Raw genomic sequence first — 115,343 nt, forward strand, 5'->3', positions numbered from 1 at the left:
GAATATTTGATTCTGACAAACCATAATATAAAGGTAAACAGAAAATGCGCTTAGCTATGCTATCTGAAATCGGCATTACAACATGATCTAGATAAGGCAAATCATTTAGACTTGGATAAAAATAACGTCTTGGATAAATATCTTCTTTATTTAATATATTTAAAACAGAAAGCAATTGTTTTTCCGTTTTAAAAATAACAGGATAATAGCTATAATTCCATTTTGTATGGTCTCTAATTTTTATAGTTTGTAGATTAGGGATAAGATTCTTGTAAGTATTTACTACTCGTTCTCTGTCCTTAATAATGTTCTCTATATATGGTAACACAGACAAACCCATTGCTGCCTGAGGTTCACTCATTTTAGCATTAATACCTAACCCATGAAATGCTTCTGGACCGTCATGACCAAAATTATGATGCTGAAACATGCTTTGATATAACTCATCTTTACAAAATAACGCACCTCCTTCTCCAGTATGAAACAACTTAGTCGCATGAAAACTACAAGTACTCACATCTCCATAATTAAAAACTGATTGATTATTATATATCACACCAAAACAATGGGCAGCATCATAAATAACTTTTAAATCATGTTTTTTTGCAATGGATTCTATGGCCTCCACATGACATGGATTCCCAAATACATGAGTAGCTAAAATAGCTGTAGTTTTATCTGTTATTGCTTCTTCAATTTTAGTTTCGTCAATCGTTAAAAAGTCTGGATGTATATCTACAAAAACAGGTTTACAATGTTCCCAAACAATAGCAGAAGTTGTAGCTACATAAGAGAAAGGTGTTGTTATAATTTCACCACTTAGCCTTAAAGCCTTTATAGCTATTTGTAATGGCAATGTCCCATTGGTCATTGCAATTATATGCGGTATACATAAGTATGATTTTAATTTAGCCTCCAACTCTTGCACTAAAACACCTCTATTCGTCATCCATCCTGTATCCCAAGCGCGTTTTAATATAGCTTGATACTCTGTTTGAGGTGGTAAAAAAGTTTTGGTTACGTTAATCAACATTGTTATTTTATCGAACTCAAATATACCAAAACTATAACTATTACATATTTACTTTCTATTTTAAATCACCTTCTATATTTTCAAGATATTGATTGACCAATAGCTTTGTAAATACTTCTGCTCCATTAGAATTTAAATGTCCTAAATCAAAAATGTTTTCTTTTTTATACAATTCAGGAAACTTTTTAGGACTAGACAAATCAATTAGATTTTTCTTTGGGATTAATTTAGATAGGTTTATTAGATTTCTATCTAGTACAATCTGAGGTAAAACGAATACTAATTCAATTCCTTTTGCCTCAGAAATATCTATTAAATGTATTATCCTTTGTAAATTTACTTCATCGTAATTATTATTTGGTAAATTATGATATTCTATTAAATCTGAAACTCTTTTTTTTAGCACAACATTATCTAAAGAATAGGTTTGTTTTCTATGAATTAAATCACTTCTTACACTTTCATCTTTTGTTGTTTCTAATTGATTATCAAGAGAATAATATCCAACATTATTTGGCCCATTATATGCCAAATTAATATTATTATCCATTGATAACGTTTGTTTAAGATGTTTAATATCAAATAGGTTATATGAATTACAAATAAAATAATCTTTTACACCTTTAATTTTTTCATCTAATCTTAGAGTTGAATTATTTTTTATTGATTTATAGACAAATTTTAAATCTGATAAATTTTGCCAATATGTTGTTCTCTCTTTGAGCATTAAATCTTTAGAAATTAAGTTAATAGGCATTAATTCTATAAAAACTAAATCTACATTATTTGCGATTTCAGATTTAATGAAATTTTCATATAAATAATATGTTTCTGGACAAAATGTAGCTGGAGCTCCTAAGTTATATGATTTTTTTATATCATGAGAAGCGTTGTTATAAAGTTGATCAAAGATTATTGGATCTATTTGCCTGTAGACTCTGCTCGAACCGAAGAAATAAGTATTTGGTAATTCTACATCTTTAGATTCTAAATATTCTATTTTTGAAGAATACCAAGGATTTCCCCAATGGTAACTACTAAACAATAAAAAAAATTGATTCAGTAGTAAAATCAATACTATAAACATTGATGTTTTAAATAAAAATTGTTTCACAATAGAATCATATTAGTCTTAACTAGTTTTATTTTCCCAAGGAAAAGTCTCATGTAAAGGTGTTTTATTTAAAAACTCACAAAGCCTTTTATAATCATCTTTTATCGATACATTAATCACAAGTAATTTTTCAGGTTTAGCTCTAAAGTATTCCATGACATTTTCATTATGATTTTGATAATAACGTATCAAAATATCTTTATTATATGGATCATCCTCAGGTGTATCAAATAGCATTCTATTAACTTCATATGCATAACCCTTATAGTGATAGTTCGCCTCCTTTAACTGCTGTATTGTTGGCGGATCTATTCCATTGCCCCATAATTTCGAGTGAAAATTAGTTAAAGAACTATACCATTGATCTGAATTATCTCTAACCGATAAAATAAACTTTGCATTCGGAAAACATTGATCGAGAACACTATAAGTAAAAGGTAATGAAAAAGGGACATCCTGAAATGCTTCGGCAGTTTTACATAGCTTAATTATAGCTTTAAAATCTCTTTTATACCAATCATTAATTAACAACTCACCATCACGCTGAACTCCTAGGCTATAGTTAAAATCCTTAAAAGTCTTTTCTATTGTGGTCGTTCCTGTTTTATTTAAGCCAATACAAAATATTTTATTTCTATTTCTTTTACTAAAATTCATACTATTGGTTTATAAATTTAGAGTCTAGTAAAAATGGTGGCCATATTTCTGTTTCATGAATTACTTGAAAATTTAAAATGTCATTGATGCGCAATAGTGGCTCTTTAGTTTTAGCACTATTAACAGAAATATTTATTGCATAGATCCCTTTTGATAATAATAAATTATCATGTTCTATCGTAAATTGAATACTATTCTCTTTAATTATTAAATTAGATTCTAAAACATTTGGTTCTAGCAGAGCAACTGGACGCTGTTCTTTATCAAATATAGTAACCATAAAAATTGGCGCTTCCTCCATATTAATGGTACTAAACCTAAAAAACAATCTCAAATCATCTTTCCAATGTAATTGTAATATATCATTATGAGTGCTTGCTCCTAGCATCTCTACTTTATCTAATTTAATACTACCATCATTAAAGACAGTGTTTATTTGATTACTAGCAAATCGTGTATAATACAAATCAATAGCTTTACCTACATCATCACCCTGAAACTGAGCACAACCACGTTCCATTAAAATAATTTGTGTACAAATACGAGATACCATTGGCATACTATGAGACACAAATATTACTGCAGTATGTGGCAAAATGGTATCTATGGTTTTAAAACATTTTAAAATAAACCCTAAATCACCAACAGCTAATACTTCATCGATAATCAATATATCTGGTTCCATTTGAGCAGCCACAGCAAATCCCAAACGCACTTTCATACCACTACTATAATTTTGCACTGGCATATCAATAAACTCCTCCAACTCTGAAAAAGCAATAATTACTTCTAATTTACTATCAATTTCTTTTCTCGTAAATCCTAAAATCGCACCATTATTATAAATATTTTCACGCCCTGTTAATATAGGATTAAAACCAGCACCTAATTCTATTAATGCACCTACTCTACCTTTTATAGTAACTTTACCTTCATCTGGATTGATAAGACCATTTAAAATTTTCAATAGCGTCGATTTCCCTGCTCCATTATGACCAATTAAACCCAGACACTCTCCTCGTTTTAATTCAAAATTAATATCCTTAATTGCCCAAAACTCCTTTGGTCGTAATAACGATTCGTTTGTATTTCCACGAATACCATTAATCAAATCTTTTACACCATACCAAAGACTTGTTTTCAAATCTTTACAAAATTTCTTACTTAGGCCTTCTACCTTTACAAGAATTTCTGAATTATTATTGGTTTGATGATCGTTAGACATTTATTATGATTCTTTTCTTTAATATTATTTAATTTATTTTAAAAATTAGGCACTTAAGCGCTCTACAATTATAGGGATTGAGATACGATAAATGACTAACGCCAAAAACAAAAGAGGGATACACACTGCAACTACAATTATAAAATACCATAGATATTGAGGGCTAAAACCAACAATTAAATCTCTTGCTGTAAGTACAATTGGCGTAATTGGATTCCAAACCATGATAGTTTTCATGATTCCTGAAGGTGGTATCGCGTAAACAACTGGAGTAGCATACATCAAAAATTGCATCCCAAATGTGATCAATTTGCTTATATCTTTATATAATAACCCCAAAGGTGTTAAAAATAAACCTATGGTAGTTCCAAAAATGATGGCACCCAATAACGCCATTGGCAAAAGAAGAAGACTCCAATGAAAACCAACACCAAAAGCAAAAATCAAAATAACTAAAAGAATCACTTTAATAAAACTATCGAAAAGCAATTTATAAATTCCTGAAATAATAAGTGCTTCTTTAGGGAAGTTGATCTTCGTTAAAATCCCTTTGGAAGCCATTGTGTTTTGAATGGGTGAATTAATTGAGGCTACAATTATAGACCATATTAGAGTACCTGAAAATGCATAAACTGGATAAGGAATACCTGTGTCTGATAATTTAATTGTACCACTACTATTTAAAATAATCCAAACCAATGCAGTAGTTAATGGCATTATAAATGCCCACAAAATACCTAAATAAGACTGTCTATATTGCGCTTTTATATCTCGCTCTGCCAGTTGTCTTGATAAAAACCGAGATTTGTAAATATCTCGTAAACTAGCTTTTAAAAGCGTACCTATTTTAATGGTTCTTTCTTTTTTATAAATATGTGTTTCCAAAATAGTAGGTAATTATAATTGCTAGAATCTCATCATTAGATTATTTAAGCCAATATAAGTAATTGAATCGTGTTCTAAGAATTTAGCAACTGAAAATAAAGCATTGCATTCACTAGATCATATTATCAAAAAAATGAATCTAGCAATCTACATCACTATTAATAGCGACCCTCATCTTGAGTTTTATTTAAAATTATCCCAAGTAATCCCTAAACCTTCTCTTACCGTATATTTTGGGTCGTAACCTAATAGATTTTTTGCTTTGGAAATATCTGCTAAAGAATCTCTAACATCACCTTGTCTGTTAGGTCCATGAATGGCTTCAACTTCAGAATTCGCTGCAGTTTTTAAAGATTCCCATAAATAATTGATTGTTATGCGCTCTCCACATGCTACGTTAAAAACTTGATTCTTTGCTTTTTCAGAAGCAAAAAAACCTTTTACATTAGCCTGAACAACATTATCTATATATGTAAAATCTCTTGTTTGCTCACCATCACCATTAATCTTAGGTGATTTCTCATCTTTTAAAGATTGCATAAACAATGGAATCACTGCTGCATAAGCACCATCTGGGCTTTGCTTAGGACCAAACACATTAAAATACCTTAAACCAATAACGTCTGTATCATATGTTTTTCCGAAGACATCTGCATACAATTCATTCACATATTTAGTAACTGCATATGGTGATAATGGTTTCCCAATAATATCTTCTACTTTTGGCAAGGATGGACTATCTCCATAGGTAGAGCTCGATGCAGCATACATCATTCGTTTTACAGATGATGAATCTTTGAGCGCAATCATCATATTTAAAAACCCTGAGATATTAACTTCATTTGTTGTTGCAGGATCGTTAATTGATCTAGGAACAGACCCTAAAGCAGCTTGATGAGATACATAATCAATATCTTTCATTGCATCTTTACAGGTTTGTAAATCTCTAATATCGCCTTCTATAAGTTCAAAAGCTGGATTAGCGTGAAACTCAGTTAAATTGTATCTGTGTCCATTAGAAAAATCATCTAAGACACGAACTTTCTTAGCATTATATTTTAAAAGGTATTCTACAAGATTTGAACCTATAAATCCTCCTCCTCCAGTTATTAAAAATGATAACTGACTTAAATCTTGATTGTGATAGTTGTTTTCGTACATTATAATCTGGCGTCTACAGTTTCTATTGGAAGTAATGATTTCACATCAAAAATAACTCCAATTTCCGATTTTAATTTTTGTAAATCTATTTTTAAAAATTCATTATGTGATACTGCTAATACAATGGCATCATAATCTGTTTTCAATTGAGATTCGCTATCTAATAAATCCAAACCATACTCATGAGTTACTTCTTCTTTCGAAGCCCATGGATCATAAACATCTACATTGACGTTATAAGTTTCAAATTCTTCAATGATATCAATCACTCTTGAATTTCTAATATCTGGACAATTTTCTTTAAATGTAATTCCTAAAACAAGCACATTAGAATCTTTAATTCTTGCACCTTTCTTAATCATCATCTTTACAGTCTCTTGAGCGACATAGCCTCCCATACTGTCATTCATCTTACGACCAGCTAAAATAATTTCAGGATTATAACCAGATTCTATCGCTTTTTGAGCAAGATAATATGGATCAACACCAATACAATGTCCTCCTACTAAACCAGGAGAAAAATTGATGAAGTTCCATTTTGTACCTGCAGCTTCTAGAACAGCTTTGGTGTCAATATCTAAAATTCTAAAGATTTTTGATAATTCATTAACAAAAGCAATATTTATATCTCTCTGAGAATTCTCAATAACCTTAGCTGCTTCTGCTACCTTAATTGAAGGTGCACAATGCGTTCCTGCTGTTATAATAGATTTATATAAATCATCAACAACTTTAGCTATTTCTGGAGTAGATCCAGACGTTACTTTTAATATTTTGGTTACTGTATGTAGCTTATCTCCTGGATTAATACGTTCTGGAGAGTATCCAGCAAAAAAGTCTTCATTAAATTTCAATCCGGAATTCTTTTCTAAGATTGGCACACAAATATCTTCTGTCGCTCCAGGATAAACCGTGGATTCATAAATTACAATATCATCTTTCTTTAAGACTTTAGCAACATTTTCACTAGCTTTGACTAAAGGTGTAAACACTGGTCTTTTAAACTCATCTGTTGGTGTTGGAACCGTTACTATGTAGACATTCGAGTCTGCCAAATAACTAGGATCATTAGTTATAAATAATCCAGTTTTAGAATTTGAATCAGAGGTAAGCACAGACTTAAGATGGTCATCTTCGACTTCTAAAGTTTTATCCACTCCATTATTGAGTTCTTTAATACGTTTCTCGTTGATATCAAACCCAATGACCATATATTTTTTTGCAAACTCAACTGCTAGAGGTAAACCTACATATCCAAGACCTAAAATTGTAATTTTTTTACTGCTATTCATTCTCAAGTAATTAATGATTTAATAAGAAAGCTCAAATCTAAATAAAAACTCCAATTCTGCACGTATTTTTTATTTATTTCGACTTTATCTTTCCAAATAATCGTTCTATTGTAATTTTCCGGGTTAGGTTGCTTAGATAAGATATCTTCCTCGTTTCTGTATTTTAATGTAGCTGGTCCAGTTATCCCTGGTTTTACTTTTAAGACGATGCAATCTTCACCTCTTAATTCATCTGCAAAACCCACAATATCCGGTCTAGGACCAACAAAACTCATCTCCCCAATAATAACATTGAAAATTTGAGGAAGCTCATCCAATTTATAATGCCTTAAAAATCGACCTAAACGAGTTGCGCTCATATTCAAATGCCCCAAAAGGTGTTCTTCTGATTTCAGCGTTCTAATTTTAAAAATCTTGAAAGGTTTGGCATGTTGCCCTATTCGTACTTGAGTAAACACACCAAATTGTATAGTATCTAGTGTTGAGGCGATAACTAAAACAATAATTGGAACAATTAAGATAGGAAGAAGCAATAAAGATGCTGTCAAATCGAAAATACGCTTCTGGATTAATTGGTGTTTACTAATCAACTTAAAAACGTTTTAAGAACCGTTTAAAACGAGACCAATACTTATTGTCATCCTTTTCATGATAAGCATTCCCATATACACCATAACCATAACCGTAACCATAACCATAACCATAACCATAGTTATGATTTGTTTTGTGTTTATAAAAGTTTAATACAAAGCTTATATTCTTTACTTCTCCAACTTTATACTTAGCATTAATGAGCGATAACATTCCTTTTTTTGTATAATCTAAACGCACCATAAAAATAGAAGCATCAGCATATTGAGTCAATTCTAATGCATCAGTTACTAATCCAAGTGGAGGCGTATCTAAAACAATAATATCATATTCTAATCTTAATTTTTCAATTAACACCTTCATTTGATCACTCATCAATAACTCTGAAGGATTTGGAGGCACAGGTCCAGATGGCACCACATCTAAGTTTTCAATATGAGTCTGATATTTAACTTCTTCAAATGTATTTTCACCAATCAAATAATTAACAATTCCCTTATCATTATTAATATTAAAATCTCCAAAAATCTTAGGTTTACGCAAGTCTAAACCTAATAAAATGGTCTTTTTACCAGACAAGGCATACACGGTTGCAATATTTATAGAACAAAATGTTTTACCTTCACCACTAACCGAAGAGGTAATCATTAACGTTTTTCCTTTACCTGTTTCATCTTGTTTCTTATAAATAAACTGCAAACTAGAACGAATAGATCTAAAGGACTCTGCCACTGCCGATTTAGGTTTTTCAAAAACAATTAAATTATTCTTGTAATTATATTTTCCAATTAAACCCAAAATTGGAATATTCGAGAGTCGCTCAACCTCATCTGAACCATGAATGGTATTGTCGAGAAGAAAAATCACAAAAATTAAAAACATTGGAGCAAAAAAACCAATCATGAGTGCCATCATGTAATTCAAAGATTTGTTTGGTCCAATTGGTCTATTCCCTATATCTTTAGCCTCATCAATAACATTTAAGTCAGAAACGTTAGCTGCTTTCACTATCGCTGCTTCACTTCGTTTAGACATATAGGTATCATACGCCTCTTGACTAATATCCATTTTACGTTGAATTTTCAGATATTGTTGCTGATCCTCTGGCAAGCCACTCAACTGGCGTTCTAATTTAGCTATATTACCATTCAAAATATTAAGCTGTACAGACAAGGTTGATTTAGTAGCATCAATAGTTTCTAAAAGCACGTTTTTAGACGAATTAATTTGTCGATCTAAATCTTTAAATAAAACAGACCCCTCTTTTGTCGTGTAGGCTAAATTTTGACGCTCTATAGATAATGCTGTAATCTTTGAAACATTTGTTAAGATATTGCTCTCTGTTATCCCAACAGAGGTAGGAGCTGCTATATTGGTGAATTCTGTTTTGGTATTTAAATATTTCTCTAAAGAATTAAGATAATTAAGTTTAGATTTTTGATTTTCTTTATCGAGTTCAATTGCAGCCAGTCTAGTTGAAATTTGAGACATTTCGTCATTTACATTTAAAACCTTATTTGATTTTCTAAATGAATTCATCTCATCACCAACATTTTTAAGATTTGTATTGACGACCCCTAAAGTACTATCAATAAATTTTATGGTATTGGTCGCATACAAATTTTTACGTTCCAATTCAGTCTTACTTAAAATACCACTGGTCGCATTCAAATAGTCAACAATCTTAGCTTTATTATTACCAATAAGTGATAGTTTTAAAACTGAAGACGATTGAGAAAATGTTCCTATTTTAATTTTTGTTTGATAAACATATACAACATTATCAAAATCCGAAAACTTTACAAAATATTCCGCATTTGGTATAAAATTTAAGTTCTTGTCTAATAATACTACTGCGTTAAAAAAGGGCAACTCTAATGGTTCTCCAAATGAGAACGTTTGACGAAAACTCCCTACAGGAAGCGCTGTTGTATATTTTCTTTTATCCAAATATCGCTGGACAGTTCCTTTGTTTGATTCAAGATCAACAAAGAGTTCAAATTGGGTGTCATTAAGTATTTTAATTCCTATTGGTTGTTGTAAAAGTTGTCCTTTTGATTTATCTATATTTACTGTAAAAGGGACTCTTCCATAAACATCTCTCATGTTATATTTACCCTGAGACAGGTAGGTCATATAATATTGTAAAGAATCTACAACTTTTTCATTATGACTCCTTGTTTTAACAGTAGTCATAATTTGACCTACTTTTCCTGAAGTACCTCCCCAATTAAATGAGATACTTGTATTGGCAGTAAAAAAAGGGTTTTGCTCACTTTCTATGGATACTAGAGAATCTAAATTATAAATATTTTCTTTTCTTACATTGATTAGATAAGCAAAAATTAATGCGATCCCAATACTAATAAATACAAGTTTCCATAAATTAAGAGCCTTAAACAAGTAACCTCTCAGGTCAAATGAAGAGCCTCTTGATTCACTAGAGTCTATATCTTGTTCTTCAGAATATGACATAAATTTTATCTATTTATTATAAGGTAAGTGGTTACAATTAATGACACAGCAGAAAGTATTGTTGTAAACGTCTGCACTCCATTTGTCCCTAATCCCCAAGTTTTTTGTTTTAGTGGTTTTATATAAATAATATCATTAGGTTGAATGTAATAATAAGGTGAATTCATAACAGCTATATCTGTTAAATCTAGAGAATGAATCTTTTGCCCTTGTGGATATTGTCTTATAATTTGCACTTGCTTTCTATTTCCTGTTATAGGAATTTCTCCTGCATTTGCGACAGCTTCAAAGATATTAACCCGATCTTGAAATAAAATCTGTGTTCCTGGAGACCCAATTTCACCACTGGTTGTATATCTTAATCCTGCTAATTTTACAGTTACAAAAATATTAGCAGTCTCTTTAAATTGGTTCGTTAACAGCTGTTGCTCTATTTGTTCTTGAATTTCTTTTGTAGAAAAACCTAAAACATTAAGTTCTCCAAGTGTAGGTACTCTTATATTCCCATGTACATCTACTGTAAATCCATCAAAATATGCACGTTCTGCTCCACTCGCATTTAAATTACCATCTCCCACAGGATTAAAAATAACTGCATTTTCTTGATCTAATACCTTGATACGAATATTCAAAATATCATTAATTTGTACACGATATGGTTTTTGCTGTTCTACCATTATCTGAGTAGAATCGGTAGCTGTATTTTTATTTTGAAGATAAACAATATCTTTATGAGGAATACAAGAAGTTGATAATATACATAGTAACAATCCTGTAAGCAATAATAGTCTATTCATTATAATGTTGCTTGTTGCTTCACAAATATAGTTTATCACTATTAATATCAAAACTATTAGTCGTTTTTTTGAGTAATATCGCTTTCTTTGTAAAAAATACGACATTGAACTATTTAACTGTTGAAAACATATCAAAATCTTATGGCGAATTAGAGCTCTTCAAAGACCTCTCTTTCAGCATCCATAAAGATGATAAAATAGCATTCGTTGCTAAAAACGGGAGTGGAAAAACCTCAATCCTAAATATCTTATCTGGTGCAGACGTTCCAGACTCTGGACAAATTGTGATGCGAAACGGGTTGCGTGTCTCATTTTTATCACAAGACCCTCAGTTTGATCCAAAATTAACAATCAACGATACGATTTTTAATTCTGAATCACCTCAGCTAAAAATCATAGACAACTACGAAAAAGCATTACAAAATCCTGAAGATGCAGAAGCTTATCAAAAAGCTTTTGAGCAAATGGAGATCCATAACGCTTGGGAATTTGAATTGCAGTTCAAACAAATATTATCGCAACTTAATCTCAATAATCTAGAACAAAAGATTAGTACGATGTCTGGCGGACAAATAAAACGTCTCGCTTTAGCACAAGCCTTGATAAGTAATCCTGATTTATTAGTACTTGATGAGCCGACTAACCATTTAGATTTAGAAATGATAGAATGGCTAGAGCAATATTTCGCTAAGGCACAGTTTACCTTATTTATGGTAACGCATGATCGCTACTTTTTAGAACGTGTATGTAACGAAATCATTGAGTTAGATCATGGAAAAATGTACACCTACAAAGGTAATTACAGCTATTATTTAGAAAATAAAGAAACAAGAATCGCTCAGGAACAAGTTGAAACTGGCAAAGCAAAACAACTCTTTAAAAAGGAGTTAGAATGGATGCGTCGTCAACCAAAAGCAAGAACTACAAAATCTAAATCTCGTATTGATGATTTTACAGATATTAAGAAACGTGCACACCAACGCAGAAACGACCATAAGATTGAATTAGAAATCAATATGGAGCGCTTAGGAAGCAAGATTGTAGAATTCCATAAAGTATCAAAATCATTTGATGACCTTGTAATTCTCGATGATTTTGAATACACCTTTAAGCGTGGTGAACGTATTGGTATTATTGGAAAAAATGGAACTGGAAAATCCACTTTTCTAAATATGTTGACTGATAATTTAGAACCAGACGCTGGTAAAATTATAATTGGGGAAACCGTAAAATTCGGTTACTACACACAAGGTGGAATACACGTCAAAGAAGGCCAAAAAGTTATTGATGTTATTAAAGAGTTTGGGGAATTTATTCCATTACAAAAAGGACGTCAAATTAGCGCGAAGCAATTGTTAGAACGCTTTCTTTTCGACGGAAAAAAACAACATGACTACGTAGAGAAATTAAGTGGAGGCGAACAAAAACGACTGTATTTATGTACCGTTTTAATTCAGAATCCTAATTTCTTAATTCTTGATGAGCCAACAAATGATTTAGATATTGTCACTTTAAATATTCTTGAAGATTTCTTATTAGATTTCCCAGGATGTTTACTCGTTGTTTCTCATGATAGGTACTTCATGGATAAAATTGTAGATCACCTCTTTGTATTCAAAGGCAAAGGTGAAGTTCAGGATTTCCCTGGTAATTATACCGATTATCGCGAATATGAAGCTTCAAGTCCTAAGGAGGAAAAAGTAGAAATAACAACCTCTAGCACTTCGGAAAATCAACAAGACCAGAACAAAGCAGATAAATTAACTTACAACGAACAGAAAGAATACAAAAACCTAGAAAGCAAAATACGCTCACTAGAATTAGACAAGAAAAAATTTGAAGCTAAGTTTCTAGACGAAAGCTTATCTCAAGATCAAATCACCGAATTATCTAAAAAACTTCAAAAGATTATTGAAGATATTGCTACAAAAGAAACAAGATGGTTTGAGTTGGCGGAAAGATTAGGCTTATAAAAACATTAAGTCGTAATATTTTTTTTTATTAAGTTGGTAATACCAAAATTTAAGAACAAACTGAATTTGGAAATCAGAAACTTGAACTCATAGACTAGAAAAGTGTTTCAAATCATTCAATACATAAAATTCTTATTTAAATCCACCAATCAACATGGTGTACATTCCCCTTTTGTATATGATTTAGCAACTAAATGCTTTTATGATTACACTAAATATCCAGACTATTTAAAGCTTAAAAACTATCGCAATTCATTATTAAGAAATAAATCTATAATTGAAATAACAGATTTTGGGTCAGGTTCAAGAGTCTTTAAATCAAACGAAAGACAAATTAGTGCTATTGCAAAAAACTCGGGTACATCTTTAAAACGTGCCCAATTGCTATATCGTGTTGTTAATTACTTTAAACCAGAACACACTTTAGAATTAGGAACCTCTTTAGGTATCGCAACTCAAGCTATGGTTTTAGGTGATTTTGATCATTCAGTAATCTCTCTAGAAGGTTGTCCAAACATCTCAAAATTTACAACACAGCAACTTTCCGAAGAAAACATCTATAATATAACAATAAAAACAGGAGAGTTTGAGTCCATCCTTCCGAAATTAAAAAAAGACACATACGATCTCATATTTTTTGATGGAAACCATAGTAAAGCTGCAACACTCAACTATTTCAATCTATTGATTAATAAAGCACACAACGACTCAGTATTCATTTTTGATGATATTCATTGGTCAAAAGAGATGTTAGAAGCTTGGGAACATATCAAATCACATCCAAAAGTAACCGTAACAATAGATACCTTTTTTTGGGGTTTTGTTTTCTTTAGAAAAGAACAAGCTAAAGAAAATTTTAAATTGCGATTATAAAACATATATTCGCAAAATAATATCAAACATGAGCAATTCAGATTTAAATAAAACACTAGAAGTCAACAAGAAACAAGCTGTATTCTACAATACGAAAAAGAAAAATCTTCCAACTAAAATATGGTCTAACATTAGAGAGAAAACTCTAAAAGGTATTCGTAGAGAACTTAATATTCTTCAAGGTTCTTATAACTTACACAAATCATGGTTTGGAGACTTAAAAGATAAGAAAGTTTTAGATCTTGGATGTTTTTCAGGAAATTATCATTCTTTATTTTTAGCCGAAAACAGCAAACAATATATAGGCTTAGATTTAAGTGAATCTGGGATTAATCGTTTAAATAAAAAACTGGAACATTTACCTAATGCAAAAGCTGTTGTTAAAGACTTTTTATCTGAAGATTTCAAAGAAAAAGATTTTGATATCATTTATGCCTATGGTGTTTTACACCATTTTGAAAATGTGGATTTACTCATTTCAAAGCTTAATGAAAAACTGGCGCCAAAAGGACGCATTATAAGTTACGATCCACTAGAAACGAGCAGACCAATTTGGCTGATAAGAAAATTATATAGACCTTTTCAATCTGATGCTGCTTGGGAATGGCCTTTCAACAGAAAAACACTTAAAAAGTTAGATTCTAACTTTAACATTCTTGAAAAAAGAGGTGTTTTAGGACATGCCAAATGGTACTTTATTGTTAATTTATTACCGCTTCCGAAGAAAACGAAAGTAAATATTGGAAAAAAATGGCATAAAAAAGATTGGGAAAAATCCAATGCTTCTATGTCTCACCTATACAAATGCATGCAACTGACTATGCACATGCAAAAAAAGTAATTACAAATTTCGTAACAAAATAGAACTACAAGCGTCAAACTAATTGAAATCTGTATCTTGCAGAAGCATCAATTAAAAGTCAATTCTTGTTATGAGCAACGTCATTGAAATTAGAAATATCATTCGTGATTTCCAATTGGGTCAAGAAACCGTTCACGTTTTAAAAGGCATCAATTTAGATATAGAACTTGGTGATTATGTCGCTATTATGGGACCTTCGGGATCTGGTAAATCGACGCTCATGAACCTTTTGGGTTGTTTAGATACACCAACTGCAGGATCTTACATACTCAACGGTAAAGATGTCAGCCAAATGAGTGATGATGATTTAGCTGAAATTAGAAACACCGAAATAGGATTCGTATTTCAAACCTTCAACCTCTTACCAAGAACAACTGCATTAGACAACGTAGCTTTGCCAATGGTTTACGCAGGAAAGTCTAAGGCAGAACGCACCAAACGTGCTGAAGAAGTTCTAACTGAAGTTGGTCTAGCAGACCGCATGGACCATAGACCAAACCAACTTTCTGGTGGTCAGCGCCAACGTGTAGCTGTAGGTCGTGCTTTGGTAAACAAACCTTCTATTATTTTAGCAGATGAGCCAACAGGAAACTTAGATTCTAAAACAGGTCATGAAATCATGGCTCTTTTTGAGGAGATTCATAAAGCAGGAAACACAGTTATCATGGTAACGCATGAAGAAGAAATTGCAGCGCATGCACGACGTGTAATTAGATTACGTGATGGCTTGGTTGAGACTGACACTTTGAATTATTAATACTCAACTCTCCGTTTTTAATGGTTTGAATTAAAAAAATATTATGCTTTGGATTCTTATCATTTCATTTGTTTTATTAGCCCTTTTTCTAGGAAACCCAATCAAGAAAAAAAGAGATTTTGGTGAGAACATAAAAAGAAAAAAGAATCGACGAAAATTTAAGTAATCATAACCTAAAAAATTCCTTCCCTTTTTTCAAGGGAAGGTGGATTTGATTTCGGTAAAGAAATCAAAGACGGAAGGGTTACTAATATCATACCTAGCTTTTAAATTTCAATCAAATTAAAATAACCACCTCGTCTTCATTCTCTTTATTGAGAATGAATCCACTCCTCCTTCAGAAGGAGGAGAATTAAAAAGACTTAATTTCAAAAAAGCAATAGTGATCACATAATAATACACTTTGCTCATGTAAACTTCCGGGATTGCGAGACGTTTTTAAAACCCGTAACTTTGATTCCGCAACATAGATAACTTTACAATGACCCGAGCATGTCAAAAGCTTTTTCTGTAAAGAGAAATTAGTAATAGCGAACAGCATGTGACCATTAAAAACAATAAGCATAAACACATGAAAATATATACAAAAACAGGAGATAAAGGCACAACCGCTTTATTTGGTGGCACAAGAGTTCCAAAACATCATATTAGAATTGATAGCTACGGAACCGTCGATGAACTCAACTCTCATTTAGGATTAATTAGAGATCAAGAGATCAACAACCATTACAAAGATGTATTGATTGCTATTCAAGATCGATTATTTACCGTTGGAGCCATTTTGGCCACAGATCCTGAAAAGGCAACGCTTAAAAATGGAAAGCAAAGGCTTAATATTCCTAAAATTTCCGAAGAAGATATTGAACAATTAGAAAAGGAGATGGATAAAATGAACGAGTCGCTACCTGAGATGACGCATTTCGTCTTGCCTGGAGGACATCAAACTGTGTCATTCTGTCACATAGCACGCTGTGTGTGCCGAAGAGCCGAACGTTTAGCAAGCGCTCTAAACGATTTAGAACCGTTTCAACCCGAAAGTTTGAAATATTTAAACCGTCTTTCTGACTACCTATTTGTATTGGCACGAAAGTTGTCTTATGACTTGCAAGCCGACGAAGTAAAATGGATTCCGAAGAAAGAATCTTAAAATAAACTTTGCAGGATAAAGTCTTAGTTCTACTAGGCTTAAAGCATAAAAAACATAAGTTCTTTAAAATTTTTATTTAATTAATTCACTTTTTTCTTGACTTTCTGAACTATAATTTTATTTTTGCAGAAATTTAAACCGCATAACACATGTATTGGACATTAGAATTAGCATCGTATTTAAGTGATGCGCCTTGGCCAGCAACTAAAGACGAATTAATTGACTACGCTATTAGAACAGGAGCTCCTTTGGAAGTTGTTGAAAACCTACAAGCGATTGAAGACGAAGGCGACTCTTACGATTCCATCGAAGAAATCTGGTCTGATTATCCAACAGACGAGGATTATCTCTGGAACGAAGATGAATATTAAAGCAATTTGTAATTCAAATTACTTTAAATGTAAAATAAAAGTTAAAAAGTCTCATTTTGAGGCTTTTTTTGTGCCCAAATTTTTAAATATAACTAACACAAATCATATCTTTGAGGTCTAACAATTTTGAAGATAAGACGTTATCTAAATAACATATAATTTATGTCAACCTGAACTCGTTTCAGGTTCTCACAAAAATGATTTACCAAAATCATGGGATTCTGAAATCAAAGATTCATGAATACTTTAATATCAAATAGAAGTATTATGAGTAAACAAATTCAGAATGATAAATTCAGTTTTTTTTGGATGATTTCATTAAAATAAATAAACACCAATGAGTTTTTTAAATTCAGTACTAAAAGTATTTGTAGGAGACAAGTCCAAACAAGATGTTAAGGCACTTTCTCCAATTGTAGATCAAGTTAAAGCATTTGAAAGTGCGCTTGAGCAATTATCTCATGATGAGTTAAGGGCAAAAACAGCAGAATTCAAGGCTAAAATTGCTGAAGCTCGCAAACCACTTCAAGATAAAATTGATCAATTATTAAAAGATGCAGAAGCAACTGAAGATATTGATGCAAGAGAAGATATCTACGTAGAAATCGATAAAATCAAAGATGACATCTACACAGTTACTGAGGATGTTTTGACAGCTATTATGCCAGAAGCTTTTGCTGTGGTTAAAGAAACTGCAAAACGTTTTGTTCATAATACAGAAATCCCTGTTACTGCAAACGAGTTTGACCGTTTAATCTCTGGAGAAAAGGATTATGTTTCTTTAAATGGTGATCAAGCCATTTGGGCAAATTCTTGGGATGCAGCAGGTAAGGCAATTACTTGGGACATGATTCATTATGATGTTCAGTTAATTGGTGGAGCAGCAATGCACCAAGGTAAAATTGCAGAGATGCAAACTGGTGAAGGTAAAACGTTGGTAGCAACACTTCCTGTGTATTTAAATGCACTTGCTGGTAAAGGTGTGCACTTAGTAACGGTAAATGATTACTTAGCAAAACGTGATAGCGCGTGGATGGCACCAATCTTTCAGTTTCATGGTATGAGCATTGATTGTATTGATTACCACAGACCTAACAGTGAGGCACGTCGTAAAGCTTATAAAGCAGATATTACTTACGGTACAAATAACGAATTCGGTTTTGATTACCTAAGAGATAACATGGCACATTCGCCAGATGATTTGGTTCAACGTCCGCATCACTACGCGATTGTCGATGAGGTGGATTCTGTATTAGTTGATGATGCGAGAACACCATTAATTATTTCTGGACCAATACCACAAGGTGATCGTCATGAGTTTACAGAGTTAAAACCTAAGGTTGATGATATTGCAAGTGTTCAAAAGAAAGAATTAGTAAGTGTACTTGCCGAAGCTAAAAAATTAATTGCTGCAGGAGATACAAAAGAAGGTGGTTTCCTATTATTGCGAGCTTATCGTGGTATTCCGAAGAACAAAGCATTAATTAAATTCTTGAGTGAAGAAGGGATTAAAGCTTTATTGCAAAAGACCGAAAACTTCTACATGCAAGATAACAACAGAGAAATGCCGAAAGTTGACGCAGAACTCTACTATGTTATTGAAGAGAAAAATAATCAAGTTGAATTAACAGATAAAGGTGTTGAATATCTCTCCGGAAAAGATAATCCAGATTTCTTCGTCATGCCCGAAATCGGGATGGAAATCTCTAAAATTGAGTCTAAAGGCTTAAGTAAAGAGGAAGAAGCTGATGCAAAAGAAGAGTTGTTTAGAGACTTCGGAATCAAATCTGAACGTATCCACACACTCAACCAATTACTTAAAGCCTACGCATTATTTGAAAAAGACATCCAATACGTTGTGATGGACAATAAAGTAATGATTGTAGATGAGCAAACTGGTCGTATTATGGATGGTCGTCGTTATAGTGACGGACTTCACCAAGCGATTGAAGCTAAAGAAAATGTAAAGATTGAAGATGCAACGCAAACTTTTGCGACTGTAACCTTACAAAATTACTTTAGAATGTACCGTAAACTGTCTGGTATGACAGGTACAGCAGTTACTGAAGCTGGAGAATTATGGGAAATCTATAAATTAGATGTTGTTGAAATTCCAACTAACAGACCAATTGTACGTGATGATAAACAAGATTTAGTTTATAAAACTAAACGCGAAAAATACAACGCAGTTATTGATGATGTGACACAATTATCACAAGCTGGTCGTCCAGTATTGATTGGTACAACATCGGTTGAGATTTCTGAGTTGTTAGGTAAAATGTTGAGTATTCGTAAGATTCCGCATAATGTCTTAAATGCAAAACAACACAAAAAAGAGGCAGAAATAGTTGACGAAGCTGGTAAAACAGGACAAGTTACTATTGCAACCAATATGGCTGGTCGTGGTACCGATATTAAACTATCTGATGAAGTAAAAGCAGCAGGAGGTTTAGCAATTGTTGGTACAGAGCGTCATGATTCTCGTCGTGTTGACAGACAGTTACGTGGTCGTGCAGGACGTCAAGGAGATCCAGGAAGTTCACAGTTTTACGTATCTCTAGAAGATAACTTAATGCGTCTATTTGGTAGTGAGCGTATTGCCAAAATGATGGATAAAATGGGATTACAAGAAGGTGAAGTGATTCAGCATTCTATGATTTCAAAATCTATTGAGCGTGCACAGAAAAAAGTTGAAGAGAACCAATTTGGGGTTCGTAAGCGTTTACTAGAATATGATGATGTGATGAATGCACAACGTGAGGTTGTTTACAAACGTCGTCGTCATGCACTAGAAGGTGATCGTCTTCGTGTGGATTTAGCAAATATGATTTATGATACTTCGGAAGGGATTGCAGAAGCGAACAAAGCGACTGAAGATTTCAAGAACTTCGAGTTTGAGTTGATTAGATACTTCTCTATGAGTTCACCAATTTCTGAAGCTGAATTCGGGAAATTAGGAATTCAAGATATTGCTGGTAAAGTTTATAAAGCAGCATTTGAGCACTACAGAGCAAAAATGAAGCGTAACGCAGAGTTAGCATTCCCAGTGATTGAGAATGTATATATGAATCAGCGTGATAAGTACAAACGTATCGTTGTGCCTTTTACAGATGGTGTTAAAAACTTACAAGTTGTAACAGATCTAGAAAAAGCATACGAAACAAGAGGAACACAGTTAATCAATGATTTTGAAAAGAACATTTCATTAGCCATTGTTGATGATGCTTGGAAAACACATTTACGTAAAATGGATGAATTAAAGCAATCGGTTCAATTAGCGGTTCATGAGCAAAAAGATCCTTTATTAATTTACAAGTTTGAAGCTTTTGAGTTATTCAAAGAAATGATTGATCAAGTAAATAAAGATGTGATTTCATTCTTATTTAAAGGAGAATTACCTCAGGAAACTCAAAACAACATTCAAGAAGCAAAAGAGCGTAAAGAAGAAAAGCTACAAACGCAAAAAGACGAGATTCCTAATATGGATGAACGTGCTGCGCAAAGTAGATCTGTTGGTTCTGGAGCATCTCGTCAACAAGAAGTTATAGAAACTATTGTACGTGACAAACCAAAAATTGGACGTAATGATCGTGTGACAATTAAACACGTCATGAGTGGTGAGAATAAAACCGTAAAATACAAACAGGCTGAGCCTTTAATCGCAAAGGGTGAGTGGGTTTTGATTGAGGACTAGTTTACAAGTGACGTTTGGCAGATTACTTAGATGTAATAAAACAGACTGTCATTCAGAGCATAGTGAAGAATCTCAAATAAAATTATCATTTCGTTTTACTACGGAAATTTAAAATCTCAAACTTATGTTTGGGATTTTTTGTTTAACATTTACCTAGTTCTATGTGATGACTTTATGAATATAAATGGCGAACTTCGCTCCTAGCTATAGTCACTTATTAGAACATATCTTAAGCAATTCTAGAAATTGAAGATATAATTAAAGAAAAATAATGAAAAAATTAAAAGAACAAACTGATGCTAAAATAGAAGCAGGAAGACTTGCTAAACCTGAATTCATGAAAGGTGTTGATGACATTATCAACAAAGCAAAAACGTTCCTAGAAGGAAGTAATGCTATCAAAATTGGACAAAAAGCTCCAAATTTTGAGCTTCCTAATCCTAAAGGTCAATTGATATCTTTAGAAACCTTATTAAGTACAGGTCCTGTTGTTGTGACATTTTATCGTGGTGATTGGTGCCCTTATTGCAACTTACAACTTAGAGCTTTGCAAATAAAATTAGATGACATACATTCACTAGGCGCTACATTAGTTGCTATTAGTCCGCAAGTACCAGATGGATCAATGACAGAAAGTGAAATTAATAACATGGATTTTATTGTATTATCTGATCAAGATGCAAAAGTGTCTTCACAATATGGAGTTTCTTGGAACGTACCAGAATTTTTGATGGATCATATGCGAGTTGATCGAAATCTTGATTTAGATAAAATCAATAATGGTAATGGAAGCATATTACCTATCCCAGCTACATTTATATTAAATCCTGACGGAGTTGTCACTTGGAACTACGTTAATGTTGATTATAGAACACGTGCTGAACCTGATGACATTATTGAGGCTTTACAGCAAATTTCTTAAGGATTTAAAAAATTACGAGTTGACATTAAACCTTCAATAGCTTTTAAAGTCTAACAAACATAATTTTAAAGATTTTATGTTTGATTCTTGCAAAAAACAATAATATAACACTGACTACAAGATATTTATCGCTTGCTTTTTTTATAGTTTTATGCATAAGCTGTAAAAACAAGACCACAAAAGTAGAAACGACTAATTCTCAAAATATAGCACTAAATAAAGAGATTCCTGTCTATGATTTTAAAACTCTAGAACCTCTACTTTATACGGAATCTAACACAACTTACATTGTGAATTTTTGGGCCATGTGGTGCGCACCTTGCGTAAAAGAATTGCCATACATACAGCACTATGCTAAAACCTATCCTGACACCGAAATCTTATTAATAAGTTTAGATTTTAAAGAAGATATAGATACAAAGCTTAAACCTTTTTTAGAGAATAAAAACATTACATCTAAAGTAATTTTATTAGATGATCCAGATGCTAACACGTGGATAGATAAAATAGATCCAAACTGGTCTGGAGCGATACCTTTTACGATTATTTTCAATGCTGAAAAGCGTGCTTTTTATGAACGCTCTTTTGAGAGTTTTGAAGATTTAGAAAACGAAGTAACTAATACAATACATAAATCCTAATACAAATGAAAAAAGTAAGTATGTTAATTGCCATCATTGGTTTATCTACAAGTGTATTACTCTCTTGTAAAAATGAAACTAGTGGTAAAAAAGAGTTATCAGAAAATCAACATAAAGACCAAAAAGGACCACATAGAGATGGAGATCATAAAGGACCTCCTCCAGGTGACAGAAAAGGTCCACCTCATGATGGTGAGCGCAAAGGACCTCCAGGTGGAAGCCCAGAACAAACCAAGACTATAGAAGAAATTGGAGGTTATAACATTGGTGATGTCGCTACAGATTTCAATCTTAAAAATGTAGATGGCGCTATGGTATCGTTAGCAAGTATAGACAATGCTAAAGGCTACATTGTAACGTTTACTTGTAATGAATGTCCGTTTTCTAAGTTATATGAAGACCGTTTAATTGCTATTAATGATACGTATGCTCCTCAAGGCTATCCTGTAATAGCCATTAACCCAAATAGTCCTGAGAATGAAAAAGAAGGTTATGAAGCCATGCAACAACGTTCTAAAGAGAAAGGATTTACGTTTCCTTACTTAGTTGATGAAGGACAAAACATCTACCCACAATATGGTGCTGTAAGAACACCTCATGTATTTTTATTAGACAGTGAGCGTAAGGTGCAATACATTGGGACTATAGATGACAATGCAAAATCTCCAGAAGATGTCAAAGTAAAATATCTAGAAGATGCTATCAAAGCATTAGAAGCTGGTACAACACCAGAACCAAATTTTACTAAAGCTATTGGGTGCCCAATTAAGGCTAGTAGAGCTTAAGAAATTATCGCTTAATAGATTATAAAAAATCCCGAACTTAGGTTTGGGATTTTTTGTGTTTAAAATATACGTAGAACTACGTATTGACTTTATCAAAAAAATAGTCGAACTTCGTTTAACTGCGGATATCGAGAATTGAAACTGTTGATATCCAAGCGTATTAAACAAAACCCCTAGAATTCACCTTTCAAAATTTTTCAGTATCTTCATTCCAACGAACTCATCACACATGATCATGAAAAATATATTGGCAACCATTGTAGGCCTCATCGTAGCCTCATTAACCGTATATCTTTTTGAAACCTTAATTGGTCATACTCTATTTCCTTTACCAGAAGGTGCCAACCCAATGGATATGGAATGGATAAAAAATAACATGGACCAAATCCCAACTGGCGCAAAAGTCATGGTGGTAATTGGTCATTTTATGGGTATTGTTGTAGGCATGTTTGTTGCAAGATTAATCTCTAAAACGAGTATGGTTCCTGCCTATATTGTTGGAGGTTTGATGCTCGCAGCCACTATTTTTAATGTGGCAATGCTACCAAAAGAATTATGGTTTAGTATTAGTGATATTGTGCTTGCTGTTGTTGGTTTATTGATTGGAAAATCATTGGCTAAGCGACAGTTGAAAATTTAAAAAATTAATCTTATTTAAAATTTTGTATCTTTTGTTTGCTTTTAGACCGAGCGCAATGTTACACTCGTAATTTTTTCAAAAACAATAAACATAAATTCATGAAACATATTATCATAGCCTTTATTTTTACAGGAATTTTAATGTCTTGTAATTCATCAGACAAAACAAAAACGACAACTGAAGATTCCGCAGAAATGGAATCTAAAGAAAAAAACATAGCAATTGAAAGTAATAGAGAATTAAAGTCTATTACTACTGATGCTGATCTAATCGCCACAGCATTAATGGCTGCTCCTGAAGAAAGCAGAGCCGATTCTAAAGTCATTGGATATAATATGAAAGGTGAATTTGTGACACTTAAAGAAGGCACTAACGAATTTATAATTCTCGCTGACGATCCTAACAAAAACGGATTTAGCGCAGCTTGTTATCATAAGGATCTTGAGCCATTTATGGCAAGAGGAAGAGTTCTAAAAGCAGAAGGAAAATCACATCAAGACATATTTGAAATCCGTGAAGAAGAAATGAAATCTGGTGCACTTAAAATCACAACAGGAGCAACCTTACATATTTACTATGGAGCAAAAACAGATTTCGATCCTAAAACATCAAAAGTAGATGGTGCACAAATGCGCTATGTCGTTTATATGCCTTTTGCAACCTCAGAGTCTACAGGTTTACCAGAAGCACCAATCGCTACAAACCATCCTTGGATCATGAATCCTGGAACGCATAGAGCGCACATTATGATTTCCCCTTTGCCTGAAGAACATAATTAATATTGATTTGTCATTCCTGCAAAAGCAGGAATCTATTAAACCTATTTTTGTGGATTCCTGCCTGCGCAGGAATGACGAACTAAAGTGTTTGCTGTTTTTATTTAATTTTTAACAAGCGACAAATGATGAGATGAGATGAGATTCCTCCTATCGTCGGAATGACAAAAGATACAACTCAAAAGAATCATTCTTTAATAAACTTCTGCGTTAATTCTCCATTTTCCGAAGAGAGTTTTACAACATAAACACCAAGTGCCAATTTTTGTAAATTAATGGTACGTTGTATTTCATTTCTGTAGAAAACAATGGATTGTAGTAAGTGACCGTTAATATCATAAATGGATGCTTTTTCAATGTTTACTTCGGAAGAAATATGCAATTTATCATTAACAGGATTTGGATATAATTTTACGCTAGCACTTAATTCTTGATCATCTACTGACAAATTTTCTTCGACAGTTATCATATAATCATTAGTAATAATTGGAAAATTGAAATCAAAATAGATTTCAGCATCGTTGCTGAATGTATCTCCAATTACTAACGTTTCTAGAGTTTTAATCTTGAAAGTTACATAACCATCATTATTAGCATCATCAAAGGGTAAGTTGATATTTTCAAAAATAAACTCAACTTCATTTGTATTTTGAATTCTAGTAATAAAATCATGGCTTGCGTCTAAAGGAACCAAAGTATTGATATCAAATTTACTCATATCAATATCATCTTTGACAACAACGTTGATGGCACTTGCTGTACCTGTGTTTTCAAAACGAATCTTATAACGCAGATATTCTCCAACCATAGCTTCTCTAATGACGTCACCTTCTAAACACGTTTTATCATTTGGATCAAAAGAGTTTACTACAGATTGCTTAATTGATGTAATATTATCCACTTCATGTAAATCACTTGAGATTGGATTTATTACGGACTGGAATCCAATTTCATCACCGCCATTTACAGGATAATCAGGATCTGTTGGAGTATTAAAATTTATCGTGATAAAGATTTCTCTAGTTTCAAAAGGTAATAAATTTGCATAATTCCATTCTAAAGAACCAAAAGATTGCATATTTGGATTTGGATTTGGATTTGATGATACAAAATCAACAACATAGTCATCAAAATTAAATTCTACCGTCCCTGTCATTGCAGTTGCTCCCTTATTTTTATAAATCATTTTATAATCCGCATCAAAGCCAGGTCTCGCATCATTTAAAGGAATAATATAGATTTCCAAATCTTGAAAATTCTCAGTTGGTGAAATACAAAAATTTTGAGAGATAGAACTTCCATCTTCCGGAAAATCAAGAATTAAACTAGATGGTGTAACATTATAATATTCGAGATTTTCAAATGTTGGCGCAATAGTAAAAGATCCTTCGCCAAAGTTCATGAAGTAATTACCGCTACCATCAGGCACAAAATAAGCGTTATCATTTTGGGAGTTGATACTAAATTTTAAATTAGGATAAACCAGATCGTTAATGTCGCAACCGTTATCATCAATATCAAGTTTGACATTACCATTTACTGTGAAAATATCTCCTCCTGACTCAAATGAGCAATAAGAATTTACTACGCAATTAGTGTAACCATAAAAATCAACTCTACTCTGAATGGCTTCCAGCTCTGATTCATCCACGCAAATAAATTGAAGATTAGGACAGTTTTCTATAAACAAACTACCCATATTTAGATCATTCCCATTCTTCATGAAAATTGTATTGATATTACTATCCTGAATTACTAACTGACCTAAATTTGGATTTTGACTAATATCTATTTGTGAAATAAGGTTATCGCTTATATAAAACTCTTGAAGAAGTATGTTTTGACTCAAATCAATATCTGCAATCTGGTTGCTATTACATTTTATATAAATAATCTCTAAATTATTGGTTACATCTAAAGCTACTAGTTGATTGAATTCGCAATTAATAACTCTTAGTGCCAAATTCAATGATAAATCGACATTTGTTATATTGTTTTGTGGACACCATAAATACTCTAAACTAGTAAAATAACCTATTCCTTCTATAGAGCTTATAGCGTTATTATTTAAATATAAGTGTGTAATATTAACAACTTCACTTTCTTCTATTTCTCCATCATTATTTGAGTCTGCATCAACATCTCCAGTACCGTCATTATTTAAGTCAACACAATTTGTGTTAATTAAAGCATTTTTAAAATTAGCATCGGGAATATCGATAATTTGTGCTTGTATAAAACCAAAAGAAAAAAGTAAAAAAATAATAGAGTAGAATTGTCTCATAGAAGTTATAATTTCCTACAAATATAAGATTATTAGTGAATTAAGTTTTCAATTAAAGTCGTTACTATTCTAACCTCAACAACAACTCAGGATCAAAACAATTCCCTTTATAAAATTCCAAATCCATCTTTGAGCATACTCCAGGATAATCACCAGTAAAACCTTGCATGTCCTTTATAATCTGAAAATGTAAATGTGGTGCATAATCACCATTCACACTTGAATCTCCTAAAGTGGCAATTTGTTCTCCTTTTTTGAAGGTCTGCCCTACTTTTAGATTTTCTATAGATGCTAAGCTTAAATGCCCATAAAGCGTGTAGAAATCAATAGCTTCAATGGTGTGTTTTAGAATAATTGTCGGACCATAATCTCCAAAATTGGTGTTATTTTTAAAACTATGTACCTCAGCATCCAAAGGTGTGAATACAGGAGTTTCCGACGCCATCCATAGATCTAGACCTAAGTGGATATTGCGTTCGGTTTCGGGAGTTGTGTCTTTAAAATACGTGCTTCGTTGGTAGATGTTTCGGGTTTCTAGATAACCTCCAAATGCAACTTTAGCACCATTGTCTTTGATGTGGCTATTGATATAACGTTCTAATGTTTCCGAAGAAGACACATCAACAGTATGGAGTGCTTTGTTGGATTTTGATAAATCTAGCGCAACGTAATATGACTTAGAGATTGAAGGATTTAATACATAAAGTGATTGCTTACCTAAATCTCTCAACAATTGAGAAAAAGCTTTTGTGGTCATGCGTTTTGGTTTTTCTCAAAAATACGTCAATTACTAACTATTGTGAACAATTTAAATGTGGAGATTCCTCCTATCGTCGGAATGACAGCCAAAATTTAATTGAGCTGTCATTCAGAAGGCTATTGAAATTAAAATGTATTTTAATTGAAAATATACAGCCTAGCTAATGACTGAAGAATCTTTGGTTATTGGTTTGAGATTCCGTATCAAGTGCGGAATGACAATCATTTCTAATTTTTCAAAGCTTTCTCTAATGCTTCTGCCTTATCCTTTGCATACATCAAACTATCGTTCATTTGAAAACACATTTGAAAATTGGCTAAAGCCTGTATAGAGTCGCCTTGCATTAACAACGCATCACCATAACTATCATAAACATTTGCAGATTTTGGATGCTCGCTGATATTCAATTTAAAAATTTGAGTTGCTGCATCTACCTTATTTTCATTAATTAATAAATACCCTAATTGATTGATATCATTCTCGTTCACTCTATAATTTATGGTATCTGCTTTTACACTATTATAAAACGTAATCGCCTCATTAACATCTTTCTCATATATTTTTTTTGCCATTGCTTTATAGACGCTTTCTCTTGGCATTTGATAGGATTTTCCTGCTCTTATGTTTTCAATATTATCATAAATAGCTTCAAAATTTTCTCCAGAATCATTAGTTAGAATAATAAAACCACTTTTTGCATCGACTTCATTATGCAAAAAGGTTATAAAACCAACCCAACCTCCAGAATGATTAACAACTCTAGGTTCTCCTGGATTGTACTCTAAAAACCACCCAAAACCATAGCCTGTATATTCACCATCATTAGTTTTGCCAGACACCCAAGCTTCGTCTAAATACTCTTTAGAAATGATGGTATGGTTTGCTAATGCCATGTTCCATTTGTAGAGATCTTCTACAGTTGAGTAGATTCCGCCATCACCTCTAACATCATTTACAATATTGTAATCGTTAATGATTAAGTCTTTTTGGTTAAGTGCTTTTCTGTATCCAAAAACACGGTTTGGCATCTTTGGGTCTGCATCTATTTGATAATTATACAAGGTTGTATTGGTCATTCCTATTGGATCTGTAATTTGCTCTTTTAAGAAGTCTCTAAAATGTTGACCAGAAATTTTCTCAACAATAGAAGCTAGAACTAAATAGCCTGTATTACTATACTCCCATTTTTCTCCTGGCTCGAAATCTAACGGTGGATCTACGCTATAAAATTCTGCTAAAATCTCATCATTACCCAGAATGTATTGTTTTGTAGAGTCTTCTTTTGCAAAGTTCTCTGCAATCAATCGCTCATAATCTGTAAGTCCAGAAATATGATATAACAACTGACGAACTGTAATATTATCATACGGGAAATCAGTCAAAATAGTATTCACTTTTTGGTCGTAGTCTAATTTTCCAGCTTCCTTTAATTTCATAATTGCCATTCCTGTAAACTGTTTACTTACTGAGGCCAAACGGAATTGAGAATTTAAGTCTAACGAATCTATTGGGTTAATAGAACGTAACCCATTACTGCTTTTAAATATAACTTCGCCTTTTTCATATACTAAAATGTTTCCTGTTGAGAGTCCTTCAGCTTTCATCGCATTTACGAAATTTGCGTACTCACTTTTAGAATCCTCTCCTACGGTTTTTTTAGATTCGTCTTTACATGAAAAAAAGCATGCCGAAAAAAGACACACCATTACTAGTTGTTTGAATAAAGTCATAATTTTTGATTGAATGTAATTCTACTCAATAAAGATAACGGATTTAATTAATTGTTACAGAAACTTGAAATTTTGTTTATTTTTCTTCGGAAATGTGAAGACTTGACGGTTTTGTAATAGAAGAGCATTTGAGAATTTGTGATGAGATTCCGCATCAAGTACGGAATGACAGTCTAAATCCTGTGGAGTTGTCATTTAGAAAGCTATTGAAATTAAAACACATAGCGTAGCTATTGACTGAAGAATCTTTGGCATGAAAGTTATAGAAATGAGATTCTTCGTTACACTCTGAATGACAGCATTATTGCTTCAAAGCAACCTCACTAAACTTTGCATTAATGACAATAGTTTTTCCGGTTTTTTTAGAATTAGGATAATTATTAATTGTTTGTTGTGTTGTTAGCTCATTATTTAAACGCGACCGATTACCTTTAAAATACATACTATAATCTACGGTATTGCTTGGTAATTTAATCACAGCATCACTATTCTCTAAGATAATATTAAGATTAGTAAACGTTTCCGAAATTTTATAAATTGACAAATCCCCAAAACTACCATCTATGATGGCAGTTCCGGTTAGATTATCAATATACATGTCTGACGAGTTACTATTTAATCTCAAACTAGCAACCGTATTAAGATGTGCCTCTTCAACGTATTTTAAATTCAATTCTCCATCACTCCAAGTAGTTATTTGCACTGGAGAATAAGCCACACTAATGGAAGTCTCGCTTCCATCAATGTGATTTGCTAATAAAGTAGCGTGTGATATATTTGCTTTTAGATTGTAAATAACCGACGACATCTTTAATTCACCATGTCTCACATTCATATTTAACTTCGCGTTTTTTGGCATTCTTATTTTAATAACCCTTTTCACTTCGTTATTATTACCCGATTGCAAATATTTAGATAAAGTAGATTCTTTTCGCTCCATAATTTCATTTAGCCTATCTGCTCTATATTCCTCTTTCTCTTTCAAACGCTCAGCTATTTTTACTGACCGACTTTCATTACGCTCTGCCAAAGTCTCTAATTTCTGTTCCATTTTTTCAGCACGTTTTTCCATTATCTTTGCTCGTTTCTCTACCATTTCTGCCTGCCTCTCCATCTGCTTACCATAACGTTCTCCCCAAGCTTCCATCTTTTTTGACCATTCGCCATCAAAACGTTTTCCAAATTCTTCTCCCCAAGCTTCCATCTTCTTACCATACTCTTCGCCAAATTGCTTCTCGAATTTTTTTCCCCAAGCTTCCATGCGGTTTTCATAAGACGAAAAATCAACATTAGCCATTTCTCTTCCCCAAGCTTTCATCTTCTCGCGATTTTTTGCTGGATAATCTTTACTCCATTTTTCTAAATATGCTTCACCATCTTTTTTATAAGCTTGAGTATCAAAACTCACATTTGTAATACCGTCTGGCAATTCGGGTAATTCTGGCATTTCAGGAGCTTCTGGCACTTGTAGTCGTGCTATTTCTGGCATTTCTGGTAACTCTGGCATTTCTGGCATTTCTGGGATATCGCCAAAATCCATATCACCTAACATTTCTATAGCTTTTAGCGCTTCAAAAGAATCAAAATGCAAATTTTTATTTCCTGGAAAACTCCACGATCCATGTGAACCGTCTGATGTGATTTTCACGTTACTTCCAGAACCTTCAACTTTGAGATTCCAAGATTTTAAAGCCTCTTGCAACTCTTCTTTAGACAATTTCTCGCCTTCAATATAAGCTTCAATTTCTAAGGTGCTTTTGTTCCATGTGTCAATTTCTATTTGCACATAGCTGGTGTTTAAATCGATTTCTACATCTTTAGTGACATCAATTTTCTTGGACACTTTGATTAACTTCTCTTGTGCCGAAACGCTTAGAGCGCAACAGAAAAACAGAAGTGTTAGTATTTTATATGTTGTTTTCATTTGATTGTTTTTATTATTCTGAAATATTAAACCTTCAGAGTATTTAGTTATGCGTTGATTTTATCTTCTTCCGAAGTATTTAAATCATTTAATTGTTCTTTTAAGCGATACAATAAATGGAGTCGCAATTTGAGATTATCTATTAATGCACTCACCGTTAATTCATTTGGTCCATGTTCGGTTAGCTCTACCGAGAGACGTTTATATTCTTGATTTAACTCTGCAAGTCTCACAACGTAACCATCAAACAATTCTTTGTTTTCTGGTGTTTGCTTTACTTTAGATAGTTCTAAATTAATATTTGCGAGATAGTAATCTTCAACCTTTTTAAAATCTGGAGAAATATCTCCTAATGATTTCAATTGGTCATTTTTAGACGGGTTTTTGGTATCGACGATTTCCGTAGGAACAATAGATTCATTCCCAAAGAATTTTGACGCTCCAAATCCTAATCCAATTAAGATGACAATACTTGCAGCAATTTGCAACACACTGAAACGTTTTTTGACTGATGTTTCTACTGGCAAGGTTTCATCCAATTTTTCGAGAAAACGTGCTTCGTGACCTTCGTTCATTTTAAATTGCGAATCCTGTTGCTCTTCTTCAAATAATTTTCTAATATCTCGTGCCATTTCTTATAGGTGTTAAATGCTCTTTTAATTTCGACTTTCCTCTAGAGAGTTGTGTTCTTGAAGCGACTTCTGTAATGTTTAAAATTTCAGAAATCTCTTGGTGATCATACCCTTCAACTAAATACAACATCACGACGTAACGGTATTTATCTGGAAGTTTTTGAATCGCCAACTTAATCTCATCTAGCGTTATTGTATCCTCAACTAACCATTCGTTTTGATAATTGTCATCGACTACTTTGAGGTGCACCTCGTCCAATTCTTGCAAATGCTGCTTCTTGGATTTTAAGCAATCAATACATTTATTAATCACGATACGTTTTAACCAAGCTCCAAAAGTGACTTCTTCTTTGTACTGATTGAGTTTTGCAAATGCTTTAATAAAGGCTTCTTGTACGATATCTTCAGCTTCCATAGAATTCTTCATAAATCGCATGGCAACTGCAAACATACCATCACAATATTGATTGTATAGTTTTAATTGCGCAGAGCGATTATTCTGCTTGCATTGTTCAATAATATCAATTTGAAGTGTCCTCAAATCTGTTTTGGTTTGGTTACATACCTCATAAATTAATTACATTTACTTGGTATTGGTTTCGTGAACTCATTTTAAATATTTCTTTTACCTGCAAAGTTTCCATTTTGCACTCTAATTTTATTCTTTTTTAAAAACGTTGCGAAACTACGTTTAGAAAAAACACTTTCTTTATAACACAAAAGCAAAACTTTTCGGTTTAAAACAAATATTCAACATGAGTTCATAATAAAGACGACACAAAAAAGAGAGTGTTGCAAAAAATTAAAATATTTTCAAAAAATCATAAGAAATTTATACAAATTCCCGTTAAGTATGGACTTAGCATTTCAATTTAAATTATATTTGAAGTCAATTTACGACAATCTCATTTTTCTATGAATACCTTTTTAAAGCGCCTACTAATTTTATTATCTATTGTTGCGATAGGACTATTTTTATATTCTCATTTTGTTGAGAACATTTTTTCTCCTAGACTGAGTCCTAAAGATACTGTAGAATTTAAATTGAATGATCTCAAATTAGAAGTCTTCTATAACAGACCATCCAAAAAAGGTCGTGAAGTATTTGGTGCATTAGTCCCTTTTAATAAAGTTTGGAGAACAGGTGCCAATGAAGCAACTACTTTTGAAACCAACAAAAATTTAATGATCCAAGGGATTTATTTACCTAAAGGAAAATACACCTTATGGACAGTTCCAAAAGATTCTACATGGAATGTGATGTTCAATACAAAGCAGTATGATTGGGGAGTTGATGAAGAAATGCAAGTGATGTGGGATCCAAATTATGACTTATTAGAAATTGATGTTCCTGTAGAAAAAATAGATTCTACAGTTGAGCAATTTACAATTGCTTTTGATAACTCAACTGACAATTTACAACTTACCATGGCTTGGGATAATACAAAAATTGAAGTACCTTTAAAGGTATTAAAAGATCAAAATTAAAGACCGTTTGTCTAAAAAACCAAAATCGTCTGCATTGCATGAAACAGATGGTGTATCATCACAATCTGAGATCACCAATGCGTCTTCTATTAAACGTATTCAAGACAAAAGAAAAGCAAAACTCGTCACAAAGACTTTAGTTACTGAAATATTAAACGGTAGCATTACCGCTTTAAGCAGAGCCATTACGCTTGTCGAAAGTTCTAACCCAAAACATTTACAACAAGCTAACGACGTTATTAAATTGTGTTTACCTCATGCTAACAAATCTATTAGAATAGGAATTACAGGAGTTCCTGGTGTTGGAAAAAGTACATTTATTGAAGCGTTTGGATTGCATCTCACCTCAATAGGTAAAAAAGTTGCAGTATTAGCTGTTGATCCAAGTAGCAGTTTAAGTAAAGGCAGTATTTTAGGTGATAAAACCAGAATGGAAGATCTTGTAAAAAGCGAGAATGCTTTTATTAGACCTTCAGCTTCGGGAACCTCACTTGGTGGTGTTGCACGTAAAACCCGAGAATCGATTATTTTGTGTGAAGCAGCTGGTTTTGACTCCATTATTATAGAAACTGTTGGTGTAGGACAAAGTGAAACTGCTGTACACAGTATGGTGGATTTCTTTTTACTTCTGAAAATTGCTGGAGCTGGAGATGAACTTCAAGGCATCAAACGTGGGATTATTGAAATGGCAGATGCCATTGCTATCAACAAAGCCGATGGTGAGAATTTAAAGGCAGCTAAACTCGCTAAAGTAGAATTCAATAGAGCGTTGCATCTATATCCGCAAAAAGACTCTGAGTGGCAGCCAAAAGTAAGTTTGTGTAGTGCTTTACATCGCGAAGGAATTGACGAATTGTGGTTGTTAATTTCAGAATATATAGAACATACTAAAGCGAACAACTATTTTGAAGAGCATCGTAGGGAACAAAATAAATTCTGGTTACTTCAAACTATTGAAGATCGTTTAAAATCTGATTTTTTTAATCAACCAGAAATTAAAGTGGCACTTAAAACGCAACTGCATTTAATTGAAGAAGGAAAAACAACGCCTTTTGTTGCTGCTGAATATTTGTTGAGATTAAATGACTAAAAGAAGAATTTTATATATAACTCTTTTATTAAGCGCATTAAGTTTATTCATAGCAACTTATTTACAATTCAAATTATTTATTGATTACTCTAACTCCACAGGAAAGTCGCGTGGTCTCTTTGGATTGAAAGAAGCGTATCAATATAGTTATAGAAAATACTTCACAATTTTACCTTTATTTGCTGTAGCAATTTCTCTTTTTTACACAAAATATGAAGAACTTAGATTTTTATCATTGACAATAACTCTTATATCTATAATGGCTATTATATTCTCACTGTTTAGCGTTTGGAGACTTTATATTTAAAAATTAGCCTTATACCATTCCACTTGCTTCTTCACAGCTTCTAACAAAGTTGTTTTGGGGTTATAATTAAGCAATCTCCTGGCCTTATCTATATTTGCTTTGGTACGAGATTGATCTCCTGGACGTTTTGGGATTATATTAAGTGTAATTGATTCCCCTATCACCTGCTCAACAGCTTCAATACCTTCTTTTGTGGTATGTTCAACTTCGGTTCCTAAGTTTATGATTTCCCCATTAACTTTTGATTCATTACCAATAACACTCACAACACCATCTACGATATCATCCACATAAGTAAAACTTCGCAAATGTTTATCACTACCGTCAAATAATGGAAAGGCTTCTCCTTTCAACCCTAAATCAATCAATTTGGTGTACATTTTCTCAGGACGCTCACGAGGACCAATGACTGAGTATAAACGTAATGAACAAGCATTCATCTGTTGCTCTCTACTTTTTTGAAGTACTAATTGCTCTGCAGCTAATTTAGTTACTCCATAATATGATGCAGGTTTTGGAGCTTCATCTTCTGGGAATGTTGCTTCTAATCCATAGATTGATGATGTTCCTATATTAACAAAGAGTTTTAAATCTTTACATTGTAAAGCATAATCCACCAAGTTTTTGGTAGCGATGATATTATTTTCAAAATAATCTTCAAAAGTTGAACTTTGAGAAATTCCAGGTTGTGCAGCAAAATGGAAGATGTAATTGATATCTTTAGCTAAGTCTTCAGCAAAATTAACATCACGCAAATCTTTTTTTAAAACTGTAATGCCTTTTTCTGTCAAAACCTTAGCATTCAAGTTCTTCAATTCTAAACTGTAATAGTTATTAAAATTATCTAAACCTATCACTTCATGTCCTAAACTATGCAAACGTTCTGCTGTATGAGAACCTATAAAACCGACTGCTCCTGTAACTAATATTTTCATCTTACTAATTTAAAAGTGCAAATTAAAAATTTTAAATCAATCCAAATGAATAGCTGTTAGATAAAAAAGAATATTTTTGTAAGACTAGAGTATAACTAACGATATCATTGATGGTTAACAAATTCACGATTATTGTTCCTGTTTACAACGAGGAAGACAATTTAGAACGCGTAGAAAAAGAACTTTCTGCATACATAAAAATCGCTTCTACACCTACTAAAATTCTTTTTGTAAACGATGGCTCTACAGATAATAGTCAAGCACTTATTGAAACAATTTGCAGTTCTAATCCTAATTTTGATTTTATTCTTTTTTCTGAAAACAGAGGTTTGAGTGCTGCTATAAAAGCAGGATTTGATCATGTAGATACAGAATTGGTTGGCTATATAGATTCCGATTTACAAACCGCTCCAGAAGATTTTAATTTACTCCTTAAACATATTGGAGAATTCGATTTGGTCACTGGAGTAAGATCTAACAGGAAAGATAGTTTTGTTAAAAACATGTCTTCAAAAATTGCCAACGGAATTCGTCGTGCATTCACACACGATGGCATGGACGATACTGGTTGTCCATTAAAAGTCATCAAAACAGATTTCGCAAAACGCATCCCAATGTTTAAAGGGTTACATCGTTTTTTACCTGCCATGATTTTATTACAAAATGGTAAAGTAACTCAAATACCTGTGCAACACTTTCCAAGAATTGCAGGTACAGCAAAATTTGGATTATGGAATCGTTTAATCGGACCATTAATTGATTGCTTTGCCTATTTATGGATGAAGAAAAAATACATCAATTATCAAGTTGCTAAAAAGAGTGCATGAGTAATTGGATCATATATAGTATTGGTTTCCTAGCTCAAATCTTGTTTTCGTCTCGATTGATTATTCAATGGATTACTTCAGAAAAACAGAAACGGGTTATCACACCAACACTATTTTGGACACTAAGTCTCATCGCATCTGTTCTTCTTTTTATTTATGGCTATTTGCGTTATGATTTTTCAATAATGCTTGGTCAATCACTTACCTATTATATTTATATACGAAACTTGCAATTGCAAAAACAGTGGCAAAAATTCCCGAAAATAGCACAGTGGTTTTTATTCATTTTTCCAGTCTTAATTGTAATTTACTACTTCAACAATAATAAAATTGATACAGACTTACTATTTAAAAATGAAGACATACCTCTTTGGCTTTTAGCTCTAGGAATTGTCGCTCAAGTGATTTTTACACTTCGTTTTGTGTATCAATGGTTATATTCTGAAAGAAAGAAATCCTCAACATTACCTTTTGGCTTTTGGTTTTTAAGTCTTATTGGATCAATCCTTATTTTAAGTTACGCAGTGATTAGAAGAGATTTTGTACTTTTATTAGGTCACGGATTAGGCTCTATAATTTATGCAAGAAATATTTATTTAATTCGTAAAGCAGATGCTTGAAAAACTTCAAAACAAACCTATTTTATTTATAGTACTACTTGTTCTGTTTATGCTCGGTTTTCATCTCGACACACTTCAAGTGAGTATCATGGAAGCTCGTAATTTTATTACAGCAAGAGAAATGATTACTGACAACAATTGGTTACTGACAACGATGAATGGCGAACCACGTTATCAAAAACCCCCTTTACCAAGTTGGATTTGTGCCTCTTTTGCGTTTCTCTTCGGAATTAAAAACACTATCGCTTATAGGTTACCAGCTGTTCTTTTTATAGCTATCACAGGAGTTTACACCTATTTAATTTCTAAGCAACTTACAAAAAATAAAAAGCAAAGCATAAATAATGCACTTATTCTAATTACTTCATTTTATGTAATAGGTATTACGTTTGAAGCGCCTTCAGATATTTTTACACATGGTTTTATGCTTATTGGCATTTACCAACTCTTTCTATTATTTCAGAAGAATTCAAACTATTTAAAACACAGTTTGATTGCTAGTTTTTTTGTTGGTTGTTCTATTTTAAGTAAAGGACCTGTGTCATTTTATGTACTTTTACTACCCTTTTTATTGGCTTATGGGTTTTCATTTAAATATAAATTCAATAAGCAATTGATTTCTTCTTTCGTGTTGTTTTTAATAGTTGCTTTAACAGTTGGAGGTTCTTGGTATTTATATGTTAAAATGTACGACACGCAAACATTTACAATCATTGCAGAAAAAGAAACTAGTAATTGGACGAGTTATAAAGTAAGACCTTTTTACTACTATTGGAGCTTTTTTACACAAAGCGGAATTTGGACAATCCCAGCTTTTATTGGATTACTTTATCCTTATTTAAAAACTCGGGTTTCAAATTTAAAAGCCTATAAATTTAGTTTCTACTGGACACTAATTGCTGTGATTTTATTATCTGTAATTCCAGAAAAAAAATCAAGATATTTGATGCCTGTACTTATTCCTTTGGCGATTAATACAGGTTTTTATATTGACTATTTAATACGACGATTTAAAACACTTAAAGACAAAAGAGAGACCATACCTGTCTATTTTAATTTTGGTTTAATTGCAATTATTGCCTTGGCTTTCCCTTTTGTTGCGTATTCCTTTTTATCAAACAATTTAAGTGGGCTTTGGATTTGGTTTTTCCTTTCATCTATAGTGAGTTTTGGTATTGGTATATTCATTATTTTACAGCTTAAAAAGAAAAACATCAGTATTGTTTTTAATCTAACAGTACTATTTTTTGTAAGCTTACTTGTTTTAGCATTACCTCTACAACAAGCATTAAAGAGAGATTATTATAACCCTCCAACAAAACTAAAATCACAAACAGATGCTAATAACATCAAAGTATACAGTTTGTCTATTTCTCCAGAAATGATATGGAATTTTGGCGATAAACTTTTACCAATTAAAATTAATGGAGAATTACATCTTCCGAAGGAAAAAAAATTCGGTCTATTAACATCATATATCGATCCCGAAATGTTGAAAGAATTACAAAAATTATATGACATTAAATTGGTAGAAACTTACAATTTAAATCTTGTAGATTCAGGATCAAAATCGTTTAATAACAGATTAAAAACTGATTATTATTTATTTACAAAGTTATAATTATTTAAGCCGAAATCTCGATTGAAGATACTTATCTAGTTTATAAAATATTAGCCCTGAAAGACCACCAAAAAGCATTCCGCTTACTACGTCTAATGGATAATGAGCTCCTACATAGACTCTACTGTAAGCCATAACGAAAGCCCAAACAAATAAAATATATTTTAGATATTTAAATCTTTGTTTTAATGTTAAGCCAATAAAAATTGCTAAAGCCATTGAATTGCTTGCGTGTCCAGAAAAATAACCAAAACGTCCGCCACAATGAGCTCTTACCAACCTCATATTTTCTGCAATACCAGCTTCGTGACATGGTCTATAGCGTTCAACACCATATTTAAATAAATTAGTGACTTGATCTGTGAATGTAATCATGAGTGCAATGACAACTAAGGTCAACACAAACATTTTTGAGTTGAGTTTTTTATACATCAGATATCCTAAAATTGCATACAAAGGAATCCAATTAAATTTATAAGTATATGCTAACCAGAACGGATCCCAGAAACTATTCCCCAAATTATTGAGGAAAAGAAATAATTCTTGATCAAATTTAACAAGTTCTTCTATCATTATCCATCGTATCTAGAAACTTCTCTGTCGTAAAAATCAGTAGCAGCTTTAATTAAATTTTCGGCTTCTGCTTCAATTTCTTTTTGATCATGCTCATCAAACTCTTCAAACCATTCTACATCATCATCTTCTAGATTGATAATAAATCTAGGAAAGTCTGTATGAATTACATATATCGCATTAGGATGATCTGTATTATCTCCGAGTATGAATTTTGGTAGTTCCATGTTTTGTGTTAATCGTTAGTATTTGACAAAATTAACTTTTTCGTTAGATAATTGAATCTTATAAACAATAAAATCGCAGCTGTGGTTAATCCTGCTAATAATCCAAGCCATATGCCAAAACTACCGTAAGCTTCCTCTTTTCCGAGGAAAAAACTAATAGGAAACCCAACTACCCAATAAGAAACAAAAGTAATAATCGTTGGTATCTTAACATCTTGCAAGCCTCTTAATGCACCTAAAACCACAACCTGAATCCCATCACTTATTTGAAAAATAGCAGCAGCAATCATTAATTTTGCTGCAATCGTTATTACTTCAGTATTGTCTGCCAGATTTTTTGTATCATCATAATCTAAATACAGTTTTGGTAATGCTTCATGGAAAATGAAAAAGAATGCTGCAAAACAAACTGCCAATAAAGTTGCTAATAAAAATAAAGAAAATGCTATTCTACGAAGTTCAACATATTGACCTAATCCTTTTTGATTACCAACTCTAATCATAGAAGCAACACTTAGTCCCATAGCCACCATAAAGGTCATAGATGATAAATTTAAAGCTATTTGATTAGCTGCTAATGGGTTTTTACCTAATAAACCACTCAACCATATTGCAGCAGTAAATATGGCTACTTCAAAAAACATTTGCATAGCACTTGGTGCTCCTAGATTAATTAATTTTCTAATCATTAATTTATCTAGAACAAAAAACTTAATATTAGTCACATAAGCTTTTGACTTTTCTTTATTGGTTAATAACCACCAAAGATGAATGACCATTATAAATCTTGAAATTAAAGTACCATAAGCAGCACCAACAATTCCCATTTCTGGAAAACCAAATTTCCCAAAAATCAATAAATAGTTTAAAACAACATTAACAATATTAGCTAAAATTGTAGCGTACATAGGATATCTGGTCATAGACAGACCATCACTAAACTGTTTGAATGCCTGAAAAATCACTAACGGTATTAATGAAAAAGCAACCAAATTTAAATAAGGTAATGCTAGTTCTACAACCTCAACGGGTTGTTTCATTAAATACAACAATGGCTTTGCAAATAGCACCAATAAAAATAACAAGATGCTTAATATTGTACAGAGAAATAAACCATGCTTAAATGATGACTTAACTTCTAAAAAATTGTTTGAAGTATCTGCTTCGGCTACCAAAGGTGTAATTGCTGTAGAAAAGCCAATCCCAATAGACATTGCGATAAACATGAAGCTATTTCCTAAGGACACAGCAGCCAATTCTGCAGTACCTAATTGACCAACCATCACATTATCTACAAAACTAACGAAGGTGTGACCTAACATACCTAAGATGACTGGAGCAGCTAACTTAAAGTTGTAATTAAATTCTTTTGTGTATTGTGATAATATCAATGGGTATATTTTAAAAATGCAAAGTTATATTAATAGAATTTGCTTTTATATAACTTTATCCAATTTTAGCAAAACAAAATTTAATTGTTTGATTACTATAAAGTTATAAACTAAAATTGTTAATAAGTTGAACACCAAATCAGTACGATATTTTGACCAAACACTTATTTTTACTGCTTAAATACCTTATTGTAGTAGGTTAGGTATTTGGGGTAGAAACTTTTTTAGCTATTATTTTAGAGGGATTCAAAAATTTTATTGTTAAAAAACGTTTCAAGCAAAAAGAGGCTTTGTCCTCTTTTTGCTATTTTATATAGAATCTAAACGTCTTCCCAACCATTCTCTAAACTTATACAATGTTGGCAAAGGGTCTTTAAAAAAACTTCTAGCCTCTGTGTTATTCATTAAATATTTTCTTCGGAAAACAAATAACGGATTACGTTTAATAGTCTTCAACACACCTTTAAATCGCATGTGATGAATAGCTTTATAATCGTCATCAACAAGCTCCTGATTTAAAGCTAACTGAATTACATTATGAGGAAAATTTATTCCTGCAAACATAGATCCTTCTATACTTCCCCAAAAACGAGCATTAATTTCTATAAGCTTATAATCTTTAGTTTTAGCATCATAGCGTAAATCTAGATGTGCAATTCCAGACCAATTAAGTTTAGACATGGTTAATTTTGCGACGTCTAAAACCTCATCATTTTGCAAAAAATCAAAAGCTAATTGAGGAGCAAAAGCACTATGTCCTTTTAAATTCCCTTTTTGAATTGTATAACTTAAAACCTTACCATTTAAACACAAAACACTACAGTCTATATCATAACCTTCAATATATTCTTGAACAAGGATAAGATGATTTGCTTTTTTTAAGTATTTCTGAAATTTTTCTTCGGAATTTATTTTCTTAATCCCATCGCCTCCTTTTAAATCCAATGGCTTTATAAGTATAGGAAACTGAATTTGAGACAACACCTCTTGTTTATCTGTTTCCGAAGCAATAAAAAAAGAATTTGGGTGAGGAATACCGTGAGATTTAGAAAACTCGCTTAATTTATTTTTGTCTATTGCAATTTCAAAATCTTTTAAACCTGGTAAAGGAATAATTTTAGCTAAAGATGAAATCTCATCTTTATTCTTTATTGTAAATAAAATCTCTTGTTCTGCTATTGGAAGAACAACTGATATTGCATTTTTTTCTATTTCAGAATTAATGATATCAACCCAACCAGAATCATCTGGTCTGTCATAAAACTGATAATAAGATGTGTATTTAGAAAATTTTGTAGCTGTCCGCTTTTTGTTTGACAGTACAAATATGTTGTATTTCTTAACTTGTGCTAAGCATTGTATGACAGACAAAGCCCAAGTACTGTCTCCATCTGGAATTAAAATGTTTTGACGTACAGTCATGAATGATTAAGGTCAACATTAATAGCTTTTCAAATATAGTGTTTTAGACTACAATTTGTTGTGCTTGTTTTTGAGCTAATTTAAATTCAGTAATGAGATCTTCTACAATTTGAGCAGTAGGTTTTATATCATGAATTAATCCAGCAATTTGCCCAATTTCAAGTTCCCCATCTTCTAAATCACCTTCAAACATACCTCGTTTTGCTCTTGCTCGTCCAAGAAGTAATTTTAAATCTTCTACTGTTGGTGCTTTTTTATAGAGGTCTTGTAAATCGTTGAAAAATTTATTTTTTATCAATCTAACAGGAGCCAATTCTTTTAAAGTTAATTGTGTATCACCTTCTTTGGCATCAACAACAACATTCTTAAATGCGTCATGGGCTGATGACTCTGTACTAGCAACAAAACGACTACCAACCTGTACTGCATCTGCTCCTAAAAGCATAACTGCCAACATAGCTTGACCTGTAGCGATACCACCTGCAGCAATTAAAGGAATTTGAAGATGTTCTCTCACCATTGGGATTAAGGTTAACGTCGTTGTTTCTTCTCTACCATTGTGACCTCCAGCTTCAAAACCTTCAGCAACAACAGCATCTACACCAGCTTCTTGAGCTTTCAACGCAAATTTCACACTACTTACTACGTGAACAACTGTTATCCCTCTCTCTTTTAACCAAGATGTCCAAGTTTTAGGATTTCCTGCGGAAGTAAAAACAATTTTAACATCTTCTTCAACGATGATATTCATGATTTCCTCAATGTTAGGATATAACATTGGCACATTAACACCAAAGGGTTTATTGGTTGCGTTTTTACACTTTTTTATATGATCTCGAAGCACATCTGGATACATTGATCCTGCTCCAATTAAACCTAAAGCTCCAGCATTACTAGCTGCTGAGGCTAATTTCCAACCACTATTCCAAATCATACCAGCTTGGATGATTGGATATTTAATACCAAAAAGTTGTGTGATTTTATTCGCCATTTAAGATTTTATAAGTTTGAATGTTTTTGATGCGTTACCAGATTGAAAAGACATGATATATAATCCAGAAGCCATAGATGACATATCCAATTGACTTGAAGACTCTGTCATATCTTGTTCTAAAACAGACTTCCCTAAGACATCAAAAATTCTTAAAGTTGTCATATCGTTTGCTGACGGAATTTGAATATTCAAAACATCTGCCACAGGATTAGGATAGACTTTAAATTGAAAAAACTCTTCCTCTTGCAATGATAAACCAATATCTAGAGCCAATTGAAGATCTGGAATCCCATAACCAATAAAATAATCTGGTGTTGTATATTGAGATGCAGACATGCGCACAAATTGTTTGATTTCCTCATTTGTAGCATTTGGTAGCGCTTGCCATAAAGATGCAATTCCTCCAGCCATTATAGGTGAACTAAATGATGTCCCATTATTATTGATAATATCATTGTTATCATCTATCACAAAAGCTGCTCCTCCACGAGCTGCAACATCTGGTTTTTGTGTCACTTGAACTTCACTTCCTTGAGAACTAAAAGTTGCATAATCACCATCTCCATCTACAGCTGCAATACTTAAAACGCCTGTTGCATCTGCTGGAGCTCCAACGCCACTTTCACCAGAATTCCCTGCTGATGTAACGACTAGAATCCCTTTTTCATTTGCAATATTTGCACCTCTAGTGATGAACGTTGTACTTCCATTAAGATCTTCATCTGTATGGCTGTAATTCGTGTTTTGATATGTCTTATAACCAAGAGACGTATTGATAATATGAACTCCTAAACTATCACTACGCTCTGCAGCTTCTACCCAATAGGCTTCTTCAGCTGGAGTTTCACTAGCAGAATCTTCGGTTCTAAATAAATAATAAGATGCGTCTGGTGCAGTACCTACAAATTGGTCTTGTATAAATCCTGCCATATCACTCAATACTTTTGTACCATGATTATTTTCTGTAAAAGCATATACATCATCATTTCTTCCTACAAAATCATAACCATCTAATAAATCACCATTATCACGTAAACGCTGAAATGCTCCCATCGTATCTACATTTGGAAACCCAGAATCTAATACTGCAACAATAATTCCTTCTCCTGTATAGTCTTGGAGATGTAACGCATTTGCATTTATCATTTCGACTTGATTTTGCGCATTTCCGTAGTTAAAAGAAATCGTCGTATTTTCTATAGAAAATTTATCTTCGGAAACATCTACTCTCAACATATTTAAGCTTTCATCAGCAAAATCTACAGCTTCTACAAAATCAAAATCGTCAACCAAAGCATTAATATCCTCTTCACTGCCTCTCACATATACTGAATTTAACCATTTAGATTTTGCAAAAACGGTAACACCAGTTTCTGGAGCTTTAAGCAATGTAATATAAGTTTCATTGACTGGAACATCACGCTCATCTATAGTTATACCATGTGCGTTTTTTCTATCGATTGCTTGTTGTGTAAGAATAGAAATAGGATTATCAATTGAGGCTTGAACGTTCTCTTTTTGATTAAAATAAACCCACGCGTCTTGCTGAGCATATACTGTAAACTGAAAGCATACAATACCAATGAGTAGGATTTTTTTCATGTGTTGATTTTTATTATTTTTCAATGTTCACATGCAGTTCGCCAAGAATTACCCTCGCGAATAATAAAATTTTAGCATGCTCGTATCATAGCAATTAGTGTTTAATTAAAAACTTAGTCGCTTTTAATTAATAAACATTAATATAAATTCGATATTGAACGCTCTGCAATTTAAGAAATTACTCCCGAACCTACTAATTCGTCATCCAGATACCATGCTGCAAACTGACCTTCGGTTATTGCAGATTGCGGATTTTCAAATTCAATAAAAAGTCCGTTATCTACTTTATGAAGTGTTGCGTTTTCAAGTGTTTGACGGTAACGAATTCTTGCTTTGACTTTAATTGTTTCGTCAACTTTTAAGGTCAAGTCTTCACGAATCCAATGCAATTCTTCATTAGTGACAAAAAGAGCACTTTTAAAAAGTCCAGGATGTTTTTTTCCTTGACCTGTATAAATGACATTCTCATCTACATCTGTATCAATTACAAAAAGTGGTTCTACAGTTCCACCAACTGCGAGACCTTTACGTTGACCTTTTGTAAAATAATGCGCGCCTTGATGCTTGCCTACGATTTTTCCGTCGGAAACATTATAATCTATCTTTTTAGTTAGATATTGAAGTTCTTCAACTTTGCTTTCAAAATTTGGAGTTTCAACATTATAATACGCTTGCTCTTCAGGTATTTCTACAATAACACCTTCTTTAGGTTTTAATTTTTGTTGTAAAAACTCTGGCAATCTTACTTTACCAATAAAACAAAGTCCTTGAGAATCTTTTTTATCGGCTGTAACTAAATCTAATTTGGTCGCAATTTCTCTAACTTCTGGCTTTGTTAATTCACCAATTGGAAATAAAGCTTTAGATAATTGCTCTTGTGATAACTGACATAAAAAATAGGATTGATCTTTATTATGATCTGCACCAGCCAATAAATGATAGGTTTCTTTAGAAGTTCCATCAATCACATCAACCACAGATGAGATGGCTTTTCTACAATAATGACCAGTTGCTACATAATCCGCTCCTAAGTCTAAGGCAATTTTCATAAAGACATCAAATTTGATTTCTCTATTACAAAGCACATCTGGATTTGGTGTTCTCCCCTTTTGGTATTCATCAAACATATAATCTACAATACGCTCTTTGTATTGCTCACTTAAATCTACCGTTTGAAATGGGATTCCCAATTTATCTGCTACTAACATAGCATCATTACTATCGTCTAACCAAGGACACTCGTCAGATATAGTCACAGAGTCGTCATGCCAGTTTTTCATAAACAAGCCTATAACCTCATAGCCTTGCTCCTTTAATAAATAGGCTGCAACGCTAGAATCTACTCCTCCTGAAAGTCCGACAATTACTCTTTTCATCTGATAATCGTTATGTTTATTTTATGGTAAGTAGAAACATCAAATAAAAATTTAGCTTAAAAATCATAAACTAATCCTGACATTTCATCCTGCAAAATTAAGAAATAAAAATAGCAACAGATGCGCTGTTGCTATTATAATTAACTATGTATTGTATAAGTTTTAACTATTGTTTATTTGGATTTTTACTTCTCTTGGTATGATCTGTTGTTTTAACAAGTTTTCCATTTTCGTAATATTTCCAAATGCCATGTTTTAGATCTTTTCTGTAGCTGCCTTCTGCTTCCAGATTTCCAGACGAATCATAATATTTACAAACACCATGTAACTCATCATTTTCATACGTAAACTCTTTTAAAACTTTTCCGTTTTTTGCATACCAAATTGAGATACCACTGAGTTTACCATTAATATAATTTGCTGTTTCTGCAGTTGTTCCATCCGGATAAAACACAAGTTTCTCACCTTCTAGTTTTCCGTTATCATTATAAAACTCTGTTGACATGATAGACTTAAACTTATTATGGTAATAAATCCATTTTCCGGTGTAAAGCTTTCCATTCATTTCGCCTTCACTAATCAATTTCCCTTTAGATGATAAAAATTGTACTTGAGCCTTATTATTATCTTTATTGAATATTTTAGTTGCGCTTAAAACACTTGCTCCTCTATTAAGCGTATAAAACTTAAATGTATCTATTTCTTTGCCATGTTCAAATTGACCTTCGTATCTTAATTGTTTGGTCTTATCAAAGTGTTTTTTCCAGACACCATGTCGTTTACCTCCATTATCAAACTGATTAATAGACTCTTGCGCATAAGTGCTTAAAGCACAAATTGTTAAAATATATATAAAAAAATAACGTTTCATTTAGTTTTGTTTAATCATTATGTAAATTTGTTGAACAAAATATATTTTTATAGAAAAATGTTGAACAATAAAACTCAAAAAAATGAAAATTATTTCAAAAACAATCAAATTTCTACCGTTATTTTTATTAGCTCTGGTAATTACATCTTGTAATAACGATGATGACAATGGAATCACGACTACTCCACAAGAATTAAATATTGTTGAAACCGCAATAGCAACATCAGACTTATCTAGTTTAGTGGCTGCATTACAAGCTGCAGATGGTGATTTAGTAAATGTATTAAATGGTAATGGTCCATTTACTGTACTTGCACCAACAAACGAAGCTTTAGCAACTTTTTTAAGTGATAATGGCTTTGCTAATTTAGATGCAGTACCTACAGATGTATTATCTCAAATTTTACTAAATCATGTTATTTCTGATGATTTATCATCAACAGACTTAGTCGCTTTAGGATCTGGTTACACAAGTACTAATGCTACAGGAGCAGGAGGAAACGCAATGAGTATTTATTTTAATACAAGTAATGGCGTAAGTTTTAATGATGTATCAAGCGTAACTACAGCAGATGTTGATACCTCTAACGGTACAGTTCACATCGTAGACGCAGTAATTGGATTACCAAGTATAGTAAATCATGCTGTCGCAAATCCAGAGTTTAGTAATTTAGTTGCTGCTCTAGGCGCTGCAGATGGTGATTTAGTAAATGTACTAAGTGGCACTGGACCTTTTACAGTATTAGCACCAGACAATGCTGCTTTTGCTACCTTTTTAGACGGAACTCCTCTAGGAGATGTCCCAACAGATGCTTTATCAAATATTTTACTAAACCATGTGCTTAGTGGAGCAGTAACTTCTACAGATTTAGTTGGATTAGGAAACACATATACAAACACATCTGCTTCTGGACCTGGAGATAATGCAATAAGCTTATATTCTAATGTTGATAATGGTGTACGTTTCAATGGAGTTTCATCTGTAGCAACTGCAGATGTTATTGGAACAAACGGAATTATTCACGCAGTAGATGCAGTTATTGACATCCCAACAGTAGTGACATTTGCAACTGCAGATCCAAACTTTTCAACGTTAGTTACAGCATTAACAACGTTAACGCCTGCTACAGATTTTGTAGCAACTTTATCTACAGCAAACGGAACAAGTCCAGCACCTTTTACAGTATTTGCTCCAACAAATGATGCTTTTGATGCACTAGATGCAATTCCTGCAGAAGATGTATTAACTCAAGTATTGTTACACCACGTTTTAGGTGATGCTAACGTGACGTCTGGTGATTTAACAGATGGAATTTCACCAACCATGTTAAACGGACAAGCAATCACTATCAACTTACCTGGAACAGGAAGTAATATTGCAGATGTAACCGATGGTGCAGGAAATACAGATATTGGTATTGTTGCAGTTGATGTACAAGCTGGTAATGGTGTGATTCACGTTTTAAACAAAGTGATGTTACCGTCAATAGACTAAATAAATCATAAGTTCATTAAAATTAGATTAATAGCATAATGTAGATTGTATTGAACTTAATATTAAAAGCCTTTAGATTATTTAATCTGAAGGCTTTTTTTTGTGACCTAATTGTATTATTCCCTTTTCTTCGGAAATGTAACACCAGTTAAAAACGCTTCTGTCAATAATAGCAACCTACTCCAACATTAATTATGGTAACCAGCTTATCAAAACCTCATTTAAAATAACGCATTTGGTGAGTAGTTGATATTTCCGAAGTTATAAAAATCAAAAGAGCCTTTAGAATAATCTAAAGGCTCTTTGTATCTATAATTAATAAAAGAATACTATTTCTTTCTCTTTTGCTGTGATTGCTTTTGCTCTTCAGCTTGCTCCATCATACTTGCCATTTTCTTTTGAAACTTATTTTGTTTCTTAGGCTTTGTCTTATTCACTTGAATCTGTGCATGAATCTTATCTTCATCTAGAATAAAATTCTTAATAACTAACATAATTCCAATACTAATAAGGTTAGAAATAAAGTAGTACAAACTCAATCCTGAGGCATATTTGTTAAAGAAAATCAACATTAAAATTGGAGAGAAGTAAATCATGTACTTCATCATTTTACCCATATCTGGCATCCCTTCTTGCGTTGGTTGTGATGCCATTTGTTGACCTGTCGTCATTTTCATATAAAAGAAAATCGCGATAGCTGCCAAAATTGGAAATAAACTTACGTGACTACCATATAATGGAATGTTAAACGGAAGCTGAGCAATGACATCATATGATGATAAATCGTCTGCCCAAAGGAAACTTTTTTGACGTAAAGCAAAAGCTGTTGGAAAAAACATAAACAAAGCGTAAAACACTGGCAATTGAATCAAACCAGGTAAACAACCAGCTAACGGACTTGCGCCTGCTTTATTTTGAAGTGCCATTGTTTCTTGTTGCGCCTTCATTTTATTGTCTTTATGCTTCTCTCTAATGGCATCTAACTCAGGTTTTAAAACCTTCATTTTTGCTTGAGATAAAAACTGCTTGTATTGTACAAATGACATCACTAATTTTATTAAAATAGTCATTACAATAATAGCAATACCATAAGGTAAGAATCCACTTAAGAAACCAAATAGAGGAATAAACAAATGCTTATTAATCCATCCAAAAATCCCCCAACCAAATGGGATACTTTCTTCTAAGTGGTAATCATAATTCTTTAAGACCTTACTATCTGTTGGTCCAAAGTAAAGTTTGAAATTATTTGTTGCCTCTCCATTGGTAAACGTTAATGGTAATTTAGATGCAAATTCTTTAGTGAAAATAGTATCTATTTCTTCGTCTTCAACTAAATCTACAGTAGAAATTCTTGCATTTTTAATTGGATTTTCTGCAACAAGAATTGTACTAAAAAAGTGTTGTCTATAAGATAACCAACGCGCATCATCAATAACCTCTTCATCTTCTCCTGCTTGCGCTAACTTATCAATCTTATCACCTTCATACATGTAGGTTAATCGTGTGTAACGATTCTCATAACTCACACTTTGATCATGACGATAAGTTTTTAATTTCCAATCTAAATCTATAGCTTGAGAACTATTAACAACAGTGTTTAAACCTTGAGAACTAATAGAAAAATCTATCATGTAATCGTCTGGCTTTAACTCATAACGATATTCTAAATACTGAGTGTTAGATGCTTTAAATTTCATCGAAACAACTGTATTATCACCGTTTTTGGTTACAGTAGGTTCAAAATATTTATCCTGAGTATTTAGTATTCTATTGTCTGTTGTTGGTAACGTAATATTAAAAAACTCATTACCATCTTCAATTAATGCAATTGGAACAGAATCGTAATCAACAAATTTTTTCAGAATGACTTCGGAAAGAAATCCACCCTTATTACTAAATTTTAAATCCAGTACATCTGTTTGTACAGTTGTAAAAGTATCTGTTGCAGATGGAAGCGTTGATGAAAACGCAAACGATCCTAGTTTATTTTTTAACGCTTCTAATTTTAAAGAATCTCCTGGCTTTGGTGCTGTAAAATCTTCGGCAGCAACAACTTTAGTGTCTTTAGTTTGCTTGGTTTCTGCTTTTTTACCTGCTTCAATTTGCTCTTGCTTCTCTTGTTCTGCTAATTCTTCAGGAGTGGGTTGATTTTTCCACATCATGAAGATTAGTATTCCGAAGATAAGAACAAATCCTATAATCGATTTTACGTCGAATTTTTTTTCTTCCATTGTTTAGTTTATGAGTTTCTCCTCCTTTTGAAGGAGGAGATTAAGAGGTGGTTATTGTTTTAGTTTAGTTTTAATTGCTTCTAATACCATATCTAAATTTTCGAAAACTGCTTTATTTTCAAATCTGATAACACGATATCCTAGCTTGTTTAAATCGTTAGTTCTTTTAAAATCATATTCACTATTGATGAAGTTGTTATGAACTTCTCCATCTAATTCTATTATTAATTTTTTACTCGGACAATAAAAATCAACTATATAATTATCAATGCTCTGTTGTCTTCTAAATTTTGTATTCTCTAATTGACTTTTTCTAAGCATTTTCCAAAGTTGACTTTCTGCTTTGGTTGGGTTATTTCTTAATTCTTTTCTGAACTCTTTTAAATACGTCCTATTATGTAATTCGTTATTCAAAAAATTGTTCTTTATAATTTTAACCACTCCGTCCGCAAAAAAAGCGGACACCTCTCCTTTAAAAGGAGAGGACCCAAACAGCTCATCAAAAAGCTATCCAATATTATTTCTGTGCCATACTGACACTTTTGTTGTTTGTTTTATACTCTAATGCTGCCTTTACAAAAGACACAAATAATGGATGTGGGTTAGAAACCGTACTCTTATATTCTGGATGGTACTGTACACCAACAAACCAATTGTTTGCTGGGATTTCAACGATTTCTACCAAGCCAGTTTCAGGATTTAAACCTGTTGCTTTCATACCAGCATCTTCAATTTGTTGTTTGTACGAGTTGTTAAATTCGTAACGATGTCTGTGACGTTCTTTTATGTCAGCAGTTTTATAAATATCCTTGGCTAAACTACCATCTATTAAATGACAATCCCAAGCACCAAGTCTCATTGTACCTCCTTTATTAATAATGGTTTTTTGTGATTCCATAAGATTAATTACAGGATCTGGTGTGTTCTCATCCATTTCGGTAGAATTAGCATTTGCTAATCCAAGCACGTTTCTAGAATATTCAATCACTGCCATTTGCATACCTAAACAAATCCCTAAAAACGGAATATTATGTTCACGAACATAACGCACTGCTTCAATTTTACCTTCAATACCACGCTCTCCAAAACCTGGAGCTACTAAAACACCATGTAAGTGTTGTAACTTTTTCGCTGCATTTTCTTTCGTTATATATTCAGAATGGATAGACTCTACATTGACTTTAACTTCATTCTCTGCTCCTGCATGAATAAATGATTCTAATATAGATTTGTAAGAATCTTGAAGTTCTACATATTTACCAATTAAACCAATCGTCACTTCTCCTTTTGGATTTTTATGACGTGATAAAAACTGATTCCATTGTGTTAGATCTGGTTTTGCACTTTTTAACTCTAACTTTTTTAAGACCACTGTATCTAAACCTTGCTCTAACATTAAATTAGGTACGTCATAAATTGTAGACGCATCAATAGATTGTATGACCGCTTCTGGACGTACGTTACAAAATTTAGCAAGTTTATCACGTAATTCTGCAGGAAGTTCATGCTCTGTACGACACACTAATACATCTGCCATAACACCACTTTCCATCAAAGTTTTAACACTGTGTTGGGTTGGCTTTGTTTTTAATTCTCCTGCTGCAGATAAGTAAGGAACTAATGTTAAATGAATCACGATAGCATTATGCTCTCCAAGATCCCATTTTAATTGTCTTACTGCTTCTATATAAGGTAGTGATTCAATATCACCTACAGTTCCTCCAATTTCTGTGATGACAATATCATAATCGCCAGAGTTACCCAATATTTGTACACGATGTTTAATCTCGTCTGTAATATGAGGAATCACCTGTACTGTTTTACCTAAAAACTCACCACGACGTTCCTTGTCAATGACGCTTTGATATATACGACCAGTGGTTACGTTATTAGACTGACTCGTTGGTACATTTAAAAAACGTTCATAATGACCAAGATCTAAATCTGTTTCTGCGCCATCATCTGTCACATAGCATTCACCATGCTCATAAGGATTTAAAGTTCCTGGATCAATATTAATGTAAGGGTCTAATTTTTGGATAGTCGTTCTATAACCTTGAGCTTGAAGCAATTTAGCCAATGAAGCTGCTATAATTCCTTTTCCCAAAGAGGAAGTAACTCCTCCTGTTACAAATATGTATTTTGTAGTGTTCATGTTGCGTTGTTAAACGCAGGCAAATTTACAAAATTTAAATAGTTATTGTTGTATTGTTTTTAGGTTTGTTTATAATATTAAAAACGTGCAGTTTGGAAGCTGTTTTGGACTTGACTTTGTCAAAAAAATAGTCGTACTTCGTCTAACGATTGATAAAAAACATTGAAACGATTTTTTATCAGAGCTAACCGTTGGCAATAATTATGAAAAAACTGTGTTTTGGAATTTTATTTCTTATTTTGAGCTGCAATGTTTGCAATGAAAAACATATTGCTGACACCTCTTGTTTTAAGAAATTGCAAATTTCAATTCTGAAAGAATCTACTAAAAAAATTAACTTTTCTAAACAGATTAATTGTTTTGAATGGGATAGTTTAGAGATTGGTTATCGTGGTTCTTATGAAAACTATCCTTGCTCTAAATTTCATCAAATAGATAAGGAATATGACATATTTTTAGGCAGGAAACTTGAAAATCATATGGATTGGTTAGACCGAGATAGACATTGGACTTTTATTTATTTTTATAAAAATGGAATGATTTTAAATGATGTATTAGCTATTCCAGAAAGCGTTGCTAGTTTTGATGAGTTAAAAGAAAATAACGGAACTGATAACTTGTTTTATAAAAATAAAAATACTGAATTTAGAATAACTGATTTTTTATATGGTGGAATTTCAGGAAAAGAACTTCAAAACCATCGTCAAATATTAAAATAACTATTGCCAACAATGTGTATAAGTAATTGCTTTATTTCTGCTCTACTTGCGAATATTCCTGCGGAATATTCACAGGTTCGTGAAAGTTTGCTAACTTAGTTGCTTAACCACGCAACTAAGTAATACACGCACACGTTAAACAAAACATCAAAATCTATAACCAATCATTTAACAAGTCTTATCACTCAATCCTTTTAGTGTTCATCATTGTAATGAATTTACACCTTTCTTACTGAACGACTTAAATTGTCTTTGAGAGAACTGTCTTTGAGAATGATTTAACTTCTTAACTTTATTTATCACTTTTCGAGATTCTATTTCAGCAGTGAGAGCATCCTTCATCAAAACTTTAATAAACATAAAACATATAAGACCTAAAATAATACCGATTGAAATTTCAAACATAATGAGAGATTTGGATTAACACTACAAAGTTGAGCAGATCGTCGAATATTAGTGTCTTTTATCGGTAAACAGTTTGACTCATTTCCTAAATCAGGAACCTTTTAGAGTATTATTGTTTTGGATATCGCTTCTGGATATCCCGAATCAAATACTCCAAACCATTCAATTTCAACTCATAAACCTGAGTCAGCATATCTCCTAATTTTCCCTTCGGAAATCCTTTATTGTGATACCAAACCACATAATACTCTGGTAAATCAATGAGGTAACGACCTTCATATTTACCAAATGGCATTTTGGTGTGTGCGAGTTTTATGAGGAAATTTTTGTCTGGTTGAACCATCATTTGGGAAAAATCTAATTGTTTAGTTGTAAAGTCATATGATTAACTCATGTCATTCCGAATGAATGCAATGAAGAGGAATCTCAAATCGTAAGATTTCAAAGATTTCTCATCAAAATGACAAAGAATTTTAATGCGATTTAAAGTCTTTGTATTTATCTAATTCAGTTTTTACAAATTTAGACCAAATAGCTTGTTGCTCCTTGTTTATTGAATTATTACTTTGAGTATCATAAGTATTTTGCATAATTGCTAGATTCTTATTGGCTTGCTCATGTAAATCTCTAAGTTCTTGTTTAATATTTTTAGACACTTTTACTCTTGAGATTTTATAACGTAATTGCCTTACTTGAAGCTCTGTAATGTCAAAATGAAGTTGCTCATGTGCTAAAATATGATCATCACCTTTGTCTTTGAGGTACCATGATTTTTCCGGATAGAAATGCGCATGGACTTCTGCATTAAAATCAACATACTCACCATTAGACTGACTTACAGAAAACGAAAATGTAATTCCAGAAGCTGTAACAGCAACAACATCTGTATCTCGTTCTGCTTCACCTTTAAAATCTGCCCAACTTAGTTTTTTGCTATCACTCCATGAAATGGTGACCTCTTCCGTTATGGCAGGTTTCAGAAGAAATAAAAAAATAATTAATAGTCGAGGTAACATTTAGTTTGCATTATTTCCAGTTAAATTTTAGAATGATGTATTAATAAATTGAATTATTTTTAGTTTAGTCGAGGCTAAAAATCTAAGCATAGCCTTAGCTACGGTTCTATTTTCAAACGATGAATCAACTAAAAAGAAACAATTTATATACGTTATTTTAAGGTTTAATTGGAATTCGTCCAGTTAAACGTGATATCTTTTTCGATATCTGGATGTAAACTGTAATGCACAGGACAAGTAGTTGCGATACGTTCTAAAATTTTACGAGTTTTTGCGTCTGCCTCAAAAGGAAAGTCCAAAACCACTTCTATTTTAGAAATTCGTCTGGGATCACTCGCCATCGTTTTGGTGACATGAGCAGTGGTTCCTTTCATATCAACTCCCATATCGTTGGCTTTGATTCCCATAACGGTAATCATACAACTTGCTAACCCTGTAGCAACAGTATCTGTAGGTGAAAACGCTTCTCCTTTACCATTATTGTCTACAGGTGCATCTGTTAGGAATGAATTATTAGATTTTAGGTGAACACTTTCTGTTCTTAAATTACCTAAGTAAGTTACTTTTGAGGTCATTATTTTGCTTCTACGATTATTAAGTCATTATACTTCACAACGTAAACGGCTTCATTATAATAGCCTCCAAACATCTTTTTAGTATATCTAAATTTATTCTCTACGTACTCTGTTTCAATATCGCTAGAAGAGGCTTTATACAAATCATCTTCACTAGCAAGACGCAACAATAGATCTAGTGTTAAATCAAACCCTCTTACCGCATATTTATTTGGGCTCACGTTATACTCACGTCTATAAGCTTTGATAAATGCATTTTTTGATGAACCAATATCTGCTGTTTTATTAACTGACGGATAATGAAACTTTAAGTTTGATAAATGGTAATTAGAAATCTCTCTACCTTCAAAAGCTCTGTTTTTATCTGTTGTAAACAAAATAATCTCTTTGCCATTAGAAATCAAACCGTTGATCACACTAATAACGTTTGAAGCAAAACCTTCATTATCAGTTTCTAAAAACACAATGTTTTTTCCGTTTTTAAAGACATTTTCTAAATCTGTTTGATATATAAAATAGGCTTCTTTCCCTTTTTTATCTTTTCTAGAATAGATTTGTTTTGCTGATGGAAATTCAGTTTTTAACTTATCACTGATACGCTTGTGTTTTGAATCTGAAATAACGACCATATGCTTAGGCAGTGAATCTGATTTCACGAAATTTATGATGGTATCTTCCAACAAATCACTTGAAGGCACACTTTGAAACACATTATCATACAACGTCGTAGGCATTGAAAATGGCGAAATAACAGGAATGTGATCTCTTTTTAATTCTGATGCGACACGATCTAAATTTTTTGGAACTAATGGTCCAATAACTGCATCATACTCAGAAAAATCATTTGAACTTAAAATATTAGAAACCTCAGCTAATTGATTTCTCGTATCATACACTTTTAGATTTGTAGAAATCCCTAAACGTTTGGCAGAGTCTATTGCCATCAATGCTCCTGCATGAAAATCTAATGAGATAGATAATAATGCATCTTTTCTAATTGCTTTTTTAGTTTCTTCCACTTGATCAACATCAATTCTATCTGTACGATAAGGCAGCATTAACGCTATTTTTTTAACATTCAGATTTTTAAGATTATTTGATAAATTTGTGTTTACTAAATCTTCTACATTAGTTGCAATTTTAACATCTGCAGGCACTTTTAAAACCATGCCTAATTTGAGTCCGGTTTCTTTCAATCCAGGATTCAAAGTCTCTAATTGCTCTTGGCTTACACCTAATTTTCTATCAAGTGCCATGTAACCTTCACTTTTTAAAACCGTGTAATAACTGTAATTTTCTTCTACAGCTTTCTCTTCGTTATTACTAATATTTGGTACATTTACTTCATCACCTGGTTGAAGTACTTCTTCAAGACCAGGATTTAATGCTTCTAATTGTGGTACAGTAATCCCAAATTTATAAGCCACTCTCCATTTACCTTCTTTTGGTAAAACGGTATACTTTTTTACAGTATTATTTAAAGATACCTGACTGTTAATTGTTTTAAATTTAGGAATCTTAATCTTATCACCTTTACGTAAGTTTTCAGAATATAATCTTGTATTATACTTTTTAATATCTTCAATCTCAATATTATAATCTTTAGAAATACTATATAAAGTTTCCTTTCGCTTCACCCTATGGTTTTTAAACCCAACAACCTCTTTAACAGACTCTTTAATAGGATCATTCTTAACTCTTGTTGTAGGTATTATAAGAACCATATCTGGCTGTAATGTTGCTTTTGCATCTGGATTAAGCGCATAAATATCAAAAGGTGTGACCAAATATGACTTAGCAATACTTTCTATAGTTTCACCTTTTTTAACCTTGTGCGTTTTATAACCTTGAGCTGCAACAGATAAGCTGCAAAACAAAACAACAATAATGAGAATGAGTTTTTTCATTTATATATTTATTACTGAATTCCCTTTTCTTCGGAAATTTTAATTACCTAATATTTTGAAAGCTATTAACAGCTTAGTTTTTAGTTTTCTAATTCTCTACTTTCATTCTTTCACTTAGCTTCCGAAGTGAAAAAGGATTGATTTAATTTCCCCAACCGAAGTCAGGACTGATTTTTTTTAGCCTAAGGTTTTACTTTTTCAACTATAAGATTTCCGCTTTCGCAGGAATATTATTCCCATTCAATAGTTGCTGGTGGTTTTGAACTTATATCATACACCACACGATTTACACCTTTTACTTTATTTATAATCTCGTTTGAGGTTTTTTGCAAAAATTCATACGGAAGGTTAACCCAATCGGCAGTCATTCCATCTGTACTTTCTACTGCTCTTAACGCGACACATTTTTCGTAGGTTCTTTCGTCTCCCATCACTCCTACACTATTCACAGGAAGCAACATGGCTCCTGCTTGCCAAACTTTATCGTATAAATTCCAAGATTTTAAATTGTCAATAAAAACAGCATCAACCTCTTGTAATATACGAACTTTTTCAGGAGTGATATCTCCCAAAATTCTAATTGCTAATCCTGGTCCAGGAAAAGGATGACGACCTAAAATATCTTTATCCATTCCCATAGAAGCACCTACACGACGAACTTCGTCTTTAAACAACGCTCTTAAAGGTTCTACTATTTTCAATTTCATATAATCTGGCAATCCTCCAACATTATGATGACTTTTAATTGTTGCACTTGGTCCTCCTGTTGCAGATACACTTTCTATAACATCAGGATAAATAGTACCTTGAGCTAACCATTTTACATCTTCTATAAGATGTGCTTCATCATCAAAAACTTCAATGAACGCGTTACCTATCGCTTTTCTTTTCAACTCAGGATCGCTAACATCTTTCAAAGCATCCAAAAAGCGTGCCGAAGCATCAACACCTTTAACGTTAAGTCCCATGCCTTCGTATTGCTCAAGTACACTTGAGTATTCGTTTTTACGAAGTAAACCATTATTTACGAAAATACAGTATAGGTTTTTCCCTATGGCTTTATGTAATAATATGGCTGCAACAGATGAATCTACACCTCCAGACAATCCTAAAACGACTTTATCGTTTCCTAATTGTGCTTTAAGTGCTTCTACCGTTTCATCAACAAACGAATCTGGTGTCCAATCTTGATCTAATTGAGCGATATGTACTAAGAAATTTTCTAATAATTGTTTCCCATCTGTAGAGTGATATACTTCTGGATGAAATTGAATTGCATACGTTTTTTCGCCTTCAATTTTAAAAGCTGCATTTTCTACATCATGCGTACTTGCTAATAAAACTCCGTTAGTTGGTAATTGTTTGATGGTATCACTATGACTCATCCAAACCTGACTTCCTTTAGAAATACCTGTAAAGAAATCTTCGTCTTGTTTTACAAAACTCAAATTAGCTCTACCATATTCTCTGGTGTTAGATTCTGCTACTTTACCTCCAGAAAAATGTGCCAAATACTGAGCGCCATAACAAACAGCGAGCATTGGTTTTTTACCTCGAATTTGGGTAAGGTCTGGATGTAAAACATCTTCTCCTCTAACCGAATTTGGGCTACCAGAAAGAATGACAGCTTTAAAACTCTCAGAATCTACAGGAATTTTGTTGAATGGATGAATTTCGCAATAGATGTTTAACTCTCTAACGCGACGTGCAATAAGTTGTGTGTATTGCGAACCGAAATCTAAAATAAGGACTTTGTTGTGTTGCATGTGCAAAAGTAATAATTGCATCCAAAATTAAAACTAGAATCCAACAATTTTTACACTAAATTGTTAACACTAAAAACTCACCTTTTAAAGGTTCTAAAGTTTCTATTAACTTCGGAATAAGCGCATCGCCATATTCTAAATAAAACTCAGAGAAATTCATATTACGTTCTTGTAAACTTTGACGAGGAAATAAATCATCTTGTAATATTGTGACACGTTCTAAATAATCACTCAACTTTCGTTTTTGTGCTTTTAGTAATCTGCTTTCAAGGTTTTCGAGTCCGTTGATTTGCTTAACTTCCTGAGCTTTAACAGCACCAACAAAGGATTCATCTGTTTGCTCTGCGATTTTATATAAATCTTTAAATTGTTGTTCTAAATGTGCTTTTTGCGACGAAAAATCTATATCTATTTTAGAAACTTGCTTGGTAACTTTAGTTCGCAGTTGATTCTGTTTTAAAAATAAATCACTGATTGAAACTTCTAATTTATCGAGTTTTTCTTTTTGCTTATCGGTCATCATCAAAACTGAATTCCGAAGTAATAACATAGGAAACACAACGTTTTGCGCTTCAAAATTAGATTTGAGTTGTAGCCAATACGCTAACTCTCCTCCTCCTCCAATGTAACAGAGGTTTGGCAAAATCACTTCTTGAAATAAAGGTCGCATAATCACATTAGGAGAAAAACGTTCAGGGTGCTCTACGAGCTCTTTTTGTATCTCACTCTTGCTCCAAGACATCTTTGTGTTTAGAACTTTGTAAATTCCGTTGGTTTCTACAATGCGCTCTCTTACATCTTTTGTGATGTAGAACAAATTAATCTCTCTTGGATTGACTTGAATTTTATATTTATCGGAAAGTTTATTGAGCTTTTCGTTTGCTTGAGATACTTTATCAAAAGATGTTTGATTCACCAATTCGTCTTCTGCATAAGGTAAAAACAAACGCTTTAAATCGGTATCATTACCATCAACAATCACCAAACCGTAATCCTTGAACAATTCATTAACCAAATAATACATGGCATCGGTTAAATTTTGATGTTCTAAATAAGCGTTTTTGAATAATTGTTTTAGAGTTTCTGCATTAGTCGTTTTGTTTAATTGACTGGCAAAAACTTCAAAAACCTTATCCAATCCGTCGAGTTCTAATTCTCCAACAGCTCCAGAAGCTTCACGATTCCATTGTACTTTTCGTCCGCGGAAATTAAAAAAATTGATTTCCTCAAAATCATGATCTTCGGTTGCCATCCAATAAATAGGCACAAAGTTTTGATTAGGATATGCTGCTTTTAACTGCGTACACAAATTAATGGTAGAAATAATTTTATAGAAAAAATAAAGTGGCCCAGTAAACAAATTAAGTTGGTGACCTGTCGTAACTGTAAACGTATTATTATCGCTTAATAAATCGATATTGTTTTTAGTAGCTTCGGAAATATCAACTGAAGCATATTGGTTTTTTAAAGACTTTACTAAAACCGTTCTCGTTTCCGAAGAAAAAGAACCTTGCTTTTCTTCAATTTGAGCTTTAAAATTTTCAAGCTTTGGAAACCGATTATAGAACGATTTTAAATCGTTGTTTTCATCTAAATAATCACATATTAAAGAAGAGAAATAGTTGGTTTCTCTAAACGGAATATAGTCTGTTGGCATAGTTATAGTTCAATTCTAGCGTAAAGATAAGCTTCTTCATTTTTTTTAAGTCCTAAATTTTAGTTAATTGATATTGACTTGCTATCTTTACTCAATATCACAACTCATTTAGATTTTAATTTATGAATAAGTCATTCGCTTTTATCCTCGCATTCGTTTGTTCTGTCTCAATTTTTGCTCAAAACCTACAATCACCTTCTGAATTTTTAGGTTATGACATTGGAACCAAATTCTCCAGACATCACCAAGTTCTTGATTATTTTGAACATGTAGAAAACCAGTTCCCTAAGCAAGTAAAATTAGAGCAATATGGTGAAACTAATGAGAGACGAAAGTTGATGTTAGCGTTTGTTTCTTCCGAAGAAAACATGAAAAACCTAGAGCAAATAAGAGAAAACAATCTCAAAAATGCTGGAATTTTAAAAGGCACATCAACTACAAATGATATTGCGATTGTATGGTTGAGTTATAACGTGCATGGTAATGAAGCGTCGAGTACAGAAGCGTCTATGTTGACAATTTACAAATTGCTCACAGAGAATGCAGACTATTTAAAAAATACGGTTGTGATTATTGACCCTTGTATTAATCCAGATGGTCGTGATCGTTACGTGAATTGGTATAATGAAACTGCGAGCGTGCCTTATGATATTGACCAACAAGCTAGCGAACATAGTGAACCTTGGCCTGGAGGACGACCAAACCATTATTTGTTTGATTTAAATAGAGATTGGGCTTGGGCAACGCAAGTAGAAACGCAAGCGCGATTAAAAGTGTACAACAAATGGATGCCTCATATTCATGTCGATTTTCATGAGCAAGGGATTAATGAACCTTATTATTTTGCTCCTGCTGCCGAACCTTTTCATGAAATTATTAGCGATTGGCAACGCGATTTCCAAACACAAATTGGAAAAAACCATGCCAAATATTTTGATGCCGAAGGTTGGTTATATTTCACTCGCGAGCGTTTTGATTTATTGTATCCAAGTTATGGTGACACCTACCCAACGTATATGGGAGCGATTGGAATGACGTATGAACAAGGTGGTCATGGACGTGCTGGATTAGGAATTTTAAATGATGAAGGTGATGAATTAACTTTAATTGATCGATTGACACATCATACAGTTTCGGGATTATCTACGGTAGAAATTTCTTCTAAAAATGCAAAGCAATTAAACACAGAGTTTGGTAAGTATTTTGATAACTCGAAGCTTTTATATAAGAGTTATGTTCTGCAAGGAAATAAAGACAAAATTGAAAGTTTAACGCAATTATTAGATCAACATGAGATTTCTTATGGTTTTGCTCAAGGCGGAAAAGTAACTGGTTTTAACTATTCATCTTCTAAACAAGGTCAATTAAACACAACACAAAAAGATTTGGTGGTGAGCACCAACCAACCTAAAGGCAAAATGGTCAAAGTACTATTTGAACCTAATACTAAATTAAGCGATTCATTGACTTATGATATTACTGCCTGGAATATTCCTTATGCTTATGGTTTGGATGCTGTGGCTAGTAAAAGCTTAGTTTCAACTGCTGCAGTTGGTAAAACACCACAACTAAACACAAAAAACACATCTGCGACTGGATATGTGCTTAAGTGGAATTCTTTACAAGACGCACAGTTTTTAAGTGACATATTAAAGCAAGGCATCAAAGTACGTTTTACCGAAAAACCGTTTACTGCTCAAGGTCAAACTTATGAACGTGGTTCACTTATTATTGTTCGTGGTGATAATAAAAAAGTAGACAATTTTGATGATAAATTAGTATCTACAGGAAATGAACATTCACGAGTTTTAAATGCAATCACTTCTGGCTTCTCAACCTCTGGACCAGATTTTGGATCTCCTGATATTAAGTTGGTGAATCCGCCAAAAATCGCAATGCTCTCTGGAGATTATACATCCTCTTTAAGTTATGGTGCATTATGGCACTTTTTTGAACAACAGCTTCACTATCCTGTGACATCTATAAATACAGATAATTTATCTCGCACCAACTTATCAAAGTATAATGTATTGATTATGCCAAACGGTTATTATGGAGGCTTTTTAAATGAAAATCTAACAGATAAAATTAAAACCTGGATTCAAGCTGGCGGAAAACTCATCGCTATTGATGGTGCTTTAAACACTTTTGCTGGAAAAGATGGTTTTGGATTGAAACGCAATGTGGCTGATTCAACTCAAGAAGAAAAACAAAACAAGACCATTAAATATGCAGATAGAGAACGTGACAATACTAAAAACTTAATCACAGGAGCTGTTTTTAAAACAGATGTTGATAATACACACCCAATGGCTTTTGGTTATGACGATCACTATTTTACTTTAAAACTAGGAAGTTCTTCTTATAGCCTATTAGATAACGGTTACAACGTAGCCTATCTTGGTGATAATTCTAAAAACGTTTCTGGTTTTGCTGGGCAAGAAGCACTTAAAAAATTAGACAACTCTTTAATTTTTGGCGAGCAACGTATAGGAAGAGGAAGTGTAATTTACATGGTAGACAATGTGATGTTTAGAAGTTTTTGGGAAAACGGGAAACTGTTTTTAGTGAATTCTATCTTTTTTGTGAATAATAATTTGATAGAATTATAAGATCAATCTTGATATGTTTTCTTCGGAAATTTTAAGTTATAACTTCATATATTCTTGCATAGTAATTTAAAAATCAAATCCTGAAAGAAGCACTTTATCATATAAAAACAGATGACAACCAAACCATTGCGCTTTGGAAACTAAACTCTGAAAAAATATTAGATAAACATATTTTTTTGACTCACGGGACATTTTCAAACAGAAAAATATGTGATGGGATTGCATCTTATTTAGCAGAAAAAGGATTTACGTGTTGGATCATGGAATGGCGAAATCACGGAAAAAGCTCAAAAACCAAACAGAAGTTTAATTTTGAGACTATTGCTAAGTTTGACCTCAAATCAACATTTGATTTTCTTTTTGAAATTCAGAATATAAAAAACATCGATTGTTTGACTCATAGTGGTGGTGGAATCATTTTAACAATGTGTTTAATAAACAATCCTAACTACAATGAAAAAATTAATAGTATTACTTTTTTTGGAGTACAAGCTTTTGGAGCTGGAGAGAAATTAAGTAATAGAATAAAAATCTTGGCGAGCAAATACGTAACTGCATTGTTAGGAAAAGTGCCTTCAAAAACTGCGGGTTCAACAGAACATAACGAAAGTTATCACACTATGAAACAGTGGTTTGATTGGAATCTAAAAAAGAATTTTATTGGAGAACATGGTTTCGACTATTTAAAAGAAATGAATCAAATTAAGATTCCAATATTATCAATTTGCGCTAAAGGAGATCGTTTTATAGCTCCAAAAGAAGGTTGTGAACAGTTTTTAAATGCATTTGAAAACGAAAAGAACATTCTACTTTTCTATTCTAAAGAGAATGGAAATTTAGAAAACTATAATCACAGTCGGATTTTAAAATCTAAAAACTCAAGAAAAGAAATATGGCCCATTGTAGAAGATTGGATTTCTTAAATTAACTGCTTGTGCTAACCAACTTAAGAATCGTTGTAATCCCAAGGATCTATAGATTCTCTATTTCATTTAATTTTGCTAAATTAGTACATACTCAAAGCCAACAGTAATTTGGTTCGTTTGATTTTTCTACGGAAATCCTATAACACAAGACCCTTACTTATGATCAAAATCATTCCGTACAAAAATGCACATCAAAATGGTATTGATGCTATGATGCAAGACATTGATATGGAGTTTAAGGATTCCATTTTCCCTAAACCAACACATGAGATACTAATTATTCCAGATGCTTATTGGGTTGCCATAATTAATACTAAAATAATTGGCACTGTTGCAGTTATTAATATTGAAAACAATTTTGCCATTTTAAAAAATATGATGCTTAAAAAAGAGTATCGAGGCAAAACGCAAGGCATTTCTCAATCGCTTCTAGAAACGGTTATTAATTGGTGTGAAGTCAAACATATTCCGGAAATTTATTTAGGCACCATGACACAGTTTAAAGCAGCTCAATCATTTTATATCAACAATGGGTTTGTTAAAATTTCAGAAGATAAACTACCTAGTAATTTCTTGAATAATCCTTTAGATACTGTCTTTTTTGTGAAAAATATAACTACTTTCATGTAACACCTTCTAGTAACAGTAAATGAAAACCGTACATCTAAAACAACATTGGAAAGGATATTTTACCTATTTAGAAGGTTATGAAATCATTGAGCAGTATAAACAAGTTGAGTTTACTATGGTAATCACTCTAACTGATAATTCATTTATTGGCACATCAACTGATGCTGAATCAAGACATGCTTTTGACGAACCAGCAACGGTTAAGGGTTTTATTGATGATGAAAAAATAAGCTTCGTGATGAAATATCCTTGCTCATACTATAAAGACGACTTCAGGAAGATCCAATTAGACAAATCATCTCAACATCCTGATATACATTATCTAGGTTTTTTTGATAACGACAAGAAAACAGTAAGTGGTCATTGGGAAATAACAATTTTCATAGAACAAACTATAGAAGGTGATTTAGAAGAAGTTTCTAATGGAGAATTTGAAATGAGTAGAATAAATTAATAAACTAAATCTAAATGCGATACCTATTAACTTTAGTAACTTTTCTATTTATCAACCTTTCATTTGGTCAAAGCCAACCTACAAAGAGCATTGAATACTACGAGAGTGGTACCATAGAAATCATTGAGTACATCCAAAATGGTGAAAGAACTGGTATTAGAAAAGAATTTCATGACAACGGAAAACTAAGAGAAATAGGAACCTATAAAAATGGACGTCCAATTGGAGAGTTTAGAATTTATTATTACGATGGTCAATTAGAAAGCGTTGAATATTTTGAAGATGATGAAAATAGTAGTCCGACAAATATTGGAGAACGCAGAGAATATCATCCCAACGGACAATTAAAACTTATAGAACAATTTGGACCTAAAGGCATACACATTGGGGAATTTATTTCATATCACGACAATGGAAACATTAATAGAATAGGATCCTACAAAGCTGATTCACTTCATGGCACATGGAAATCTTATTATGATGATGGAGCGCTCTGGAGTATCGAAAAATTCAGGAATGGCTATTCTTTAGGCACGCACAAAATCTTTTACTCAAACGGTCAACTCAAGAAAAAATATCATTTTAAGTATAAAGAAACACGTTGCGGTATATGGAAAACTTTTTCTGAAGATGGGACCTTATTAACCGTTGAAAAATATAAAAATGGCAAGTTGATTAAATCATAAGTTTTTCTAAAACACAAAGCAGGAGTCCACCTAACTCGCACATTTTAAAAGGTTTCACAAAAATTTGACACTTTTTTTACATTTCATTTAGCTACATAACAAACTGCCAAGCATATATTTGACATTATTAATCTCAAAACGAATCAATTATGAAAAAGGCAATTATCATTTCAAGTACAACACTAATTATACTATGTGTATTAATTTTTGGTTTCACAAGTTGTGACCATACAATTAAAACCGATGAAGCAAACCCATCAAACAGTAAAGATCTTGCTTTTGAAAGCTCAAATATGGAACTCCCAATAAACAAGAGCATCCCAGATTTATATTATGGAGTAGAAACACGATTTGCAGCCATAAAAAAATCAGATATCGATGAAGCCACTACAATTTATGATTTTCTAAATGATGGAGAAGCAGAACAAATAGATCTTATCAATTCTGTAGGGATTATTGTTATAAAAAATAATCAGCAAAGTGACATACAAGAATATGGAGAAAGCGCTCAACTTACTGATGCGCAACTAAAAATCTTAAAATCAACAGATTATTTTAGTCATTTTACAATTAAAACCCAATTCAAGGAAAAGAATAAGGAAAATGGTAAAATGGAAGAGCGTTTTTTTGGTCCTCACATCACTGTCGTTCCAGATAAACAAGCTACTTACATTGATGGTAACGAAGCGCTTATCAACTATCTTAAAGATAACAGCAAAGAAAGTATGAACGTTATTAAAGGTGATGACCTTGGAGCCATTAAACTCTCGTTTATAGTTACAAAAGAAGGAATAGTTTCAAATGTAAAACATGACGCAATGACAACGGGTTACCCTTCTATTGATGAAAAATTCATGGAACTCATTAAGAATATTCCAGGTAAATGGTCACCTGCAGAAAACGCTAAAGGAGAAAAAATGGATTATGAATTGGTATTTACTTTTGGACCAAGAGATGGTTGTTAGACACAAAACATCTTCTATTTTTATTTAAAAAAGTCGACTACTTTAATGCAAATTGAAATAACTACTAAATATGCCATTAACATTTTGTGATAAAATTCTGACTATCTACATGTTATCTTCTTGATTTTGAATTTTAAAAAAGCTAACTTCGTTTAACGTAAAATATAAAACATTCAAACGCTTTTATATTCACAAATCATTAGCAAAAATTAGAAACCAACCGATATGAATAAAATAATTCTTACATCAATTAGCATAATTTTCGCTTTCAATTCAATTTTCGGACAAACTAACGAAGAAAAATACGCAGAAGACGTAAAATCAGTTGATGCAATAATAAATGCATATTATGATGTTGTTTCAGGTTCGAGTAGTGAACCTTGGGAATTTGAAAGAGATAAATATATTCATTCAAAAAATGCTGTTATAACAAGACTGGCCGAAAATGGAAAAGCAGAATCACATACTCTTGAAGCGGAATATATACCAATCGTATTATCACCTAAAGAGGATTTTTACGAAAAGGAACTTAAAAGAAAAGTCAGTAAATATGGAAATATTGCACAAGTCTGGAGTGCATTTGAAATACGAACTGACCCAAAAACTGAATCAAATATTAGAGGACTGAATAGTATTCAACTTCATTACGAAAATGGAAGATGGTGGATAGATAGTTGGACTTGCGAAATGGAATCTAAAAAAAGTTCTGTAGTGAGTGAATTTATGATTAATGAATAAAAAAACTTTCGCTAACACCGTGTATAATTAATTGCTTAGTCACTGCCGACTTACGAATATTCCTGCGGAATATTCTATCTGTGTTTTATTTGCTAAATTAGTTGCTCAAACACGCAACTAACCATACACAACACGTTAAACGAACTAGTCAAGAAAACGCCTTTTAACTCATCCTATTTTAATGCAAGTTGAAATGATCACTAAATACAGTGTTAACATTTTGTGATAAAATTCTGACTATCCACATGTTATCTTCTTGATTTTGTATTTTTAAAAAGCTAACTTCGTTTAACGTGGAATATAAAACATTCAAACGCTTTTATATTCACAAATCATTAGCAAACATAAAAAACAACACCTAAAATATTTGAAGATAGACAATATGGAGTGGATAGAAAACGACACTATTTTTGATAAACTAGAAAAAAAATCTGAAAACTTCTTTAATAAGCTTGGTGACAAAATATCTGTTTCTAAAAACTATGATTATTGTTTGTTTTTGCAAATTAACGAGGCTTGGTATATAGAAAATGAAGGCTGGAGAGATTCAAACTCTAAACCTAAAAAAGATAATAAAGGTCGTTTAGTCTTAAATTTCTTTAAAGTTGATGGAGAAAGTAAAAGTTGGTTTAAAACTTTCGTCCCTTTAAAATTATCCAACTGTAGATTAAAAACTATTGACAATCTTACTTTTCAAATATTATCAGACACTGAATCTATTAGTGGCAAATTTGATGACTTTGACTCTTTAATGTGGGATTTTATGACTGGAAATGCTGAATTGGAAATCGAAATTGAGGATAAATTCAAAAAGATAGAAATAAAATAATAAGCCTGCTTATTGAGGAGAAGAGTTGACTTGCTTAAATGTGAAAAGGAAATAGTAAAAGGAAAATTGGAAAAAGTGAAGTATAAAACGATTTGCTAACACCGTATAAAAATAATTGCTACATTGTGCTTAATCAAAGGTCGTTGCACTTTTGTTACGTCTGATTTTCCTGCGGAAAATCCTCGCACACAAAACCGCAACTATTCTTATACATAAACGTTAAACGAACTAAAAAAAAACGCCTCTTAACTCACAACCTCAGCATACAAATCAAAGTCTTCTACAAGAGTAATTAAATTATAGAAACTCACACCATTTTAATGCAAGTTGAAATTATCACTAAATAAAGTATTAACATTTTGTGATAAAATTCTGACTATCTACATGTTATCTTCTTGATTTTAAATTTTTAAAAAGCTAACTTCGTTTAACGTGGAATATAAAACATTGAAACGCTTTTATATTCACGAAACATTGGCAAACATTTAAAATGAATAAAAAATATATAATAACAATTCTGATTTTAGGATTAATTGGTTTTTCAATAACATTTTTATTTAATAATAAAGATTCCAAATCAATTTGTCCAAAAAAAACTGAATTTAACTCTAATGAATGGAAATCAAATATAGATTCAAGATTCTGTATGATGACTAATATAATCGAAACTGAATTATTAATTAACAAGACAAAAGTTGATTTGGAAAAAATATTAGGAAAACCATTCTTAATAAATGACTTTTATAATGGAAAAAGTCACTTATACAAAACGAATGTCAAAGCTAATGAATATCTGAATTGGTATCTTTTTGTTCAATTAAAGAATGATTCGGTAGTTTCTGTTCAAAAAGCATCTGAATAAAAAACTATTGCCAACAATGGATGAAAATAAATCTAATATAGAGGATATAGATATTTATAAACCATTTAAGCATTTAACATTGCTTTTAGGGATTATTGGTCTATTATACGAATTATATCTATTAATTTGGAGCATTAATGAAGCTGTAAAGGGAATGAAATTGACAGGTGCAGGAAGAGCTCAATCTGAATTTTTCTTAATGCCTATGCTATTTTATGGAGGTTCAATAGCATTGACAAGCTTAGCACTTATTTTTATAAATGGTATTGTTGATTTAATTAGAAAAAATAATTTTTATCAATGGAATTTGAAATTATACCTGCTTTTACTTCTGATTTTTATAATTCCTGTTTTTACATTTTTCATACTACCCAACTTGATGTATTTAGGATGGAAATAAAAAACGATTTGCCAAAACCGTGTATAATTAATTGCTTTGGCAAGTACTTATTTGGAAAATTCCTTCGGAATTTTCTTGCGTTCGTTTTTGTTTACTAATTTAGTTGCTAAACCACGCAACTAACCATACACAACAACATTAAAAGAACTAAAAAAAAACGCCTCTTAACTCTCAACTTCAGCGTACAAATCAAGGTCTTTTGAAATCGTAATTAAATTATAGAAACTCACACCATTTTAATGCAAATTGAAATTATCACTAAATAAAGTATTAACATTTTGTGATAAAATTCTGACTATCCACATGTTATCTTCTTGATTTTAAATTTTTAAAAAGCTAACTTCGTTTAACGTGGAATATAAAACATTGAAACGCTTGTATATTCACGAATCATTGCCATTCATTGCGGAACGCACTCAAACTCGATAAATAATATATGAACAAATTAAATAAATGGATTCTAATAAATTGTTTGGTTTCATTTTTAATGTTTTGTTATATTTTTTATAGCCATATGAGTGCATCAGGTGGTGATATTGCTATTTATGCTTTAAATATAATATTCGGAATTCTTCAAATAATAGTGGTATCAATACTAATTTGGAAAAAAGAAAATACATTTTTTAGGATTATATTTTTCATTATACTACTTCAAATAATTGAAATTACTATTATGACGATTTGGGGTTATAGAATAAGGGCATTTCTTATATCATTTTAATTATCTGAACTGAAAACCAAAAACTGGATTAATTGCGGAATTTAGAAAGTTTCGGAATTGCTTACTCAAACGGAATTGAAAAATATTACGGAATAAAATGCCGACTAAATTTACTCAAACTCTGAAAATCGAAAATCGGAATTTATAGAAATAATTTGAACTAAAAAAACAACGAAATGTCAACACCGTATAAAAACAATGCTTAGTTTAGTGCTTAATCAAGAGTCCGTGCACTTTTGTAACATCTGATTTTCCTTCGGAAAATCCTCGCATACAAACCCGCAACTATCCTTATACATAAACGTTACGAACTAAAAAAAAACGCCTCTTAACTCACAACCTCAGCATACAAATCAAAGTCTTTTGAAATCGTAATTAAATTATAGAAACTCACACCATTTTAATGCAAGTTGAAATTATCACTAAATAAAGTATTAACATTTTGTGATAAAATTCTGATTATATACATGTTATCTTCTTGATTTTGAATTTTAAAAAAGCTAACTTCGTTTAACGTAGAATATAAAACATTGAAACGCTTTTATATTCACGAATCATTGCCAGTAATTTAAATAAACATATGGAAAATAAGAAAGATAACTTAGCTATTACTAGTGCGATAATTTTCGGAATATTAACAGCTGGAACAATTATATTCCAAATTGCCACAATAGACAGCGAAACTACCAAAACAGAAGCTACTCTATATAATATTTTACAATTCGTATTTGCTTTAGCATTTTCTTGGATTTTATCTCGTATCTCATCAAAAGATGAATTTGAAAAAAGTCAAAAAAAATTCGCTATTTCTGCCTACCGAAGAATTAATGAAATCGATAGAAGCGTAATGTCATTAATAAAGAGAACATACAAAACGAACAAAAAAAATGAATCTGGCATAGCAAATCCTGAATTAGAGGTAATTCAAGCAATTGGAGAAAACATTCAAAATACTATAAAATCATCAATAGCTGATTGGGCGGATATAATTGGTGAGGAAATATCTACTATTAAAGAAATTGAGAAATTAGAGAATGAAAAAAATAAACTTTTAAGAGAAAGCAGAGAAGAAAATACGAATAAAGTTGATTTGGTATTAAGTAAATTTTCGGAACAAGAGAAGAAAATTTCTGAATTGATTAATACTCTTCCAGAGTCACTTCAAATAGAAAAAGAGCTTAAAAAAAACAGCAACGATTGTATAAAAGAAAATGTCGAATTGCTAAAAGAAAATATAAAAGAAAACGGAGGATTAAAACTTCGGGGATTCAATGACAAAACTTATGACAAGGATGCTTTTAAAAAAATTGAAGTAGGTGATAAACTTGAAATCAAACCTTCTGATGTAGCCAAAAGAATTGGTTCTTTAAATGCTTTTTCAGGAAAGAAACCAATTGGCGTGATAATTAATAAATTAGGTAATGCATATCACGAACAAACACAAGCTATTTATAGAGTGCTAAAGACTTCATCGTTCAAGGCCATTGTAATTGAAATTGAAGACGAGAATGAAAATGGAAGGACATATTTCAGCGTAATAGTAAAAACTACTGGCAACACCGTGTATAATTAATTGCTCGGTTCGTGCTTACTTACGAAAATCCTCGCGGATTTTCTATTCGGTTTTTATTTGCTAAATTTAAGGCTTAACCACGCAACTAACCATACACAATCACGTTAAACGAACTAGTCAAAAAACCCCTTCTTAACTCACAACCTCAGCATACAAATCAAAATCCTCAGCCTCTGTAACTTTTACTGTTGCAAATTCTCCTGTTTTTAAATAGGTTGCTGTAGCATCAATTAAAACTTCGTTATCAACGTCTGGCGAATCAAATTCTGTACGACCTACAAAATAATTACCTTCTTTTCTGTCAATAACCACTTTAAATGTTTGTCCGATTTTTTGCTGATTCAACTCAAAAGAAATTTGAGATTGAATTTCCATAATCTGGTTAGCACGATCCATTTTCACCTCTTCAGGTACATCATCTTCAAGATTATAGGCATGTGTATTTTCTTCGTGAGAATAAGTAAAACAACCCATACGCTCAAAACGCATGTCTTTAACCCATTGTTTTAAGGTTTGAAAGTTTTCTTCGGTTTCACCAGGATAACCAACAATCAATGTTGTTCTAATGGTCATTTCTGGTACTCTTTCTCTAAAGTCTTTAAGTAACTTTGTGGTCTTCTCTTGCGTTGTTCCACGACGCATACTTTTTAAAATAGAATCGCTAATATGCTGCAACGGAATATCTAAATAGTTACAAATTTTAGGCTCACGCTTCATAATATCCAAAACATCCATTGGGAAACCCGTTGGGAAGGCATAATGCAATCTTATCCACTCAATACCTTCCACTTTAACTAGATGTTCAAGTAATTCGGCAAGGTTACGTTTTTTGTATATATCTAATCCGTAGTATGTTAAATCCTGAGCAATTAAAATTAATTCCTTGACACCATTGGCTGCTAATTTTTCAGCTTCGATAACAAGATTTTCAATAGGTGTACTTCTGTGTTTTCCACGCATTATTGGGATGGCACAAAAACTACAAGGTCTATCACAACCTTCGGCAATTTTTAAATACGCATAATTTTTTGGTGTTGTTGTTAAACGCTCACCAATGAGTTCATGCTTATAATCTGCACCTAATGCTTTTAATAATTGAGGTAACTCTGTAGTACCAAAATATTCATCTACATTTGGAATTTCTTTCTGTAAATCAGGCTTATAACGTTCACTCAAACATCCTGTTACAAACACTTTATCAACTTCTCCTGCTTCCTTTTTTTGCATGAATTCAAGAATGGTATTCACACTTTCTTCCTTGGCATTATTGATAAAGCCACAGGTGTTAATCACGACAACATTTCCTTCTTCTTCATGAACAACGTCCTTTCCACTGGCTTTTAATTGTCCCATCAACACTTCACTATCGTACACATTTTTGCTACATCCTAGTGTTACAACGTTGATTCTATTCTTCTTAAGTGATTTAGTTCTCATAGTCAAATTTCAGTTGGCAAAGATACATAATGATTTGTGATAAACTGTTAAACCTTTTTTATCTTTAATGGTCTTATTACAAAACTAATCCCATGAAATATTCGAGTGTAGCACTTTTAATTTTAAGTAGTATTCTGTTTTTTAGTTGTTCTTCGGAAGACACACAACCTTACATTGAACAAGAGTCTATATATTTTCCTCCTCTTACTTCGGAAACGTGGGACACCAAATCTTTGTCTGAAATAGGATGGAATGTCACTGAACAACAACCACTCTTAGACTATCTCGAAATTAAAAATACCAAAGGGTTCATCATGCTTCACAACGGAAAAATCGTCGTAGAAAGTTACATGAATGGTCATACCGAATCTTCATCTTGGTATTGGGCAAGTGCAGGAAAAACCTTGACAACAACGGTTACAGGAATTGCCCAAGACGAAGGGATTTTAAATATTAATGACAAAGTTTCAGATTATATTGGTACTGGATGGACGAGTATTCCTTTAGAAAAAGAAAATCTCATTACCAATAAAAACCTATTATCTATGACTTCTGGTTTAGACGATACTTTAGGTGAAGATATTTCCGCAGAAAACCTACAATACCTTGCAGACTCAGGAGATCGTTGGGCATATCATGGTGTGTTTTTAAAATTACAAGATGTTATTGCTAACGCAAGCAATCAAACTTGGAACTCTTATTTTAATACCAATCTAAAAGACAGAATAGGTATGTCTGGAGCTTGGGTTCCTTTAGGAGATTTGAATATCTATTGGAGTACAACGAGAAGTATGGCACGTTTTGGATTACTAACTTCTGCCAAAGGTAAATGGGAAAACACTCAAATTGTATCTCAAGATTTCTTAAATCAAGCTACAAACTCATCACAATCTATCAACCAAGCCTATGGTTATTTATGGTGGCTCAACGGGAAATCTAGCTATCACTTACCTCAATCTCAACTAGAGTTTAATGGCGAACTCATCTCAAATGCTCCAAGTGATATGTATTGTGCTTTGGGAAAAAACGATCAAAAAATCTATATCGTACCAAGTAAAAAATTAGTTGTTATTAGAATGGGAGAAGCTGCAGATGGTACAAACTTTGCGCTTTCAAATTTTGATAATGAACTTTGGGAAAAGATTAATTTGGTTATAAATTAATTATATGTTTCAGGAGCAACTCGCATTTTAGAAGCTTGCTCATAAACATAAGCCCATTCTAATAGTTGCTTTTCTCTTAAGCGAGAACTAATAATAGTCAAACCTTTTGGTACTCCAGCTTTAGTATAACCCATTGGTACCGTAATTGCTGGATATTCTGCTACTGCAGCAAAACCTGCGTGATAATTATTAATAGACAAAACACCATCTAAGTTATTGGCTTTCATTGGTTCGTCAAAGAAACGTTTTCCGTTGGTTTTTAAAGTCGCTTTGATTTTAGAAAACTCCTCATCAGTAGCAGAATCATCAGCAATACCTTGGAATAATTGTTGTCCGTAAGGCATTGTATTCAAACTATCTTCCTTATTAAAAGCCATGATATCTTCAATAGATGTGTAGCCTAGTTTAGAATTTCCGTAGTTATCCAAATAGCTTACCAAATCGGTTTTCATATCTAGATTCAATAATCTGACAAAATCTGGAAGATTTATCGCTTGAGCTTCAATTTCTATAATTTCTGCACCTTGAGATTTCAAAACAGCGATGGCATTTGCATATAATTCATCTTCCATCAAACTTTTAAAAGCGCCAAATCGTTTATTATTTAGAGTCGCTTTTTTAAAACTTCCTGCTGTATAATATCTAACTAATGAATCAAAATCAGACTTTGAATCTGATGGATCTTCACCTCTTAAAACATCTAAAAGAATCGCATTATCCGTTACATTTTTAGTGATTGGTCCTGCTGTATCCAAAGTAGAAGAAATTGGTACAATCCCACTACGACCCACTAAACCAATAGTAGGTTTTAATCCTACAGTAGAATTTTGACTCGCTGGTGACAAAATGGAACCAGAGGTTTCACTACCAATTGCAGCGACACAAAAATTGGCTGCAACTGCAACAGCACTACCAGAACTAGAACCTCCTGTGTCGATAGTTTTACGACCATACGGATTTAAGGTTTGACCACCAATTGCAGAATATCCACTTGGGCAATCACCACAGAAAAAATAAGCCCATTCGCTTAAATTAGACTTACCTAAAATTAAAGCGCCATGATCTTTTAAACGTTTTACAATAAAAGCATCATCTGTGTTATTATCTTTTAATGCTACTGCTCCAGCAGTTGTTGGCATTCCTGAAGTATTGATATTATCTTTTAATAGAATTGGCATCCCAAAAATTGGGTGCTTCAGCATTTTATTAAGTAAATCTCTATCTTTTTGCTTTGCCTCAATGATAACATTTGGATTTAAAGCGATGACCGAATTTAAAGACAACTCATTTTCGCGATCAAATTGTCTAATGCGATATAAATAAAACTTGGTGAGTTGCTCGTAAGAAAATTTGCGTGCATTGATATGTTTTTGAATTGTTGGGATGTCTTGATCTAGAATCAACGGTTTGAAACGATTGTAATCAGATTCTTTAAAGTCCTCCATTTGCGGACTAATAGTTTCCCAAATTTCAGCTTTGGTAAGATATTTAGAGTCTAAGACTTTAAACGCTCTAAAATCTTTTGTAGATATTGCGCTTAAATCTTTAGTTATCTCACTCTCTTTAGTATTGTTTTCTTTTGAGTTTTTTTCTTCGGAAGGTTTGCAGCTTACAACACATAAAACAAAGCAAAATAGAATTAGATATCGCATGATTAGAATTTCTAATAAAAATAAGTAAAATTAATCTTGATATCTAATAATACTAAATCCTAACTATGACTAGCATAAGGACTAAAACTTTGAATGAACAGATAAACTTGACTTTGATAAATAAAAAAAGCAAATATAAAAATCAAAAGACTTACGATGACTGTAGAGTTCAACTGTTTTAAAATTAAACTTCTAACACAGTAAAACAGAATTACACTAAAGAGAGGTACTATAAAATATAGCGGAAAACTGATATAGTCAATTAAATAACTAGGGATTAAAGGATTGCGGTCCTGAAAATATACAATTAGAAAATTCCAAATGAAGCTTATCAATATATGAAGAGAAACTAAAATATTGACAATCAACAGGATTTTTATAATCTGTTCATCTTTTTTAGTTTCAATGACCATCTATCTTCTCAATTATGAAATTCCTTTTTTCAAAGAAAATCTATTTAAAAAAACTATCTACAAACTCATATTTATTAAATACTTGTAAATCCTCTATACCTTCACCAACTCCAATATATTTAACTGGGATTTTAAATTGATCGCTAATCCCAATAACAACACCACCTTTTGCAGTACCATCAAGTTTGGTAACCGCTAATGTAGTCACTTCTGTTGCTGCAGTAAATTGTTTAGCTTGTTCAAATGCATTTTGACCTGTTGAACCATCTAAAACCAATAATACATCATGAGGAGCATCTCCAATTACTTTTTGCATGACACGTTTTACTTTGGTCAACTCGTTCATTAAATTCACTTTGTTGTGTAAACGTCCTGCAGTATCAATAATGATCACATCTGCATCTTGATTAACTCCAGATTGTAAGGCATCAAAAGCTACACTTGCTGGATCACTTCCCATGTCTTGACGAATCATTGGCACATCCACACGATCTGCCCAAACTTGAAGTTGATCTATGGCTGCTGCTCTAAATGTATCTGCAGCTCCTAAAACAACTTTAAATCCTTTCTTTTTAAATTGATAAGCTAATTTACCTATAGTTGTTGTTTTACCAACACCATTGACACCTACAACCATTAAAACGTATGGCGTTTTTGAGCCATCGGCTTGTTTAGGTAATTGAGGAATCACATAATCTGTTTCTTCACCAGAATTGGTTTCAGATAACAGTCCTGCTATTTCTTCGCGTAAGATTTTATTTAATTCTGAAGTTCCTAAATATTTATCTTTAGAGACACGTTCTTCAATACGAGTAATAACTTTTAGTGTTGTATTTACTCCAACATCACTACTTACCAATATTTCTTCTAGATTATCTAAAACGTCATCATCAACTTTAGATTTACCAGCAACCGCTTTATTTAATTTTGTAAAAAACGTTGTTTTTGATTTCTCTAGCCCTTTATCAAGGGTTTCCTTTTTTTCCGAAGAAAATATTTTTTTAAAAAAACTCATTCGTTATATGTATTTACAACTAATAGTCAAATGTCGAGCCGAAAATTTTAACTGCTATTTTGTCACATTTGCTCAAATATAAACATAAAAAAACTGCTTTCAAATATGAAAGCAGTTCGTAATCAAACATTAAATGTTTAATTTATTTCTTGTTTAAAAAATCACTGACAAACTCTGGTGCCATTACTGACTCCACAAACATGTAAGCTCCCGTTTTTGGTGATTTTACCATTTTGATTGCTTTTGTAAGTCTCTTAGATCCTGTTTGTAATGATGCTACTGATTTCTTTGCCATGACTATATATGGGTATTATTTGATTTTTTCTTGCGAAAATCTCGAATTATTATTTAATCTCTTTGTGAAGGGTCATACGCTTTAAAACAGAATTAAATTTCTTAATTTCCATTCTATCTGGCGTGTTCTTTTTGTTTTTTGTAGTAATGTAACGAGACGTTCCTGGTTGCCCAGACTCTTTGTGCTCTGTACATTCTAATATAACCTGTATTCTATTTCCTCTTTTTGCCATTGTACGTGTATTTAACGCGTGATGCTATTATTTTATAAATCCTTTAGATTTCGCTTCTTTTAAAGCAGCAGAAATACCAATCTTATTGATTGTTTTTAACGTTGAAGTTGCTACTTTTAAAGTAACCCACTTATCTTCTTCAGGAATATAAAAACGCTTCTTTATTAAATTAGCATTGAATTTACGCTTTGTTTTGTTCATCGCGTGAGATACGTTGTTTCCAACCATCGCTTTCTTTCCAGTAAGTTCACAAACTCTTGACATTTCTTTCTAACTTTATATGATGTTATACTGTGCCTATCTTTAAATACCACTCATGGATATTTTTAAACAGGGTGCAAATTTAATAAAACTTTGTAATACAGGCAAACTAAAACAGCTACTTTTTTAAAATTTCTTTTTGTAACATTTCAAAGGCTTTATTTGCTGCCTTATTTATGACTTTAACACGATGGTTCCCAAAGCTGAATTTTTCAGAGTATACGTGGGTTTTTGTGGCAATTGCAATATATACAATTCCTAAATCTTCTGCTGTATCATCTTTTGTTGGTCCTGCATTACCAGTTGTAGCAATTGCAAAATCTGTATTAAATAATTGTAATACATTTTTAGCCATGGCTTCTGCAACTTCTCCACTTACGACAGAATGTTCATCTATTAATGCTTCGGAAACTTTAAGCACATTAACCTTTGCTTCTTTTGTATAACTTACAATGCTTCCTTTAAAATATTTTGATGCGCCTGCGTTTGTTGTAAAACGTTCTGCTAACAATCCACCTGTACAACTTTCTGCTGTTGCTACCGTTTTTTGTTGCTCTGTAAGATAGGTTCCAATGACTGACTCAATTGATAAGTCTTCTTCAAAACCAACAAATATATCTGCTATTTGAGGCATTAACAATTGGATTTGTCTTTCCATTTCGATTTCAACAACCAACTTATCATTTCCTTTGGCAGACAATCTTAACCTTACACGACCTAAACTTGGCAAATATGCTAATTTGATAAACGCTGGTAATTCATCTTCAAATTTCTCTATACGCTCTGCAACCATACTTTCTCCTAAACCGTAGGTTAAAAATGTTTTATGCTGTATGTAAGGAAATTTAAAGCGTGATCTTAATTTTGGAATCACCTCATCATCAATAAGTGCTTTCATCTCAAAAGGAACACCTGGCAACGAAATAAAAACAGTATCATTTCTTTCTAACCAAATGCCTGGAGCACTACCATACTTATTCATAAGCACATCTGCTTTTGAAGGCACTAATGCTTGATCTAAATTAACTTGAGTCAATGGTTTCTTAATAAAAACTTCCCATAAATGCTCAATGTTTTTTCTAACGGAAATATCTTCCTTTAAAGTATCGTCAAAATAATGGGTAATCGTTTTTTTGGTAATATCGTCTTTTGTTGGCCCTAAACCTCCAGTTACAATAACGATATCTGCATTAGCTTCGGCTTCTGCAAATGCTTTTAAAATATGGTCTCGATCATCTTGTACAGATGTGATTTGATACACCGAAACACCTATTTTATTAAGTTGTTTTGCTATAAATGCTGAATTTGTATCAACAATTTGACCAATGAGAATCTCATCACCAATGGTAATAATTTCTGCTAACATTATAAGTTGAAGTCTTCTTTAAGCTCTGCTGTGGCTTGTTCTACAGCTGCTAAAACTAATTTTAACTGGCTAGAACAATCTTCTCCTGCTTTTTCAAATTTACCCCAATCTTGGACGACTAAAAGATCCTGGAGAACGCCAAGCTCAAATAAATCTATGGTTGGTTTCATTTTATGAGCAGCTTGATAGGTTTCTTTATAATCTGATGTTGCTACTGCATTTTTGAGTCGCTCAGCATCTTCTGGCACTTCTTCTATAAACGCTTCGGCAAGCGCTTTAATAAAGTCCATATCATTGTCTGCTAATTCTTTTACTCTATTTAATTTATAATTTTGTTCCATTATTTAACTGTAATTGAAAACAATTGTTTGTCTTCTATAAATCCTATTAATTTATCATTAGCAATTACTCTGCCAACTCCTGCTGGAGTTCCCGTAAATATAATATCTCCAATCTTTAAAGTGAAATATTTTGAGACATATTCTATAATTTCGTCAATTTTCCAAAGCATTAAACTCGTATTCCCATTTTGAACAAGCTCGTCATTCTTTTTCAAACTAAAATTTAGGTTATTTAAATCTTCAAAGTTTTTCTTCGGAAGCCACTCTCCAATCACTGCTGCACCATCAAATGCTTTAGCTTTTTCCCATGGCAATCCTTTAGCTTTGAGTTGCGCTTGCAAATCTCGTGCAGTGAAATCGATACCTAAACCAATGTCATCATAATATTTATGAGCAAATTTCTTATCAATGTGCTTTCCTACCTTATTAATTTTCACCAAAATTTCAACTTCATGATGCACATCGTCAGAAAAATCTGGAATAAAAAATGGCTGCTTCTTTAATAATATAGATGTATCAGGTTTTAAAAACACAACTGGATCTGTTGGCTTTTCGTTTTCTAATTCTTTAATGTGGTCTGTGTAATTACGACCTATGCAGATTATCTTCATTAGCAAAATTTATTTTGTCATTCTCGCGAAAGCGGGAATCTTATTCTGTTTTTCTCGCAAAGACGCAAAGACGCAAAGCTTACTCATTCGACTCTTCTGTCTTCTGTCTTTAACTTAGTTTATTATTAAAAGCTCTTAACTTAATAGCAGTCAACACCTTTTTAGTATATAATGGAAAATCTGCATTAAGCAACCATCCAAAATAACCTGGTTCTTTATCTAAAACTTCTGTTACTAGTTTCCCTTTATGCTTTCCGAAGGAAAAACATTCTACACCTTCTTTATTATAGGTAATGAATCCTGCAAAGTCTGCGAATTTCTTACGTGAACTGAATTCTGCCAAAAACTTAGAATCATTTTCTAAGTCTTCATATCTATCTAATTGTGCTTTTAGAACTTCGTAAGTTGCTAAAGTATCTGCTTCTGCACTATGCGCATTATCTAAATTTTTATCACAATAAAACTTGTAAGCAGCACTCAACGTACGTTGTTCCATTTTATGAAAAATAGTTTGCACATCAATTGATTGTGTGTTTTTCATATCAAAATCAATATCTGCACGTAACATTTCTTCTGCTAAAACAGGAATATCAAATCGGTTAGAGTTAAAACCTCCCAAATCTGAATCTTTAATCATTGTATAAACCTCTTTAGAAATCTCTTTAAAGGTTGGTGCATCTGCTATATCTGCATCAGAAATCCCATGAACCAAAGTCACTTCTGGCGGAATAGGTATTGTTGGATTGACACGCTTGGTGTAGGTTTCTTCCTTTCCGTCAGGATACACCTTTAAGATGGATATTTCTACAATTCTATCGTTAGTAATATTAATTCCTGTAGTTTCTAAATCGAAAAAACAGATGGGTTTTGTGAGGTTGAGTTGCATGTACTATTAATTTTGGGCAAAGATAAATAGAATATGTGTAAGTAAATATTTACTAGGGAGATTTATAGACTTAAGACTTGTACATAAAATGAATACAAAAAAAAGCACAGTCCTAAAACTGTGCTTTTCACTTTTATATTTCTATTAATTAAAATAAGACTTATGAGATTCTTCGTTTCACTTTGAATGACATAAATACAGGGATTTTTAGATCTCTCTATTAGAATCCCAAGCTTCTAAATAATCTTTTACTGCTTTTACAAATTGTCCGCCAAGCGCACCATTCACAACGCGATGATCATAAGAATGAGATAAGAACATTCTATATCTAATTCCAATAAAATCACCTTCAGGAGTTTCAACAACTGCAGGCACTTTTCTAATGGCACCTAAAGCTAGAATTCCAACTTGTGGCTGATTAATAATTGGTGTTCCCATAATACTTCCGAAGGTACCAACATTTGTAACCGTGTATGTTCCTCCAGCAATATCATCTGGTTTTAATTTATTATCTCTGGCACGACCAGCCAAATCATTAACTTTTTTGGTCATCCCAACTAAGTTTAACTGATCTGCATCTTTTATAACTGGCACAATTAAATTACCATTACCTAAAGCTGCTGCCATACCTAAATTGATATGTTTTTTCTTAACTATTGTATCGCCTTGCAATGAAATGTTCATCATTGGGAAATCACGCAATGCTTTCGCAACTGCTTCCATAAAGATTGGTGTAAAGGTTAAGTTTTCGCCTTCTCTTTTAAAGAAACCATCTTTTACCTTTTTCCTCCAATTCCATATTTTAGTCACATCTGCTTCAATAAAACTTTGCACATGAGCAGACGTTTGCACAGACTCAACCATATGATGCGCAATCAATTTGCCCATTCTAGTCATTTCTATAATCTCATCCTCTCCATTTGCAACCACTGGAGCTGCTTCTTTTTTCTTCTCAACAGTTTTAGCTGGAGCAGATGCTGCCTTTGGAGCTTCTTGAGCTACTTCTTTAACAGGAGCTGGTTGTGAACCTCTATTTTCTATATAAGAAAGAATATCGTTTTTAGTAACACGACCATCTTTTCCTGAGCCAAAAACACTATCTAGTTCTGTTTGAGAAATCCCTTCTTGTTTAGCGATGTTTCTTACTAATGGAGAATAAAAACGATCTCCTGAGCTAACAACTGGAGTTGCAGTTTCTTTTGCTGCAACAACTGTTTTAGAAACCTCAGCAACTGCAATAGGTTCTGCAATTTCTTTTACTGGTTCTGCTTTTGGAGTTTCTATTGAACCACCTGCTTCTCCATTAATTTCAATTACAGCAATAGTTTGACCTACTTGCACAACGTCATCAACGTCAAATAGTTTTTCTATTAAAACACCATCTACTTCACTTGGCACTTCACTATCCACTTTATCTGTAGCAATTTCAAAAACTGCTTCATCTGCTTCTATTGTATCGCCTACATTCTTCAACCAAGATGTTATTGTTGCCTCTGCAACACTCTCTCCCATTTTAGGAAGTTTTAGTTCAAATTTTGCCATATCTGTAATCTAGCGTGTGTATTTTGTTAGTTGGTTGCAAAATTAATTAAAAAACAACACATTTGTTGCGATTATTTCAATTAATTATTATCAAAAGGTTATAACCTCTCCTCTACTTTTGGAACTGTTACTTCCGATGATAAAGTTAGAGTTTTTTGGTAGAATTTTAAAGGTCGTGCTACAATTTTTAGGTGTATTGGTAATGATTTCGATGATTGACTTAAAACTAAGGTAGTTATTGTCGAAAATATACTCAGTGTCATTTTGATAACCACCCCATTCCAGTTGCAGTTCTAATGTCGTTTTCAAAACCTTTTCCAATGCTTTATTTTTTTCTTCGGAAACAAATACAAAACTTTTTGGATTGCTTTTAATTTCTAGAGTTGACTTTTGAAACCAAGTTGCAAATCTCACTCCAAACCAAACCATTAAACTAAATAAAGCACTAGATTTAAAATGCTTTTTATAAAATATTTGCATAGCTCCATAAAATCGCTTAGCATAAACCTTATCTTTTAATGTACTTTCCCCTTTATAATGTATAACTGTTGTTTTACCATTATACATGTTATCATAACCCAATTCACCTACCTTGTATGACAAATCTACATCCTCACCATACATAAAGTAGTCTTCATCAAAACCGCTAACCTCATCATAAATCGACTTTTTAAGTAACATAAACGCACCAACCAAAACAGGAATTACACCTACATCTGTCTCATTAAGTTCTTTGACATAATACGAATCTGAGAAACCTAACATCTTTTTTAAAGCAACTTTTGGTGTAGGAACATAACGTTTACTTTCTGGTAAAAATCGTCCTTGACCGTCCACTAACTTACAACCTAGAATCCCTAGATTTTTATATGCTTCGGAAAAGTTAAGCAACATTTCAAAAGTATCTTCTGCAACAACCGTATCTGGATTCAGAATGCATAAATATTCTCCTTTAGCCTGTTTTACAGCTATATTGTTTCCTTTTGAGAATCCGTAATTTTTAGAATTCTCAATTAATTTCACTTCCGGAAATTGGCGTTTTACCATGTCACAACTATCATCTTCAGACAAGTTATCAATGACGATGATTTCAGAATCAATATGAATTAAAGCTGCTTCAACACTTTTGATACAGAGCTCCAAAAAATGGCGCACATTGTAATTTAGTATAATGACAGATAATTTCAATATTTATTATGATTTTAAAGATGCCTCAAAAGGGATTCTGTTAATTATACTTCTACCAAGAGTCACCTCGTCTGTATATTCTAATTCATTTCCAACAGAGATTCCTCTTGCAATTGTAGATGTTTTCACATTGCAACCTTGAATTTGTTTAAAAATATAGAAGTTGGTGGTATCGCCTTCCATTGTAGAACCTAGTGCAAAAATAAGTTCGGTAATTGCACCAAGCTTAACTTTCTCCACCAATGAACTAATATTTAATTCATTTGGACCTATACCATCCATTGGAGATATTTTTCCGCCTAAAACATGATACAATCCTTTAAAAGAGCTTGTGTTTTCAATAGCCATAACATCTCTAATATCCTCAACAACACAAACTATGCTTTCATTACGATTTGGATTCGCGCAAATATCACACAGATCTGTATCACTTATATTATGACAGCTTTTACATAATTTTATTTCGGTTCGCATTGTACTTAATGCCTTCGTAAAATCCAGCGTTTGCTCCTTTGGCTGACGCAACATATGTAACACCAAACGTAATGCAGTGCGCTTACCAATACCTGGTAATTGCGACATTTCGTTGACTGCGTTTTCTAGTAATTTAGAAGAAAATTCCATAGTTGCGAATTTACAATATGTAAAGCAATTTCAAATGCGTTTAAATAAAAAACCACTATTACAAAACAATAGTGGTTTTTTATTATACTTAATCTTGTATTATTCTATGATTAATTTCTTTGTCACAGATCCTTGAAGGTTGTTAATTTTCACAAAGTAAAGACCTGTAGAATAGTTAGACACGTCAATTGTGGTTGGTTCTGAAATATTGATATTTTTCGTAAAATACATTAACTTACCTAAAGCATCATAGATTCTTACTGAAACCAGATCACTTTTATTCCAATTGATTGTTACATTATTTTTTGCAGGATTAGGATATAACTCAAAAGATTCTAATGCAAATTCATTGACACTTAAAGTGGCATCAAACACATCTGAACTCCATAACCCACGACCATAAGTTCCTGCATAGATTTTATTGTCTGCTGTATTAACTTCAAGTTCGCTAATAATCACATTAGGTAAACCATTACTAAATGGCTGCCACTCTGTAAATGTATCATCAATGTAATAAATCCCATAATCCATACCTAAGTACAACCCATTATCACCATTGTCATGCCATGCTAATGCTTGTGCACTGAAGTTTGGCAAATTTAATTTGTATGACGTCCAAGTATCTCCACCATTTGAAGACACGTACACCTTTTGATTACCTGTAGTTGCAATAGCGACTCTATTTGGATCTGTTGGATGTATAGTTATAGAGTTAATAGATCCACTAAAGCCTTCTAATGCTGTCCAATTTGAATTCGTATCAACAGACATATTTTTATACAAACTTGAACCTCGTGCAGCATATTGATAATTACTATTAGAAGGTGCTATTTTTAAATGATTAAGATTTCCGCCAAAGTCTTGTGATATACTTTCCCAAGAATCTCCTCCATTAATTGATTTGTAAACTTCATCATAACCGGAATAAACTACATTAGGTAAAATCAGATCTTGTTCAAATGGTGTTATCCAATTTCCAGATTTACCTTCTGGACTACCAATCCCTGTAATGCTTAAACCACTATTTAATGATCTGTAAAGCGAACCGTTTTGAGAAGTACCGTAAATTATATTAGAATTGTTTTTGTCAATAAAACTTTCCATACCATCTGCTCCTAACCAATCTGTCCAATCTCCATTTACATCCATTATAGAAGTCCCATTATCCTGAGCACCACCCGTTACAATCACAGGATCTGTTTGGCTAATTCCAATTTTATAAAACTGACGAATTCCCATACCTCCTGTTAAATCTTTATAATAAGCACTATTAACTACCGTAGGAGTCTCTGCGACATACAATCCTCCATCTGTACCAACATATAACTTATCATTTACAAATTCTAAAATATCTACATCTGCATGGCAATATCCAATATTAAGTCCATTTGCATTATTAGGTGTCCATTGTGATGTAGAAGTAAAAAAATCACCTCCACTTGTAGATCTCCAAGTATTAATACCAGCGATATGCACATCGTTTACATCATTAGGATTTACTGCAATATCCATATCTCTAGGTGCTTGACCATAACCTGCATCTTCTGGATCTTCTGGATCAGAACTGTAACCAAAATAATTTTTACCTGCGTGATTTAATGTCACAAATGATGCTGCAGAATTTTCAGATTTATACAATCCTCCAAAGACTCCATTATCTGCTTCTAAAACATATACAACTTCTGGATTATTTGCAGAAACTCCAATCATTTTCGGACCATCTCCAAATCCTGCAAGTCCTGTCCAATTATCACCAGAATTAGTTGAAACAAAAAAGTCATCTCCACTGGCATATATTGTACTATATAGTCCGTCAGGCTTAAATTCAAAATCATAACCGTTTGGAATTACTGGTAAAATCTTAGTCCAGCTAATTCCTCCATCTGTAGATTTATAAAGTCCTCCACTTTGTACTGAACAGTACATTTTATTAGTATTTGTTGGATCAATAAGAATTTTATTCACAGAACCATTTCCAGTGTCTGCTAGAACACTCCAAGTTATACCACTATCTGTCGAGATAAAAATTGTCCCACTTCCAGAGCCCCAAAAATAGGTTGTATTTACAGTTGGATGAATTGTCAATGCAGACACATTTAAGTTTGATAAATTATCAGTCAACACAGTCCAGTTTAAACCACCATCTATAGACCTCCAAACACCTCCAGTATCTGCACCTGCGATAATATGATTTGGATTTTCAGGTTCTACAGCTATTGAAGTAATACGACCAACTCCAGGATTCCAGCCACTTGTAGCATTCCATGATATTGGACCTAATTGTTCCCAAGAACCAATTGTAGTTCTTGCAGAAGATGAATTTTCATTTAAATAGCTATTGTAGATTTCTAATTCATTATAATAAAATTCTGGTGATGGTAACATTCCGTTTTCATCCATTCTTCTCAGTGCTTGATATTCCCAACGTTTGTATGGCTTGTATCCTTTTCCACGCTCGGTACCAACTTGAGCAAAATGAGTTTCGGCAACGGTTTGAATGTCTTGTACTGTGTGAGTTCCTTCAGAAATCATCTGTTTGTAATCCTGAGAATACATGGCAGTAACAGACAATAAAAATATGAGTAGTAAGTAATAATTTTTCATTTTCAATAGTGATTTTTTTAATTTGAATTACAATAAGGAATTCCATACACTAATCTACTGTTCAGAAAAGCATATAATTCTCTAGAAATTACTTATTATTGTTTACAATTTTTTTTACTAAAGTAAGACAATTACATTAAAACACTGTTAAAACAACCTATATGTCGACAAACGTCATTATTCTACTTATTCTAGCCTATTTTGGTGTATTAGTTTTGATTTCTTACCTCACGGGAAAAACATCTGGAAATGCAGCTTTTTTCAAAGCAAACAAACAATCACCTTGGTATGTTGTTGCTTTTGGGATGATAGGTGCATCACTCTCTGGTGTCACATTTATCTCTGTACCTGGTTGGATTGAAGCATCTCAATTTAGCTATATGCAAGTTGTACTTGGCTATATTGTTGGTTACTTAGTTATTGGAACCGTTCTCTTACCGCTATATTATAGATTAAACCTGACATCAATTTACAGCTATTTAGAAACTAGATTTGGGAATTATGCCTACAAAACTGGAGCTTCTTTCTTTTTAATTTCTAGAATTATTGGCGCTAGTTTTAGATTATATCTCGTTGCCAATGTTTTACAAATCATACTATTTGATGATTTAGGCGTTAGCTTTTGGCAAACAGTGACTATCACTGTTTTACTAATTTGGCTTTACACGTTCAAATCTGGTATTAAGACTATCGTTTGGACAGATACACTTCAAACACTGTTTATGTTAATAGCAGTTGGTGTAGCCATCTATTATGTAAGTGACTCCTTAGATATTCAAGGTGGAAATATCCTAAGCTACGTATTAGATAGTGATCTTTCAAAAGTCTTCTTTTTTGAAGATTTTAAATCTGCTAATTATTTCTGGAAACAGTTTATCTCTGGTGCTTTTATTGCCATTGTAATGACTGGATTAGACCAAGATATGATGCAAAAAAACCTAACCTGTAGAACATTAAAGGATGCTCAAAAAAACATGTTTTGGTTCACCATTGTACTTACAATAGTAAACTTTGTATTTTTAAGTTTAGGCCTTTTACTTACTGTTTATGCGCAACAAAATGGAATTGACGCTCATAAAGATGATTTGTTTCCAATTTTAGCTAAAAATCATTTAGGCATTACTGTATTTGTCTTTTTCTTACTAGGTTTAATTGCTGCTGCTTATAGTAGTGCAGATAGTGCTTTGACATCACTAACAACATCGTTTAGTATAGACATCTTGGATATAGAGAAAAAATATTCCGAAGAAAAACAAGTAACGATTAGAAAACGAATTCATATTGCTATTTCTTTTGTACTTATCTTAGTCATTATAGGATTTAAATATATCATTCAAGATGAAAGTGTGATACAAAAACTATTTGTGTTTGCAGGATATACTTATGGACCATTACTTGGTTTGTATGCTTTTGGACTATTTACAACTTGGAATGTCAAAGACAAAATAGTACCAATCGTTGCTGTCTTATCGCCAATTTTATCCTACATCATAAGTGTGAACAGCTTAAAATGGCTTGGATTTGAATTTGGTTTCTTTATCCTAATCTTAAATGGATTTCTTACCTTTTTAGGTTTAGTATTGATTCGTAGACAATAGTACCAAGGTACAAGCTTCTTCAAAATAAATATTCTCTTGTTTTAGGATATTTTGGAATTCTGGGTTTTCGGTTCCTGGATTGAAAATAATACGCTTTGGATGAAGTCCAATTATGTAATCATAATATTCCTTTTGACGTTGCGGATTAAGGTACAAAGTCACTGTATCAATATTCTTGTAAGGCATTAAATTAGTATCGATATTTACACCTGCTACTTGTCCTTCCCTCAAACCAAAAGCAACCACTTCATGATTGTAACGGTTCAATCTATTTATTGCGATATTAGAATAACGCTCTGGTTTTAAAGATGCTCCTATGACTAATGTTTTCTTACTCATGTGTATTTGATTTTTTACAAAATTAAAACTCTTCTATAGAATTTGAATCTCAAAATGTTAAAACCATGTTAACAAGTGTTAAAAGGAGTAACAATATAAAGAAACCGTCGTCTATAAATTAACAATCATTTTTCAATCAATCAATCAATCAATCAATCAATCAATCAATCAATCAATCAATCAATCAATCAATCAAAATGAAAACATTCACACAACTATGCATTTGTCTATTTACAATCATGTCATTTGCTCAACCACCAAAATTAGACTTACGAGACGGACAAGTATCAGGTAGAGTCATTGACGCATCGTTAAATCAACCATTACCTTACGTTAACATTCTTATTAAAGATGCTGCAGACAATACAATTACTGGCGGAATCACAAAAGACGATGGTACATTTGAAATAGACAAAATACCAGAAGGTAAGATCACAGTATCTATACAATACATTGGTTTTACAACGGTTTCTAAAACTGTAAATATTGGTGAAGATGGCTACAAAATCAATCTAGGCGATATTAGACTTACTGAAGATCTTGAAAGCTTAGACGAAGTTACTGTCATTGCCGAAATCACGACCATTCAACAAAAAGTTGATAGAAAAGTCATTAACGTAGGTAAAGATTTAACGACTGCAGGAGCTACTGCTAGTGACATTATGAATAACATTCCGTCAGTTAACGTAGATCAACAAACGGGTAATATTAGCCTACGTGGTAACGAGAATGTACGTGTTATGGTTGACGGGAAATTATCAAATGTGCCAATTGCTCAGTTATTGAAACAAATCCCTTCTACATCTATAAAGCAAATTGAACTCATCACAAATCCTTCAGCAAAATACAATCCAGAAGGCATGAGTGGGATTATTAATATAATTCTACATAAAAACACGAATATTGGTTTTAACGGAAACATCAATCTTGGGTTAACTAAAGAGATAAACGCAAAATTTAATAGTTCTATAGATATGAACTATCGTAATGGGAAATTTAATTTCTTCGGAAATTACGGTAACAACATTGGTAACAATGCTAATTACGGTAGCATTGAGCGTTTAGATGATCAATCTGTTCAAACATTCAATTTTCTAAACAATAATAAATCACACCTTTATAAAGTTGGCGTCGATTTTTATATGAATGATAATAATACAGTATCATTCTTCACCAATCAAAATCTATTTAATGGTTTAGGAAGTGGAGATGCAGGAATTCAATACATTGGTGAACCTCTTCAATTACAAACATTTAATAATGATACTGATAACACTGTAGCACAATACAATGGTGTCTATAATCATAAATTAAAAAAGGAAGGTGAAAAACTAGATTTAGAAGTAGATTATAGTGTTTTTGCTCAAGATGAAATTGCGAATTTCAGATTTACAAATATTCCATTTCCTCCAAATTATACTGACTTTGTAGATACAGATAGAGATCAAACAACTATTAATTTAGATTATGTAAATCCGTTATCTGATAAAGCAAAATTAGAAATTGGTGCCGAAGCGCGCTTATTTGACACCAATATAGATTATAATTCCACAGGTTTATCTGTCAATGAGAATCAAGATGCAACGCCTAATAATGGTGATGAATTTATCCAAACACCTGCAACAGATTTCAGCTACAAAAGAGACATCTATTCCTTATATGTCACTTATGGAAAATCGTTTGACAAATGGAGCTACCAAGTTGGTGCTCGTGCAGAAACAGTAACAGAAGACGCGTCTGCCATACGTCAATTAGAAAGCACAAGTGAGACGACGCCTTTTGAAAATGATTATTTTCAAGTCTACCCATCAGCGTTTGTGACCTATACTCCAAGCGATAAAAATTCATATCAAATGAGTTTTAGTCGTCGTGTTGATCGTCCAGGATTACAGCAAGTCAATCCAATTAGAGAATGGAGTACGCCTTTGATTTCTTCCTTCGGAAATACGAATCTACAACCTCAGTTCACAAATTCAGTAGAGGTCAACTATACAAGAAAATTTGAAAACGGAACCGTAACTGGAGGCGTATTTTACAGATTAGTAGAAGACGAAATTAATAGAGCTGTATTTATTGACAGATTAGATCTTAATAAAAATATTCTAACCTATGACAATTTTGAAAACACGACTGCTTACGGAATTGAAATTAGCAGTAACTACAGACCAACAAAATGGTGGAGTTTAAATGGTAGTTTCGATTTATTTGCACGTCAACAAAAAGGAATTGCAGAAACACTAACTGCGCCAACAAATATAGCTACTGTAAATGACATCCAACGTTCAACTGTTAAAGTTGATAATGTAGTTTACAACTTTAGATTGTTCAACAATTTTAAAGTGACTAAAAAATTAAGCCTATCAGTATTCTCAATGTATCGAGGAGAAGAAAAAGGCTTACAATTTAATAGACAACCAATGTTCATGGTTAACACTGGACTTAGATATAATTTCTTAGAAGACGAACGAGCAACGTTTAGCTTCAACTACAGTGATATTTTAAACACTATGAGTTTTGAATTTGAAGGAGACAGACCAACACCACAAGTAGGAGAATTCAATTGGGAAAGTAACTCATGGAATATCGGGTTATCATACCGTTTTGGTGGTGGAAAATACAGAGCCTTAAAACGTAAAAACAGAGATGATAACGAAAAATCTGGAAGCGGAGGATTTATATAATAGTAAAGCAAATTTAATAGCCTACATATAATAGTTGATGGTTAGTGTTAATGTTTGGTTATTAAATAAGAAAGCCCAAAACGTCAAGTTTTGGGCTTTTGTTTTACACGATTAATCACAATAAAGTGTTAAAGTATAGGCGCTTATGTAAGATATCAGTTCTAATCACGACAAAATCCATATTCATAATAATTGGTTTATTATAAATTAATCCATTTAGTAAACAATACTATAATTGATTAATAGCAAGGAAGCCCGTAGTTAATTCTACGGGCTTTTTTTTTATGCTGAAATTTTAAAACATCAAAATACCATTTCTTGTTTGAAATCTCTATAAAATAAAATGATGATTTTTTTACTTTATACAAAGTAGAAAAATAAAGCATAGCCTTAGTTACGGTTTCTTTTTATCCTGAAGAAGAAAGTAAAAAATGCGTTTTATTATAGTTATTTTGAATATGAACTGGTATAATGTTAATTGATAGTTAAAAATGTTAACGTATGTAATAAAAAGCAAATTTGAGCGTCTTATGGTTGTGATAAGTTTTCAAGTTAATCAGTTTAACACATCATAATTTAATGGTTATAGTTTTAGTGTAAAGTTAAATTGATTAATAGCAGAAAAATCCCGAAACGAAAGTTTTGGGATTTTTTGTTTTTGATAGAAATATGAGAAGACTCAAGCGCCTGCATTAAAAAAATAATATGCTCAAGGATAAGCTTACAATTAGTAATGTAAAACCGTACTATAAAAAGCACATTAATTAATATTTTTGATTTAACATGTAATCTAAACTCTTAAAACCGGTTTTATGAAAAACATCAATTTTAAGTCAATTATTATTTTAACAATAGTTGCATTAGCTTTTTTCTCTTGTCAAAAGGAAGATGATGCTACAGCACCTGAAAATATTAACGAAAGATTTAAAGTACCATCAATTGATGCTGCAAAATTTCATTTTGAAAAAAATAATAAAATACCAATTCTCGGCGGTGATAACAATGGAGTTTAGAGCTGATGAAGCAGAGATGACCATTAAATGGGATGAATCAACACCAAAAAAATATAAGGAACCAACGCAAACTATACCTCAACAAGTTGATATTCTTTACACACCAATATCACTCAATACAGGAGGTAATGCTAAAATGTTCCTTGGATCAATAGATGATGATAGCACAATAGATTCTAAGTATATATTTTTAATCTATACAACTCCAAACAACCCCAACTTATTTTCAGGATATGTTTTCATCTATGATTTAGACGGTAATCTGGAAAACCTCTCTAAATATGAAGAAGGAATTAAAATTGCAGTAGCTCCAAATAGTAGAATGGCTTCAAGAGATGGCGGTGGTTTTACAATGGGAGAGCTTTTAGATTTTATAGGTGGTGACTGGTTTGGATTAACAGGTTTTATAGAAAATGATTTAGTCAATGTATATTGGCCAGAGTTTACTGATGTAGAAGATACCGGTGGAGGTTATACAGACTGGTTTAACCCAAACATATCAATTCCTGCAACTGGAAATGGCGGAGGAAGTAGTGGAGGAAATGGTGGAAGCAATACTAATGATCCAGACATGGATATTATAGTTTGGTGGCAACCTATAACCATTTTTGCACATGGTATCTCAATTAGTAATGCTATAGAAGTAGATTTAGGTTCTATAGAAGATAATTGGCTTCAAAATACTGCTACACAAGAACAATTAAATGCCATTGCAAACTATATAAATAGTTTAAATCAAACTGAAGCCGATGGTTATAATCAAGGGGATATTGATTTTGTAGTAGCAGCCATCATGGCTTTGGTTAATGGTGAGATTGATAATTTTGAAAATTATTTTAACCCAACAAATGTACCACCCGACTGTGAAAGTTTTGACTATCATAAAATTGGTGGGACCAATTGGCAATGTGCAGCTGTAATTGGAATACATGAATTATTTACAATTGTAAACTGGGATTGTATTGGCGTGGAAATGGGTATCTTTCACCAAGCATTATATTTCCAGCTACCAATAAATTCACAATTTTTATTAAATAGTGGCAGTACAGCAACAGATTCAGCTATTTTATTACAATTAGGTTTTGAAAATTTCGATAATTGGTACAATGAAAATGGTTGCAATACAACACCAACAAATATGTCTCAAATTTTACTTGATTTCATAAAAGATGAATTTGAATATGTTGGCGGGAATGTTACTTTGACACCTCCAGATGGATTTAATGAGGCACCGACACTCTACAAATATCAATGGTTCGGTTATGGCAATTGTAATTAATGAAGTTATGAGAAAAATATATATAGCATTAATTTTAACTGTGGTTCTTATTATCGTGCTCTATTTTTTTGGGGTTCAAAAAACATCTACCATTTCGGTTGATTGGACTTCTTTTAAAATAAAAATGAAATATTTTATTGGCTTGATATTATTATATTTCATTTCCATTATTATACTGTACAAAATCAAATAAAATCTAAACGAAGCAGAACAAATAGCATATAATAACACCTGTGTTAATGGAGGAATAATAATTGGCACTCCTCATTGGAATACGAATGTCTCATATGAAGTTTTATCTGATGAAGTAATTGAAGCTGTAAACGACGGAGTGTTAAAATATATTAATTCTTCTGGTAACTTAGTTCATACAAATTTATAATTATGATTTTAAGAATTTTTATCCTAGCACTTATAATAATTGCACTGAAAACTAAATTTATCAAAACAAAAGAAATTATACTAGAATCTTTAAAAACTATTAATAACTATGAATTTTATAACCCAATCAAATAGCAACACATATGAAACAACAGTAGATCTTGGAGCAACGCATACTTTTGCAATTCTCGCTAGTGTTATGTCTTATTTGATAGCTGCATTAATAGGTATATTATTACTAATAATAATGTTTAAATTTATTAAATATTTAAATCTTAAAATAAAATATATAACGAAAGAGCTTAATAATGAATGATGTCATTGGTGATATTAACTAACTTAATAGAAAAATCCCAAAGTTTAATCTTTGGGATTTTTTATTTTAGATCGTTTCAATGTTTTAAAAAGTTGGAGAACTATAAAAGATTGAATTGCTATATTAAGAATAGTCAAAACAATACCAATCCAAGCCTCTCTTGCATAAAAAGGCAACTCTCTGCCAAAAATATTGATTGGCATGCTAAAAACTTGAATAAGCGAACCTGTCACCAAACTTAATTTCACTCCTAGAAAAGATATATTTTCCGAAGAAAAAAAAGAGTTTCCAACTCCTAATAAGATTTCAAATATTAGGAGGAGAAAGAATATTTTTAAGAATAGTTTCAATTAAATTTTATAATAATAATAATAATAATAATGAGGTTGTCTAAAATTATCGTCTGTCACATTGAGAATCACTTTGCCTTTGTTTGTGTTTTTCACCAACAAATTCTTAAAACCATTTTTTTGAGGTTTCTTTATAAATTCTATGGTTGTGGATATTAAATATGAGATTCCTGCCTGCGCAGGAATTAGTGTTACCATTTAATAATTACACTTCCCCAAGTAAAACCACTCCCAAAAGCAGCCAATACAACCGTATCTCCTTCTTTTATTTTGCCTTCTAGCCAAGCTTCGGTTAAAGCTATTGGAATAGATGCAGCAGTCGTATTACCATATTTTTGGATGTTATTAAAAACCTGATCATCTTCTAATTTAAACTTACGTTGTATAAATTGAGCGATACGTAAATTAGCTTGATGCGGAATCAACATATCAATATCATCAACCTCTAAGTTGTTTTTCATTAAGCCTTCCATAATCACTTCACTAAAACGAACCACTGCATTTTTAAATACAAATTGTCCATTCATGTGCGGGAAATAACTTTCGTCATTAGGATCATTGTCTGCTAAAATATCACTCACCCAACGCTTACCCATTCCCGGAGCAACCAATACTAATTCTTCAGCATGTTCTCCTTGAGAGTGTAAGTGTGTAGATAATATTCCTTTACTCGTATCTTCTTCTCTTGTTAATACTGCAGCTCCTGCTCCATCTCCAAAAATCACGGTAACTCCTCGTCCGCGAGTTGTTTTATCTAATCCGTGAGAATGTAATTCACTACCAATCACAAGAATATTTTTATACATGCCTGTTTTGATAAAATTATCTGCCACAGCAATCGCATATACAAATCCAGAACATTGGTTACGTACATCTAAAGCGCCTACCGTTTTAATATCTAAAGCATGTTGTACTTGCACACCTGGACCAGGAAAATACATATCTGGACTTAAGGTTGCGAAGATGATGAAATCAATATCATCTTTATCAATTCCAGAGCGTTCTATCGCAATTTTAGCAGCTTTCACTCCCATTCCTGCAGTAGTATCTTCAGATCCTGCAATTGCCCAACGACGCTCTTTGATGCCTGTGCGTTCTTGGATCCATTCATCATTAGTATCCATCATTTTGGATAAATCATCATTTGTCACAACATTGTCTGGAACGTAATGTCCCAAACCTATAATCTTGGAATTGTACATAGTAATTTGATATTAAATAAGTATTGCAATTTAACTATTTAAGCACTAAGATTTTTGAAACTCAAACGTATTCGTTATGCATGCATAGTATTCTGTTTTCTTCGGAAATAGGAATTAATAATAACCCTATGAAATTTTAAGCAAGAAATTGAAGTTTTTACATTTCCGAAGTAAAAATTGTGTCAGTTTGTCACATTATAAGCATTGGTACTTTTATTGCCTAGTCTATTACAAGTAATTGAAAACTAATATTAATACAATTCTTGCCTTTGCAGGAATGACAAATAAATTAAATCATGACAAAAGGAAACATTAATGTATCGGTAGAAAATATTTTTCCGCTCATTAAAAAATTCTTGTACAGCGATCACGAGATATTTTTACGTGAGTTGATAAGTAATGCAACTGATGCGACATTAAAATTAAAACATTTAACAAGTATTGGAGAATCTAAAAGCGAATACGGAAACCCTGTAATTGAAGTTAAGATTGATAAAAAAGGTAAAAAACTTCACATTATTGACCAAGGTTTAGGGATGAGTGCTGATGAGGTTGAAAAATACATCAACCAAGTTGCTTTTTCTGGAGCTGAAGAATTTTTAGACAAATACAAAGACTCTGCAAAAGACTCTGGGATTATTGGACATTTCGGACTAGGATTCTACTCTGCCTTTATGGTTGCTGAAAAAGTAGAAATTATTACAAAATCTCATACAGATGCACCAGCTGCACATTGGACGTGTGATGGATCACCTGAGTTTACTTTAGAAGCGTCTGATAGAACTCAAAGAGGAACAGAAATTATCCTTCATATTGCTGAAGACTCTACAGAGTTTTTAGAAGAGAATCGCATTAGCGAATTATTATCTAAGTACAACAAGTTTATGCCAGTTCCTATCAAATTTGGAACAAAGGAAATAGACGACCCAGAGTTTACTCCTAAAGTAACTAAAGGAGAAGATGGTAAAGAAATTACTGAACCACAAAAGAAAATTACTGTAGATAATATCATTAACAATCCTAATCCTGCTTGGACTAAACAACCAACAGAATTAGAAGATGCTGATTATAAAAGTTTTTACCGCGAATTATATCCTGCACAATTTGAGGAGCCATTATTCCATATTCATTTAAATGTAGATTATCCGTTTAACCTTACTGGGATTTTATATTTCCCTAAGATGACGAATGATTTAAACATGCAAAAGGATAAAATCCAATTGTACCAAAATCAGGTTTATGTTACCGATAATGTAGAAGGTATTGTACCAGAATTCTTAACGATGTTAAGAGGTGTGATTGATTCTCCAGATATTCCATTAAACGTATCACGTTCATATTTACAAGCAGATGGTGCTGTGAAGAAAATTTCTTCTTACATCACACGTAAAGTTGCAGATAAGTTGAAATCTTTATTCAACGAGAATCGTGAAGACTTTGAACAAAAATGGGATGACATCAAAATTGTAATTGAATACGGAATGCTATCTGAAGACAAGTTCTTTGAAAAAGCAGATGCTTTTGCATTGTATCCAACAGTTGATGGTAAATTCTACACGTATGACGAATTATTCAACAAAATAAAAGACACGCAAACCGATAAAGATGGTAAGCTCGTTATTTTATATGCTTCTAATAAAGACACGCAACACTCATATATTGAGTCTGCAAAAGCTAAAGGTTATGAAGTATTAATGCTAGATTCTCCAATTGTATCGCATTTGATCCAAAAATTAGAATCGTCTAAAGAAAATATTTCTTTTGCACGTGTTGATGGAGATCATATTAATAACTTAATTAAAAAGGACGAAACTGCGATTTCTAAACTTTCTGAAGAAGAAAACGCAACGTTAGAGACTTTATTGAAAGAGGTGATTCCGCAGGAAAAATTCTCTGTACAGTTAGAAGCTAGTGATAGTGATGCGAGTCCGTTTATTATTACACAACCAGAATTTATGCGTCGTATGAAAGAGATGCAACAGACTGGTGGTGGCGGAATGCAGATGTTTGGTAATATGCCAGAGATGTACAATTTGATCGTAAACACAAACTCTGAGTTGGTAAGCGAAATTCTAAATACAAAAACCAAGAAAAAACAAGAGCGTTTAATCACGCAAAGTTTAGACTTGGCACGTTTATCTCAAGGTTTATTGAAAGGTGAAGAGTTAACAAACTTCATTAAACGTAGCTACGAGATGATAAAATAATCACAACGTCATGCTGAACTTGTGTATTCATAAACGTATATTTTGAATTAAAGTATTCATGAATCTGCGATTACAGCATCTCACATCTAATTCAAAACCACTTTGTTCAATCAAAGTGGTTTTTTTATGTCTTTTTTTCTTCGGAAATATGATCAAATCAAACTCGAAAACAAGCGTACAAAACAACAAACAATTCGCTTATATTTGCCACAAGCATAAACTATGAGTTTCACACTTTTATCTTCGCCATTACAAGGCTTTACTGATTTCCGATTTAGGAATGCACAAAACAAATATTTTGGTGGCATTGATACGTTTTATGCGCCATACATTCGTCTCAACGGAAAACTAAAAATAAAATCCTCATACGAGCGTGATTTATTACCAGAGAACAATACCACATTAGAAGTCATCCCTCAGGTGATTACCAATGATGCAGACGAGTTTTTATTTGTTGCCAAATATGTACAACAATTAGGCTATAAAGAACTCAACTGGAATTTAGGCTGTCCTTATCCTATGGTGACCAATCGCGGAATGGGTTCTGGTTTAATTTGCGACCCTAATAAAATAGACGACATTCTACATCGTGCTCATAACGAAACCGACATTTTGGTGTCTATGAAAATGAGAATGGGTTATGAGAACAGTGAAGAGATTTTACACACTTTCCCTATTCTAGATAAATATCCGCTTAAAAATGTGGCGATTCATGCACGTATTGGAAAGCAATTATACAAAGGTGGTGTAGATTTAGATGCGTTTCAAAAATGCATTGATGTTGCAAAGCATAAACTCTACTACAATGGAGATATTACAACATTGGCTCAGTTTAAAAAAATGCAAGAGCGTTTCCCTGGTATTGATCATTTTATGATTGGTCGTGGTTTAATTGCTGATCCATTTTTACCGAGTATGATAAAAAACGACACCACAGAATATCCTAAAAACCGTTGGGAATTATTTGAAGCATTTCACAACGAAATCTACGAACAATACGATGCTGCTTTATCTGGCCCTACACCAATAAAGATGAAAATGCTTGGGTTTTGGGAGTACTTTGCTCAGTCGTTTTCTAATCCGCAAAAAACCTACAAGAAGATAAAAAAAGCGACCAATCCTGTGAAGTACAAGCAAGCGGTTAAAGAAATTTTGAATTCAGAAAGTTAAATAATCTAAAATTCAAAACCTCAGCTACCAAAATTTATTTGTGACGTCTTTTCTTTAGTAAGAGAATTTTAATCATTCAATATGGTTTTTTCTTGTTAATTACAACCGATTAACTGATATATCATGAGAATGCCGATTCTCACATGCTCATTACAAAGGTTTTATATATATTAAGAGAACCAAGTAAACTAAATGCGCAGCGACAACTCCAAGATCAACGAAATTTTTAAAGGCATGTCTTTTTCAAACAAAGAGATCAAAATCATTGAGTCTGTCTTTAAAAAAAAAACATATAAAAAAGGAACCCAACTTCTCGTACCAGGTAATACTGGAGACATACAATATTATGTTTTTGATGGTTGCCTAAGATTGTATCATGTAGATAACCAAGGTAAAGAACACACTGTACAGTTTGGCATTAAAGACTGGTGGGTAAGTGATTGCACTGCTTTCTTTTCAGAATCAAAAGCTTTAATGAATATTGAAACCATTAATGATGCTATAGTCTATGAAATTTCTAAGCAAAATCGTGATTATTTATATGAGCAAATCCCTAAAATAGAAACATTTTTTAGAAAAAAACTAGAACGCGCTTTCGCTGCCCTTCAAAGAAGAATTATAATCAACTTATCACAAAATGCTACTGAGCGCTATCTCGATTTCATTAATACCTATCCCAATATAGAACAAAGTATAAAAAACTACCATATTGCTTCATACTTAGGAATAACCACAGAGAGCTTAAGTAGAATAAGAAAGGAATTATCAAAGCATTAAGTTCATTGAATTTCTTATCATACATCAATTTTAATCCCAGATAATCGTCATAGTTTTGCACCATAAGAAATTATAAAATATCCCTATAATTAATTAATAGCTAAATTAGCGCGAGTATTATGTACTTGCGCTTTTTTCATGAACTTACTTTAATAATAGTTCAAACCACAAAAAGAGTAAAAGACTCCTTTTTACTTATTGAAATACACACTTAAAACCTAAAAGCTATTTTTTCTTCGGAAAATTAAAATTCACGTATAATTACCCATAAAAACCTCAATAGCAACACTTAAATTTGAGAACTCTTCTTTTTGATGAGTGCATCACAATTTAAAACAATGAGATTTTTTAGAGATGAATTATGAGGATCCTATCTTAAACCGCATTATTAATTTTCTTAACAGCATTCATATCAATGTCATCTCGACCAACTTAAGCGATGACACGTTTCTGCCTGGATTAAGCTTAAAAGGAAACACGATTTTAATAGATCAAGCCAAACTAAAATATCCTGGAGATTTACTACACGAAGCTGGACATATTGCAGTAACCGAAACTCATATACGACCTCTTATTGGTACTTCGGAAATTGGAACCAATTGGCCAAATCTAGGAGACGAAATCGTAGCCATACTTTGGTCATATGCTGCATTGCATCATTTAAAACTAGATCCAAAAGTCGTATTTCATCCAGATGGTTATAAAAATGCATCAGACTGGTTTATAGAACAATTCACAAGTAAAGTCTATATGGGATTACCATTATTAAGTTGGATGGGACTTTGTAATAGTGAGGATTTTCCTGAAATGAAAAAGTGGTTGCGTTGAGAAATATATTTAAATACACATCTTGATTTCTTAGTAGAATAGCTAACTTCACGCAACACTAAAAAATTAAAAAATAAATAGCCAAGAATGAACTTACTAAATTCATTAAAAAAAGAGAAGAAAAAATTCCCAAAAATGGTTGTTCTCTATTTAAGCTCTGAATTGAATAAAATCTTGATTGCTCCTCAATATGTGGATGAATCTTGGATAAGGTTTGAACAAGAGGAAATTGAAATCTTAGACTTTAACTGTTCTAACGAATTACTTGGAGAGTCAATTAAAAAAAATTTCGACAAATTTGCCGAAAAAAATATGGCAGATAAAAAAAGAACATCAAAAGATTGGCCTGCATATCAAGCGAGTAATTTAAAATCCATAAAAGAATTTGAAAAAAAATATTACAGAATTTCAATTAATGGATCAAACGAAACAAATGCAACAATGGTTTTTGAGGCTGATATGAAATCTGAAAATAACATCAATTTAACAAGTTTAATTTCTGCATATGCTAAAAATGAGAAACTCGGAATATTGACAAAAGAACTCAACGAAATACAATTATATCGAAAATTTTAATAATAAAAACACGCCAACTAACCCTATACAAACAACGTTATCCTACATTAAAAAAAATAGCGGAAATACTATTAAAACATAGATTCTAACGAAGAAAGCGTAAATCACAACAACATAGTTTAAACTCAAAATCAATAGCTCAATTGGAAAGCAAAACAACAAATATGGATTGGATAATGGAATTTTTGAATAGTGAAAAAACATTATATCTGTTCGCAGGTATAATTGGTATTGTTTCGATGTTAGTTGGTCTGCTTTTTCTATTATTTTCAAATCATAAGAGTTTCGCGATTACTATGATTGTAATCGGAATTTTGGAAATGGCGGTAATGTTTCCAACATATCTTAAATACGAACAGAAAATTAATGACAAGATTTCGATTTATAAAAGTAACGGAACTGAATTTCTTGAAACCGAGTCAATTTCTTCTAAAAAAGCATTAAAATCATTCTTTTGGCTTAAATTGACTTACGGTATTTTAATTGTAGCACTTATTTTGGCTATGTCATTTTTAAGCCCGAAATCCATACTTTTTGGAATATTTATGGCTCTTATTTTACATTTCGCTTTTGCAATTACGATTGACAATTTTGGAGAAAAATTCACAAAAAAATATTTGACAGAATTAACAACAGCGAAAAATAAAATGGCATAACAACATATAAATTAATTACCTGGTTTTGTGTGTTCACTCGTAAAATCCTACTAACTCTCTTCTGGCTCGTTTCTATTTACTAACTTAGTTCCTGCAAACACAACTAACCATAAACGTTGGTAAACATTAGAGCATAAATGCAGAATATTAAATGAATAATAAATACTCTAATCTTCCAAATAGTAAAATCTATTTTTATAGAGCGTTATTTTTTTGTTTGATAATTTATATTATACTTTTCATTTTTTCTTTACATCAAACCAATATGAGTTCCTTTGTTTACTCCCTCTAATTTTCTCTTCAAAAATTCCCTAAACACAAACCCTCAACAAACCATTAAACAATCCCAATAATTAACCCACTTCGTTTTTATTGCGAACATTCTGCTGCCTAAATTAAATTTAATTTAATTTAAGATTACATAATTGTTTTCTTAACACATCCATATACTCAAAAACTCGTATCTTCATAGCATCATTAGATTCAAAACACTTCTATTATTATGAAAACATATTTTAAACTCAATAATAACATCAACATTCCTTCTATAGGTTTTGGTACTTGGCAAACTCCAGATGGAGAAACCGCTATAAATGTTATAAAAACTGCTTTAAATGATGGCTACAGACATATAGATGCTGCAGCAATTTATAAAAATGAAAAAGGTGTTGGTGCAGGAATCAAAGAAAGTGGCATAGAACGTAAAGACCTTTTTGTAACAAGCAAATTATGGAATTCAGAGCGTGGTTATGAAACAACCCTAAAAGCTTTTGAAAACACATTAAAAGATTTACAACTAGACTATCTTGATCTCTATCTTATTCATTGGCCTGCAACTGCGCATCAGTTTGATAATTGGCAACAACTTAATAACGATACATGGAGAGCTATGGAAGAACTTTACCAAAACGGGAAAATTAAAGCCATAGGAGTTAGTAACTTTTTAGAACATCACCTCAAACCATTGATGGCACAAGCAACCATTAAGCCTACTGTTAATCAAATAGAATATCACCCAGGTTTTATGCAAAATGATTGTGTAAAATTTTGTACCGATAACAACATTCAAATTGAAGGCTGGAGTCCTCTTGGTCGTGGTGAAGTTTTAGATAACGACATGCTCAAAGCCATTGCTCAAAACTATAATAAATCGGTTGCTCAAATTTGTATTCGTTGGGCATTGCAAAATAACGTGTTACCTCTGCCCAAATCTGTAACACCACATCGCATAAAAGAAAATTTTGACATTTTTGATTTTGAAATTTCAGATTCAGATATGACACGTATCAATCAAATGGATCCTATTGGAAGTTCAGGATTAGACCCAGATACTGTTGATTTTTGACATTAAAATTTTATTTGAGGTAGCTTTATTTTTTTTTACTGCGGAAATAGGCTAACAAACCAAATAGTAACAATTAAGTATGATTAAAAAACAACTAACTTCGCTTAGCTTTTAATATCAATAAACTGTGCATAATTTACTTGTACTGAATTCATTTCAGTAGTTCAGTATTAAAGCAGTCGATATCATAACACATCAACCAAAAACCAATCAAACAAAATGCATAAATTTTGGAAACTAAGTGATTCTAGATCTAATAAACTAATTTTCATTAAAGACAAGTGCATCTATAAAGGAAATCCAAATCCTGTTGAACTTAACAAACTTAATACGCAATCCTCCAATCTTGCTTTTTTAGAAAACCTCTTAAGCATCCCATATTCTTATATTAAGAGTATTGAAAATCAAGAAGGAAAGAATCAAATCAAAATATTTTTTGGAAAAGAATCTGAAGAGGAATTAATTATAAATAATGAAAATACAAAAAAAGAGGTTTTTAATTTTTTAAAACAAGACAATCCGAGTTTTAAATATAGTTCTGAAACACCTAGCGTTTTGAAATATGCTAAAGCGCCACTTTTTGCATTATTATTCATCAGTATCATTTTTATATGGTCTCTTTATTTAGCCATTAAAATAGAAAGTGGAGTTGAATATGAACTTGTTAGAGGAGGTGCTAGCATCACTGCAATTATTCTAGCAATAGCCAATTTAGGTGTTTTTAAAATTTTAGGCGGATTTTTATTTCTGCTAGTAATCACAGTATTTGCTTTAATAAAAAGGTTAAGCTCAAGGAGTGAAACTGAGTTTCTTAAAAGATAATAAAGTACTAAAACTAACACCCTCTATAATAAATAACTTCATTACAGTAAACCCTAAACAAACCAAATGACTTTAACCTAATTTTATTGAAAACACGTAAAAATACGTGTAGGAATTATAAAACAATTATTTTATTTTTATCACTAAAACCTGATAAACAATATATTACACATAACAATCAAGTTTTATGTGTTCAAATAAAAGTTGTCATTAATAATATAAAAATGAAGTATCTAGTATTAACATTAGTAATTTCGCTTCTAATTAGTTGTAAAAATGAAAAGTCAAGTGATGAAGAAATAAGTAATAAAAAGTCAACTTCTGGTGATTTTTATATGCCAGCAGAATATGAAAAACAAGATGCAGTTTGGTTAGGATGGTCTAATTATCCTCCATACCAAAAACCATTTTTAGATATTACTAAAGCACTTTATCCAAAAGTTCCAATCAAGGTAGTTGTAAATAATGAAACTTCGTTAAGTCAATTAAAAGACACATTAACATCACTAGATTTAGATCTCGCCAAATTTCAGTTTAGGATTATTCCAGATAATAGATATTGGATGCGAGACCATGGAGCAACTTATGTTATCAATGGAAAAGGTGAAAAGAAAGTAGTAGATTTTGGTTGGACACTTTACGGTAACAAAGAGTGGTTAGAAAACTATTACGAAGGCAACAAAGATAGTGTCGATGTTTACTATAAACGAGCCTTGAGAAAAACAGGAATGGTTGATTCAATTATGGGTGCAATGGATAATTTAAAATCCATTAAGACCGATGTTAATATGGAAGGTGGCTCTATTGAAGTAAATGGCAAAGGCACTTTAATACAATCTGAATCTGTAACTTTTCAAAGAAATCCAGGTAAGTCTAAAGATTATCTCGAATCTGAATTAAAACGTGTCCTCGGAGTTTCAAATGTAATCTGGCTCAAAAGTGGACTAGCAGAAGATGGTTTTTGGTGGAATAAAATATATGAGAATTATTATGGTTGGGGAGTTTCGGGACATACAGACGAATTTGTTCGTTTTGTAAACGACTCTACAATTTTATTAGCTTGGGTAGATGAGTCTGAAAAAGATTTAAATCCAATAAACAAATGGAATTATGAAAGAATGTCAGAAAATCTAAAAATTCTAGAAAATGCAAAAGACCAAGATGGTAAACCGTTTAAAATCATAAAATTTCCACTTCCCGATCCTATCTATCTAAAAACTAAAGTCACCGAAACTGACAATAATTCAAGCACGAATTTCGAAGACTGGACAGTTAGAGCAGATTGGGGACCAAATAAAAATGAATTAAAAGTTGGAGACTCTATAAATTGGGTTGCAGCATCAAGCTACTTAAATTATTTAGTAACTAATGATTTGGTTTTAATGTCCACCTATATCGAGCAAGGTTCATCAATTGAAAAAGAAGAACAAGCAAAGAAAATTATGAAAGAAGTTTTTCCTAATAGAGAATTGATACTTTTGGATGTCATGACCATAAATTATAATGGAGGCGGTATTCATTGTTCTACACAACAAGAACCTAGCGTGAAAAACAACTAATGACAAAACATGTCATAATTAATCCACTGGTTCTAGAATACTTACAAAAATCCTTGCAAATTTTCTATTCTATTTATATTCATTAAATTAGTTATCTAAACACGTAACAAAATCACACACAAATTCGTTCTGTCTCATGATTACCAACCACTAACCAATGATAAAATTCTTTAGAAAAATTAGACAAAAAACTCTGACTGAAAATAAGTTCGGAAAATATCTTCTTTATGCAATTGGAGAAATTGTACTTGTCGTTATTGGTATTTTAATAGCCTTAAGCATTAACAATTGGAGTAATAACAAGGAGCTACGTCATACAGAACAAATGTATTTACTGTCACTGCAAAGTGAATTCCAAACCAATCTTAACAAGATAAATGAGTCCATTTCAGAAAATAAAGTCCTAATGATTGACATAGAGCAAATGCTGACTTTATTTGATAATAATGTTCGTGATACCATTAGTGATAAAGAGATTTCAGATATAATGTTTTCAATTTTTGGAAACACAGTAAGCTATCAACCTTCAAAAGGAGTATTAACTGATATTATTAGCTCAGGGAACCTAAATTTAATTCAAAATGAACAACTAAGACAACATCTTGCTTCTTTTGAAAGCACGAATGACATATTTGAATTACAAGAAAATGGTATTAATTCTGCAAAAGAGGAAATGATACGATTATTAAATATAAATGGAAGCATCCGAAAAGTGGTAATACATAGAGGTCTTAATTTTAAACATCAATCAATTTCCGATACAATTAACAATAAAAACTTGTTCAGCTTAACTGAATTTGAAAACAACCTTTTAAATTACTATTTGTCAATTAGAGGAGCTAATGGCTCAAAAGTTTTTGGTGGAATAAAAGAGAAAATAGAACTAATTTTAATTGAACTTGATTCAGAAATAAATAAATAAATAACGAAATCACACACAAATTCGTTCTCTCTCATGATAACCAACCGCTAAACAATGGTAAAATTCTTTAGAAAAATTCGCCAAAACTTACTTATGGAAAGTAAAACTGGAAAGTATTTTAAATATGCAATTGGAGAAATTATTCTTGTAGTTATTGGAATTTTAATTGCTTTACAGATTAATAATTGGAATGAAAAACGTAAAATTAATAACGAAATAGAAAGTGTTTTTTCACTACTAGAACAGGAACTTGAAACTAATACTAAACAAGGTAATAATTTTTTAAACTACGGTTACCGTAGAGATTCTGTTCAAACCATGTTTAATCAAAATAAAGTAACTCCAGAGATGATTAGAGCTTCTCCAGAGTTAATGACTGAAGGTTTTGGCACATATACAATGCAATTTCAAGATGATCGGCTCAAGGAACTTATCGCTTTAACAAAACAAGGAAGATTATCTACTATTTGAGTAAGCAATCTAAATTCATTAGAAGTAATAAATGCCAATTAAAGAAATAACGAAAGCTCAACACCCTATATAATTTATTGCTAGTTCTAGCCTACTCACGAATATTCCTGCGGAATATCCTATCAGTGATTTATTTACTAAATTAGTTGCTTAAACGACGTAACAAACCAGATACAACAACGTTACCTGCGAGCTAAAAAACGAACACAAATGAAACAACGGAACATAATAATATCTGTTTTAATTATAGGAATGATATTATTGATTTCTTGTAATAAAAAAATATTAAACCCATCCAATTCCATTGCGAACACCAACTCTAAAACTGCTCAAAAAAAACCGTATGTAATATTAATTTCACTTGATGGTTTTAGATGGGATTATGTAGAAAAATATAACCCACCTAATTTGAGTTCATTCATTAAAAATGGTGTTAAGTCAGAATCATTAATACCTTCATTTCCTACTAAAACTTTTCCAAACCATTATACAATTGCTACAGGACTTTATCCTGACAAACATGGAATAATAGGAAATATATTTTATGACTATAAAAAAGACACACTATTTAATAAGAGGAATCCTAAAATGGCAGAAGACGGGAGTTTTTATGGAGGTTCACCTATTTGGGTTGAGGCAAATAAAGCAGATATTTTAACTGCAAGTTTTTTCTTCGTGGGAACCGAAGCTAATATTCAAGGAATCAGGCCAACATACTATTATAAATTCGATAATAGTATAAAAAATGAGGTTCGAATAAGTCAGGCAATCAAATGGTTGAATTTAGACGAAAAAAAGAGACCACAATTAATTACCCTCTATTTTGGAGATTTAGATAAAGTTGGACACCAATTTGGCATCAATGACGAAGAATTAAAAAAAGCATTGTTTGAATTGGATAAAAATTTGGGTAATTTGTTTAAAGGTGTGTCAGAAACTGGTCTTGATGTAAATATTATCATAGTTTCTGATCATGGTATGGGAAATCAATCTACTAACAAAATAATACCAATAGATTCTATTGAAAACGATGACTTATTCATGACAATTGAAAATGGTACAATAGTAAATATTCATCCAAAAAAAAATGTTGAAATTGATTCTGTACTACAGTATTTAAGACATAAAGAAAACAATTTCAAAGCTTATAAAACTGAAGATACACCAGGCTTTGAGTACATCCCAAAAAACAAAAATTGGGGTGCAATACAATTAATACCAGATTACGGTTATCATTTTTGGAACCAAAGACGCAAAGATGCTCTTATCGAAGAAGGTGTTACAACCTTTGGAGTTCATGGCTACGATAGCAAATACAAAGAAATGCATGGAATATTTTATGCGAATGGTCCAGCTTTTAAAAATCACTTCGAGATCCCTTCAATAAAAAATATTCATATCTACCCATTAATGTGTGAAATTTTAGGATTGAAAATTCCTGAATCGATAGATGGAGATATAAATGAAATAAAAAATGTTTTAAAAGAATATAATTGAATTAAGAATAAAGCCAGTTACCAACACCGTATATAATTTATTGCTAGTTCTTGCCTACTTACAAAAATCCTCACAGATTTTATTGGTTAGTTTTTATTTACTAAATTAGTTACTTCAACACGTAACTAACCATAAGCGAACATGTTGGCGACAATAAAAAAAACCATCTTACTAAATAAGAACATATGAAAATATTAAAGAAAATAGGAAAATGGTTTTTAATTTTATTGGGAGCATTTGTTGCTTTTATTCTAGTTGTTTTACTAATAATCCGAATCAATAGTTCTGGAAACGAAGAACCTTTTTTAGACGAAAAGGGTAATGTTCTTCCCAATAGTGTCGCTATGCACGAGGATATGCTAATAAATGGCGTCAATCAAAGGGTGACCATAAGAGGAAAAGACAAGAATAATCCCGTGTTACTCATAGTTCACGGTGGACCAGGCGCACCAATTTTACCTGTAATTTACAAACTTACAGGAGTTGATTTAGAAGATCTATTTACGGTTTGCTATTGGGATCAAAGAGGCTCTGGACTGGCCTATAATGACAGCATACCTGATTCGTCCATAACCTTAACCAATATAGTAGATGATGGTTTAGAGCTATCAAATCACTTAAAAAAGACTTTCAAAAAAGATAAAATTTACATCGAAGGTCTATCATGGGGAACAGCTGTAGCAGCTTATATGGTTCAAAAAAAACCAGAATTATATCACGCCTATATTGGTAGCGGTTTGATGGCGAATCTATCATTTTCAGAAGAATTATCTTATGAATTTGCAATGTCAGAATCCCAAAAATATAATGACACCATTTCAATCAATCAATTAAAACAAATTGGAAAACCACCTTATGTTAAAAATTCAAAAAATTCAGTAACTGAAGCCTTTGAAACAGAACGAAAGATTGTAATGAAGTATGCACCGATAAAATTAGATACCGATTTTAATTTCATTAAAAGTATGTTTTTAGATAATGGGTTGACGTTTAAGGAAAAATTTACTGATATGATAAATAGTCCTGAATCCTACTATCCTGCATCTAAGATTTTAGAATCTACTGCTATCGATATGAATCTCATGCGTGATATTCCGGAATTGAAAGTGCCAGTTTATATATTACAAGGAGATAATGACCATTTTACCGAAACATCTGTAGCAAAAGCCTATTTTGATTCCATTATTGCGCCATCTAAAAAATGGTTTTTATTTGAAAATGGAACGCACGGAGTACAAGTGGAATATCCAGAAAAATACCGTTCAATCTATATTAATGAAGTATTAAAGAACCAATGATAAAATTCTTTAGAAAAATACGTTACGATCTTATGGAGAAAAATAAAACTGGAAAGTATTTAAAATATGCCATTGGAGAAATTGTACTTGTAGTGATTGGAATATTAATTGCGCTTCAAATTAATAATTGGAATCAAAACCAATCTGATCGCAAAAAAGAAGTTACCATACTAGAAGAACTTAAAAAAGAATTTGAAGAGAACTCCATTAGGTATAAAGAAACAATAAATGGACAAACATTTGCGCTCAACTCTAACCAATCATTTCTGCTATGCCTAGAAAAGAAAAACTTAAATTATAAAAGAGACTCTATAGCTGTTTTTATTCTTTTTGGTCCACTTAATTATTTTCGAGCAGAACCAGTTATAGGAGCCTATCAATCTATTAACGCGAGTGGAAATATAAGTCTCATTCAAAATTCAGTTTTAAAATCTAAGTTAGCAGCTTTTGCCTCTGAAATATCTCAAGGTTTCGAAGATGAAGTAAGTTCTATGGACCTTTTGAATCTACTAAATGTTGAATTTAGTTCTATACTCGAACCATTGATGTCTACAGAAATCAGAGAGCAATTAGGATTAAAACAATCTCAAAATATGGATATAGAATATCAAAATAATGCGCTTTCAAAATTGTATGAAAATCAAAATATTATGAGCCTTGCTTTAATGAGAGGACGAACGGAACATAATAGATTATACCTTCAAAAGAAGATGCTGACTTACACAGATGAAATAATAGATTTAATAAATAATGAGTTGAATACTGAAAAATAACGAAAGCACAACACCGCATATAAAAAACTGCAATTTGTAGTTAAACCAAAGTCAATTGCTCATTTGCTTGTCTCTAATTTTTTCTTCGGAAAATGTCTAACACAAAAACTTCAACGCTTCTTATTAATGAATGTGACCCACAATATGAAAAACGACGTGAAATACATAACGAATGCTATTTTAAATGAAATAATCAAGCCCAAGAAAAGCGTATTAACTAAGTTACTAATTGAATTTATAAATATTCATTCCATTAAATTAATTGACGAATCTAAAAACTTAAAAGTAGTATCATTTGAATACGAAATGCCTTTTGAGTTTAATTATGTAGGATATCCAGAATCTGAAATAATAGCTCAAGACTATTGGAATGATCACCATCACATTGATATTTCTAATGAAAGTGATGATGACAAAATAGAACAGATTTTCAAAAAATACGGATTCGAACCTGTAGAAGATGAATTCCATCACTGGGAAAACGAAGATAACGGTGAATATATTGAGGCTAATTTTATTTTTGAAAAACTAGAAGATGATTTATTTCATGAAGCTTGGACAGAAGCTAAGAGAATGACAAATTCAAACTACCGTTGTTTCTTTTTTCAACATGATTCTTATTATGGAATTGATGCAGACACAAGAAAAGCTGCAGGTTCTGATGATGTGATAGACCTATTAAATAAAGAAGGATTTGATTATATCCTAATGAAATAAAATATTGTAAGCAAAATCTATATAAAGCATACAACTCCACTTTAAAATCTATTAGCTACTTATTTTTCTTCATTACGGTAAACCGTAAACAAACCAAATAACTTTAACATACTTTTATTGAAATATACGTAGAACTACGTATAGGTTTTGTAGGAAAAATAGCTGAGGTTTGTTCAATCGCGAATATTGACAATTGTAACAGTCAATATTCTAAAATCTTATACGCAACCCAACCTAACAAAAGTACTAACGATCAAAACATATGAAATTAGAAAAGATTTTGGATAAACTCGGTTCAATAGAAAAGAACTCTTTTATTAAAATTATCGACAATATCATAGCGAAAAACCCAAAAAACGGAAAAGAAATTGATAAGATTTTGAGTTCGTCAGACAAAGGTTTAAAATCGGTTGATAATCAAAATATATCCAACATTTTCGCTTTAACCGAAAGCGAATTTCAAGAACATATTAAATGTGAATTTCAAGAAATCACATCTCAATTAGATATTTTAATTGACATAATAATTCGTGACGGAAACTGCATAATGAAACAAGACTGGTTTTCGAGATTATATGAATCCGAAATCAAACATTTAAAAACAAGAATAAAAGGATTAAATGCTGACTTTGATAATGATAAATCAGAATTAAGCGCAGAACGAAAACGAGATTATAAAATTTACAAATCTTGTTTACATACTGCTTACCATAATGATGTTGAAAACAATCGAGAGGCAAAAATCACATCAGATGAATTATCTATTATTCTAACTCTTTCTAAACAATTAGGACTGTCTCAAGAAGAAGTAAAATTGATTAATTATTCAATATTACCAATCAAAAAAATTGACGTTCAAGAGGTCATTAAAGGTCTTAAAAATATTGGAGTTATATTTTTTTCAAACAAAGAAAACACTATTTACGTTGCAGACGAAATGGTTAGAATGTTACGTAAAATAAGAGAAAAAGAAGTTGCCGAAAAATTCTATAGAAGAACTCTTAAACTTTTACGAGAACCTATCATTAATCAAATTGGAAGAGATCACAATATTGATAGAAATTTGACATACGCTCAAAAAATTGAAAAAATCATAAAAGAAGGTGTTTCTTTTACTAGTCTGCTTTTAGAAGACATTTATAAACAAGGAAGTACATTAACAGAAAAGAAAAAGACCTTAAATGAACTTTGTGAAAAAGGTCTAAACATCTCAAATTTAAAAGGCAGTACGCTAGATGACAAAATAAGTAGTCTAATTGAATATTTTGACAATATTGAACGTGATGAAAAAGTGGGCATTTCACTTGACGGTTTTGACAAACTACTCACTGAACTAAATGAGTCTTTACCAAAACTTAATAAATGCATTAAAGATCAGTTTGAATTACAAGATGAATTCGTGTTAAAAGCAGATTTCTTACTTGATTACAATATTAAACCTAGAGATATTTTAGATTTAATTATTAAAAAAGATTTGACAAAATTCATTAAAGACAATGGAATTAAACAGCGTGGAGATGACATTCTAAACATTCTTGAACATTACAAAGATGTTGAGAATTTGTATTTAGAGAACTTCGAAAATGTTGCTTATAGAAATCTAAACTTATTAAAAGAAAACGGGATAACCGTTAAAGAAAGTGAACTTGGTTTAAAATTCGAAGATTTAACCAAAGTTATATTCAAAAGTTTAGGGTTTAACGTTGATGATGCATTTAAAAACAATCTCAATACCAAAAAGGATATGATGGATATTCTTTTAAACTTAGACAATAACGAAATCATTATTGTAGAATGCAAAACTAGTAAAGAAAGAGGCTACAATAAATTTAGCTCTGTTTCAAGGCAATTAAAATCCTATCAAAATTTAGCACTCAAAAACAACTTACGCATTGTTAAAATTCTACTTGTGGCACCAGAGTTTAGTGATGATTTCGTAACAGATTGTGAAATGGATACAGAAATGAATTTATCCCTTATTACCGCCTCTACGCTATCCAATATCTCAGAGGCTTTTAAAACATCCAAGTACAATGAGTTTCCTCACGTTTTATTTCGAGATATAGTAATAAACGAGGAACGTATATTAAAGGCATTAAGTAAATAAAAAAAAACCTCAAGCTAAAGAAAGTCCGCAAACACAATGAACGCATATAACGAAATTGAAAATCTATTAAATATTGTAAAATCACAAATTGATACTCACCTTAAATTTAAAAAAGAATATGATAAGCAGTTAGCACTAGACTTTAGTCTTTTTCAGTTT

At 32.1% G+C, this 115,343-nt stretch carries 103 protein-coding genes (2 of these 103 cut by a window edge); 52 read left to right on the forward strand and 51 right to left on the reverse strand.

The window, feature by feature from the left end; all coding sequences use genetic code 11:
* The 10 genes from IM744_RS11435 to IM744_RS11480 all read right to left on the reverse strand — a co-directional run.
* Positions 1-1,030 carry the 5' portion of a DegT/DnrJ/EryC1/StrS family aminotransferase gene (locus IM744_RS11435; protein ID WP_194508420.1) on the reverse strand. The gene continues 38 nt to the left of window position 1, outside the view, so 1,030 of the gene's 1,068 nt are visible here — the first part of the coding sequence; the start codon lies at positions 1,028-1,030; the stop codon falls past the left edge of the window.
* Positions 1,031-1,088: 58 nt separating this feature from the next.
* Entirely contained in the window at positions 1,089-2,078 is a 990-nt protein-coding gene (locus IM744_RS11440; protein ID WP_194508277.1) for a hypothetical protein, read from the reverse strand.
* A gap of 87 nt (positions 2,079-2,165) precedes the next feature.
* The gene (locus IM744_RS11445; protein WP_194508278.1) at positions 2,166-2,804 is read right to left on the reverse strand and encodes a sulfotransferase; all 639 of its coding nucleotides are present in this window, start codon (positions 2,802-2,804) and stop codon (positions 2,166-2,168) included.
* 1 nt (position 2,805) lies between these two features.
* Entirely contained in the window at positions 2,806-4,029 is a 1,224-nt protein-coding gene (locus IM744_RS11450; protein WP_194508281.1) for an ABC transporter ATP-binding protein, read from the reverse strand.
* Positions 4,030-4,074: 45 nt separating this feature from the next.
* Positions 4,075-4,914 (reverse strand): ABC transporter permease, encoded by an 840-nt coding sequence (locus IM744_RS11455; protein ID WP_194508282.1) that lies wholly within the window; start codon positions 4,912-4,914, stop codon positions 4,075-4,077.
* Positions 4,915-5,097: 183 nt separating this feature from the next.
* Positions 5,098-6,075 (reverse strand): SDR family oxidoreductase, encoded by a 978-nt coding sequence (locus IM744_RS11460; protein ID WP_194508283.1) that lies wholly within the window; start codon positions 6,073-6,075, stop codon positions 5,098-5,100.
* Positions 6,075-7,367, reverse strand: coding sequence for a nucleotide sugar dehydrogenase (locus tag IM744_RS11465; protein WP_194508284.1), 1,293 nt, complete (start codon positions 7,365-7,367; stop codon positions 6,075-6,077). The genes IM744_RS11460 and IM744_RS11465 overlap by 1 nt, the downstream gene beginning before the upstream one ends.
* Positions 7,368-7,369: 2 nt before the next feature.
* Positions 7,370-7,957, reverse strand: a complete 588-nt coding sequence (locus IM744_RS11470) for a sugar transferase (protein WP_206694484.1) — start codon at positions 7,955-7,957, stop codon at positions 7,370-7,372.
* A gap of 1 nt (position 7,958) precedes the next feature.
* Complete coding sequence (locus tag IM744_RS11475) at positions 7,959-10,433, reverse strand: exopolysaccharide transport family protein (RefSeq protein WP_194508285.1); 2,475 nt, start codon at positions 10,431-10,433, stop codon at positions 7,959-7,961.
* Positions 10,434-10,438: 5 nt separating this feature from the next.
* A complete protein-coding gene (locus IM744_RS11480) occupies positions 10,439-11,230 on the reverse strand; it encodes a polysaccharide biosynthesis/export family protein (RefSeq protein ID WP_194508286.1) in 792 nt (263 codons plus the stop codon).
* Positions 11,231-11,334: 104 nt separating this feature from the next.
* On the opposite strand from IM744_RS11480, the gene IM744_RS11485 reads away from it, so the two are divergent.
* The 12 genes from IM744_RS11485 to IM744_RS11540 all read left to right on the forward strand — a co-directional run bounded on the left by IM744_RS11485 (position 11,335) and on the right by IM744_RS11540 (position 24,674).
* Entirely contained in the window at positions 11,335-13,203 is a 1,869-nt protein-coding gene (locus IM744_RS11485; protein WP_194508287.1) for an ABC-F family ATP-binding cassette domain-containing protein, read from the forward strand.
* Between the two features lie 102 nt (positions 13,204-13,305).
* Complete coding sequence (locus IM744_RS11490) at positions 13,306-14,076, forward strand: O-methyltransferase (protein ID WP_194508288.1); 771 nt, start codon at positions 13,306-13,308, stop codon at positions 14,074-14,076.
* Positions 14,077-14,104: 28 nt separating this feature from the next.
* Positions 14,105-14,917, forward strand: a complete 813-nt coding sequence (locus IM744_RS11495; protein ID WP_194508289.1) for a class I SAM-dependent methyltransferase — start codon at positions 14,105-14,107, stop codon at positions 14,915-14,917.
* Between the two features lie 91 nt (positions 14,918-15,008).
* Positions 15,009-15,695, forward strand: coding sequence for an ABC transporter ATP-binding protein (locus tag IM744_RS11500; RefSeq protein ID WP_194508290.1), 687 nt, complete (start codon positions 15,009-15,011; stop codon positions 15,693-15,695).
* Positions 15,696-16,266: 571 nt separating this feature from the next.
* Positions 16,267-16,842: a cob(I)yrinic acid a,c-diamide adenosyltransferase gene (locus IM744_RS11505; RefSeq protein WP_194508291.1), complete on the forward strand. Its 576-nt coding sequence runs from the start codon at positions 16,267-16,269 to the stop codon at positions 16,840-16,842.
* A gap of 149 nt (positions 16,843-16,991) precedes the next feature.
* Positions 16,992-17,213, forward strand: coding sequence for a DUF2795 domain-containing protein (locus tag IM744_RS11510; RefSeq protein WP_010177336.1), 222 nt, complete (start codon positions 16,992-16,994; stop codon positions 17,211-17,213).
* A 337-nt stretch (positions 17,214-17,550) separates the two neighbouring features.
* Entirely contained in the window at positions 17,551-20,907 is a 3,357-nt protein-coding gene (secA, locus tag IM744_RS11515; protein ID WP_194508292.1) for a preprotein translocase subunit SecA, read from the forward strand.
* Between the two features lie 271 nt (positions 20,908-21,178).
* Positions 21,179-21,829 carry a peroxiredoxin-like family protein gene (locus IM744_RS11520; protein ID WP_194508293.1) on the forward strand — a complete coding sequence of 217 codons (651 nt, stop codon included), beginning with the start codon at positions 21,179-21,181 and terminating at the stop codon, positions 21,827-21,829.
* A gap of 80 nt (positions 21,830-21,909) precedes the next feature.
* Positions 21,910-22,470: a TlpA family protein disulfide reductase gene (locus IM744_RS20675; protein WP_241738319.1), complete on the forward strand. Its 561-nt coding sequence runs from the start codon at positions 21,910-21,912 to the stop codon at positions 22,468-22,470.
* A gap of 5 nt (positions 22,471-22,475) precedes the next feature.
* Entirely contained in the window at positions 22,476-23,255 is a 780-nt protein-coding gene (locus IM744_RS11530; protein WP_241738320.1) for a thioredoxin family protein, read from the forward strand.
* 235 nt (positions 23,256-23,490) lie between these two features.
* The gene (locus IM744_RS11535) at positions 23,491-23,895 is read left to right on the forward strand and encodes a hypothetical protein (protein WP_194508294.1); all 405 of its coding nucleotides are present in this window, start codon (positions 23,491-23,493) and stop codon (positions 23,893-23,895) included.
* A 98-nt stretch (positions 23,896-23,993) separates the two neighbouring features.
* A complete protein-coding gene (locus IM744_RS11540) occupies positions 23,994-24,674 on the forward strand; it encodes a hypothetical protein (protein WP_194508295.1) in 681 nt (226 codons plus the stop codon).
* Positions 24,675-24,858: 184 nt separating this feature from the next.
* Here IM744_RS11540 and IM744_RS11545 read toward each other — a convergent pair whose 3' ends face one another.
* The 6 genes from IM744_RS11545 to IM744_RS11570 all read right to left on the reverse strand — a co-directional run bounded on the left by IM744_RS11545 (position 24,859) and on the right by IM744_RS11570 (position 32,542).
* The gene (locus tag IM744_RS11545; RefSeq protein WP_194508296.1) at positions 24,859-26,955 is read right to left on the reverse strand and encodes a T9SS type A sorting domain-containing protein; all 2,097 of its coding nucleotides are present in this window, start codon (positions 26,953-26,955) and stop codon (positions 24,859-24,861) included.
* Positions 26,956-27,019: 64 nt separating this feature from the next.
* Positions 27,020-27,712: a peptidoglycan DD-metalloendopeptidase family protein gene (locus tag IM744_RS11550; protein WP_194508297.1), complete on the reverse strand. Its 693-nt coding sequence runs from the start codon at positions 27,710-27,712 to the stop codon at positions 27,020-27,022.
* A 230-nt stretch (positions 27,713-27,942) separates the two neighbouring features.
* Positions 27,943-29,445 carry a serine hydrolase gene (locus tag IM744_RS11555; protein WP_194508298.1) on the reverse strand — a complete coding sequence of 501 codons (1,503 nt, stop codon included), beginning with the start codon at positions 29,443-29,445 and terminating at the stop codon, positions 27,943-27,945.
* 301 nt (positions 29,446-29,746) lie between these two features.
* On the reverse strand, positions 29,747-31,369 hold the full coding sequence (locus IM744_RS11560) for a hypothetical protein (RefSeq protein ID WP_194508299.1): 1,623 nt from the start codon (positions 31,367-31,369) through the stop codon (positions 29,747-29,749).
* Between the two features lie 47 nt (positions 31,370-31,416).
* Positions 31,417-32,001, reverse strand: a complete 585-nt coding sequence (locus IM744_RS11565; protein WP_194508300.1) for a hypothetical protein — start codon at positions 31,999-32,001, stop codon at positions 31,417-31,419.
* On the reverse strand, positions 31,985-32,542 hold the full coding sequence (locus IM744_RS11570) for an RNA polymerase sigma factor (protein WP_194508301.1): 558 nt from the start codon (positions 32,540-32,542) through the stop codon (positions 31,985-31,987). The genes IM744_RS11565 and IM744_RS11570 overlap by 17 nt, the downstream gene beginning before the upstream one ends.
* 374 nt (positions 32,543-32,916) lie before the next feature.
* On the opposite strand from IM744_RS11570, the gene IM744_RS11575 reads away from it, so the two are divergent.
* On the forward strand, positions 32,917-33,489 hold the full coding sequence (locus IM744_RS11575) for a DUF2911 domain-containing protein (protein WP_194508302.1): 573 nt from the start codon (positions 32,917-32,919) through the stop codon (positions 33,487-33,489).
* Positions 33,490-33,496: 7 nt separating this feature from the next.
* The gene (gene meaB, locus IM744_RS11580) at positions 33,497-34,579 is read left to right on the forward strand and encodes a methylmalonyl Co-A mutase-associated GTPase MeaB (protein ID WP_194508303.1); all 1,083 of its coding nucleotides are present in this window, start codon (positions 33,497-33,499) and stop codon (positions 34,577-34,579) included.
* 303 nt (positions 34,580-34,882) lie between these two features.
* On the opposite strand, the gene IM744_RS11585 is transcribed toward meaB, so the two are convergent.
* Complete coding sequence (locus tag IM744_RS11585) at positions 34,883-35,821, reverse strand: NAD-dependent epimerase/dehydratase family protein (RefSeq protein WP_194508304.1); 939 nt, start codon at positions 35,819-35,821, stop codon at positions 34,883-34,885.
* Between the two features lie 110 nt (positions 35,822-35,931).
* Between IM744_RS11585 and IM744_RS11590 the strand changes: the two genes are divergently transcribed.
* The 3 genes from IM744_RS11590 to IM744_RS11600 are packed head-to-tail and all read left to right on the forward strand — an operon-like array spanning position 35,932 to position 38,889.
* The gene (locus IM744_RS11590) at positions 35,932-36,648 is read left to right on the forward strand and encodes a glycosyltransferase family 2 protein (protein ID WP_194508305.1); all 717 of its coding nucleotides are present in this window, start codon (positions 35,932-35,934) and stop codon (positions 36,646-36,648) included.
* Positions 36,645-37,268 (forward strand): lipid-A-disaccharide synthase N-terminal domain-containing protein, encoded by a 624-nt coding sequence (locus tag IM744_RS11595; RefSeq protein ID WP_194508306.1) that lies wholly within the window; start codon positions 36,645-36,647, stop codon positions 37,266-37,268. Before IM744_RS11590 ends, IM744_RS11595 begins: the two co-directional genes overlap by 4 nt.
* 49 nt (positions 37,269-37,317) lie before the next feature.
* The gene (locus IM744_RS11600; protein WP_241738321.1) at positions 37,318-38,889 is read left to right on the forward strand and encodes an ArnT family glycosyltransferase; all 1,572 of its coding nucleotides are present in this window, start codon (positions 37,318-37,320) and stop codon (positions 38,887-38,889) included.
* On the opposite strand, the gene IM744_RS11605 is transcribed toward IM744_RS11600, so the two are convergent.
* The 8 genes from IM744_RS11605 to IM744_RS11640 all read right to left on the reverse strand — a co-directional run bounded on the left by IM744_RS11605 (position 38,890) and on the right by IM744_RS11640 (position 47,345).
* Positions 38,890-39,462 carry a phosphatase PAP2 family protein gene (locus IM744_RS11605; protein ID WP_194508308.1) on the reverse strand — a complete coding sequence of 191 codons (573 nt, stop codon included), beginning with the start codon at positions 39,460-39,462 and terminating at the stop codon, positions 38,890-38,892.
* Entirely contained in the window at positions 39,462-39,689 is a 228-nt protein-coding gene (locus IM744_RS11610) for a hypothetical protein (RefSeq protein WP_194508309.1), read from the reverse strand. The genes IM744_RS11605 and IM744_RS11610 overlap by 1 nt, the downstream gene beginning before the upstream one ends.
* 8 nt (positions 39,690-39,697) lie before the next feature.
* Entirely contained in the window at positions 39,698-41,080 is a 1,383-nt protein-coding gene (locus IM744_RS11615; RefSeq protein ID WP_194508310.1) for an MATE family efflux transporter, read from the reverse strand.
* 309 nt (positions 41,081-41,389) lie between these two features.
* Entirely contained in the window at positions 41,390-42,502 is a 1,113-nt protein-coding gene (locus IM744_RS11620; protein WP_194508311.1) for an ATP-grasp domain-containing protein, read from the reverse strand.
* Between the two features lie 43 nt (positions 42,503-42,545).
* The gene (locus tag IM744_RS11625; RefSeq protein ID WP_194508312.1) at positions 42,546-43,493 is read right to left on the reverse strand and encodes an NAD(P)H-dependent flavin oxidoreductase; all 948 of its coding nucleotides are present in this window, start codon (positions 43,491-43,493) and stop codon (positions 42,546-42,548) included.
* Positions 43,494-45,098 carry a S8/S53 family peptidase gene (locus tag IM744_RS11630; protein ID WP_194508313.1) on the reverse strand — a complete coding sequence of 535 codons (1,605 nt, stop codon included), beginning with the start codon at positions 45,096-45,098 and terminating at the stop codon, positions 43,494-43,496.
* Between the two features lie 170 nt (positions 45,099-45,268).
* Positions 45,269-46,474, reverse strand: a complete 1,206-nt coding sequence (gene mnmA / locus IM744_RS11635) for a tRNA 2-thiouridine(34) synthase MnmA (RefSeq protein WP_194508314.1) — start codon at positions 46,472-46,474, stop codon at positions 45,269-45,271.
* Positions 46,475-46,640: 166 nt separating this feature from the next.
* Positions 46,641-47,345 carry a toxin-antitoxin system YwqK family antitoxin gene (locus IM744_RS11640; protein WP_194508315.1) on the reverse strand — a complete coding sequence of 235 codons (705 nt, stop codon included), beginning with the start codon at positions 47,343-47,345 and terminating at the stop codon, positions 46,641-46,643.
* A gap of 82 nt (positions 47,346-47,427) precedes the next feature.
* Between IM744_RS11640 and IM744_RS11645 the strand changes: the two genes are divergently transcribed.
* Complete coding sequence (locus IM744_RS11645; protein ID WP_194508316.1) at positions 47,428-48,840, forward strand: fasciclin domain-containing protein; 1,413 nt, start codon at positions 47,428-47,430, stop codon at positions 48,838-48,840.
* 329 nt (positions 48,841-49,169) lie between these two features.
* Here the strand turns inward: IM744_RS11645 and yidC are convergent, their stop codons facing one another.
* From yidC to IM744_RS11660, 3 genes are all read right to left on the reverse strand, one after another.
* Entirely contained in the window at positions 49,170-51,074 is a 1,905-nt protein-coding gene (yidC, locus tag IM744_RS11650) for a membrane protein insertase YidC (RefSeq protein ID WP_194508317.1), read from the reverse strand.
* A 51-nt stretch (positions 51,075-51,125) separates the two neighbouring features.
* The gene (locus tag IM744_RS11655) at positions 51,126-51,488 is read right to left on the reverse strand and encodes an endonuclease domain-containing protein (protein ID WP_194508318.1); all 363 of its coding nucleotides are present in this window, start codon (positions 51,486-51,488) and stop codon (positions 51,126-51,128) included.
* Positions 51,489-51,591: 103 nt separating this feature from the next.
* Positions 51,592-53,229 (reverse strand): CTP synthase, encoded by a 1,638-nt coding sequence (locus IM744_RS11660; protein WP_194508319.1) that lies wholly within the window; start codon positions 53,227-53,229, stop codon positions 51,592-51,594.
* 203 nt (positions 53,230-53,432) lie between these two features.
* Between IM744_RS11660 and IM744_RS11665 the strand changes: the two genes are divergently transcribed.
* Positions 53,433-53,948, forward strand: coding sequence for a hypothetical protein (locus IM744_RS11665; protein WP_194508320.1), 516 nt, complete (start codon positions 53,433-53,435; stop codon positions 53,946-53,948).
* A 514-nt stretch (positions 53,949-54,462) separates the two neighbouring features.
* Here the strand turns inward: IM744_RS11665 and IM744_RS11670 are convergent.
* The 6 genes from IM744_RS11670 to bshC all read right to left on the reverse strand — a co-directional run bounded on the left by IM744_RS11670 (position 54,463) and on the right by bshC (position 61,274).
* Positions 54,463-54,696 carry a DUF3820 family protein gene (locus IM744_RS11670; protein ID WP_194508424.1) on the reverse strand — a complete coding sequence of 78 codons (234 nt, stop codon included), beginning with the start codon at positions 54,694-54,696 and terminating at the stop codon, positions 54,463-54,465.
* Between the two features lie 130 nt (positions 54,697-54,826).
* Positions 54,827-55,369, reverse strand: a complete 543-nt coding sequence (locus IM744_RS11675) for a DUF922 domain-containing protein (protein WP_241738322.1) — start codon at positions 55,367-55,369, stop codon at positions 54,827-54,829.
* Between the two features lie 164 nt (positions 55,370-55,533).
* Positions 55,534-55,944, reverse strand: a complete 411-nt coding sequence (locus tag IM744_RS11680) for an OsmC family protein (RefSeq protein WP_194508321.1) — start codon at positions 55,942-55,944, stop codon at positions 55,534-55,536.
* Positions 55,944-57,851: a PBP1 and LysM peptidoglycan-binding domain-containing protein gene (locus tag IM744_RS11685; RefSeq protein ID WP_194508322.1), complete on the reverse strand. Its 1,908-nt coding sequence runs from the start codon at positions 57,849-57,851 to the stop codon at positions 55,944-55,946. The genes IM744_RS11680 and IM744_RS11685 overlap by 1 nt, the downstream gene beginning before the upstream one ends.
* Positions 57,852-58,081: 230 nt before the next feature.
* The gene (gene guaA / locus IM744_RS11690) at positions 58,082-59,617 is read right to left on the reverse strand and encodes a glutamine-hydrolyzing GMP synthase (protein ID WP_194508323.1); all 1,536 of its coding nucleotides are present in this window, start codon (positions 59,615-59,617) and stop codon (positions 58,082-58,084) included.
* 55 nt (positions 59,618-59,672) lie between these two features.
* Entirely contained in the window at positions 59,673-61,274 is a 1,602-nt protein-coding gene (gene bshC / locus IM744_RS11695) for a bacillithiol biosynthesis cysteine-adding enzyme BshC (protein WP_194508324.1), read from the reverse strand.
* Positions 61,275-61,396: 122 nt separating this feature from the next.
* Between bshC and IM744_RS11700 the strand changes: the two genes are divergently transcribed.
* The 11 genes from IM744_RS11700 (at position 61,397) to IM744_RS11750 (ending at position 72,670) form a co-directional block, all read left to right on the forward strand.
* On the forward strand, positions 61,397-63,886 hold the full coding sequence (locus IM744_RS11700) for a M14 family metallopeptidase (RefSeq protein ID WP_194508325.1): 2,490 nt from the start codon (positions 61,397-61,399) through the stop codon (positions 63,884-63,886).
* A 176-nt stretch (positions 63,887-64,062) separates the two neighbouring features.
* Positions 64,063-64,809: an alpha/beta fold hydrolase gene (locus IM744_RS11705; RefSeq protein WP_206694485.1), complete on the forward strand. Its 747-nt coding sequence runs from the start codon at positions 64,063-64,065 to the stop codon at positions 64,807-64,809.
* A 162-nt stretch (positions 64,810-64,971) separates the two neighbouring features.
* Positions 64,972-65,442, forward strand: coding sequence for a GNAT family N-acetyltransferase (locus IM744_RS11710; RefSeq protein ID WP_206694486.1), 471 nt, complete (start codon positions 64,972-64,974; stop codon positions 65,440-65,442).
* Between the two features lie 19 nt (positions 65,443-65,461).
* Positions 65,462-65,896, forward strand: a complete 435-nt coding sequence (locus IM744_RS11715; protein ID WP_194508326.1) for a hypothetical protein — start codon at positions 65,462-65,464, stop codon at positions 65,894-65,896.
* A 14-nt stretch (positions 65,897-65,910) separates the two neighbouring features.
* Positions 65,911-66,582 (forward strand): toxin-antitoxin system YwqK family antitoxin, encoded by a 672-nt coding sequence (locus IM744_RS11720; RefSeq protein WP_194508327.1) that lies wholly within the window; start codon positions 65,911-65,913, stop codon positions 66,580-66,582.
* Between the two features lie 149 nt (positions 66,583-66,731).
* Positions 66,732-67,547, forward strand: a complete 816-nt coding sequence (locus IM744_RS11725; protein WP_194508328.1) for a hypothetical protein — start codon at positions 66,732-66,734, stop codon at positions 67,545-67,547.
* 225 nt (positions 67,548-67,772) lie between these two features.
* Positions 67,773-68,285 carry a hypothetical protein gene (locus IM744_RS11730; protein WP_194508329.1) on the forward strand — a complete coding sequence of 171 codons (513 nt, stop codon included), beginning with the start codon at positions 67,773-67,775 and terminating at the stop codon, positions 68,283-68,285.
* Positions 68,286-68,652: 367 nt separating this feature from the next.
* Positions 68,653-69,114 (forward strand): hypothetical protein, encoded by a 462-nt coding sequence (locus tag IM744_RS11735; RefSeq protein ID WP_194508330.1) that lies wholly within the window; start codon positions 68,653-68,655, stop codon positions 69,112-69,114.
* A gap of 490 nt (positions 69,115-69,604) precedes the next feature.
* Complete coding sequence (locus IM744_RS11740) at positions 69,605-69,976, forward strand: hypothetical protein (protein ID WP_194508331.1); 372 nt, start codon at positions 69,605-69,607, stop codon at positions 69,974-69,976.
* A gap of 16 nt (positions 69,977-69,992) precedes the next feature.
* A complete protein-coding gene (locus tag IM744_RS11745) occupies positions 69,993-70,376 on the forward strand; it encodes a hypothetical protein (RefSeq protein ID WP_194508332.1) in 384 nt (127 codons plus the stop codon).
* Between the two features lie 1,301 nt (positions 70,377-71,677).
* Entirely contained in the window at positions 71,678-72,670 is a 993-nt protein-coding gene (locus IM744_RS11750; protein ID WP_194508333.1) for a hypothetical protein, read from the forward strand.
* Positions 72,671-72,802: 132 nt separating this feature from the next.
* On the opposite strand, the gene rimO is transcribed toward IM744_RS11750, so the two are convergent.
* A complete protein-coding gene (rimO, locus tag IM744_RS11755) occupies positions 72,803-74,107 on the reverse strand; it encodes a 30S ribosomal protein S12 methylthiotransferase RimO (RefSeq protein WP_194508334.1) in 1,305 nt (434 codons plus the stop codon).
* Positions 74,108-74,199: 92 nt separating this feature from the next.
* Between rimO and IM744_RS11760 the strand changes: the two genes are divergently transcribed.
* A complete protein-coding gene (locus IM744_RS11760) occupies positions 74,200-75,270 on the forward strand; it encodes a serine hydrolase domain-containing protein (protein ID WP_194508335.1) in 1,071 nt (356 codons plus the stop codon).
* Here IM744_RS11760 and IM744_RS11765 read toward each other — a convergent pair.
* The 13 genes from IM744_RS11765 to IM744_RS11825 all read right to left on the reverse strand — a co-directional run bounded on the left by IM744_RS11765 (position 75,267) and on the right by IM744_RS11825 (position 88,300).
* Positions 75,267-76,922 carry an amidase family protein gene (locus IM744_RS11765; RefSeq protein WP_194508336.1) on the reverse strand — a complete coding sequence of 552 codons (1,656 nt, stop codon included), beginning with the start codon at positions 76,920-76,922 and terminating at the stop codon, positions 75,267-75,269. The genes IM744_RS11760 and IM744_RS11765 overlap by 4 nt on opposite strands.
* 453 nt (positions 76,923-77,375) lie before the next feature.
* Complete coding sequence (gene ftsY, locus IM744_RS11770; protein WP_194508337.1) at positions 77,376-78,350, reverse strand: signal recognition particle-docking protein FtsY; 975 nt, start codon at positions 78,348-78,350, stop codon at positions 77,376-77,378.
* A 142-nt stretch (positions 78,351-78,492) separates the two neighbouring features.
* Positions 78,493-78,645: a DUF4295 domain-containing protein gene (locus IM744_RS11775; RefSeq protein WP_173588131.1), complete on the reverse strand. Its 153-nt coding sequence runs from the start codon at positions 78,643-78,645 to the stop codon at positions 78,493-78,495.
* Between the two features lie 49 nt (positions 78,646-78,694).
* Positions 78,695-78,877, reverse strand: a complete 183-nt coding sequence (rpmG, locus tag IM744_RS11780) for a 50S ribosomal protein L33 (RefSeq protein ID WP_028872792.1) — start codon at positions 78,875-78,877, stop codon at positions 78,695-78,697.
* A gap of 27 nt (positions 78,878-78,904) precedes the next feature.
* On the reverse strand, positions 78,905-79,141 hold the full coding sequence (gene rpmB, locus IM744_RS11785) for a 50S ribosomal protein L28 (RefSeq protein ID WP_194508338.1): 237 nt from the start codon (positions 79,139-79,141) through the stop codon (positions 78,905-78,907).
* A 115-nt stretch (positions 79,142-79,256) separates the two neighbouring features.
* Positions 79,257-80,504: a CinA family nicotinamide mononucleotide deamidase-related protein gene (locus IM744_RS11790; protein ID WP_194508339.1), complete on the reverse strand. Its 1,248-nt coding sequence runs from the start codon at positions 80,502-80,504 to the stop codon at positions 79,257-79,259.
* A complete protein-coding gene (locus IM744_RS11795; RefSeq protein ID WP_194508340.1) occupies positions 80,504-80,845 on the reverse strand; it encodes an Hpt domain-containing protein in 342 nt (113 codons plus the stop codon). Before IM744_RS11795 ends, IM744_RS11790 begins: the two co-directional genes overlap by 1 nt.
* On the reverse strand, positions 80,845-81,456 hold the full coding sequence (locus tag IM744_RS11800) for a fumarylacetoacetate hydrolase family protein (protein ID WP_194508341.1): 612 nt from the start codon (positions 81,454-81,456) through the stop codon (positions 80,845-80,847). Before IM744_RS11800 ends, IM744_RS11795 begins: the two co-directional genes overlap by 1 nt.
* Before the next feature lie 109 nt (positions 81,457-81,565).
* The gene (locus tag IM744_RS11805) at positions 81,566-82,342 is read right to left on the reverse strand and encodes a 3'-5' exonuclease (RefSeq protein ID WP_194508342.1); all 777 of its coding nucleotides are present in this window, start codon (positions 82,340-82,342) and stop codon (positions 81,566-81,568) included.
* A gap of 207 nt (positions 82,343-82,549) precedes the next feature.
* Positions 82,550-83,884, reverse strand: coding sequence for a dihydrolipoamide acetyltransferase family protein (locus IM744_RS11810; RefSeq protein WP_194508343.1), 1,335 nt, complete (start codon positions 83,882-83,884; stop codon positions 82,550-82,552).
* Between the two features lie 90 nt (positions 83,885-83,974).
* Positions 83,975-85,072, reverse strand: coding sequence for a glycosyltransferase family 2 protein (locus IM744_RS11815; protein ID WP_194508344.1), 1,098 nt, complete (start codon positions 85,070-85,072; stop codon positions 83,975-83,977).
* A gap of 6 nt (positions 85,073-85,078) precedes the next feature.
* The gene (gene recR / locus IM744_RS11820; protein WP_194508345.1) at positions 85,079-85,696 is read right to left on the reverse strand and encodes a recombination mediator RecR; all 618 of its coding nucleotides are present in this window, start codon (positions 85,694-85,696) and stop codon (positions 85,079-85,081) included.
* A gap of 99 nt (positions 85,697-85,795) precedes the next feature.
* The gene (locus IM744_RS11825; protein ID WP_194508346.1) at positions 85,796-88,300 is read right to left on the reverse strand and encodes a T9SS type A sorting domain-containing protein; all 2,505 of its coding nucleotides are present in this window, start codon (positions 88,298-88,300) and stop codon (positions 85,796-85,798) included.
* A gap of 161 nt (positions 88,301-88,461) precedes the next feature.
* Between IM744_RS11825 and IM744_RS11830 the strand changes: the two genes are divergently transcribed.
* Positions 88,462-89,898 (forward strand): sodium:solute symporter, encoded by a 1,437-nt coding sequence (locus tag IM744_RS11830; protein ID WP_194508347.1) that lies wholly within the window; start codon positions 88,462-88,464, stop codon positions 89,896-89,898.
* Here IM744_RS11830 and IM744_RS11835 read toward each other — a convergent pair.
* A complete protein-coding gene (locus IM744_RS11835; RefSeq protein ID WP_194508348.1) occupies positions 89,875-90,237 on the reverse strand; it encodes a CoA-binding protein in 363 nt (120 codons plus the stop codon). The two genes, IM744_RS11830 and IM744_RS11835, sit on opposite strands and share 24 nt — an antisense overlap.
* Positions 90,238-90,434: 197 nt before the next feature.
* Here IM744_RS11835 and IM744_RS11845 point away from each other — a divergent pair, with 197 nt between their 5' ends.
* The 3 genes from IM744_RS11845 (at position 90,435) to IM744_RS11855 (ending at position 95,210) form a co-directional block, all read left to right on the forward strand.
* Complete coding sequence (locus IM744_RS11845; RefSeq protein WP_194508428.1) at positions 90,435-92,918, forward strand: outer membrane beta-barrel family protein; 2,484 nt, start codon at positions 90,435-90,437, stop codon at positions 92,916-92,918.
* An 812-nt stretch (positions 92,919-93,730) separates the two neighbouring features.
* A complete protein-coding gene (locus tag IM744_RS11850) occupies positions 93,731-93,931 on the forward strand; it encodes a hypothetical protein (RefSeq protein WP_194508349.1) in 201 nt (66 codons plus the stop codon).
* Positions 93,921-95,210, forward strand: a complete 1,290-nt coding sequence (locus IM744_RS11855; RefSeq protein WP_194508350.1) for a hypothetical protein — start codon at positions 93,921-93,923, stop codon at positions 95,208-95,210. The genes IM744_RS11850 and IM744_RS11855 overlap by 11 nt, the downstream gene beginning before the upstream one ends.
* Before the next feature lie 741 nt (positions 95,211-95,951).
* On the opposite strand, the gene IM744_RS11860 is transcribed toward IM744_RS11855, so the two are convergent.
* Both IM744_RS11860 and IM744_RS11865 read right to left on the reverse strand, forming a co-directional pair.
* Entirely contained in the window at positions 95,952-96,257 is a 306-nt protein-coding gene (locus IM744_RS11860; protein WP_194508351.1) for a hypothetical protein, read from the reverse strand.
* A gap of 191 nt (positions 96,258-96,448) precedes the next feature.
* Positions 96,449-97,459 carry a 3-oxoacyl-ACP synthase III family protein gene (locus IM744_RS11865; protein WP_194508352.1) on the reverse strand — a complete coding sequence of 337 codons (1,011 nt, stop codon included), beginning with the start codon at positions 97,457-97,459 and terminating at the stop codon, positions 96,449-96,451.
* Between the two features lie 296 nt (positions 97,460-97,755).
* Here IM744_RS11865 and htpG point away from each other — a divergent pair, with 296 nt between their 5' ends.
* The 17 genes from htpG to IM744_RS11950 form a co-directional block, all read left to right on the forward strand.
* Positions 97,756-99,666: a molecular chaperone HtpG gene (gene htpG / locus IM744_RS11870; protein ID WP_194508353.1), complete on the forward strand. Its 1,911-nt coding sequence runs from the start codon at positions 97,756-97,758 to the stop codon at positions 99,664-99,666.
* 222 nt (positions 99,667-99,888) lie between these two features.
* The gene (locus IM744_RS11875) at positions 99,889-100,836 is read left to right on the forward strand and encodes a tRNA dihydrouridine synthase (RefSeq protein ID WP_194508354.1); all 948 of its coding nucleotides are present in this window, start codon (positions 99,889-99,891) and stop codon (positions 100,834-100,836) included.
* A gap of 234 nt (positions 100,837-101,070) precedes the next feature.
* Positions 101,071-101,613, forward strand: a complete 543-nt coding sequence (locus IM744_RS11880; protein WP_241738323.1) for a Crp/Fnr family transcriptional regulator — start codon at positions 101,071-101,073, stop codon at positions 101,611-101,613.
* A gap of 354 nt (positions 101,614-101,967) precedes the next feature.
* Positions 101,968-102,441 carry a hypothetical protein gene (locus IM744_RS11885; RefSeq protein WP_194508356.1) on the forward strand — a complete coding sequence of 158 codons (474 nt, stop codon included), beginning with the start codon at positions 101,968-101,970 and terminating at the stop codon, positions 102,439-102,441.
* An 87-nt stretch (positions 102,442-102,528) separates the two neighbouring features.
* Positions 102,529-103,017, forward strand: a complete 489-nt coding sequence (locus tag IM744_RS11890; RefSeq protein ID WP_194508357.1) for a hypothetical protein — start codon at positions 102,529-102,531, stop codon at positions 103,015-103,017.
* A 164-nt stretch (positions 103,018-103,181) separates the two neighbouring features.
* Positions 103,182-103,673, forward strand: coding sequence for a hypothetical protein (locus IM744_RS11895; protein ID WP_194508358.1), 492 nt, complete (start codon positions 103,182-103,184; stop codon positions 103,671-103,673).
* Between the two features lie 502 nt (positions 103,674-104,175).
* Positions 104,176-105,018 carry an aldo/keto reductase gene (locus IM744_RS11900; RefSeq protein WP_194508359.1) on the forward strand — a complete coding sequence of 281 codons (843 nt, stop codon included), beginning with the start codon at positions 104,176-104,178 and terminating at the stop codon, positions 105,016-105,018.
* 219 nt (positions 105,019-105,237) lie between these two features.
* Positions 105,238-105,840 (forward strand): hypothetical protein, encoded by a 603-nt coding sequence (locus IM744_RS11905; protein WP_194508360.1) that lies wholly within the window; start codon positions 105,238-105,240, stop codon positions 105,838-105,840.
* A gap of 224 nt (positions 105,841-106,064) precedes the next feature.
* Positions 106,065-107,399, forward strand: coding sequence for an agmatine deiminase family protein (locus tag IM744_RS11910; protein WP_241738324.1), 1,335 nt, complete (start codon positions 106,065-106,067; stop codon positions 107,397-107,399).
* Between the two features lie 157 nt (positions 107,400-107,556).
* On the forward strand, positions 107,557-108,321 hold the full coding sequence (locus IM744_RS11915; RefSeq protein WP_194508361.1) for a DUF6090 family protein: 765 nt from the start codon (positions 107,557-107,559) through the stop codon (positions 108,319-108,321).
* 93 nt (positions 108,322-108,414) lie between these two features.
* Positions 108,415-108,792, forward strand: coding sequence for a DUF6090 family protein (locus IM744_RS20790; RefSeq protein ID WP_194508433.1), 378 nt, complete (start codon positions 108,415-108,417; stop codon positions 108,790-108,792).
* 210 nt (positions 108,793-109,002) lie between these two features.
* Positions 109,003-110,289, forward strand: coding sequence for an alkaline phosphatase family protein (locus IM744_RS11925; protein ID WP_194508362.1), 1,287 nt, complete (start codon positions 109,003-109,005; stop codon positions 110,287-110,289).
* Between the two features lie 185 nt (positions 110,290-110,474).
* Positions 110,475-111,587: an alpha/beta fold hydrolase gene (locus tag IM744_RS11930; RefSeq protein WP_194508363.1), complete on the forward strand. Its 1,113-nt coding sequence runs from the start codon at positions 110,475-110,477 to the stop codon at positions 111,585-111,587.
* A gap of 32 nt (positions 111,588-111,619) precedes the next feature.
* Positions 111,620-112,360 (forward strand): DUF6090 family protein, encoded by a 741-nt coding sequence (locus IM744_RS11935; protein WP_194508434.1) that lies wholly within the window; start codon positions 111,620-111,622, stop codon positions 112,358-112,360.
* Positions 112,361-112,504: 144 nt separating this feature from the next.
* Positions 112,505-113,077, forward strand: a complete 573-nt coding sequence (locus tag IM744_RS11940; protein ID WP_194508364.1) for a hypothetical protein — start codon at positions 112,505-112,507, stop codon at positions 113,075-113,077.
* 262 nt (positions 113,078-113,339) lie between these two features.
* The gene (locus IM744_RS11945; RefSeq protein WP_194508365.1) at positions 113,340-115,184 is read left to right on the forward strand and encodes a hypothetical protein; all 1,845 of its coding nucleotides are present in this window, start codon (positions 113,340-113,342) and stop codon (positions 115,182-115,184) included.
* A 36-nt stretch (positions 115,185-115,220) separates the two neighbouring features.
* Positions 115,221-115,343 carry the beginning of a PDDEXK-like family protein gene (locus IM744_RS11950; RefSeq protein ID WP_194508366.1) on the forward strand. The gene runs 1,023 nt beyond the window's last position, so only the first 123 of its 1,146 coding nucleotides appear in the window; the start codon lies at positions 115,221-115,223; its stop codon lies off the right edge, out of view.

Source organism: Psychroserpens luteus (assembly GCF_015319355.1).
Taxonomy (GTDB): Bacteria; Bacteroidota; Bacteroidia; order Flavobacteriales; family Flavobacteriaceae; genus Psychroserpens; species Psychroserpens luteus.

Excerpts from the sequence above, each read along its gene's own strand:
- IM744_RS11445 (WP_194508278.1), bottom strand. The coding sequence starts at position 2,804 with ATGAATTTTAGTAAAAGAAATAGAAATAAAATATTTTGTATTGGCTTA.
- IM744_RS11450 (WP_194508281.1), bottom strand. The coding sequence starts at position 4,029 with ATGTCTAACGATCATCAAACCAATAATAATTCAGAAATTCTTGTAAAG.
- IM744_RS11460 (WP_194508283.1), bottom strand. The coding sequence starts at position 6,075 with ATGTACGAAAACAACTATCACAATCAAGATTTAAGTCAGTTATCATTT.
- IM744_RS11465 (WP_194508284.1), bottom strand. The coding sequence starts at position 7,367 with ATGAATAGCAGTAAAAAAATTACAATTTTAGGTCTTGGATATGTAGGT.
- IM744_RS11475 (WP_194508285.1), bottom strand. The coding sequence starts at position 10,433 with ATGTCATATTCTGAAGAACAAGATATAGACTCTAGTGAATCAAGAGGC.
- IM744_RS11480 (WP_194508286.1), bottom strand. The coding sequence starts at position 11,230 with ATGAATAGACTATTATTGCTTACAGGATTGTTACTATGTATATTATCA.
- IM744_RS11495 (WP_194508289.1), top strand. The coding sequence starts at position 14,105 with ATGAGCAATTCAGATTTAAATAAAACACTAGAAGTCAACAAGAAACAA.
- IM744_RS11500 (WP_194508290.1), top strand. The coding sequence starts at position 15,009 with ATGAGCAACGTCATTGAAATTAGAAATATCATTCGTGATTTCCAATTG.
- IM744_RS11505 (WP_194508291.1), top strand. The coding sequence starts at position 16,267 with ATGAAAATATATACAAAAACAGGAGATAAAGGCACAACCGCTTTATTT.
- IM744_RS11510 (WP_010177336.1), top strand. The coding sequence starts at position 16,992 with ATGTATTGGACATTAGAATTAGCATCGTATTTAAGTGATGCGCCTTGG.
- secA (WP_194508292.1), top strand. The coding sequence starts at position 17,551 with ATGAGTTTTTTAAATTCAGTACTAAAAGTATTTGTAGGAGACAAGTCC.
- IM744_RS11520 (WP_194508293.1), top strand. The coding sequence starts at position 21,179 with ATGAAAAAATTAAAAGAACAAACTGATGCTAAAATAGAAGCAGGAAGA.
- IM744_RS11530 (WP_241738320.1), top strand. The coding sequence starts at position 22,476 with ATGAAAAAAGTAAGTATGTTAATTGCCATCATTGGTTTATCTACAAGT.
- IM744_RS11535 (WP_194508294.1), top strand. The coding sequence starts at position 23,491 with ATGAAAAATATATTGGCAACCATTGTAGGCCTCATCGTAGCCTCATTA.
- IM744_RS11540 (WP_194508295.1), top strand. The coding sequence starts at position 23,994 with ATGAAACATATTATCATAGCCTTTATTTTTACAGGAATTTTAATGTCT.
- IM744_RS11545 (WP_194508296.1), bottom strand. The coding sequence starts at position 26,955 with ATGAGACAATTCTACTCTATTATTTTTTTACTTTTTTCTTTTGGTTTT.
- IM744_RS11550 (WP_194508297.1), bottom strand. The coding sequence starts at position 27,712 with ATGACCACAAAAGCTTTTTCTCAATTGTTGAGAGATTTAGGTAAGCAA.
- IM744_RS11555 (WP_194508298.1), bottom strand. The coding sequence starts at position 29,445 with ATGACTTTATTCAAACAACTAGTAATGGTGTGTCTTTTTTCGGCATGC.
- IM744_RS11560 (WP_194508299.1), bottom strand. The coding sequence starts at position 31,369 with ATGAAAACAACATATAAAATACTAACACTTCTGTTTTTCTGTTGCGCT.
- IM744_RS11565 (WP_194508300.1), bottom strand. The coding sequence starts at position 32,001 with ATGGCACGAGATATTAGAAAATTATTTGAAGAAGAGCAACAGGATTCG.
- IM744_RS11575 (WP_194508302.1), top strand. The coding sequence starts at position 32,917 with ATGAATACCTTTTTAAAGCGCCTACTAATTTTATTATCTATTGTTGCG.
- IM744_RS11585 (WP_194508304.1), bottom strand. The coding sequence starts at position 35,821 with ATGAAAATATTAGTTACAGGAGCAGTCGGTTTTATAGGTTCTCATACA.
- IM744_RS11590 (WP_194508305.1), top strand. The coding sequence starts at position 35,932 with ATGGTTAACAAATTCACGATTATTGTTCCTGTTTACAACGAGGAAGAC.
- IM744_RS11595 (WP_194508306.1), top strand. The coding sequence starts at position 36,645 with ATGAGTAATTGGATCATATATAGTATTGGTTTCCTAGCTCAAATCTTG.
- IM744_RS11600 (WP_241738321.1), top strand. The coding sequence starts at position 37,318 with ATGCTCGGTTTTCATCTCGACACACTTCAAGTGAGTATCATGGAAGCT.
- IM744_RS11605 (WP_194508308.1), bottom strand. The coding sequence starts at position 39,462 with ATGATAGAAGAACTTGTTAAATTTGATCAAGAATTATTTCTTTTCCTC.
- IM744_RS11610 (WP_194508309.1), bottom strand. The coding sequence starts at position 39,689 with ATGGAACTACCAAAATTCATACTCGGAGATAATACAGATCATCCTAAT.
- IM744_RS11620 (WP_194508311.1), bottom strand. The coding sequence starts at position 42,502 with ATGACTGTACGTCAAAACATTTTAATTCCAGATGGAGACAGTACTTGG.
- IM744_RS11625 (WP_194508312.1), bottom strand. The coding sequence starts at position 43,493 with ATGGCGAATAAAATCACACAACTTTTTGGTATTAAATATCCAATCATC.
- IM744_RS11630 (WP_194508313.1), bottom strand. The coding sequence starts at position 45,098 with ATGAAAAAAATCCTACTCATTGGTATTGTATGCTTTCAGTTTACAGTA.
- mnmA (WP_194508314.1), bottom strand. The coding sequence starts at position 46,474 with ATGAAAAGAGTAATTGTCGGACTTTCAGGAGGAGTAGATTCTAGCGTT.
- IM744_RS11640 (WP_194508315.1), bottom strand. The coding sequence starts at position 47,345 with ATGAAACGTTATTTTTTTATATATATTTTAACAATTTGTGCTTTAAGC.
- IM744_RS11645 (WP_194508316.1), top strand. The coding sequence starts at position 47,428 with ATGAAAATTATTTCAAAAACAATCAAATTTCTACCGTTATTTTTATTA.
- yidC (WP_194508317.1), bottom strand. The coding sequence starts at position 51,074 with ATGGAAGAAAAAAAATTCGACGTAAAATCGATTATAGGATTTGTTCTT.
- IM744_RS11660 (WP_194508319.1), bottom strand. The coding sequence starts at position 53,229 with ATGAACACTACAAAATACATATTTGTAACAGGAGGAGTTACTTCCTCT.
- IM744_RS11665 (WP_194508320.1), top strand. The coding sequence starts at position 53,433 with ATGAAAAAACTGTGTTTTGGAATTTTATTTCTTATTTTGAGCTGCAAT.
- IM744_RS11670 (WP_194508424.1), bottom strand. The coding sequence starts at position 54,696 with ATGGTTCAACCAGACAAAAATTTCCTCATAAAACTCGCACACACCAAA.
- IM744_RS11675 (WP_241738322.1), bottom strand. The coding sequence starts at position 55,369 with ATGTTACCTCGACTATTAATTATTTTTTTATTTCTTCTGAAACCTGCC.
- IM744_RS11680 (WP_194508321.1), bottom strand. The coding sequence starts at position 55,944 with ATGACCTCAAAAGTAACTTACTTAGGTAATTTAAGAACAGAAAGTGTT.
- IM744_RS11685 (WP_194508322.1), bottom strand. The coding sequence starts at position 57,851 with ATGAAAAAACTCATTCTCATTATTGTTGTTTTGTTTTGCAGCTTATCT.
- guaA (WP_194508323.1), bottom strand. The coding sequence starts at position 59,617 with ATGCAACACAACAAAGTCCTTATTTTAGATTTCGGTTCGCAATACACA.
- bshC (WP_194508324.1), bottom strand. The coding sequence starts at position 61,274 with ATGCCAACAGACTATATTCCGTTTAGAGAAACCAACTATTTCTCTTCT.
- IM744_RS11700 (WP_194508325.1), top strand. The coding sequence starts at position 61,397 with ATGAATAAGTCATTCGCTTTTATCCTCGCATTCGTTTGTTCTGTCTCA.
- IM744_RS11710 (WP_206694486.1), top strand. The coding sequence starts at position 64,972 with ATGATCAAAATCATTCCGTACAAAAATGCACATCAAAATGGTATTGAT.
- IM744_RS11715 (WP_194508326.1), top strand. The coding sequence starts at position 65,462 with ATGAAAACCGTACATCTAAAACAACATTGGAAAGGATATTTTACCTAT.
- IM744_RS11720 (WP_194508327.1), top strand. The coding sequence starts at position 65,911 with ATGCGATACCTATTAACTTTAGTAACTTTTCTATTTATCAACCTTTCA.
- IM744_RS11725 (WP_194508328.1), top strand. The coding sequence starts at position 66,732 with ATGAAAAAGGCAATTATCATTTCAAGTACAACACTAATTATACTATGT.
- IM744_RS11730 (WP_194508329.1), top strand. The coding sequence starts at position 67,773 with ATGAATAAAATAATTCTTACATCAATTAGCATAATTTTCGCTTTCAAT.
- IM744_RS11740 (WP_194508331.1), top strand. The coding sequence starts at position 69,605 with ATGAATAAAAAATATATAATAACAATTCTGATTTTAGGATTAATTGGT.
- IM744_RS11745 (WP_194508332.1), top strand. The coding sequence starts at position 69,993 with ATGGATGAAAATAAATCTAATATAGAGGATATAGATATTTATAAACCA.
- IM744_RS11750 (WP_194508333.1), top strand. The coding sequence starts at position 71,678 with ATGGAAAATAAGAAAGATAACTTAGCTATTACTAGTGCGATAATTTTC.
- rimO (WP_194508334.1), bottom strand. The coding sequence starts at position 74,107 with ATGAGAACTAAATCACTTAAGAAGAATAGAATCAACGTTGTAACACTA.
- IM744_RS11760 (WP_194508335.1), top strand. The coding sequence starts at position 74,200 with ATGAAATATTCGAGTGTAGCACTTTTAATTTTAAGTAGTATTCTGTTT.
- IM744_RS11765 (WP_194508336.1), bottom strand. The coding sequence starts at position 76,922 with ATGCGATATCTAATTCTATTTTGCTTTGTTTTATGTGTTGTAAGCTGC.
- ftsY (WP_194508337.1), bottom strand. The coding sequence starts at position 78,350 with ATGAGTTTTTTTAAAAAAATATTTTCTTCGGAAAAAAAGGAAACCCTT.
- IM744_RS11775 (WP_173588131.1), bottom strand. The coding sequence starts at position 78,645 with ATGGCAAAGAAATCAGTAGCATCATTACAAACAGGATCTAAGAGACTT.
- rpmG (WP_028872792.1), bottom strand. The coding sequence starts at position 78,877 with ATGGCAAAAAGAGGAAATAGAATACAGGTTATATTAGAATGTACAGAG.
- rpmB (WP_194508338.1), bottom strand. The coding sequence starts at position 79,141 with ATGTCAAGAGTTTGTGAACTTACTGGAAAGAAAGCGATGGTTGGAAAC.
- IM744_RS11790 (WP_194508339.1), bottom strand. The coding sequence starts at position 80,504 with ATGTTAGCAGAAATTATTACCATTGGTGATGAGATTCTCATTGGTCAA.
- IM744_RS11795 (WP_194508340.1), bottom strand. The coding sequence starts at position 80,845 with ATGGAACAAAATTATAAATTAAATAGAGTAAAAGAATTAGCAGACAAT.
- IM744_RS11800 (WP_194508341.1), bottom strand. The coding sequence starts at position 81,456 with ATGAAGATAATCTGCATAGGTCGTAATTACACAGACCACATTAAAGAA.
- IM744_RS11805 (WP_194508342.1), bottom strand. The coding sequence starts at position 82,342 with ATGCAACTCAACCTCACAAAACCCATCTGTTTTTTCGATTTAGAAACT.
- IM744_RS11810 (WP_194508343.1), bottom strand. The coding sequence starts at position 83,884 with ATGGCAAAATTTGAACTAAAACTTCCTAAAATGGGAGAGAGTGTTGCA.
- recR (WP_194508345.1), bottom strand. The coding sequence starts at position 85,696 with ATGGAATTTTCTTCTAAATTACTAGAAAACGCAGTCAACGAAATGTCG.
- IM744_RS11825 (WP_194508346.1), bottom strand. The coding sequence starts at position 88,300 with ATGAAAAATTATTACTTACTACTCATATTTTTATTGTCTGTTACTGCC.
- IM744_RS11830 (WP_194508347.1), top strand. The coding sequence starts at position 88,462 with ATGTCGACAAACGTCATTATTCTACTTATTCTAGCCTATTTTGGTGTA.
- IM744_RS11835 (WP_194508348.1), bottom strand. The coding sequence starts at position 90,237 with ATGAGTAAGAAAACATTAGTCATAGGAGCATCTTTAAAACCAGAGCGT.
- IM744_RS11845 (WP_194508428.1), top strand. The coding sequence starts at position 90,435 with ATGAAAACATTCACACAACTATGCATTTGTCTATTTACAATCATGTCA.
- IM744_RS11850 (WP_194508349.1), top strand. The coding sequence starts at position 93,731 with ATGAAAAACATCAATTTTAAGTCAATTATTATTTTAACAATAGTTGCA.
- IM744_RS11855 (WP_194508350.1), top strand. The coding sequence starts at position 93,921 with ATGGAGTTTAGAGCTGATGAAGCAGAGATGACCATTAAATGGGATGAA.
- IM744_RS11865 (WP_194508352.1), bottom strand. The coding sequence starts at position 97,459 with ATGTACAATTCCAAGATTATAGGTTTGGGACATTACGTTCCAGACAAT.
- htpG (WP_194508353.1), top strand. The coding sequence starts at position 97,756 with ATGACAAAAGGAAACATTAATGTATCGGTAGAAAATATTTTTCCGCTC.
- IM744_RS11875 (WP_194508354.1), top strand. The coding sequence starts at position 99,889 with ATGAGTTTCACACTTTTATCTTCGCCATTACAAGGCTTTACTGATTTC.
- IM744_RS11880 (WP_241738323.1), top strand. The coding sequence starts at position 101,071 with ATGTCTTTTTCAAACAAAGAGATCAAAATCATTGAGTCTGTCTTTAAA.
- IM744_RS11885 (WP_194508356.1), top strand. The coding sequence starts at position 101,968 with ATGAATTATGAGGATCCTATCTTAAACCGCATTATTAATTTTCTTAAC.
- IM744_RS11890 (WP_194508357.1), top strand. The coding sequence starts at position 102,529 with ATGAACTTACTAAATTCATTAAAAAAAGAGAAGAAAAAATTCCCAAAA.
- IM744_RS11895 (WP_194508358.1), top strand. The coding sequence starts at position 103,182 with ATGGATTGGATAATGGAATTTTTGAATAGTGAAAAAACATTATATCTG.
- IM744_RS11900 (WP_194508359.1), top strand. The coding sequence starts at position 104,176 with ATGAAAACATATTTTAAACTCAATAATAACATCAACATTCCTTCTATA.
- IM744_RS11905 (WP_194508360.1), top strand. The coding sequence starts at position 105,238 with ATGCATAAATTTTGGAAACTAAGTGATTCTAGATCTAATAAACTAATT.
- IM744_RS11910 (WP_241738324.1), top strand. The coding sequence starts at position 106,065 with ATGAAGTATCTAGTATTAACATTAGTAATTTCGCTTCTAATTAGTTGT.
- IM744_RS11915 (WP_194508361.1), top strand. The coding sequence starts at position 107,557 with ATGATAAAATTCTTTAGAAAAATTAGACAAAAAACTCTGACTGAAAAT.
- IM744_RS20790 (WP_194508433.1), top strand. The coding sequence starts at position 108,415 with ATGGAAAGTAAAACTGGAAAGTATTTTAAATATGCAATTGGAGAAATT.
- IM744_RS11925 (WP_194508362.1), top strand. The coding sequence starts at position 109,003 with ATGAAACAACGGAACATAATAATATCTGTTTTAATTATAGGAATGATA.
- IM744_RS11930 (WP_194508363.1), top strand. The coding sequence starts at position 110,475 with ATGAAAATATTAAAGAAAATAGGAAAATGGTTTTTAATTTTATTGGGA.
- IM744_RS11935 (WP_194508434.1), top strand. The coding sequence starts at position 111,620 with ATGGAGAAAAATAAAACTGGAAAGTATTTAAAATATGCCATTGGAGAA.
- IM744_RS11940 (WP_194508364.1), top strand. The coding sequence starts at position 112,505 with ATGAAAAACGACGTGAAATACATAACGAATGCTATTTTAAATGAAATA.
- IM744_RS11945 (WP_194508365.1), top strand. The coding sequence starts at position 113,340 with ATGAAATTAGAAAAGATTTTGGATAAACTCGGTTCAATAGAAAAGAAC.